The following is a 115,343-nucleotide window of genomic DNA, read 5'->3' on the forward strand; positions in this document are numbered from 1 at the left end:
AACCATGATATATTTGCCGCCATGACTATTTCACACAATCAACCGGTTATGTTTACTGCGAAACGTTATGCACGATTGAAATGGGCTTGCCGCCGCGGCATGCTGGAACTGGACGTACTGTTACTGCCATTTGTTGAAGAAGCGTTTAACGATCTGTCTGAACAGGATAAGGAAACCTTTGAACGGTTGCTGACCTGTGACGACCCGGATCTGTTTGCCTGGATTATGGGCCATCAGACCTGTCAGGATCCTGAACTGGCCAGGATGGTCGATACGATTGTTAGTCGGGTCAAAGTATAGCGTTTTTCTGCAACCGCCCGTGCGCCAGCCCGTTTATCGAATGATGCTGGCCAGTGTGGCAGTCGCGATTATCCTGGTGTTAACGCCTGTTTTTTGGTGGGCAGTTCTAATCGGGTGTATCAGTTTGTGCCTGATAATGGTCTGGCCGCTGAATTTTGAATCTCATCCACAGACCTGGATTGTTGATGAGACCGGCGAAGGGTATACGGTTATTAGCGGTCGTCAGGATAACGCCGGTAACTGGCAAATCAGCCCGCGCTCAAAGCTGCTTCCCGGTGCATTATATCTGGTGCGCTATTTTCAGCAGTCGCAGCGGTTTGAAACCTGCTGGCTTTTTCCCTGGCAGGTTCAGGATAAAGATTACCGCCGACTCGCCAGGATTGTGTTTAGGCAAGGACAACTCTGAATGTTAGGACTTTATTTGCAGGCTGGGTTTAAAAAAGCTGCTGATATTACGCCGTCTTCACTGGAAGGCCTGCAACGCGCCCCGGTGTTATGGCAGACCTTCTTACCCAGCGCTCGTCACTATAAGAAATACTGTAAGTTAGTTGACTGGGAAAACCCCACTCGGATGCACCCGTTTTACTGGCAGGTGCGGGGACTTTCATTGCAACTACGCTTGCTGGCTCACAGTAAAAGCCCGTTCAAGTTACTGGGACTGGTGCATTTGCAGAACCGGGTAGAAGAGTATGCCGAATGCCGCACCGATATTCCCTGTGAGCTGGTGGCCCGGTTTGGTACTGTTTATCAGCATCGCCGAGGATTAGCCGTAGAAGTTACCGTTACCGGCAACCAGCGCGGTCAGCGGGTATACAGCGCAACCGGCACGTACCTGATGCAAACCTCACTTAAGCCCGGCCCGTTACCTGCCTACGAGAGTGATATTGTCGCACCGGGTGAAACCTCACCCGAGACTGCAGAGTTAGCATTCAGTGCTTCAATGGTGCGCCGCTACGCAAAAGTGTCTGGCGATGTTAACCCCATTCATTTAAGTACGCTGACAGCCAGATTATTTGGTTTTAAACGGGCGATAGTGCATGGTATGTACAGCGGTGCAAAGGCGGTTTCTGTGCTGGATAAACAAGCGGAGCTAAATAGCAAAGCAGTGCGGTTAGCGTTTAAACGACCGATGTTTGTGCCAGCCAAAGCCGTGCTGTACAGCGAACAAGGTGAAGGGTCTACCCACTTTTCGCTGGTCTCAGCCAACCGGGAGCAGGCGGAAACCTACTTCACCGGCCAGATCGGTTGATAACGCCACCGACTGCGTTTAGTGCTCGAAACTGGTTAAATCACCCGGTTGCGGTGAGGTATTAGACGGCATGGGCGTTAAAATGGATGGCGTTGCATTCTCTGCCCGTTCAGGATAATCCTGGTTGTAATGCAGCCCGCGACTTTCTTGACGTTGCATGGCACAGCGCACTATCAGCTCAGCCACCGTTACCAGATTACGTAGCTCCAGCAAGTTATTACTGACCCGGAAATTCGAGTAGTAATCACTGATTTCCTGTTCCAGCAATTTAATCCGGCGAATTGCTCGCTCCAGCCGTTTGGTAGTGCGCACGATGCCAACGTAATCCCACATAAACAGGCGTAGCTCATGCCAGTTATGCTGGATAATAACCTCTTCGTCAGAGTCGCTGACCTTACTTTCATCCCATGGCAGGATAGGCTCTTCTGCGGGAGCTTCATCCAGGCGGGAAAGAATATGCTCAGCTGCTGAGCGGGCAAAAACAATACACTCCAGCAGCGAATTAGACGCCATCCGGTTGGCACCGTGTAAGCCTGTGTAAGCGACTTCGCCAACCGCATAGACATTATCCAGATCGGTACGCGCATTTAAATCGGTCATCACGCCGCCGCAACTATAATGCGCCGCCGGAACGACCGGAATAGCTTCGCGGGTGATATCTATGCCCAGCGAGCGGCATTTGCGATAAATATTCGGGAAGTGCTTTACAATGAAGTTGGCAGGTTTATGACTAATGTCCAGATACATACAGTCAGCGCCGAGTCGTTTCATTTCATAGTCGATAGCACGGGCAACAATATCCCGCGGAGCGAGGTCTTTGCGCTCGTCGAATTTTTCCATAAACGGCGTGCCATCGGCGTGAACCAGACGGGCGCCTTCGCCACGCAGTGCTTCGGTAATCAGGAAGTTACGCGCCTGCGGGTGGAATAAGCAGGTAGGGTGGAACTGGTTAAATTCCATATTAGCGACCCGGCAACCCGCCCGCCACGCCATGGCAATACCATCACCGCTGGCAATATCCGGATTCGAGGTGTACTGGTAAACCTTACTGGCACCACCGGTGGCAAGGGTGATAAAGCGGCTGCGGATCACCTCGACCTGTTCCCGTTTGCGGTTCCATACATATACGCCTTTGCAGCGGTTAGGATTGTCCTGACTTTTTATCATATCGATGGCATTGTAACGCTCAAAAATATGAATATTGGAATGCTGGGATACCGCTTCGTTAAGGGTGATTTGCAGCGCTTCGCCGGTGGCATCGGCGGCATGCAGGATGCGGCGGAAGCTATGCCCGCCCTCGCGGGTGAGGTGATAGCGGTTTTCGCCGTTATCGGCCTGCTCCTGATCAAAGGGGACGCCATGTTCGATTAACCATTCCATGGCACTCTTGGCATTTTGCGCAGTAAACCGCACAACGTCTTCATCGCAAAGATAGGCGCCGGCTTCCAGAGTATCCTGTACATGGGACTCAATGGAGTCGCGTTCGTCAAATACTGCCGCAATACCGCCCTGAGCGTAACGGGTGGAGCCTTCGTTACAGTCACTTTTACTGAGCAGGATAATGCGACAATAATTGGCCAGTGATAAGGCCAGGCTCATGCCCGCCGCGCCAGAACCGATAATTAAAACATCACAACTGTGCTCAACGTTAGCGTCAGCAGGTTGCTCCGGTGTTACAGATGAAGAAGCATTTGAATTCATGTAATGTAAGGGTCACAATGCGTGATTTTCGGCAAGTCTAATAAAACTCGGCGCAAACGTAAAAGACTAAACGCCTTTATGGCAACTATTTTACCGATATTTAGGGTGTTTAGCTTGAGAAATGAAAAAAAGATCACATTCTTTGCGAACTTTTTAAAATACGCGAAGTCTACTCAATTGCTTGCATGAGCTATTTGGGAATTAGTCGGTAGGAGAAATGGCTCGAATGAGCGAGCAAATAACTGATCAACAGTTGGTTGAACGTGTTCAGCAAGGCGATAAAAACGCGTTTAATCTGCTGGTAACGCGCTATCAGCATAAAGTGATGCACTTGGTTTCGCGCTATGTGAAAAACACCGGTGATGTGGCAGACGTCACGCAGGATGCGTTTATTAAAGCGTATCGTTCGTTACCTAATTTCAGGGGCGACAGCGCATTTTACACCTGGTTATATCGTATAGCAGTGAACAGCGCCAAAAATTATTTGGTGGCTATCGGGCGTAAGCCGCCCGCCAGTGATGTCGATGCTGAAGAAGCGGACTATTATGATGGCAGTGATGCACTGAAGGAGCATTCATCTCCTGAGCGCAGTGTGCTGTCGGATGAACTTGAGGCGACTTTGTTTCGCGCTATGGAAAAATTGCCTGACGATTTACGAATGGCAATTACCCTGCGTGAAATTGAGGGGCTGAGTTACGAAGAAATTGCAAATGTAATGGCCTGTCCTGTTGGAACGGTGCGTTCCAGGATATTCAGAGCACGGGAAGCTATTGATAAGGTTATTCAACCATTACTGGAAACCTGATATTGAGCTTTAGGGCCAGGATCAGGTACAGTAGATTTTGACAAGGTTGCCTTATAACGATGAAAAGTAATCAGGGCGTAACCAGGAAAAGTACTTTATGACGCAGCAACACGAAAAATTATCGGCTTTTATGGACGGCGAACTCGATGACAGCGGGTTTGTTGACAGCATTAAAAACGATAGTGAATCACTGGCAAAATGGCGTAGCTACCATGTCATCCGTAGCGGTTTACGTAAAGAAGCTTCAGTGATGCCGGAATTTGACATTACTGCCCAGGTTGCAGCCGCGCTTGACCAGGAACCAACAGTGTTGGCGCCGAAGTCCAAATGGAAGTCGCTACCAGTGGTGAACAAGGTAGTACCATTCCTTCGTCAGTCCGGCCAACTGGCTGTTGCAGCATCAGTGGCTGCCGCGGTAATTCTGGGCGTACAACAGGTTAATCAACAACCTGCGGCGGAAGAGCCTTTTACGACTTTCCAGACACCCGTGATCCCAGGCATGCCGCAAACCGGCATGGCACCGGTAAGCCTTGAACAAAGTAATATAGTACCAAATAATCGCGCTGGCGATTCGGATGCACTGTTACAGAAGCGTCGACAAATTAATGCTTTGCTTGCCGACCATGAGCAGCAACTGAAACTGAAGCAGGCAGAAGAGCAATCTCAACGGGCCGCGGAATCTGAACCTAATCAGCCTTAAATTACTATGCAAGCATTCTTCGATGTAAAACAACGCACTGCCCGGGCAGTGCGTTTGTTGTTTCTAACTACCTTAATTTCTGCTGCGCCTGCGGTAATTTATGCGCAGGAAGACTCGCAACGCGAGCCTGAACAGATAACAGAGCCAGATCTGGCTCTCGCCGATGTTCCCCGGCAAAACCTGAGCGGTATGGAGTGGCTGGAACGCTTAGCCCAAATCAATCGCACCTCCAATTTTGAAGTATCGTTTGTACTGACCAGAGCCGGTCAGGAAATGACTCCCTACCTGTGGCGGCATGCGGTATTAGAAGATGGTCTGGAAGCTGAGCAACTCAATCTGCAAAACGGGCCGGGTCAGGAAATGATCCGTCTTGGCAATGTGGTCAGCGTGTTCGAACCAGATGTGCAGCCATACAGCATTTACGCCAGTGCCATCAGCGGGCCACTGCCCAGCGATTTATTGTACAACCCTACGGCGCTGACCGACGCTTACCAGTTTATTACCATTGGCCGTACCCGGGTTTCCGGCCGGGCAGCCCAGCAGTTACGTATCGTTAGTCGCGACAACAAGCGCTATAACTATCAGGTGTGGCTCGACGAAGAAACCGGCATGTTGTTAAAGCTGGATATGGTGGATTTACAGGGCTCATTGCTGGAGCAAATTCAGGTCACCGCGGTGAATGTGAGTGAGCAACCGTCACCGTATTTTTCAAGAATAAATCCACAAGCGTTACCCGGTGCGGTAGCCATGACCCCAAAACCCCGTCAGCATCAGTGGGAAGTGAAATTTTTGCCCGTGGGAATGGAAGAAATCAAGCGCGAAACCCGGCGACTGGCCATGACCGGTCAGGTGGTAGAATACAAATTGTTCAGTGATGGCATGGTAGACGTGTCGGTATATGTGCAACCCGCTCAGGATTCTCTGGATTCTGACGTGGTGCTGCGCCATTCAACCAATACGTTTTTGTCGTTAACCAATGGTCAGGTGCAAATCACTATCATTGGCAAAGTCCCGCCTCAAACCGCCTACGAAATTGCCCACTCCATTGGTGCAGCCGGAGAATAGCGTGATTACCGAGACGGCGACAGTAATTGGTGTTGAAGATGATTTGATTACCGTCAGCGCGTCGGTGAAGACCGGCTGCAGTCAGTGTCAGGTGAGTGACGACTGTGGCACCAGCGCCGTGGCCAAAGCGTTTACACCACGCCAGCAAACGCTGACTATGCGCAGTCCACTGCCGGTTAAGCCGGGCGACCTGGTGGTGATAGGCATCCCCGAACAAAAAGTCCTGCTGGCTTCCTGGCTGGTTTATATCGTGCCACTGGTTACCCTGATTGGTGGCGTGATTAGCCTGAACCAACTAACAAACTGGCACGAGCTGGCAGTATTCGCTGTCGCTACAGTGTTATCAGCCGGCAGTGTAAAATTGGTCGCACGGTATCTGGCCCGGGCCAGAAATGCCCGCTTCGAGCCGGTTATTGTCAGTCGGGTCAACGACAAAGCACAAGCGGTATAGCCGGGGCGGCTTGTTGTTTGCCGTCGGCGGCAACGATTTGTTGCTGTGATATTCGCTTTTAGCGCAATAAGTAGGTAAAATCCGCACCCTTGAAGGTGTCTGGCTGAACACGTCATTGTAATCGTTTATCACCCGCCAGACGTTTAATCGTAACAATTTGCAGGTAATTTCCAAGCATTATGCAGCATAAGCACATTCGCAACTTCTCTATTATTGCGCACATTGATCATGGTAAGTCGACATTATCAGACCGTTTGATCCAACATTGTGGTGGATTAACCGAACGTGAAATGGCAGCACAGGTTCTTGACTCCATGGATCTGGAAAGAGAGCGGGGAATTACCATTAAAGCGCAGAGCGTAACCCTCGATTATAAAGCTCGCGATGGTGAAACTTACCAGCTCAACTTTATCGATACCCCTGGACACGTAGATTTCAGCTACGAGGTTTCCCGCTCGTTGGCGGCCTGTGAAGGGGCGCTGCTGGTGGTTGATGCCGGGCAGGGGGTTGAAGCCCAGACCGTAGCCAACTGCTACACCGCTATCGATATGGACATGGAAGTGGTACCTATTCTGAATAAAATCGACTTACCACAGGCTGAGCCTGAGCGGGTAGCCGAAGAAATTGAAGACATCATTGGTATCGACGCCGTGGATGCCGTGTGTTGCTCGGCAAAAACCGGTATCGGCATTGAGGATGTACTGGAAGTTATCGTTAAGCAGATCCCGCCGCCGGAAGGTGCTATTGATGCACCGCTGAAAGCGCTGATCGTTGACTCCTGGTTTGATAATTACCAGGGGGTTGTGTCACTGGTGCGCATTGTTGAAGGTGAGCTGCACGTTAAAGACAAGATCCAGATCATGTCAAACGGCCAGGTGCATCAGGCAGACAAAATTGGTGTATTTACCCCTAAGCCGCTAGAGCGTAAAGTGCTGCGAGCCGGTGAGGTAGGGTTTATTGTTGCCGGTATTAAAGAAATTCATGGTGCGCCGGTTGGCGATACCATTACTACCGCCAAGGCGCCCGCCGAGAAGATGTTACCAGGCTTTAAAAAGGTTAAGCCGCAGGTTTATGCCGGCCTTTTCCCGGTAAGCTCTGACGACTACGAAGATTTTCGCGATGCGCTGGCTAAGCTGAGCCTTAACGACGCCTCTTTGTTTTATGAACCGGAAAGTTCCGCGGCCCTGGGCTTCGGTTTCCGCGTTGGCTTCCTTGGTATGCTGCACATGGAAATTATTCAGGAACGTCTGGAACGTGAATACGATCTCGACCTCATTACCACAGCGCCAACCGTAAACTATGAAGTGCTGCAAACAGATGGCACCGTGATGCAGGTGGATAACCCTTCCAAGTTACCGGCAGTGAACGATATCGAAGAAATTCGTGAGCCCATCGTAGAAGCCAATATCCTGGTCCCCCAGGAATACCTCGGCAGTGTAATTACACTGTGCGTTGAAAAGCGCGGTAATCAGACCAACATGAGTTATCACGGCAAACAGGTTGCGGTAACCTACGAATTGCCGATGGCAGAGGTAGTGCTGGACTTCTTTGACCGCTTAAAGTCAACCAGCCGCGGATTTGCCTCGCTGGATTATAATTTTAAGAAGTTTGTCTGCTCAGACATGGTTCGTCTGGATATTCTGATCAACGGTGAACGGGTGGATGCCCTGGCAGTGATTACTCACCGTGACAATGCCCAGTACCGGGGCCGTGATCTGGTGGAAAAGCTGCGTGAGCTGATCCCGCGTCAGATGTTTGATATTGCTATCCAGGCCGCCATTGGTAACCATATTATTGCCCGAAGCACAGTGAAACAGTTACGTAAAAACGTTATTGCCAAATGTTATGGCGGTGACGTAAGCCGTAAGAAGAAACTGCTGCAGAAGCAAAAGGAAGGTAAGAAACGGATGAAGCAGGTGGGTAATGTGGAACTTCCACAGGACGCATTCCTTGCAGTACTTAAGGTATCTAAGTAATGGCGAATTATTTTTCTCTCTTGTTGGTAGTGCTGACCCTTGGGTCGGGATTAATCTGGTTAATAGACGCTCTTGCGTTTGCGCCAAAAAGAAAGGCCCGCGGTGTGGCACTCTCCGGAAACGGCGAGTCGGCGTTACCGCCTGAGGAAAAATTGCCGTATATCGTGGATACGGCTCAGCAGATTTTCCCGGTTATCGCCTTTGTGCTGGTGCTGCGGTCATTTCTGTATGAACCGTTTCAGATCCCATCAGGTTCTATGATGCCAACCCTTCTGGTTGGCGATTTCATTCTGGTGGAAAAATATGCCTACGGTCTAAAAGACCCGGTGTTTCGACATAAATTCATTGAAACCGGCACGCCCGAGCGTGGTGATGTTATAGTCTTCAAGTTCCCTGAAGATCCCTCCATAGACTATATTAAACGTGTGGTTGGATTACCAGGCGATACCGTTATTTATCGCAATAAACAAATATTCATTAAGCCAGCCTGTGATAACGGCCAGAACTGTGCAGAGTTTAAGGCGATGCCCCAGGAGTTCGTCAGTAGTGGCGACTTCGTTCAAAACCTCGCGCCGCTTAAGCGTATCAGCGAAACTCTCGGTGACGTGAAACACGAAATTCTTCAACATCCGATTGCAGAAGCGCATCCTTCCAAATTTTATACCCAACCGGGTACCAAAATGAATGAGTGGATCGTGCCGGAGAATCAGTACTTCGTGCTCGGCGATAACCGCGATAACAGCCGCGACAGCCGTTACTGGGGCTTCGTGCCGGATGAAAATCTGGTAGGTAAAGCCGTCGCTATCTGGATAAGCTTCGAATTTGATCGTGCACCTGACAGCTGGTTACCTTCATGGGTACCATCAGGCGTTCGCTTTAGCCGGGTAGGTGGCATTCAATAATGATCGGAATCGATCGCTATGCCAGATTATCACAGCGTCTTGGCTACCAGTTTAGTAATGTTGAGTTACTTCAGCAGGCGCTGACTCACCGCAGTGCAGCTAAGCAACACAATGAACGCCTGGAGTTTCTGGGCGACGCTGTACTGGGTATGGTAGTGGCACAGGCGCTGTTTAAGCGCTTTCCAACCGTGCCTGAGGGCAAACTAACCCGTATGCGTTCAACGCTGGTGAAAGGCGATACGCTGGCCGAGCTTGGCCGTGAGGCCGACGTTGGTGAATTATTAAAGCTGGGGCCGGGTGAACTTAAAAGTGGCGGTCATCGGCGCAGTTCGATTATTGCAGATGCCATGGAGGCCATCCTCGGTGCCATCTATCTTGAAGCCGGCCTGGATACCACAGCAGAAGTCATTTTGCGTTTGTGGCAAAGCCGCATCGATAAGCTCGATCCCAACGAACACCCTAAAGACGCTAAAACCCGTCTGCAGGAGTTTTTGCAGTCCCGTAAGTTACCGTTACCGGTTTATGAAGTGGTGGATATCAGCGGCAAGGATCATGACCAGACCTTTGTGGTACACTGCCAGATAGAATCGCTGGGCAAGCCAATGAAAGGTACCGGGACCAGTCGGCGGAAAGCCGAACAACAAGCCGCACGGAACGCGCTGGAGAAATTAGACAATGACTGACCAGCAGTTGCCAGATATCCCTGAACCTAAAACCCGCTGCGGCCTGGTGGCCATAGTTGGCCGGCCTAATGTAGGCAAATCCACGTTGTTAAACCGGTTACTCGGGCAGAAAGTAAGCATTACCTCCCGTAAGCCACAAACCACGCGTCATCGGATTTTAGGTATCGATACCGAAGCGGATTGTCAGACCGTGTATGTGGACACGCCGGGCTTACATAGCGAAGAAAAGCGCGCTATCAACCGCTTAATGAACCGCGCTGCGACCAGTTCGCTGGGCGAGGTGAGTCTTATCCTGTTTGTGGTGGAAGGTACCCGCTGGACCAGCGATGATGAGTTGGTGCTGAGCCGCGTGCAGCAATCCGGACTGCCGGCTATTCTGGTGGTAAACAAACAAGACAAAGTGGCCGAGCCTGAGGCCTTGATTGCCCATTTACAGGTGTTGGCGCAAAAGCATCAGTTTGATGAAATTATTCCGCTGAGTGCAAAGCAGGGAAAACAGGTTGAGGTGCTGCGTGAGTTAGTTCGTCAGCGCCAGCCGGCCAGCGAGTTTTACTTCCCTGAAGACTATATTACCGACCGTTCAAGCCGCTTTATGGCTGCCGAAATCATTCGCGAAAAACTGATGCGTTACACTGGTGATGAACTGCCCTATTCAACTACGGTTGAGATTGAGCAGTTTAAGCTGGGTGAAAACGGCGTTTACCGGATTAACGGCCTGATCCTGGTTGAGCGCGAAACCCAAAAACGCATGGTGATCGGAAAAGGCGGTAAACACTTAAAAACCATAGGTGAACAGGCGCGACTGGATATGGAGCGGTTATTCGATAATAAGGTTTTCCTGGAACTGTGGGTGAAAGTGAAATCCGGTTGGGCCGACGATGAACGGGCGCTGCGTTCGTTAGGCTATGGTGAAGATTAATTAGGCAGGTGGTGAGTATGAGTATCGCAGATATGCGTCGTCAGTACAGTCAGGGGCATTTAACCGATAATGATTTAACTGACCATCCGGTAGACTTGTTTAAACAGTGGTTGGGTGCGGCTATTGATGCGGGGATCCCGGATCCTACCGCCATGACTGTAGCTACCGTAGATGCAGAAGGCCAGCCGTCTCAACGCATTGTATTACTGAAAGACTACGACCACGAGGGGTTTGTGTTTTATACCAATCTGGGTAGTCGCAAGGCCAAAGATCTGAGTAACAACCCACGTATTTCGTTGCATTTCCCCTGGTTTTTCATGGAGCGTCAGGTGCGCATTTGTGGTACCGCCCAAAAACTCACAACAGCACAAAACGCCAAATACTTTTTATCCCGGCCGAAAGATTCACAACTGGCGGCCTGGGCCTCCCAGCAGAGCCAGCCAATCTCCAGCCGGGAGTTGCTGATGACACAGTTTCATCAGATGAAAGAAAAGTTTGCTAAAAAGGAAATCCCGCTGCCAGATTTTTGGGGTGGCTTCAAGGTGATCCCCCATCAAATCGAATTCTGGCAGGGCGGTGAAGACCGTCTGCATGACCGTTTCGAGTATACTAAACAGGCTGATAACCGCTGGCTAACCCAGCGCTTAATGCCCTAGTTTGACGGTTATCCATGATTGATTCACACTGCCATCTGGATCTTCCTGAGTTTGAACCAGACTGGCAGGAAGTGTTGAGCAGTGCCTTTAAAAATGGTGTTGAGAGAATTTTAATCCCTGGCACAACTGTATCAGGCTGGCAGCGCCAGCAACGGATGGCGGCCGATAATGCCCAACTGGATGTGGCGTTTGGCCTGCATCCTTATTTCTTTCCCGATGATCCAGAGCGTGCGCTTGCCGCTTTAGGCAAACAACTACAAACAACCACGATAAAGCCTATAGCAATTGGTGAAATTGGTATCGATGGTTCCATCGATACGCCGCTAAAGGCCCAGCAGGCTTTATTTGAAGCGCAGCTTGAGGTGGCCAGCGAACAGTCTATGCCGATCATCTTACATCATCGCCGCTCTCACCATTTATTGTTGGAGTCTATAAAACGCAGCGGCTTTACTCAGGGGGGCGTTATCCATGCGTTTTCCGGTAGTGAACAGGTCGCCATGCAATACATTGATGCGGGATTTAAACTGGGGATTGGCGGTACCATTACTTATCCACGGGCACAGAAAACCCGGCAAACCGTGGCCAGTATTTCATTACAGCATTTATTGCTGGAGACGGATTCGCCGGATATGCCCATGTCCGGCAGGCAGGGGGCGCGCAATGAGCCGCAGTTTATTGGTGAGGTAGTTGCTGCTCTGGCTGATTTACATGGCACAGCACCTGAGGTGGTGACAGAGCAGACGACGGCCAATTACTTCGCCTTGTTTGGCTCCCGTACCCAGTGTAAATAACCAAGTACCTGACTATTCTCTTTTACCGGCACGAAGAAGCTGGTCCGAAGAGGCTCTTCCCGCATCAGTTGTGGCAATAACGTGTTAACACCTTGTTGTGCGATACGTTCGCCGGAGGCTGAATATACTGCGGCGCGAAGAATAGAGTCGTCCTTGGCCATACTGGCCAGCACACGGTTAATTTCAGCCTGGTTTAGCGTGGCCACCGCCGGGCGGATAAGCCTTTCGTAGTGACGCCCCAGAGCATCCTCGGCTGGCGACAACTGACCCATCTGGCTGGTTACGGCAACCATTACTGCGATAAACAAACCGGTTATCAGTAAGGTCATCAGAATAAGCTGGTGGGCGGTTGAGAACGTAATACGGCGCAATGCAAAGCCTTTTTTAAGATTAAAAATGTGCAACTTAGTCTAACTATGCATTTCCCAAACGCGGCGTATCCGTTAGGATCGGACTATTAGCCAACTCAAGTAATGAGAACTCGCCCTTTGGAATTAACAACGCTTAGTACAGAACAATTGACCAGCGCAGCCTTTCTTGCAGCTACGTTGGCAGAATATCAGAATCTTCGCTGGGATCAATCGTACACCGGACTCGCTGTTGAGGCGCACAAACAATCTGTTCAGCAACTTATCGTTAGCGGTCAGTCATTAACGCTGGAACAGCTCGCCATGATAGCCCGGCACATGGCACCCGCAGTGAAGCTTGGTAGCTTCAGACTGCACCCTCACAGTGCCCTGATTGGCGGCACTGCAATGAGCTTTGATGTTGAATCGGTCGATGCTTCTGCGCAGACGCTGCATGATCTGCTCGATGGCGCCGCAAAGGCGTGTCATTGTGAGGTGGCATTGCGTGGCAACACACCGCAGTTAACTCAGCCGGGGCTGTTGGTGATGGATATGGATTCCACTGTTATCCAAATTGAGTGTATTGATGAAATCGCCAAGCTTGCGGGCCTTGGTGAACAAGTTGCCGCGGTCACCGAAAAAGCCATGCGTGGTGAGCTCGATTTTGCTGAAAGCCTGCGCTCCCGGGTAGACTGCCTGGATGGTGTGGAAGTGAGTCAGCTTAAACAGATCCGCGACAGCATTCCGTTAATGCCTGGTCTGCAAAACTTACTGCAAGTGCTGCAACAGCATGGCTGGAAAATTGCCATTGCCTCCGGTGGCTTTACCTACTTTGCCGGTTATCTGGAAAATCGTCTGGGCCTTGATGCATCGCGAGCTAATGTGCTCGAAGCCGAGGATGGCAAACTCACCGGCCGGGTAGTGGGAGGTATTGTCGATGCCCAGGTCAAGGCTGAAACGGTCGAGGAACTCGCCCGCCGCTGGGATATCCCGATGACCCAGACGGTTGCTATGGGGGATGGTGCTAACGACCTCAAAATGATGGGGGTGGCGGCATTAGGTGTGGCTTTTGAAGCCAAACCGGTAGTCAATGCCCAGGCCGACGTGGCAATTCGTTACTCCGGTCTGGACGCGCTGTTAACCTATTTACAATAGGGTTAAACGGTCTAGCTCTTCAGTAGCGCCTTGATGCCGCCTGGCTCAATGGCGTGCTGACTGGGTGTTTTATGATTTTCGGCAATGCGATGCTCGTCGAACCCAAACCGCAATAGTACCTGGTCTGTGATGTCCACCGCGTGCACGCAGGCACTGATACTCCACAAGCGTTCTTCGAGCTCTTTGGCCCGGTGTATCGCGTAAACCCCAATGTAATTGATTTCCGACTGTAGCATTTCCAGATCGGGCTTACCTGTTACCGTTACCGTAATTGCCATAGCAATAAACTGACCTGTGGTCAGCGCATTTTCTATAAACTGCTGGCGCGACTCCTCGGAGCTGAAGCGGTGCTCGTAGCGCGCGTCGATGGCATCGGCCGGCTCTTTCTCTGCGGGCCGGAAGGCGACAAACAGCTCTCTGGTCACCGGTGAATGTTCGGTTTTTACCTGTTTTATGGATTGTTGTATGAAAGGCGTATCCAATGCGCGGTCGCGGAAGAATACTTCGAGGTTCATTTTGCGCTGTTCAGCAAAATGACCAAAAAGGGTTTTCAGTCGAGGGTTAGCGGCATTGCCTAAAACTCCTACCTGCGGTAAATAACGCCCGCCGACTTTGGACAGGACAAAAGCCAGGGTAGAAGGGGTTTTGGCATTAATACAGCGCAATGCATGGCCAATGCCCGGGATTTCTTCCTCATCAGGATAGGTTTTCAGTGAGGATTTGTTGCTCTTTATCAGTTCTGCAAAAAAGCGGCGTGCAGGCAATCCATCTTCACCGGCCACCGACCGTAAGTGCAGCACATTTTTGTCTCCACTGATATGAACTACCCGGTAGTGCAAATTACTGACATCAAACTTGCTGGTCAGCTCCTGCAATTTGGGCAGGCTAACCAGCACCCGCATATTCAAATCGCCGTGATACTCGCCGTCGATTTCTATGCGCATGCCGTTAATTGAGATATCTTCACTGATGCCACTAATGGTTTGCCCTCTGGCCAGTACCTGTACTGCGGTACGTAACAGATACCGGGTTTCCATGCGCTGTTCCTGGAACTTATAGCGAAAAGCCTTAATTTCTCCGGGCGGGCGATTGCGGGCATGACCAAATAATTTCAACGCCTTAAGCTGAGCGCGGTCAATTTTAACCTGGCTAAACTGTAACTGCTCGTGGTCGGAGGTAATATCGGTTATCTGTACTGCGTAGGCCAGATTTTGTAACCTTGCCATCAGCCGGGGAGCCGGTTTGGCATTCTGACGCTTTACTTTGGTGCCTACATCATCGGGCAGTGACAGCGGCGCGTAAGCATCTTTAGGGGAGACTTTTACGATACCGACTTTAAATACCCGCCAGCTTACTTTTCTGGCACCAAAGCCAATAAATAACTCACTCAGAGCCGGGTGGCGGGCCAGCTCGTCACTGGAAGCGGAATAAAAATAGATTTTGCCGTTCTGAATATGGTTAAAGCTGTAAACATATAGCGCCGGGGCTTCATGTTTACTCTGGATCAATTGTTTTAATCGGTCTGCGGTGAGCAGATAACCGAGGCGTAACTCGTCTTCTTCGTCGTTCCAATAGCTAAGAATATGGCGGTTTAAATCGTTGGCCATGGCATACCGTGCGCGCGCCCGGCCTTCCTTAACTTCGATAAACACCGGCAGCGTAGGACAACTGGGCGAGAAGTATTGCTCGCAGGACTTATTGATAATGGCGTCTATGGTGTTATCCATATTCACCTTGTAACGCCGCTTATTGCCATGAATAAACTTGTCGATGAACTGGTCAAAATGACCGTTAGGGGCGTCCTGCAGGCGTTTCATCTGCAGAAACTGGTATTCTTTTTTGCGGGAAATACTGACTACCTGATATTTGATAGCCATTTTTTTATCCAGCGAGTATTCGGATTCAAGGCCCCGGAAATACACACCGATTTTTTCACCGGGCTTAAAGAGTTGCTCTTTGGAGAGCTTTATTTTCATACCCTTGGTGGATATGTCGACGCTGGTTGCCCGCAGGCTGTTGTTGGTTTCGGTGAACACTTCCAGCGCCACAGCAAAATTCATTCGCTCTTCGTTACGCTTTGCATAGCTCAGCAGGTTGATATTAGGTACATCAAACTGCGAAACACTGTTGTTGGTTTTTTCCGGTAATTCGACGTCTTGTTCATTACGGGCTTCTGCCTTCTCGCGAATGACCCGAAAATTGTTTTCAGTGGCCAGCACCGCTTCATAAACACCAAAACAGTATAAGCCGAACATCCGCACCTGTTGTTCGAAGACCTCAATGGCCACGTCGCCCAGGTAATGCTTGATGCCGTCATATTCGTAGAGCCGGCACTCGCCGTCCACCTGACCGCGCAAATCGATAGCTCGCATGCAGGGGCGCGCCAGACGTTTTACTTCCATTTTTATCAAAAAACGCTTTTCTTTAGGAACATGGGAAGCAACCTGCTGGAGCACCTGATTAAACTCGGGTTCTTTCACCATAGGTTTTAGCTGTTCTATTATCTGCGCGTACTGCGATAAATCCTGATTCATGCGAGGTTTTGCTGTGTCCCTGACGGCTTTTTAGTATATTAACAACTTATCGGCAAAATAACTGACTACATTAACGTGGAGGTAATTCTGCTGTTCCCTAAGTGATGCGTACTGTAAACAGATGCACATCCTTGTTAACGAAATCATAATACTTATATTTGCAGAAACCAATTGATTTATGGCGAAACGAAAAACAGCTTTTGTATGCTCTGATTGCGGGGCGGAATTTCCGCGCTGGCAGGGGCAGTGCAGCGAGTGTAAAGCATGGAACACTATCTCCGAATTTGTCGTCAGTCCGGCAAAATCCACAGCGAAAGGCAGCTTTGCCGGCTATGCGGGCCAGACGCACAGTCAAATCCAGACACTGAATGAGATTAACGTAGAAGATTTACCCCGTTTCAGCTCCGGGTTGAAAGAGCTCGACCGGGTGCTGGGCGGCGGTATTGTGCCCGGCTCAGCCATTTTAATCGGTGGTTCGCCGGGCGCCGGCAAAAGTACGCTGTTGCTGCAGGTTATGTGTCAACAAGCAGCATCCAAGCCTGCTTTGTATGTAACCGGTGAAGAATCGTTGCAACAGGTCGCCATGCGCGCCAGACGTCTTGGCTTACCCGATGATAAGCTCATGATGCTGGCAGAAACCAATGTTGAAATGATTTGCGACCTGGCATTAAAGCAAAAACCGCAGATCATGGTGATCGATTCCATCCAGGTGATGCATGTCTCTGATGTTCAGTCAGCACCGGGCAGCGTGTCGCAGGTAAGGGAAAGCGCTGCCTATCTGACCCGCTTTGCCAAGCAGTATCACATTGCCATGTTTATTGTTGGCCATGTTACCAAAGACGGCAGTCTGGCCGGGCCGAAGGTCCTTGAGCATTGTATTGACTGCTCGATGATGCTCGAAGGTGAGAGTGACGGCAGGTTCAGAACGCTGCGCAGTCATAAAAACCGTTTTGGTGCGGTGAATGAACTGGGCGTATTTGGTATGACAGACAAAGGGGTGAAAGAAGTCGGTAACCCCTCAGCCATATTCCTTAGTCGCAGCGACAGTCAGGCCCCCGGCTCTGTGGTGATGGTCATATGGGAAGGCACCCGGCCGTTACTGGTTGAGATCCAGGCTCTGGTTGATTACTCGCAGCTCAATAACCCACGCCGCGTGACCGTGGGACTCGAGCAAAACCGGTTAGCCATGTTGTTAGCGGTGATGCATCGTCACGGCAATGTGCAGATGAATGATCAGGATGTGTTTGTTAACGTGGTGGGCGGCGTGAAAGTGAGTGAAACAGCTGCCGACCTGGCCTTACTAGTAGCCATGATATCCAGTTTCCGTAACCGCGCTCTTCCCCGGGAACTGATAGTCTTTGGTGAAGTAGGGCTGGCTGGCGAAATTCGCCCGGTGCCAAATGGCAGTGAGCGTTTGAGTGAGGCGGTTAAACATGGCTTTAAGCGGGCTATTGTGCCAAAGGCTAACGCGCCGAAAAATAAAATAGCGGGCTTAACTGTTATCCCGGTAACCAAGCTGAGTGATGCGCTGGAGGCGCTCGACGCTTAGACGGAAGGCATCGACGCGGTGATCTTGTCGACCAGGGTTTCAAGCTCAGTGGCGTCAAGATCGTCCTGACCGCTATTCAACAGTAACAAACGCCGCAGTAAGCCTAAATCGTCAACCGAAATATGCGTAATGCGGAGTCCCGCTTCGCCTGACTCGCTGTTGTCCGGTGTCTGACCGAGGCGGATTATTTCGCCGCTAAGGGATATCGCCGGACTGTCTTCATTCGCTTTAAAGTTTAGCCCGACCTTGTCTGCAGCAGGCAGATTCACCCCTGCTGGCAGACGCGCTACCCGCAGCCCCTGCAACGATACATCCACCACTTCTACCGGTATAGCGACACCCTGTCCGGTAATAAGCTGCCCTGACAAATGAATGCCAACCCGTTGAAAATGGCGTTTTTCTTGTTGCATGGGAGAACTGATTCCTCTGCTGATATACTGGCTATGCACCTTTATTTTAGTGTAGTGCATAGCCGGAGGTTTGACCGATTTACTTACTGATACGCTTGTATTTCAGTCGGTGTGGTTCAACCACGTCCTGACCAAAGTTGGCTTTTAACCAGTTTTCATAGTCGTTGTAGTTACCTTCATAGAAGTTAATTTTGCCTTCGTCCCGGTAATCAAGTATGTGGGTAGCAACACGGTCGAGGAACCAACGGTCGTGCGAGATAACCATGGCGCAGCCCGGGAACTCAAGCAGAGCGTTTTCCAGTGCGCGAAGGGTTTCTACATCTAAATCGTTGGTGGGCTCATCGAGCAGCAATACGTTGCCGCCCGCTTTTAAGAGCTTGGCCAGATGCACCCGGTTGCGTTCACCACCGGATAAATCCTTGATGAATTTTTGCTGGTCGGTGCCTTTGAAGTTAAAGCGGCTGCAATAGGCGCGGCTGTTCAGCTCAAAATTGCCAATGCGCACGATGTCCTGGCCGTCAGACAACTCCTGCCACACAGTGTTGTTGCCATCCATGTGGTCACGGAACTGCTCAACACTGGCGATTTTTACCGTATCACCAATGGTGATTGAACCCGAGTCGGGTTGTTCTTTATCGGTAAGCATTCTGAACAGGGTTGATTTACCAGCACCGTTAGGGCCGATAATGCCAACGATAGCCCCCTTAGGTACGGTAAACGTCATGTCGTCGATAAGGACGCGATCACCGTATGATTTTTTCAGGTGCTCGACTTCGATAACCTTATCACCCAAACGCTCACCCGGCGGGATGAACAGCTCATTGGTTTCGTTACGTTTCTGGTAATCACCGCTTGAAAGTTCTTCAAACCGTGACATACGTGCCTTGCTTTTAGCCTGACGACCTTTGGGGTTAGTACGTACCCACTCAAGTTCCTGTTTAATAGACTTCTGACGGGCGTTCTCAGTGCGCTCTTCCTGCTCAAGGCGGGCCTCTTTTTGCTCCAGCCAGCTGGAGTAGTTACCTTCCCACGGAATACCGTGACCACGGTCGAGTTCCAAAATCCAGCCTGCTACGTTATCGAGGAAATACCGGTCGTGGGTAATCGCCACTACGGTGCCTTCATAGTCGTGGAGGAAGCGTTCTAACCAGGCCACAGATTCGGCATCCAGGTGGTTAGTCGGTTCGTCGAGTAGCAGCATGTCGGGCTTTTCCAGCAGCAGGCGGCACAGTGCTACACGGCGGCGTTCTCCACCAGACAGCTTGCTGACGTCGGCATCCCATGGCGGCAAACGCAGTGCATCGGCGGCGCGTTCCAGTGCGTTTTCAAGATTGTGACCGTCTTTGGTCTGAATAATGGCTTCCAGCTCGCCTTGTTCTTTCGCGAGGGCATCAAAGTCGGCATCCGGATCGGCGTAAGCGGCATACACTTCGTCGAGGCGTTTTAGTGCATGGGCAACATCTGCCACGGCTTCTTCAATATTGCCGCGCACATCTTTGGTTTCGTCCAGTTGGGGTTCCTGGGGCAGGTAACCAATATTAATGCCGGGCTGGGCACGGGCTTCACCTTCAATCTCGGTGTCAACGCCGGCCATAATGCGCAGCAGTGTGGATTTACCGGCGCCGTTTAAGCCCAGTACGCCAATTTTTGCGCCGGGGAAAAAACTCAGTGAAATGTCTTTTAGAATCTGACGATTGGGTGGCACAATCTTGCCCACCCGGTGCATGGTATATACGTATTGTGACATGCTTGGTCCTGGCTTTTTAGAAAGTCGCTATTGTAATCAAAGACGCAGCCACTTGGTAGGCGTCTGCGGCTTATAGGTTAGTACAAAGTGGTATTTTTTAAATCACGTGTGAGCCAACCGGTGTTTTTTTTTGTAAACTACCTCAATCGGAAACAGGTTTAATGTCCGGCAGGCTTGATTGCCGCTATTCATCCGCTGTCGGGTATGCCTAGAATTAATGAAGGATTTTTCATGCCAGCACAACCTCAATCGCTGTCTTTGGCTCAACTTGCTGAGCAGGTTGGTGGCGATGTCCACGGCGACGGCTCAGTCATGCTTTGTGGCGTCAGCACCCTGAGCAGTGCAACATCTTCCCAAATTTCATTTTTAACCAACGGTAAGTATCGTTCTCAACTGCAGTCGACTGAAGCAGGGGCCGTTATTTTGCATCCCAACGAAGCGGAAAACTGTCCGCTGCCCGGCTTATTGCATAACAACCCTCATGCCGCCTTCGCCCGCATAGCACAAATATTTGATACTACACCGGGTGTGGCGGTAGGCCAGCACAAAACAGCCGTAGTGGCCGACTCAGCCAGGCTGGGCGACAACGTAGCCCTCGGACCTTATTGCGTTATCGAAGATGACGTAGTGTTGGGCGACAATGTGGTGATTGGCGCACACACGGTGATCAGCCGTGGCTCGCATATTGGCAACGGTTCGGTAATTCATCCTAATGTTACGGTGTACCATGGCGCTCGTATCGGTCAGCGGGTACGTATTCACAGTCAGACAGTGATTGGTGCCGACGGCTTTGGCTATGCCAACGATGCAGGGACCTGGTTACCCATACCGCAAACCGGCTCGGTCGTAATTGGTGATGACAGCCAGATTGGCGCCTCAAGTACCATCGACCGCGGTGCCCTGGACGATACCATTATCGGCAAGAACGTGATTATTGATAATCAGGTACAAATCGGCCATAACTGTATTATTGGCGACCACAGCTGTATTTGTGGTGCGACCGGCATCGCCGGCAGTGCGACCATTGGCAAATATGTCATTATTGCCGGTGGTTGCGGCATAGGTGGTCACTTGACTATCTGCGATAAGGTGCAAATCACCGGTTACACCATGGTCATCAGCGACATTAAAGAGCCTGGCGTTTATTCATCCGGTCAACCAGCGATGACCAATCGCGAATGGCGCAAAAATGCGGTGCGTAACCGCCAGTTAGAGCAACTTTTTGACCGTGTAAAACAGCTGGAAAAAAACGGCTGACGTTTGCTATCCAATGGCCTGTCATACTTTCTTTGCATGACGGGCCAGCGCGTCTGAGCAGGCCGCACCCGCTTAGTGTAACCCGCCGTTGACAGCCACTTTGTGCTATTACTGTTCGGATTTGTCATAAATCAGCCACAAAGCAGTATACATAGCACGTAAAATGACTAGAATATGCGTCTCTGATTTTACGCGACCCCAAAACGCAGTAAGGAGCCTTCATGTTACCGCGCCAAATGAACATTGCCGATTTTGATCCGGAATTAGCCGCAGCGATTGATAAAGAGAATCAACGCCAGGAACACCACATCGAGCTAATTGCCTCTGAAAACTATTGCAGCCCTCGAGTAATGGAGGCCCAGGGGTCGCAGTTAACCAATAAATACGCTGAGGGTTATCCTGGTAAGCGTTACTACGGTGGTTGTGAGCACGTAGACATTGTTGAAGACCTAGCCATTGAGCGTGCCAAGCAACTGTTTGGTGCTGAATACGCCAACGTTCAGCCGCACTCTGGTTCGCAGGCAAACTCTGCCGTCTTTATGGCGTTGCTTAACGCTGGTGATACCGTACTGGGTATGAGCCTGTCTGAAGGCGGCCACTTAACCCACGGCGCCAGCGTAAACTTCTCTGGTAAAACCTACAATGCAGTGCAGTACGGTTTAAACGAAGAAACCGGCGAAATTGACTATGAACAGGTTGAAGCGCTGGCTGAAGAGCACAAGCCAAAAATGATCATTGGTGGCTTTTCTGCTTACTCTGGCATTGTTGACTGGCAACGTTTCCGTGCCATTGCCGATAAAGTAGGTGCCTTCCTATTGGTCGATATGGCTCACGTAGCGGGTCTTGTTGCTGCAGGGGTATATCCTAACCCGCTGCCACATGCTCACGTAGTGACTACCACAACGCATAAAACCTTAGCAGGTCCACGCGGTGGTCTGATCCTGTCTGCCTGTGGTGATGAAACCATTTATAAAAAGCTTAACAGCTCAGTCTTCCCGGGTAACCAGGGCGGCCCGCTGTGCCACGTTATTGCTGCGAAAGCCGTTGCTTTCAAAGAAGCTCTTCAGCCAGACTTTAAAGCTTATCAACAGCAAGTCGTTACCAATGCCAAAGCCATGGTAAGCGTGATGCAGGAGCGCGGTTATAAAATCGTTTCTAACGGTACTGATAACCACCTGTTCCTGTTAGATCTGATTGATAAAGATATTACTGGTAAAGATGCCGATGCAGCCCTTGGTCGTGCTAACATTACCGTCAACAAGAACTCGGTACCGAATGACCCACGTTCACCGTTTGTGACCAGTGGTCTGCGTATCGGTACACCAGCGATTACCCGCCGTGGTTTTGGTGAAATCGAAGCCAAACAGGTAGCCAGCTGGATTTGTGACGTGCTGGATAATATGGGCGACGAGAGTGTGGTTGAACGCGTTCAGCAAGAAGTGGTTGAGCTGTGCTCACGCTTCCCGGTATACGCCTAATCCAGGGAATAACGGCTCAGTAGTTACTGGCTGAGCCGGTTACTAAGCAGGAGCGTTTATGCATTGTCCCTTTTGTTCTGCCGAAGAAACCAAGGTTATTGATTCCAGGTTAGTCGCTGAAGGACATCAGGTGCGCCGGCGCCGGGAATGCGCTGAATGCCATGAACGCTTTACCACCTTTGAGAGCGCCGAGCTGGTAATGCCGCGAGTCATCAAACGCGACGGTACCCGGGAGCCTTTCAACGAAGACAAACTGCGTGCAGGTTTACAACGGGCACTGGAAAAGCGCCCGGTAAGCACTGAAAAAATCGAGCAGTGTGTATTGCAACTCAAATCAACATTGCGGGCAACCGGCGAGCGGGAAGTCGAAAGCGAATTGTTAGGCAATCTTATTATGGATGCCTTAAAGGAGCTGGATAAAGTGGCTTACGTGCGTTTTGCCTCGGTGTATCGTTCTTTTGAAGATATTAAAGAGTTTGGTGAAGAGATAGCCAGACTGGGGGATTAAATCCCATGCAACGCCTCAATCCCAGCCCTGCCCCTGATGAATACTGGATGGCAAAAGCCATTCAACTGGCGGCAAAAGGGCGCTATACCACCTCTCCCAATCCTCGTGTTGGCTGCGTTATCGTTAAAGATGAAATCTGCATTGGCCAGGGATATCACATTCAGGCTGGCACGCCGCATGCCGAAGTGCATGCGCTGGTTGCCGCAGGTGACAACGCCCGTGACGCTACTGCCTATGTTACCCTCGAACCCTGTAGTCATACTGGCCGTACGCCGCCGTGCGCTGATGCGCTGATTAAAGCCGGGGTCGCAAGGGTAGTAGTGGGGATGACCGATCCTAATCCGCAGGTAAGTGGCAGTGGCATTGAACGAATCAAAGCCGCCGGTATTGCAGTGACCCAAGATGTTTGCACAGAGCAGGCCAGGGCACTTAATCCGGGATTTATTAAGCGAATGCAACAAAACTTGCCCTGGGTAAGAGTTAAATTAGGTGTCAGCCTGGACGGTAAAATAGCGCTGGCTAACGGTGCGAGCAAGTGGATCACCGGGGCTGCGGCGCGACGAGATGTACAGCGACTGCGGGCGCAGAGCTGCGCGATCATTACCGGCAGTGGTACGGTGATTGCCGATAACCCGAGTATGCTGGTGCGCCCTGAGCAGGCTGACCTCGACAATTATCCGCTTTCCACAGTACGACAACCGTTGCGGGTGGTGATTGATTCGCAGGAAAGACTCACGCCAAACTGGCTGATGTTTAACGATGGCCACCCGGTATTGCTGGTGAACCAGCATTTTCGGGCGGGGTTTAGTCAGGACGTTGAGCAGTGTCAGTTACCGTTATCCGCAGCAGGAAAGATTGATTTACATCTGCTGCTCGCTGAACTGGCTGAGCGCAGCATTAATGAAGTGTTAGTAGAATCCGGTGCCGGCCTGGCCGGGGCCTTTATGGCCAATGGACTGGTGGATGAGTTGATCGTTTACCAGGCGCCTAAACTGCTTGGCGACAAAGGCGTATCGATGCTCACTCTGCCGGATTATGATCAGGTAAGTGAGACGCCGGACTTGAAATTAACCCACATCAGACATATAGCAGAAGACATCCGGTTGACCTACCAATTGGCCGTCGACAAGTCATCATAAAGAACACGAGAAGACATTATGTTCACTGGAATTATTGAAGCGCTCGGAACCATCGATTCCATGGTCGACCAGGGCGAATCCATTCGTCTTAAAGTTGGCGTGGGTAAGCTGGATATGTCCGACGTGGCACTGGGAGACAGCATTGCTACCAATGGCGTTTGTCTTACTGTTGTTGATTACAGTCCGCATCATTACAGTGCGGACGTTTCTGCCGAGACTATCCGCCTGACCGGTTTTGCCCAGTATAAACCGGGCGCCCAGGTAAATCTGGAGAAAGCCATGCAGGTAAGCTCGCGCTTCGGCGGGCATATTGTCTCCGGCCACGTTGATGGTGTGGGCGAAGTGTCCCGTATTATTCAACACAGCGATTACGTAGAAATCTGGATCGACGCGCCGGATGATCTGGCTAAATATATTGCCCACAAGGGCAGCATCACGGTTGATGGCGTTAGTCTCACTGTAAACAAAGTGAACGGCAGCGAGTTTATGCTATGGATCATTCCCCATACGCTGCAGGAAACGGTGCTGGGCACTTATAAAACCGGTACCAGAGTGAATTTGGAAGTGGACGTTATCGCCCGCTATCTGGAGCGACTGATGCTAGGCGACAAAGCCGCCAGCAAAAAAAATGACATCAGTCTGGAATTTCTCGCCGAACACGGCTATCTAAAAAAATAACCCTACAAGACTTAATATTTATGGCACTTAATAGCACCGCTGAAATAATCGAAGACATCAAGCTAGGCAAGATGGTCATCCTGATGGATGACGAAGATCGCGAAAACGAAGGCGATATCATCATGGCTGCTGAGCATGTCACTCCCGAAGCCATTAACTTCATGGTAAAACACGCCCGTGGCCTGGTGTGTTTGCCGATGACGGCAGAGCGCTGTCAGCGTTTAAACCTGCCGTTGATGGTCGACCTGAATAAAGCCCAGTTTTCGACTAACTTTACGGTTTCTATTGAAGCCGCAGAGGGGGTTACCACCGGTATTTCTGCTGCCGACCGGGCCACAACCATTCTGGCTGCTGTAGCGAAGGACGCTCAGGCCAAAGACATTGTGCAACCGGGGCATATATTTCCGCTGATTGCTAAAGAAGGCGGCGTGCTTAACCGTGCAGGGCATACCGAAGCCGGTGTTGATCTGGCCAGACTGGCGGGTTGTGAACCGGCAGCGGTGATTGTTGAGGTCTTAAACGACGATGGCAGTATGGCTCGCCGTCCGCAGCTTGAAGCGTTCGCCGCCGAACATGATATTAAAATCGGTACGATTGCCGATTTAATTGAATACCGTAATCTTAACGAAACCACGATTAAGAAGGTATCCAGTTGTCAGCTACCTACTCAATACGGCGAGTTTGAGCTGCATACCTTTAAGGATGTTATCGACAACCAGCTGCATTTTGCCCTCAAAAAAGGCGATGTTCAGGCTGAGGAGCCAACCCTGGTGCGGGTGCATCTGCATAACACCCTGAGCGACCTGCTGGGCTCTACCCGCGGGATTTCCCGTTCTATGACTTTACCTGATGCCATGGAGCAAATAGCTGAGGAAGGTGGTGTGCTGGTATTACTGGGTAAAGAAGAAGATCTGGAATCGCAGTTACAACGCTTCGCCGCAGAAGATCGTGGCGAGCAACCGGTAGGTAAAAACTGGCAGGGATCATCGCGCACAGTTGGTGTGGGAAGTCAGATCCTGGCCGCCATGGGCGTGCAAAAAATGCGTTTATTAAGTAAACCCATTAAATATCACGCGCTTTCCGGATTTGGCCTGGAAGTTGTTGAGTATATTCACGACTAACGATTGGGTTTTGGCGCTGTTGTGGTATACTTCGCGCCGTTTTTGACACGGGATTCATACGGGATTTGGGCTATGCAGGTTATCGAAGGTAATATTCGCGCAACAGGTAAGAAATTTGCCATTGTTGTTTCACGTTTTAACAGCTTTGTAGTGGAAAGTTTGTTAGAAGGCGCGCTGGACACGCTGGAGCGTCATGGTGAAGTCAGTGATGAAGATGTCACACTGGTTCGCGTACCTGGCGCTTATGAGCTGCCTGTAGCGGCGAAAAAGTTAGCCGAATCTAAAAAGTTCGACGCTATCATTGCCTTAGGCGCAGTGATCCGCGGCGGTACTCCGCACTTTGATTTTGTTGCCGGTGAGTGCAACAAGGGTCTGGCCCAGGTGTCACTGGAATACGGTTTACCCGTGTCGTTTGGTGTGATCACTACAGACTCTATCGAACAAGCCATTGAGCGTTCTGGTACCAAAGCCGGTAACAAAGGCTCTGAAGCTGCCTTGGGCGCGCTTGAAATGGTCAATGTTATGTCTAACCTAGACGATCTGGCATAAGGAAACTAACGTGAAAGTTTCTCCTCGCCGTCGGGCCCGTGAAATTGCGCTGCAAGGCGTTTACTCCTGGCAAATGACCCAAAACCAGATCGACCAGATTGAACTCGCTCTGGCGACCAGCAATGACATGAAAAAAGTGGATATGAACTATTTTCAGTCCTTGCTGCGTGGGGTAGTGCGCAGTGCGTCTCAGTTAGACAGCACCATTAAGCCCTATCTTGGTCGTTTGCCCGAAGAACTGGATCCTATCGAAAAAGCGATTTTACGGTTAGCCACTTATGAACTAACCGAACAAATCGATGTCCCATACAAAGTAATTATCAACGAGGCCATCGAACTGGCCAAATCTTTTGGCGCCGAAGACAGCCACAAGTTTGTGAATGGTGCGCTGGACAAAGCGGTGAAAACCCTGCGTCCTCATGAGCGCGGCTAAGCCAGCTACCGTTGAAATCAGGGCAGGACGCCCTTCTTTTAAATTTCTCAACTTTCCGGATTACTGTGAAAGAGTTTGATCTGATAAAACAGTACTTTGCCCAACGTGGTCACGTTAGAAAAGACGTGATCCTCGGAATTGGCGATGACTGTGCTGTGACCAAAGTACCCGATAACCAACATCTGGCTGTAACCACTGACACGCTGATCAGCGGTGTTCATTTTCTCTCTGATGCACCCGCGCGCTCCGTCGCTTATAAGGCGGTAGCGGTTAATCTGAGTGACCTGGCGTCCTCCGGAGCAGAGCCTGCGTGGATTAGTTTGTCGCTGTCGTTGCCGTCATATGATGAAAATTGGATAAATGAATTCGTTAATGGTCTGTACGAGCTAACCGAGTATTATTCGGTGCAACTGATTGGTGGCGATACGGTTACCGGACCACTGGCATTAACCATTACTGCCCAGGGCTTTGTGCCACCAGACACCGAGTTACGCCGCAGCAATGCCAAGCCCGGTGACTGGATTTATGTTACTGGCAATCTCGGTGATGCGGGAGCTGGTCTGGATATCCTTAAAGGCGAAATCGAAGCTGTTGGCGAGCACCGTGATTACCTGATTAATCGTCATTATTATCCTACTCCGAGAGTGATGGCAGGCACATCCCTGCGTCGTACAGCCAATGCTTGTATCGACGTGTCTGATGGTCTGGTGTCTGATTTAGGGCATATTCTCAAGATGTCTGGCTGCGGCGCCACTGTACATGTTGATCGACTGCCCGTGTCATCGGCTTTGTTTGAGACCGTGGGAGCCCAGCAGGCTTACCGATACGCGCTGGCGGCCGGCGATGATTACGAGCTGGTCTTTACTGTGAACGAAGAGCAGCGTGGTAATCTGGAAACGTCACTGACTAACGCTAATGTGAAAGCAACCTGTATTGGCCAGGTCAATGGTTATGCAGGTCAGCTGGACCTCAGATTGTACGATGAAAAATACGTGCTCGATGAAAGCACTGGCTACGAGCACGAGTTTTAATGGATAAAGCGCTACGCAAGCGGGTCTCAATGAAAAATCCGGTGCACTTTCTGGCACTGGGGTTTGGCAGTGGTTTAATCCCCCTGATGCCCGGTACTTTTGGCTCGCTGGCGGCATTGCCATTGCTCATCCCGTTTATCTGGCTTTCCCCCTTCGCACTGCTGATTGCCGCGGTGCTGGCCAGTGTTGTAGGAATTTATCTGTGCGGTAAAACCGCAGATGACATGCAGGTGCACGACCACGGCTCCATTGTCTGGGACGAGGTGGCCGGTATCTTACTTACCTTCCTATGGGTACCTCTATCGCCACTTACCATGTTGTTAGGCTTTGTGTTGTTCCGCTTCTTCGATATTTTAAAACCCTGGCCAATCAAACCCATTGATAAGTACCTGGCTGGTGGACTGGGCATTATGTTGGATGACGTCGTGGCCGGCATCATGGCTTGTGCCAGCCTGCATGCGATTTTACTGCTCACCGGCCTTTACTGAACCTGGCTAGCAGTATTCTTTGCTGGCACCGGGTGCAATATTTCGATAATTTAGCTCAATATATCATCAATATTGCACAAGGAGGGGCTTTTGGCATGTTGTTACGACGCGTTACGTTACACATAAAACAACAGAACTGGTTTGCTGTACTGGTCGATTTTTTGATTGTTGTGTTGGGTGTATTCATCGGTGTTCAGGTCGCAAACTGGAACGATACTGCCAAACAGCATCAGCTTTATCAGGACGCTTTCAACCGGGTTAAGCTGGAAATTGCAACCAACATAGAAGCGGTAAAAAGAGTTCAGGCGTACTATCGCTCGCGTTTGCCTCAAGTACAACTAGCATTAGAAACATTGCGTACTTGTGGGCAGAATGGCGAATCAATAGAGTCTGTCGAAGACACTTTTCAGTTAGTGCAAAATTACTCTCAGGTTATTCTCACCGCTCGTGATACCGAGCTACTGCTGGGGAATAATAACTTTTTGCCATTTCAAAATTCTGAACTGCGAACGAGGTTGTCGAAACTGGCCGACTACACATATTTTTTTCATCAGGAACTGGCAATGAAAACCAATCAGATTAAGGATGTCAGGTTTCTGAGTCGGTTGCAGGCTGGTCCGGTACTGGGCTCTCCGGATGATAATCTACAAGCCATTAAAAGCGGTTCGGTGGGCAGTGCGGAACTGATCAGAAAACACCGGTTTGGCGTTCCCTTCGAACAGGCCTGTAAAGATAAACTGATCCTCGAAAAATACTACGGTTGGGAAGAAGCGGTCTATTTTCATTTTGTTGTCGGTCAGTTTACGGTGGAACATCTTACCGCTGAACTGGCCTATTTAGAGGGCTTGCCGCGCAGTTAGCGGCGAGCTGGTCTGGTGGTTCGTTTATTCTTCAGGTTCAGGGCAGCCAGGCTGTAGCCGCCATCAGCCCCGTCAATAAAGTGGATATGCTCTGACTGGTAAGCAGTTATCATACAGGTAATTAGAGCGGCGCTTGCCACATGGATACCAAAAGTGATTTGTCCGGCCTGTTCCTGGCTGCTGAGGTACTCTATAATCGCCTCACGCTGTACCGGTGTGCAGCTAATACACATTTTCAGACCGTCCTCGAACTTTATAAAGTCACAGTTTGCAATGAAATCCTGTTTGTAAGCGCCCCAGTCGGTGGCATCGGTTTTTATTTTACGTGACATCAGCCAGCCGCCAATCAGGTTCATAAACACCAGGTGTAGATAATACCTAACCCCAATCCTGTTTAAGAAATTGAACTAAATGCCTGTTCCCAGATCGGATCTTTCGACCAAGAACGATTCAATCAAACAAAAGGAACAGGCATGAAGAAGTTAGTAGAATTATTTTGCGATGTCGATGATTTTTGCAAAGTGTTTATCCCTCAATGGCAAAAGCAGCTGCTGGAAGACGGTACTCGAAAAAGACAACGAGCTTGCCGTATGTCAATGAGTGAAATGATGACCATTATTATCGGTTTCCACATGTCACATCATCGTGATTTTAAGAATTATTACTTGGGGTATGTTCACGCTTTTTATCGTAAAGACTTCCCTGTTCTACTCAGTTACACGCGTTTTTTAGAAGTGATGCCTCGTACTATTGTCCCCATGTGTGCCTATTTTAGTTCGCTTAAGGGCAAGCCTACAGGCATCGAATTCATTGACTCAACGAGTTTAAAAGTCTGCCACAACATTCGCATTCCCAGACATAAAACCTTCGACGGAATTGCACAAAGAGGAAAAGGCACCATGGGCTGGTTTTATGGTTTCAAACTACACTTAATCGTCAATCATCACGGCGAAATAGTCGCAGCAAAAGTGACGACGGGTAATGTTCATGACACAAAACCTGTTGAGGAATTAGCTCAACATTTACCGGGTAAATTGTACGGAGACAAGGGCTATTTAAGCAAAGCACTTGAAGCTAATTTATTTGATAAAGGCGTCGAACTTATCACCACGGTTCGCAAAAATATGAAAGCAAAAGCGATGTCTTTATGGGACAGAGCAATGCTTTCAAAACGCTTCATTATTGAAACCATCAACGACCAATTGAAGAACATTTCATTCATTGAGCACTCAAGACATCGCAGTATGAACGGTTTTACGCTTAATCTGATGGCAGGCCTGGTTGCTTACTGCCTCAAGGAAAACAAGCCATCACTTGATATTACTGATGTTGAGCGTAATTCAATGGTCGTGGCTTAAGCCGATCTCGGGTTACCTAAATCGGCTGACTAGCGATTTGGTTTCTGTGCGAATGTTTATCTCGGTGGCAAGTCGGGCGGGAGACCAGGCAAACGAAAGTTGCTCTGAGGCGATCGGGTGGTAGTGTTCCCGGCCACCGGTAATCTGTTGTAAGTGTTGTAACACCTGTTCATATTGTTGCGGTGAACTGGCTTCAATAATGAGCGAGAGGGTTTCGCCATGGCGGCTTGTGACGTTGCTCCAACGACATTCAAAACCCGAGTAGTCAGCATTGGGTTGAGCATTTTCAATCAGAAAAGCCTGGTTGAGGACGGGATCTTTAAGGATCTTTTCTGCATAGCGGATCCCGCCGCCACTGAAGCAAGCTTGCTGGTAGTGTGGCGAAACCTTCAGTTTACTCACCCCGATAGTCTGGCCTGCCGCATACAGGGTAGTGGCGGGGATTAGCGCTATACGTAGCTCCAGATGGAGGCCGATAGCCCTTTGCTGGCAGGAGGTCAGACATTGCCTGAGTTGCTCCTCATTACCCGGAGGCACACAGATAGTTGCGCCATCACCGCCAAACACAAATGGCAATGCCGTATCGGTAAAACAGTTACGCACGGCAACAATCATCGCAACTGCGATGGCATTGATATCCTTATATTTGCCGCGCAACAAGGCTTCAGTGGAGCCTTTCACGTCGGATATCACTACCAGCCAGTCAGCGGGCAGGGTCGCGTAGTGACCCTGTTTGGCTGAATGGCCAAGGTCATCGTACGCAGGTAATTGCTGATAAAAAGCGGGTGACTGAGTTGTGATAACTACATCCTGAACAATGCTATCTGGCGGTATGCTCAGAGTATAGAAAACGAATCAGGTTTGTCTAATGAAGCGGGCGGGGAAGTAACGCTAAAACTATTCAGCGTCGCCGGCACCGCTGGCTCGGTGCCGGTTAGATTGATCAGGCCAGATAGTCGTTTACCCGGGCAATAATACCGGTGCTATCAAGGCCAAGCTCGGCGTACATCTCCTCCTGGGTGCCCTGCAGAATAAAGCTGTCAGGCAAGCCAAGAGTCAGCACATCGGTTTTTAACCGGGTTTGCATCACGTACTCGCTTACCGCGCTACCTGCACCACCCAAAATGCAGCCGTCTTCCAGTGTCACGAAGCATTCGTGATCGGCTTTCAGGGTGTTGAGAACGTCGGTATCCAAAGGTTTCACAAACCGCATGTCTATCAGGGTGGCGTCCAGCTCCTCGGCTGCTGCTTCGGCAAACGGCAGTAACGTACCAAAGTTTAACAGCGCGATCTTTTTACCGGTTCGCAGTGTCCGGCTTTTACCAAGCGGCAGGGCCGTCATGGATTCTTCCGGAGTAATGCCTTTGCCGGCTCCGCGGGGGTATCTCACCGCCGCCGGGGCGTTGGCTATATGACCGGTATAAAGCATCTGCCGACACTCGTTTTCATCCGACGGGGTCATAACAATCATATTTGGAATACAGCGCAGGAAAGCAATATCGAAAGCACCCTGGTGAGTTGGGCCGTCCGCGCCAACAATACCCGCACGGTCTATAGCAAATAATACCGGCAGATTCTGTAAGGCGACGTCGTGGATCAGCTGGTCGTAAGCGCGCTGTAAAAACGTTGAATAGATTGCAACAACTGGGTTCAGACCATCTTTGGCCATACCTGCGCCTAAAGTTACTGCATGTTGTTCGGCAATGGCTACGTCGAAATACTGTTCGGGGAATTGCTGGGAAAAGGCAACCATGCCTGAGCCTTCACGCATCGCCGGTGTAATAGCCATTAGCTTGGGATCCTGTTTAGCCATATCGCATAACCAGTTGCCAAAGATAGCCGAAAAAGTGGGCTTGGATGCCTTGGCTTTGGGCAGGGTCTGGTCGGCCGGGTTAAACTTCGGTACGGCATGGAATTTAATAGGGTCTTTTTCAGCTTCGGGGTAACCTTTACCTTTGCGGGTAACCACATGCAGCAGTTGCGGGCCCTTAAACTTACGCATATTACGTAAGGTGTCGACTACACCGTTGATGTCATGGCCATCAATGGGGCCAATGTAATTAAAGCCCAGCTCTTCAAAAATGGTGCCCGGTACTACCATCCCTTTAATATGTTCTTCGGCGCGGCTGGCAAATTCTTTGATGGGGGGCACATTACTCAGTAGTTTTTTGCCCCCGTCGCGAATGCTGTTAAACAGGTTGCCAGTTAACAGACGGGCCAGGTGGCTGTTTAATGCGCCGACGTTCTCTGAAATCGACATTTCGTTATCGTTTAGTACCACCACTAAATCTTTGCTGATATCGCCGGCGTGGTTCATAGCCTCAAAGGCCATCCCGGCAGTCATGGCGCCGTCACCGATAACGGCGACCACCTTGCGGCCCTGTTGCTCTTTGTCGGCGGCGATGGCCATGCCCAGAGCGGCACTGATTGAGGTGGATGAATGACCCACCGCGAAGGTGTCGAACTCGCTTTCAGGTGGCCATGGGAAAGGGTGTAATCCGTCTTTTTTACGGATGGTCGACATTTGTTCGGCGCGGCCGGTAAGAATTTTATGCGGGTAGGCTTGATGACCCACATCCCAGATCAGCCTGTCGAAGGGCGTGTTATAGATGTAATGCAGCGCCACGGTAAGTTCAACGGTGCCAAGACCGGAGGCAAAATGACCACTGCTCTGACTGACACAGGTAAGCAGGTACTGGCGAAGTTCGTCGGCCAGGGTCCGCAGTTTGTCCTGGGGAAGCTTGCGTAATGCTTCGGGAGAACGGGCCAGAGCAAGAGTAGGATAGTGCGCTAAATCTAGAGTCATTATTTATTATTCTGATACGTTATGCGGGATGTCGCGGCCGTTAATGACTGCGACTCACCATTAAATCGGTAAATGCAACTAAGTAATCGGTATTGTAGGGCAAACCGTCCAAGGCTTGAAGCGCCTCTTGATGTAATTTTGCCAACTCCTGACGCGCACCGTCTAATCCCAGCAAAGAAGGAAAAGTATTTTTGCCCAGGGCTTCATCTGAGCCTTTCGGTTTGCCGAGTGTTTCGGTACTGGCCGTGACGTCCAGAATGTCATCCTGGACCTGAAATGCCAGGCCGATACGGTTAGCGAAACGGCACAGCAACTGTTGATGGTTACTATCAAGCTGTTCGGTTACCAGACATACCATTTCCACACAGGCCGTGAGTAACGCGCCGGTTTTTAGCTGATGCAGATGCTGTAGTTCGGCCAGTGTAATTTGTTTTCCCGTGGCGGCTAAATCAATGGCCTGGCCGCCACACATGCCGGAATAACCGGCAGCGCGAGCCAGTACTGCAACCAGTTGGGCTCGGCGCTGGTCGGCAACGGCGCTCATAGGATGTTCGGCAACAATACTGAAAGCCTGGGTTTGCAGAGCGTCACCAGCGAGGATAGCTGTGGCTTCGTCAAACGCAATATGGCAGGTTGGGTTGCCCCGGCGCAGCTCGTCATCATCCATTGCCGGTAAATCGTCGTGAACCAGGGAGTAGGCATGAATACACTCAATGGCCATACTGATAGCCCGCTGGTCGTTATCCGGAATGTCGAGCATATTACCTACCAGGTGAACCAGTAACGGACGCATCCGTTTACCACCGTTGGTTAAGGCGTACAGCATGGATTCTTTCAGGCGCGGTGCGGCATCGGGCAGATCGTTGATGAGGTCTTGCAGGCTGGCATCAAGGCGTTGCTTGATGTGCTGATGCAATGAAGCAAGTTGCATGTTAGTCCTCGTTATCTGCCGCGAAGTCCTGTAATGCGGCTTCGCCGTTTTGTTCGGTGAGTATTCTGACTTTTTGCTCAGCTTCTACCAGGGCCTTCTGGCTCAGGCGGGATAACTCGATACCGCGTTCAAATTTTTTCAGTGCCTCATGGAGTGGCAAATCGCCTTGTTCCATTTCATTGACGATAGTTTCCAGTTCGCTGATGGTTTGTTCAAATGACGGACTGGCTGCAGTGGCTTTATCGCTCACGGATCCCTCTTCTGGTCTCATTTTGCGTAGTGATGGCACATTAACCGAGGCCCGCGCGAGGGTCAAATAGTTTAGCCGCTGGATGCGAGGTTTTGCGCTGTCAGGCAGTGGCGGGAACTGGTTTTATGATAACCGGTTATAAAATCTATAACGATATCAGTGTAGAAAAAAAAATAACTGCCGATAGAATGACTACAGTGTATTGAGTGCTAGGATGTCAGGTGACGGTAAGTAGTCTTAGTCGGCTCAATGCTATAACAACTTCGCTGGTGTGAATGACTTTGTCAGACTCAGCACTGCATTGTGAAAAATTCGCAGCTATATTTAACACCATGTGTTCAGTTTCGCCCTGAATAAGTGATGAAGTGAGGGAAACAAGTGGATTTAGCAACCCTGGTTGGAATGTTAGGCGGCATTGGCTTTATTGTAATGGCCATGATCCTCGGTGGGGATCTCAGCATGTTTGTCGACGTTCCTTCGGTACTGATCGTATTTTGCGGGAGTCTTTTCGTTGTTATGTCGCAGTTCACGCTTGGCCAGTTTTTTGGCGCAGGTAAAGTCGCCGGTAAGGCGTTCATGTTTAAAATCGACACGCCGGAAGATCTCATCGAGAAAGTGGTAGAAATGGCAGATGCAGCCCGGAAAGGGGGCTTTCTGGCCCTCGAAGAAGCTGAAATTGTTAACCCTTTTATGCAAAAAGGGGTGGATATGCTGGTGGATGGTCACGACATCGACGTGGTGCGGGAAACCCTGGCAAAAGACATTTCCATGACCACCGAACGCCACGAGTTTGGTGTGTCCATCTTTAAAGGCCTCGGTGACGTAGCGCCGGCAATGGGGATGATTGGTACGCTTATCGGTCTGGTGGCTATGCTGTCAAACATGGATGACCCCAAAGCTATCGGCCCTGCTATGGCGGTGGCCTTGTTAACCACTTTGTACGGAGCCTTTCTGGCTAATGTTATCTGTCTGCCAATCGCCGCTAAGCTTAGCAACCGCCTGAATGAAGAGAAACTCAACCAGTCATTGATTCTTGACGGGATTGTCGGTATCGCCGATGGTCAGAATCCGCGGGTCATTGAAGGGATCCTGAAAAATTATCTCGCCGCCAGTAAACGTGGTGCGGTGGAAGAAGAGTAAAAAGTATGGCGCAGGAAGAAGAGTGCCCCAAATGCCCCCCCGAAGGCCTCCCCGCGTGGATGGGGACTTTTGCGGACCTGATGTCGCTGCTGATGTGCTTCTTTGTACTGCTGCTGGCATTTTCCGAAATGGACGTGCTTAAATTTAAGCAGATAGCCGGCTCCATGAAGTTTGCTTTTGGTGTGCAAAACAAAATTGAAGTGAAAGACATACCAAAAGGCACCAGTGTAATTGCCATGGAGTTTCGCCCGGGCCGTCCGGACCCGACACCGATTGACACCATTCAGCAGCAAACCATTGATATGACGCAGCAAATGCTGGAATTTCAGGCCGGCGACGAAGACTCAGCCGGGGGCCGCCAGAAGCAGCGTGGTACTCAGCGCGGCGGGCAATCTCAACAAACCTCAACCGATCAGTCGGCCTCTACCCAGCAGGCAGCTAATCAGGAGCAGGTGGCTGAGATGATGAAAAAAGTTGCCCAGCAACTACAAAAACAAATTCTTGATGGCTCGATTGAAATGGAATCCCTGGGCCAGCAGATCACCATTCGCATTCGTGAGAATGGCTCGTTTTCTGCCGGTTCGGCATTTTTACAACCGCAATTTCGCCCGGTTATTCGCCAGATTGGTGAGATCCTGGCGGATATGCCGGGTCAGATAGAGGTGTCAGGACATAGCGATAAGCAACAGATTTCCAATGAGTTGTACAGCTCTAACTGGGACTTATCTGCGCAACGTGCGGTTGCCGTTGCCGAAGCACTGCGCTCGGCACCGGGGTTTGATGAAACGCGAATGTCGGTGGTGGGCAAGGCGTCTAACGACCCCCTGATTGAGGATCCGCAAACACCGGAAGAACTGGCCAGCAACCGCCGGGTTGAGATTAACATTAATCAGGGTGAGCCGATTCGCTCGAAACCTATTTCGGTGCTTGAGCAAGGCCAGTAACCAGGCCATCAATACACGCTTATCCGCTTAGCGGGTAAGCTCATCTACGTAACGCGGTTTGCTCAGCACCAATTGTACGGTGCTGATGGAACGCTCCAGAAAGCCTCCCTCGCAATATTTAAGGTAGTATTCCCACATTCTGGCAAAGCGCTCATCATAGCCGTGCACAGCCAGCTTCTCTTTTGCTGCCACAAAGGCGTTAAACCAATCTCTGAGAGTTCGCGCATAGTCGAGACCAATGTCCTGCATGTCGCGAATAGAAAGATCGCTGGCTTGCTTAATGTGCTGATTTAATACCAGCTGAGAGGGTAAGAAACCACCGGGGAAGATGTGCTTCTGAATAAAATCGACGCCTTTATGATAACTGTCGTAGCGACGATCATCGATAGTAATCGACTGCAATAGCATTAAACCGTCAGGGGTTAGCAGGCTGGCACACTTGTTGAAAAACTGGTTAAGGTACGGCTTGCCTACAGCTTCAATCATCTCGATAGAAACCAGTTTGGTGTATGTGCCCTCCAACAACCTGTAGTCTTTTTTGAGCAGGGTGATCTGGTCTTCGAGGCCCTCCCGTTTCACCCACTCATTAGCGTAGGCAAATTGTTCTTCGGAAATGGTCGTGGTGGTTACCTTACAGCCAAAATGCTTAGCAGCATGGACCGCCAGGCCTCCCCAGCCAGTCCCAATTTCAATCAGGTGATCATCGGCTGTGAGACGTAATTTTTTGCAGATGGTATGTAGTTTGTGAAACTGGGCGTCAGCAAGCGACGCATTAACGTCCGGATAAATAGCCGACGAATACATCATGCTTTCATCAAGAAAGTGGGTGTAAAGGGTATTGCCTAAATCGTAGTGGGCAGCAATGTTTTTCTTGGCCTGATCGTGAGTATTGCGGCGCAAGTGGTGCTGCAGCTTGTCAAACGGGAAGCTAAGCCACTTAAACCGTGATTCCCAGCGGTCGAGCGTAGGCAGATTACGGGCAAAAATACGGATAACATTAGTTAGCTCCGGGCTGGTCCATAATCCTTCTGTGTAAGTTTCACCAGAGGCCACACTACCGCCAAGCAGCAGCTTTTTGTACACGGTTGGGCAATGCATATCAACTTCGGCGTGCAGATCGCACGTCGGATTACCACACTGAGCAACCAGTTTGCCATTTTCCTTAATCACCAGATGCCCCTCAGGCAGAGATTGCATCAGACTAATAAAAATTTGGCGACTGTATCGCTCAACATAAGAAAACGTAAGGGGCGCAGCGAGCGCAGTTTCACTATTGGCCATGAGTTATTCCTGACTATTTATCGGATGTGAATATACCGGCGTGCGTTTTATCCATAATTTAACCGCCTGCCAGTAAATTCCGATGACAGTTCTTAGTGTCATATTCGGTATTGATTTAATTACGTTTCTAACTGTATTTGAGTTTAATGGTTTTTGTTTTAAATGCATTATTGCGGTGAAGTGCTTGTTTTCCTTATAACAACTTAGTCCCACGGAGAAGGCTTCAGAGGGTTGCTGAATATGCCACTTGTACATCATATCCACCGGGTTAAAGGGCGATACGTGAAACGCTTTGGGGGTATTTTCCTGTTTGTTTAAATCAACCAGGTAATGATGTCTTTCGTTCCAGGGCGTATTGCTGACTTCAGCCAGCATATGGGTGAACTGCCCGGTGACTTTATGGCGTAAAAAATAAAAATTAACCGGGCTGAAATACAGTCCGTAGTGCCTGGCCTGACCGAGCAGGAAAATATCGCCGGTTAGCGATGTCTCGGATTCATTGAGCTCATTTATTCTGTCAATCACCGCCTGTTTGAGAGGCCGCGATGAGTCGCCGAGGTAGTCGCTGCGGCGAAATTCGAAAGCGGCTCTGCCGGTGTTGGAAAAGCCCTTTACGGTATGCGCCAGTTGATTGACCTCATCAAGGTTTAGCCACATCATTGCAATGCCATACGCAAAGGCATGCTGAGTGGGCTTAAACCGCTCGTGATTCACCACACCTGTGCAGATCGCGCTATCCATTACAACCTGGCTCCAAATCGTTCACAAACGTCCAGTGCCGAGCGCACGCCGTCTTCGTGGAAACCGTTGTACCAGTAGGCGCCACAGAAGTGTACACCATCTACCCCGCAAATGGTCTCCCTTTGCTGTTGAGCGCTTACCATTGTCGGACTGAACTGCGGATGGGCATAGCGATAAGTGCCCAGTACTTTATCGGCTTGTATCCCCTTAGTATTGAGACTCACACAAAAGGTTTCTTCGTCATCCAACCGTTGTAGAATATTCATATCATAGGTGACTGCTGCAGGGCGTTGTTGCTCCTGCGGGTCGCCGGTTAAACGGTAATTCCAGCTCGCCCACGCCGCCTTTCGTTGCGGCAGTTGTCTGGTGTCGTAGTGCAGCACGACATCGTTTTCGGCATAGCCGATGGCACCAAGTATGCGTTGCTGCTCGTCGGTGGGTGCAGCAAGCATGGCTAATGCCTGGTCGCTATGGCAGGCAAAAATCACTTCATCATACTGGTCTGTCTGGTCGTCCATCGACGTAACAGCAACGCCACCGGTGTTATGTTCCACTCGTTTTACCGGGGTACTCAGTCGAATGCGGTCAGTAAAGGGCTTTACCAGTGGCGCTATGTATTCCCTTGAACCGCCTTTAATGGTGTACCATTGTGGCCGGTCATTAATGTTGAGCAACCCGTGGTTATTGAAAAACTGCAAAAAGAAGGTCAGCGGAAACGCCTTGGTTTGTTCCAGACTGGCAGACCAGATGGCTGCGCACATCGGATAAATATAATGTTCGCTAAATTCTTCGCTAAACCCGTGTTCCTTAATAAATGAGGACAGCGTTTGCGAACTGGTATCCTGATCTTGCTCAATGGTCTCTTTGCACAGATTATTAAAGCGTACGATATCTTTTACGATTTTCCAGAACCGGGGCCGGAACAGATTGCGCCGTTGGGCGAACAAGGTATTCAGATTGTGCCCGTTGTATTCAATGTTAGTGCCTTCATGACGCACCGAAAAACTCATTTCGGTAGGCTGGTATTCCACGCCTAGTCTGGTGAGTAATTTAATAAAATTGGGGTAGGTCCAGTCGTTAAATACAATAAACCCGGTATCGATAGCCCGGGACTGCCCGTTTACCTTGACGTCTTTGGTGGCGGTGTGGCCACCAATATAATCATTGGCTTCATACAGAGTAATGTTGTGCTGTTGGTACAGCAGGTGAGCGCAGGTTAACCCTGAAATACCTGAGCCAATGATGGCAATATTTTTTTTCATGTGGAAATCCGCCAGATCCCTTATTGTAATTGTGATGAAAGCCACACCTGGAGCCGGCCAGGTAAGCGGAACAACGTTCTTAGTATAAACCCGAACACAGTTGGGAAGTATACATTACTCTGCTGTTTGATAATGCCGTTCAACAAGGATTCGGCCGCCTCCTTTGCGGTGATTTTCATTGGCATTTCAAAGTCGTTCTTATCGGTTAACGGGGTTTCGACAAAACCAGGCGATACCGACTGAACGATTACCCCTTTCGATTTAAGGTCGATTTTCATACTTTGGGTAAAATAATGAACCGCCGCCTTGCTGGCGCCGTATGCCTGGCTACGGGTAAAAGGAAACAATCTTGCCATGGAATCGATAATGACCAATTGATTGCCCGCCTGACAGTTTGGCAATAGCGCACTTACGCAATTAATGATGCCAAAAAAATTTACTTCCATTACCCGCCTGAACATGTCCGGCTCAAATACCGGTAAATCCACATATTCGCAGGTACCAGCGTTGAGCACGGCAATGTCAAAGCGTACTTCGGCCAACGCTGACTGGGTGGCTTGCTCGTCGGTAACATCAAATTGCAACGGCTGAATATTCTGGTGTCTTGCAAGCTTGTCGAGCTTTTCCTGATTGCGGCCACAGGCAAGCACCTGATAGCCACACGAAGCTGCATGGTTTGCTAAAGCCTCGCCAATGCCGGAGGTTGCGCCGGTAATTAGAATCGTTTTCATGAGTCGAGCTTCTTTTTGATAAAACCGATGACAGACCTAAGAACGGGCACATGTTCGTAAACCATTTCACCCAGGTCATAATAGTCTCGGTGGTAGTGAATTTTGTCATCACGGACTTTTAGCATCGAAACGCCATCCACTGAAATGGTGTTTGGTTTGTTTTTTAGCTGCAGTAACATGGTCCATTCAACGACATGGGTGTACCCGCCTGGCCCACATTTTTCCGTGTACAGGAGAGAGTGGATGTCGAACTGACATGAGTCGACCGATTCCAGCAGGTTTGCGAAATAACCCTTAACCGCCCCTATACCTCGGTGAGTTGTTACCGGATCGACAAACTCAATATCCTGGTGGTAAACCAGGCTTAGGACGTTGATACTGATCTTTGCGAGATCGGCATATAGCTGTCTGAAGCGTTCCTCAAAAGTCACTGCAAAAAAATCCGTAATAACTGGGGTTTATGCTTGATAATACCGACAGAGAGAAGGCTTAGATCATCACTTTTACATTTATTTTCGTCGCAGTAATAATCTAATTGCACTATTAAGATCCAAAACAGAAACCGCGGCGTATGTGACACTGACTACAATAACCACTTTGACAAAGATATTAATTATGCAAGATGTCGTTTTGCCCTTGTTTCCGTTATCTGCTCACTTGTTGCCGGGTGGCCACATGGCGCTGCGGATTTTTGAGCCCCGCTATGTTCGGATGGTCAAGGAAGCCTGTGCCGGTGACGGATGTTTTGTATTATGTATGCTCAATTCCCGTGGCGACCTGAGTAAGAATGAGCATATTTTTCCTATCGGTACCCTGTGTAAAATCATCGACTTCGATTTGCTTGAGGATGGCCTGTTGGGCATAAAGGTTGAAGGTCAGTATTGCGTAAGGGTTAATTCCATTGCTACCGAAGAGGATGGCTTGCGTACCGGTTCTATAGAGCGAATTACTGACTGGACGGCGGAAATTGACGATGGCGTGATAGAGCCTCTGCGCGATAAGTTACAAATCATCTACGATAAATATCCCGAAATTGCCCGATTGTATCCGGAGCTTAAGTTCTCGGAACCTTTATGGGTAATCTATCGCTGGCTAGAACTCCTGCCGGTAGACGCAGCCAACAAGCAGGCGTTTTTAAGCGAACAAAACTGCGATAAAGTGCTAAACTATATAAATGATTTGGTGCGTTAAAAATTTTTGATCCAGATCATCCTTTGTTGCGTATGCATTAGCACATATGGAACAAATCGGACCGAAAACTATGCTTGTTGGAATACCATTGGAACACGAAAACAGCGCTGTAGAACCGAAAGAGTGTGCAGTTGAAATGTCTGACTACCTCGTGAAGGTAGCCCAAGACAGATGCAAGGTGTCTTTCTCCAGAGTCTTCGGTTTTTTTGCGCCCAGACTTCGGTCCTACGCGCTTAAGCAGCTTGGCAACGAAGCGTTGGCTATGGAGCTTGTGCAGGACACCATGTCAAATGTGTGGCAAAAAGCGCACCTCTTTAATGCCGAAAAAGGCTCACCCTCCACCTGGATATTTACCATTGCCAGAAATATCCGCTTTGATATGCTTCGTAAAGTACAAAACCGTAAAGAAGACATTTGTGCCGATGATTTATGGCCGGTACTTTGTGAGCAAACGCCTGATGCAAACGAGAAAGCGCTTGATGATCAGGTAACGTTAGAGCAAATCGGTCACTTATTTGAAGATTTGCCAGAGAAACAAAAAGTTGTATTAGAGGCGATTTATATAGATGGGAAGTCACAGCAGGAAATTGCTGACGAATTGGATATCCCTCTTGGTACGGTTAAGTCAAGAACACGGCTAGCGTTGCAACGTCTCAAAGGTATGATAAGCGATTATGATTAAGTTCCACCCAACCCCTGATCTCATTGAGCAGTTTGTGACGGGAACCCTGGCACCAGCAGAGTCTTTAATGGTGTCTGCCCACTGCGATATGTGTAAATACTGCCAGGAACTGGTCGAAGAAAAAACGGCTGAGTTTGCTATGGACCATTTAGAACTTGAGAATGTAGTGGAAAGCTACGACCCTCAGTTTGATTTAATGCTGGCCAATATTACGCAACAGCCTGTAGCTGAGGCGCCCGACGTTTCGCTCAGGAAGCCAGCGGGGACGGATGTTCAGAGCACATCCATAGAGTTGGATGGCAAAACGTTCGAATTGCCGAAAACTCTGCATCGGCTGATCCAGAAAAAAGGCAATTGGTCATCGCTGGTCGGTAAGCTCTGGCAAGCGCCGGTGGATATGGGATACGATGGTGTGGCTAATTTTATATTCATGGAAAAAGGCGGCTCCGTTCCTGAGCACACTCACCGCGGTTCAGAGATGACTCTGGTCATTAACGGTGAGTTTAGCGACGGAATGAATGAGTATGATTCAGGCGATTTTATTTACCTGAATGGCCAGCACACTCATGCTCCTGCATCACAAGCGGTAGAAGGGTGTCTGGTGTTTAGTATTGTGGATCAACCGCTTCACTTTACGTCGGGTATTGCCCGATTGCTCAACCCGTTCAGTCATCTGTTTTTTAGATAATCAGGCAGGCCGAAAGGCCTGTTTTTGTTTACGCTCTACAAACTTATCTTTGTTCTACTTTTTTGCATCAACCCCGTCAGACAACATTTCCCGGCTGTAATAATCCTCAGTGGTGCTTGTTGTGGTTCATTGGTATTCTGTTTGTCATGATAAGTAAATGATGTGGCATCTGAATGCTCGTACAGCTGTTAGTTCAGGTTGGTATTTATTGCCTGTTCCCGTTGCTCCTGACATTTGAAAAAAATCCGCAGACCCGGCGGGTATCACTTTATATTTATGTCAGTCTGGTGCTTATCATGGGGGGATTCCTTGGCGCGGTTTATTCCGTGCTGCTACCCGGTGATATTAGTCTATCCGGTGGCACTATTGCCTATGGTGGCTTTATGATGGCTTGCATCATGATGGCATTTATAGAGAACGACCCCTTTATTTTGCAAAACATTATGCGCCTGGTGGTGATGGTTACCATTTTTAAAGTGTTGCTATTTACCAGCGTAGCCGAAACTCTCAACGCGCCAGAAGTAATCAATCCGCTTAACGTCCCCGCAGGGTTATTTGAAGTATCGTTACCATTAATTGTGCTTGGCGCATTGCTCATCATTGCGGAACTGTATTTTCTGGTTTTTGTTTTCGACCGCTTAAAAAGAATGTTGTCAAACCACCACCTGTTTAGCCTGGCTTTTAGTCTGGGCTTTGTTGGTGTCATTTTAATGGATGGTGTGCTGTTTCCGGTGTTGGCATTGGGAGTGTCCAGTGAGGTGTTCGGTCTGATCATTGGTAATTTAAGCGGTAAGGCCATTATTGCAGCTACCTTCGGCAGCTATCTGTTTTTGTTTATGTTAACCAACAAAAACCGTATGCAAAAAGCGCTTAATGATCCTTTGCTTGACTGGCGAATATTGTTAGCCAGCTCAACCAGTATCGTGCGCAAACTTGAGCAAAACGAGCAGCAACTTTTACAGGCCCGGACTGTCGTTGAGCACAGTCGTGAGGGAATGGTGGTGCTCGACAGCGATTTTCAGATTGTGTCAACAAACCCGGCACTGGAACATCTTTTGGGTGTCACGCACGCGGGCGGACTAATCCATAAGCCGTTGTTTGATTTGTTTTCACCGCCGGTCAGCCTCTCCCAGGTTCAGACACAACTTGCGGAGCGTAAATCCTGGTCGGCTGAGGTTTCCTGGACTATTGGTAACAAAGCGCATTTTGGTTTACTGACCCTGGTAACAGTGCTGGACCGCCATCAACAAGCGAGTAATTACACAGCTTCGCTAACGGATATCTCCGAACTTGTTGATGTTCGCGAGGAATTGCGGCATATGGCTCACCATGACGTACTGACCGGGTTACCTAACCGGCGGGCGCTGCAGCGGCTGCTGGCAGAGTCCACCAAACAAGAGGCTTCAGACTTTCGTCAGGCTGCACTGTTACTGATTGATCTGGATAACTTCAAGCAGGTGAATGACAGTCTGGGTCATTTTAAGGGTGATAAGTTGCTAATGGAGGTTGGGCGCAGACTGTCTCTGGTACTGCCAGCCGGCGCCAGGCTGTTTCGAATCGGCGGGGACGAATTCTCGGTTTACTGTGAAGATATCAGAACCGTTGGTGAAGCCCTTAAATTAGCCAATGCAATGCGATTACAGGTTAGCTTTCCGAGTGATATTGACGCCTATGTACCGGTGTATGTGGATTGCTGTATCGGCATTAGTCTGTTTCCGGCCTTTGCCTGCACCCTTACCGAGCTCTACCAACAGGCGGATACTGCCCTGTACTGGGCTAAAGGGATAGGTAAAGGCACGGTGAAGGCTTATCAGGAATCCATGACTGAAAAGCGACGCTCGTCACTGACGCTCGAGAGTATGCTCAGAGAAGCAATTGATAACCGAAAGCTCGACGTGCATTTACAACCCAAGGTTAATTTGTTTAATGGCGCAGTTGAAGGGGCAGAAGTGCTGGCGCGCTGGACAACTGCGAATGATGAGCGTATCGCGCCGGATGTTTTTATTCCGCTGGCCGAACAGGCTGGGTTTATGAGCCGTTTAACCCACTGCATTCTGGTAAAAGCCTGTGAAGCCTTTACCCATATAGGTCCATTTGTATCAGGATCGTTCCGACTGGCGGTGAACATCTCTGCGGGGGAATTGGCCGATGAAAATTTGCTCAAGTCCTTGCGCAGAGTACTTACTGAGTTTGACTTAAGTGCCGAGCGCTTTGAAATTGAATTAACCGAAACAGCTCTGATTGACGTGGATATAAACACCCTGGTGAGCTTAAAGGAAGCGGGGTTTACCCTAGCGCTGGACGATTTTGGTACCGGTTATTCTTCGTTATCCTACTTAAACCGCTTACCAATCGATACCTTAAAAATAGACCGCAGCTTTATCGCGAATGTTCCCGCGGATGGCTCGAGCAGTAACCTTACCCGCAGTATCATTTCAATCGCCCGGGACATGAATTGCCAGGTGGTCGCCGAAGGTGTAGAAAACTCTGAGCAGCACGCCTTTCTGGAGAATGAAAACTGTGAATTAGCCCAGGGGTACCTTTACAGTAAACCTCTACCGCTGGTGGAGTTTGTCGAGTTTATTAACAGCTGATACGTCGGTGAAGTTGACGTAATTTTGTTTACTGCACAAAAAAGCAGCTTTACGCTGCTTTTTGATTGCTATTGCTAGCTTGTAATTAACTGATAAATTCGCTGTCCGGGAAGTTCAGTTTCAGCGTTTTCATGGCGTTATCACGTAACTCAGTGAGTTCTAACTGGTCATAGCAGGACACCATAATTTCCAGTGCCTGCTGCACCTGATCTGAATCAGGGTAATACTCCAGTACATATCGGCCACGGTTAGCAGCTGCAATGAAAGCTTCACGACGCATATAGAAGCGCGCGATAGAGATTTCGTAGCTGGCCAGACGGTTTTTAATAAACACCATACGCTGGCGGGCATCGGCAGCATATTTACTGTCTGGGTATTGCTGAATTAAACGTCTGAAGTCTTCAAAAGCCTGTTTGGATTTGCTCGGATCGCGGTCGGTGGTGTCGATGCCAACCAATTCCTGAAACAAGTTATTGTCGGCTTCCATATTAGTCAGCCCGCGCATATAAAACGCATAATCCACATCAGCATGGTTAGGGTTTAAGCGAATAAAACGGTCGATAGTGGCCAGAGTCTGGTCAATTTTGCCGGATTTATAATAGCTGTAAACCAGATCCAGCTGCACCTGGTGAGATAGCGGACCGAATGGAAAGCGGGAGTCCAGCGCACTCAGTGAGTCGGCAGCTGCGGCAAAGTTGCCATTCGCCATGCTCTGACGCGCTTTGTCGTAAAGTGCCTGCGCACCCAGGTTTGCATTCATCACCTGATCTTCTTTGCTTGAGGATGAACACCCTGTCACGGCTAACAAAACGCTAATTAGCAGGGGGGCAATGCAACGGTTTATTTTCATAGTACTACTGGTTCCTGGTACACAATTAATTTTACTGCAAGGGTAAAACAGTTCTCTATCTGGCATTTTAACGTACTCTTAAACGCAAACACCACATAAACTCCAAAAGAAAACAGCCTCAGCTGCCAAACCTGTTATAATCTGCCTTTTGTGTTCTCTCTATAGGCGGTTATGGTACAACAAAGTTCACAGATTTCATTAGCAGCGCAAACCGAATTCCAACACTTTGGATTGAGGTTAGATCAGGTAATTGCAGATTTGTTCCCTGATTATTCCCGTTCAAAGCTAAAAGAATGGATTTTGGCAGGTAATGTAACGGTAAATGGCGAAGTGTGCAAAGTCCCGCGTCAAAAAATGACCGGTGATGAGTCAATCGGGATTGAAGCTGAGATTACCCAGCAGGTTGCCAATGCGCCGCAAAAAATAGAGCTGGACATCGTTTACGAGGATGACAGCATCCTGGTAATCAACAAACCGGCCGATCTGGTGGTACATCCTGGTGCCGGTAATCAGGACGGCACACTGCTTAATGCACTGCTGGCTCATGTACCGGGCATTGATAAAGTACCCAGAGCCGGGATTGTTCATCGTCTCGATAAAGACACTACCGGCCTGATGGTAGTTGCCAAAACCTTACCTGCGCAAACTCACCTGGTGGAACAATTACAGTCAAGAGTGATGAGCCGTGAGTATGAAGCCCTGGCCTTTGGCACCATGATTGCCGGGGGCATTGTGGATGCGCCGATTGGTCGTCATGCCACCAAGCGCACGCATATGGCAGTCCGCGAGTTCGGTAAACCCGCGGTGACACACTATCGGGTTATCGAAAAATTCCGCGCTCATACTCATCTGCGTTTAAAACTGGAAACTGGCCGGACTCATCAGATCCGCGTTCATATGGCTTATATCAAACATCCCTTGGTTGGCGACCCGGTGTACGGTGGCCGCTGGCGTCTGCCCAAAGGAGCCAGCGAAGAGTTTGCCGATACGCTGAGAAACTTCAAACGTCAGGCGCTGCACGCCGCTCAGTTATCTTTGTACCATCCCCAAACGGATGAGTGGATGACCTGGCAGGCACCGTTACCAGAGGATATGGTCAGCCTGATTGAAAGTACCCGCGAAGATACTAAGCAATTTGGACTGGATGAGCTCTGATCTTCCGCTGATTTGGCCAACCTGGCAGGCGCCGGCGAATGTGGTGGCCTACACCACCACACGCCATGGCGGCTGTAGTGATGGCAATTACGCGAGTCTTAACGTTGGTAACCATGTGGGCGACAGTGCTGAGCAAGTCAGTCGCAACCGCGGTTTGCTCCCCCATCATGAAAAACTGCACTGGTTAAATCAGGTGCACGGCCATCGGGTAGTGCAATTACCTACCACACAAACAGAAGCTGATGCAGCGGTAAGTCGTTCCGCCGGGCATTTTTGTGCTGTGATGACAGCCGATTGTGTGCCGGTACTTCTTTGTAATCAGGATGGCTCAGAAGTGGCCGCCATTCATGCTGGTTGGAAAGGGTTGCACCTGAAAGTGATTGAGCACACGATTGCCGCGATGCAATCGCCGGCCAATACGTTGCTCGCCTGGATAGGGCCGGCTATTTCACAGGCTTGCTACGAAGTGACTGAGCAGGTGGCCCGTCATTTCAGTCAGTATCCGGGAGCTATCATTCGCTCTTGTGATGCCGGTAAATATCTGCTCGATCTGCCAATGATAGCGCACAGTCAGTTAGCTTCGCTTGGCGTACAACACATCACGCCGTCAGCGCTTTGTACCTATGCCGATGAGCGATTCTTTTCGCACCGTCAGGCAACCCATCAACAACAGCAGCAAACCGGCAGAATGGTCAGTGTGATAGGTCTGCGTGGCGTATAGCGGTAATTGCTGTACACCTTTTTGCCTATCTCCTACTATTAAGCTTGTAACAGCTTATAAACAATAAAAAAGTTAAGGAGACGACAGTTGAAAAAAATAATCTCGTGTTTGGTTGGCGTAACTGCATCATTGCTATGCGCCAGTGCCGTAGATGCGGCTTCACCAGAACGCTTTAAAGGCCATATGATGTTGCTTGCCGACGATCTGCTGGCCGGTCGCGATACTGGTAGTATAGGGCATGACTTTGCGTCACTGTATATTGCCAGTGAGCTGCAAAAGATGGGTGTTGCACCCGCCGGTGAAGATGGCAGTTACTATCAGGTAGTGCCTTTTAAACAGGCGACTCTGGATATGTCATCACCCAAAATGGTGGTCTCAGACGGCGATGAGTCCGTTGAATTTGAGTTTATGCAAAATATGCTCATGAGCGCCGACATCAACAGCGAAACATCCAGTGTGTCCGGCGAGCTGGTGTTTGCCGGGTTTGGTATTGATGCGCCGTACCTTAATTACAACGATTACGAAAATATTGATTTAGAGGGCAAAATAGCGGTGATTTTGTCTGACAGACCGCATGACTTCCCCAGTGAGGAAGGCTCCCATTTTCGTCGTTTGATTGCTGACAGCCTGGTAAAAAGCGGTGCTATCGGGACCATAGTGGTAAGCACGCCAACCTCTGAAAAAGTGTCACCCTTCGAGAAGCGCAAATTATATGTCAAAACACCGTCTACCCGCTGGCTAACCAAAGAGGGAGAAGTAAACAACGGTTACCCAGAGCTGAAAGGCGGTGCAACGTTAAGCCTGGAAGCAGGTAAAATCCTGTTTGAGATGGCCGGCATCGACCTGGAAGCCATTTTTGAGAAAATCGAAAATAATGAGTCGCTGACGCCGCGGCCAATGGGGCTGACAGCCACGCTGGAAAAGAAATCGGTACACAGTGAAACAACCAGCCCCAATGTTATTGGCGTGATTGAGGGCTCTGATCCCAAGCTTAAAAATGAGTTTATCATTCTTAGCGCACACTCAGATCACATTGGTGTGAGCAAAAACTCAGTGTTAAAAGATAAAATTAACAATGGCGCCATGGATAATGCCAGTGGCGTATCCACACTGCTGGAAATCGCTCATGAATTCCATCATGCCAAAGAAAAGCCTAAACGTTCGGTGATCTTTGCTTTTGTGACCGGTGAAGAAAAGGGCCTGTTAGGCTCTGAATATTACGCCACTTATCCTACGGTGCCCATTGATAACATTGTAGCCAATGTGAATCTGGATATGCCTATCCTGACTTACCGAACCAACGAGATCATTGCCTTTGGCGCCACCCATAGCTCACTGGAGGATACAGTTAGCAGTACCTTACTGAAAAATGAAATGAAGCTGATTGAAGATCCGATGCCTGAGCAGGCCATATTTGTTCGCAGCGACCAGTACAGTTTTGTTAAACAGGGTGTTCCGGCCGTCTTCTTAGTGCCGAGTCTGGCGACTGAAGTAAAAGATGCCCTGGCCGTGTCACCGCAAACTTTCCTGGCTAAGCATTACCACATGCCTTCGGACGATTTAAATTTACCGATTGATTATGAGTGGGCCGCGCAATTTGTTGAAATTAACTACGCCATTGCCCGGGATTTGGCCAACGCGCCTGAACGTCCTGCCTGGAACAGCGATAGTTTCTTTTCTACCTTAGGTAAAGACTAACTATTTGTTTCTGCTGGCCGTCTGCATTTGCAGGCGGCTTTTTATTCTGCCTTTAAACCCGCCCAAATTCAGCCATACTTAACATCAGCCGGATACCTGACCTGACGCAAATTATGTATTTATTTGCGCATAATTTTTATACAGGTTACTTGAATCCGGATTTGTTCATACCCATAAAGAGAGCAAGGTTATTAGCACGGTTAAAAGAGGTTTCCATGCGTTTAGATAGATTTACCAGCAAGTTCCAGATTGCGATCTCAGATGCGCAGTCTCTTGCTTTGGGCAGAGATCATCAGTTTATCGAGCCCGTGCATTTAATGACAGCATTGTTAAATCAGCAGGGCGGCACCGTTCGTTCCATGCTGGATCAGGCTGGCGTAAATGTAAATGCGCTACGCTCCGCACTTTCCCAGGCCATCGAGAGACTGCCTCGGGTAGAAGGAATTGGCGGTGAAGTACAGTTAGGCAAAGACAGCGTTGTTTTACTCAACCTGTGTGACAAGATCGCCCAGCAGCGCAAAGATGACTACATCACATCTGAAATATTCGTGTTGGCAGGTATTCAGGATAAAGGCCGTTTAGGCGATATTTTCCGCGAATTGGGTGTTACCAAAGAAGCCATTGAAAAAGCTATTGATGATATGCGCGGCGGACAGAAAGTCACCGACCCTAACGCAGAAGACGTTCGTCAGGCATTAGAAAAGTACACCACCGATCTCACTGAGCGTGCCGAACAGGGTAAGTTGGATCCGGTGATCGGTCGTGACGATGAAATTCGCCGTACAGTTCAGGTTCTGCAGCGCCGCACTAAAAATAACCCGGTATTAATCGGTGAACCTGGCGTGGGTAAAACCGCCATTGTTGAAGGACTAGCCCAACGGATTATCAATGGCGAAGTGCCCGAAGGCTTAAAAGACAAGCGGGTACTTTCCCTTGATATGGGCGCGTTGGTGGCAGGGGCTAAATATCGTGGTGAGTTTGAAGAGCGCCTTAAAGCAGTGCTCAATGAGCTTGCCAAAGAAGAAGGCCGCGTCATTCTGTTTATTGATGAATTACATACCATGGTGGGGGCCGGCAAGTCAGACGGTGCCATGGACGCCGGCAATATGCTCAAACCGGCACTAGCCCGTGGTGAACTTCACTGCGTAGGCGCGACCACGCTGGATGAATATCGCCAGTATATCGAGAAAGATGCTGCGCTGGAGCGCCGTTTCCAGAAAGTACTCGTAAATGAACCAAGCGTAGAAGACACTATCGCAATACTGCGGGGTTTAAAAGAACGTTACGAACTGCACCACTCGGTAGATATTACTGACCCAGCCATCGTGGCGGCGGCAACCTTGTCCCATCGTTACATCAGCGACCGGCAGTTACCCGATAAGGCTATCGATTTGATTGATGAGGCAGCGTCGAGTATTCGTTTACAGATTGATTCCAAACCAGAAGAAATGGATCGACTGGAGCGCCGTATCATCCAGCTCAAGCTGGAAGAGCAGGCGCTGGCGAAAGAAACCGATGATGCCAGTCATAAGCGACTCGAGATGATTGAACTGGAGCGCGAACAGGCAGAAATTAAATTCGCCGATCTGGAGAAGATCTGGAAAGAAGAAAAAGAAGCCATGCAGGGCACCCAGTCAATCAAGTCTGAGCTTGAACAAGCCAAGCTGGATTTAGAGATTGCCCGCCGTGCATCCGACTTAAACCGGATGTCTGAGCTGCAGTACGGCCGTATTCCCGAGCTTGAGATGAAGCTGGAAAAAGCCGCTGAAAACGAGAATAAAGAAACCCTGTTGATGAAAAACCGGGTGACGGATGCCGAAATTGCTGATGTGCTTTCACGCTGGACCGGTATTCCGGTATCTAAGATGCTCGAGGGTGAACGAGACAAGCTACTGCGCATGGAGGATGTGCTGCATAAGCGGGTAGTCGGTCAGCATGAAGCGGTAAATGCCGTATCTAATGCTATTCGCCGGTCACGTGCCGGGCTTGCCGATCCCAATCGGCCAATTGGCTCGTTCCTGTTCTTAGGGCCAACCGGGGTGGGTAAAACAGAGCTGTGTAAATCACTGGCCGGTTTTATGTTTGATACCGAAGAAGCCATGGTCCGCATAGATATGTCGGAGTTTATGGAAAAACACAGCGTGGCTCGCTTGGTAGGTGCGCCTCCAGGCTACGTAGGATACGAAGAGGGCGGTTATCTAACCGAAGCGGTTCGCCGTAAGCCTTATTCTGTGATCCTGCTTGATGAGGTAGAGAAAGCCCATCCGGATGTGTTTAATATTCTGCTGCAGGTGCTGGATGACGGTCGCTTAACAGACGGTCAGGGTCGTACCGTAGATTTCAAGAATACCGTAGTGATCATGACGTCTAACCTGGGCTCCGATATTATCCAGGATAAGCATCAGGAAAATCAGTACGAAGAAATGAAATCCATGGTGATGAACGTGGTTGGTCAGCATTTCCGGCCGGAATTCATTAACCGGGTAGACGATATAGTGGTGTTCCATCCGCTGGGTAAAGAGCAAATTAAATCGATTGCAAAAATCCAGCTGGCTTCACTACGAGCTCGGCTGGCAGACAAAGGTTATAAACTTGAGCTGTCTGCAGGAGCAATGGATAAACTGGCTGATGCTGGGTTTGATCCGGTTTTCGGAGCTCGTCCGCTCAAGCGTGCTATTCAGACTCAGGTCGAAAATCCGTTAGCGCAACAACTGTTGTCTGGCGCGATATTGCCAGAATCAACTATTCGAATAGATGTGGATGGTGAGCATTTAATTATTATTTAATGCTGTTATTAAAAACAACAAAGCCGGCAAACTGCCGGCTTTGCTTTTTTAAGACAGCGCGTTTACTGAATACTGTCCAGTAATGCTTGGGCCTTGTTGCGATTGTAGAAAGGGCGTTGTACAGAAACGGCTTTTTGTAACTCTTCAATAGCTTCTTTGTTACGATTTAGTTTTACCAGAGCGAAACCGATATGGTAGCGAATTTCAGGATTGTTCGAGTCTCTTGCGAAAGCTTTCCGTAAATGTCCCAAGCCATCTTCTAATTGTCCTTTTTGAACCAGAACCCAACCGAGAGTATCCAGTATTTCAGGGTGAGTACTATTTAGTTCAAAGGCTTGCGTGATGTACTTGTGTGCAACCTCAATATCTTCATCCAAAGCCATAATCGCCAGGGTATTGAGAACCATTGGTTTGTTAATACTTTCTTCTTGTTTCAACAGCGATTCATATAATGCCTTAGCCCGGTCAAAATCATGCTGTATATAATAAAACTGCGCGAGAATGTTTTTAGCAAGAATATTTTTTGGGTAATTATTTACTATTGTTTCGGCCTGGGTAACAAACACTTCTTTGTCGCCACCACGGATCGCAAATTCGTAAAGCATGACTAATGCCTGATGAAAATAAGGATCTAAGTTAAGTGCTTTTATCAGATCATTGGTGGCTTGAAGGCGATTATCGCTGGCATTGGAATGTAACGCTTGAGTCAGCCAATAGTTAGGATTGTTCTCGTTCTCCGCCAGTACGCTACTCAAAAGGCTTTTCGCCGTAGCAAGCTCACCTGTTTCAATTAGTAATCGTGCTTTAACAAGCTTCAATCGGGTATTTTGTGGCGCAAGGGCTAACGCCGTCTCGAGAGATTTAATCGCTGCAGGGAAATCACCAATGGCCTGTTGCAGTTCGCTTTGTCTTGCCAAATATGCAACCGAGTTTTTGGTAAAATGTTCTGCCACGGATAACGTCTTTTGAGCTTCCAGTGTATTGTTTTTTTGAATAAAGAGTGCGGCTTTAAACAACAAATATTCCGGGTTATCGAAATCGTTTACCAGTAATCTGTCAATATGATAAATCGCTTGGTCGTAGTCTTTAATAGCCTGATAGAGCTTAGCCAGCTCAAAGCGTGCATAGGTAAAGTCATTGTTAAGCACCAGGATATCGCTATACAGCGATAATGCTTCTTCAACCTGATTTTCTTCAACCAGGTTATGTGCTTTTAGCAGTAACGATTGAGGGTGTTTCGGCGAAACCGCTAACAATTCATCCACAATAAGGTTTGACTGAGTATAGTCGCCTAAGCGGCTGAGTATGGCTGCTTTGTTAAATTTAGCTGCAAACAGGTTTGGTTTCTTCTCAAGAGTTGTGTCGAGGATTGACAAGGCTTCATCATAGCGTTTTAAGCGAATTAAAATACCCGCCTTTAAATTTAAAAAGTCTGCATCATTTGGGGACATTTTAATAATTGCATTGGCGGCTTTGAGTGCGTCAGTTTCGTATCCCGCCTGAAGTTTCATCATACTATAAGTAAAAAGAAAGGTGATGTTGTCCTGATTTTTATCGTAGTTTCGATCAAGAATACCTAGCGCTTCATCTGTTTTTCCACGATAAGCCATAAGGCGAATTCGGAATAAACTTACTCTTGGATCTTCGGGATAGTGCTCTGATAACGCATCGCTTAATTTCTGTGCTTTAAACGCACGATTCTGTTTTAAATACAAGTCACCGAGTAATAAGGCAGAATCGACATTTTCCAACAGCTTGTCTTCGTGTTTTTCCAATAAGGTCAGAGCGGGGCGGTTTTGCTGGGTCATTAAATAGGTTTTGGCTAGCAATACGATGGCCTGGGTGTCATTAGGATTTTGTTGCAGATATTGCGTGAAATCTCTGGTTGCCTGCTCTGTATTGCCATGGAAGAAGGCGGTTAATCCGCTGATATAATAAAGGACAGGCTGATCGGCGATGAGTTCAGGAGACAAGCTATTCATTATTTCATTGAGTCTTTCCAGACGATCATTATTAACCAGCTTTTCCTGATCTTTACTTTCCAGCCAACTACTTAATAATATGGCCAGTGGATCGTTGGGGGTTTTCTCAACAATTTCATCTACAAATGCCTGCGCACTTTCAAAGTCATTACTCTCCAGGTAAATATCCGCCATCTTGCGCAATGTAAGCGGATCTTCGGGAGCTAGTTGTAAAGCGGTTTGAAGATTATCTATAGCTTCGTTGTATCTACCTTGCGCGCGGGCTAATTCCCCTTTTAAACGCCAGGTAACGGCATTCTTGTTATCTAAGCTACTTGCTAGCTCCAGATATTCCTTAGCTGTAGCGTATTGCTCCTCAAGTATGGTAACAGAAGCCAGGCCATTGTAGGCTGGCACGTACTTATTATCGAGCCTGAGGCTTTGGTTGTAGGCATCAATAGCGCAGCCTGTTTGCTTTAAGCGGATACAGGCGGTTGCACGAATTTGTAACCACTTAATTTTTTCACCAGCAGTCAACTTATCTATATTGCTGAAATCGAGAATTCTTTGATATTTATTTTGAAAAAGCAGGGCGTTACCCAATGCTTCAGCAACCAGATTAATATCTGCACCTTGATCAAGTGCTTCATAAAATTCCGCTTCAGCAGCCTGCAGATAACCATTTACCAGCATCAATTCACCCATCAGTATTTTGGCGGCCAAATTGTCAGGGTCCTGTTGAAGACTATTTTTTAAATGGATAAAAGCTTCGTCGAAACGCGCCTGAGAATAGGCGGTGAGTGCTTTTTCGTAGTCGTCTTCAGAACTTGCATAAGTAAAGGCAGTGCCCAACAAGCTCAGTGAGATCAGTAGTGCTGAAGTCAATCGCATAGTAATTGTATTTATATTCAATTGGATATTTTTTGATTGTGTACAAAAAAGGTGGCAAATGCCACCCTTCTACAAGAACGATTTTGAAATTATTTAGCTTGCTTTCTACGCCATGCTGCAAAACCACCAGCAAGAAGAAGTAAGGCAAAAGAACTAGGCGCATTTACCGGGTCTGGCGAGTCATTCGGATCAGCTTCGATTTTGTTAAAACCAATCGATGACAATTTAAAGCCATCATTGTTCTTGCTGAATCCATCAACAAAACCAAAAGCGGTGTTATATGCACCAACTAACCAATATTTCGACGTTTCAGTAAAGGTAAAATCGGAGTAATAGGTACCGTTATCAGAGCCAATCTGGAAGCTGTTTTTTAAAGAGCTACCAACTGTCGCGGCAATATCGCCCCAGGTGGCGCTACCGCTGGTTAACTGGCTAAGGCCTGTGTCTGACAATCCGGCAACAGTTACCTGGTTTTTACTAGCGTAGCCATCGACATAACTGAATGTAGCCCCTGCCAGAGAGACTTCTTCTGAGAATGATAACAACACCATGTCATAATCTGTGCCGCCATATTCGTTGGAATAGTTATCGATAGTATGGCTTTCACCGGCGTCGCCACTATACATACCATAACCAATCTGAGACCCTGACCACCAAGGACCGGCAAAATTTGCTGACTGGACGGTATCGTCTTCTTCGCTATTCAAACCAGAACCATCAACATCCTTCCAAGACCCACCGTAACACGAGCTTCGATATTGGTAACCATCACAATACGATTGCGATCCAGTATAATTACCTACATCTGACCAAGCCGACACATTAACGGTAATGCCGTTCAGGTTAATTCCTGTACTGTAATCGTGACCGAGATCGTCATACATATTATAGATTTTAGCATTGCCCCAGGAATCACATCCTGTGGTCATGTTACAGCTGTTGTTACCTGTCGCCGATACTAAACCCGACGCTAATAAACCAACTGTGCTTAAAACAAGAGCTGTCTTACTACAGTTAAACCGCATACTTCACTTCCTCATTAACTACACATTCTTGCGAACTGTGCTAAAGCAAAAATTGAACCTACTTTAAATAAACATTAAAAAACAATGGTTTAATTCATTCTTTGTCAAGGTGATTTACGTTGTATGTAAAATATTTTGACATGATGTGAGGGCGAGAAAGTGCTTCAACATGGCAAATTCAAACTCTCTTATTCATCTAGTCTACAAAACTAAACTGATCATTTATGTATATGATCCTATAAGTAGTTATTTGTCGTAAGTTACGTTTACTTAAAGAAGAAACATAAATAGTTTGAAACTTAAAAACAGTAAGCATGTCAGTTTAGATTATGAAATAATGTCCGCGGTTTGTAGCTATAGAGAAAATCATGTCAGAAAGTAAACATAAAGGTATCTATTTGTTGCCGAATCTTCTAACCACTGCCGGTTTGTTCTCAGGCTTCTTTGCTGTGGTGTCTTCTATGAACGGGCGCTTTGAGGCTGCTGCGGTGGCAGTATTCGTGGCCATGATATTTGACGGTCTGGATGGAAGGGTTGCTCGCATCACTAATACACAGAGTGATTTTGGCGCGGAATATGATTCGATGGCCGATATGGTGTCATTTGGCATGGCACCTGCGCTGGTGGCTTACAACTGGGGTCTGAGCGATCTCGGCAAACTGGGTTGGTTTGCTGCTTTTATATATGTAGCAGGTGCTGCTTTAAGGCTTGCTCGCTTTAATACTCAGGTTGGCATTGCCGACAAGCGATTCTTTCAGGGTTTGGCCAGTCCGGCTGCAGCAGCTGTTGTGTGCGGATTTGTGTGGTTAGGCGTGGAGTACGATATTAACGGCGATGATATCGGACTCATTGTGGCGTTGGTTACCGGCTTGGCTGGCTTGTTAATGGTCAGTAACTTCAAATATAACAGCTTTAAAGAAGTAAACTGGAACGGTAAAGTACCGTTTGTTGCGCTACTGGTAATTTTGCTTATCTTTATTATTGTTGCCACCGAGCCTGCATTAGTCTTATTTATAGTATTTGCTTTGTACGCATTGGCGGGTCCCATCAATACATTCAGAACGGTTGATAAGGTAACCCTAAGTGATGTGGTTGGCGATCAGGTAGAAGACGCAGATTTTGTTTCTAAGGTGAGTGCAGAAGAAACAGAAGAAGCGTCAGCTAAAGATCAGAGCACAGACGATATAAAGGAACCAAAAGACGAAAAAACGTCGAATTAGTACAGATAATATACGGATTGATTAAAGCGCGACCAAATTGTCGCGTTTTTTAATTTTATTGCGAAATAAAGGTTGACGTTAAAAACCATATGCGTAGAATGCGCGGCTCTTCAACGGGGAACGTCCAAACAGGCAAACCCGGCATAGCGCGAAAGCCTTATGTGAAGCGGTATACAGCGACAATGCTTAGAAAATAAATTTTCAAAAAAAGTGTTGACGCAGAAAACCAAAAGCGTATCATACGCATCCCGCTTCGGCAGGTTCTGAAAGAACGCTGAAGCAAGCAAGGGAAAGTTTTTAATACTGAGTGTGACGAAAGTCCTCCTTGCGCAGAAAGAAAAATCCTTTCTGCACTTAGTTCTTTAACAATTTATAACAAGACAATCTGTGTGGGCACTCATTAAGAGTGTCAACAACGACAATTCAAAATTTCGATATTTAATTGAAGAGTTTGATCATGGCTCAGATTGAACGCTGGCGGCAGGCCTAACACATGCAAGTCGAACGGTAACAGGATTAGCTTGCTAATCGCTGACGAGTGGCGGACGGGTGAGTAATGCTTGGGAACTTGCCTTCAGGAGGGGGATAACAGTTGGAAACGACTGCTAATACCGCATAACGTCTACGGACCAAAGCGGGCTTCGGCTCGCACCTGAAGAGAGGCCCAAGTGAGATTAGCTAGTTGGTAAGGTAAAGGCTTACCAAGGCGACGATCTCTAGCTGTTCTGAGAGGAAGATCAGCCACACTGGGACTGAGACACGGCCCAGACTCCTACGGGAGGCAGCAGTGGGGAATATTGCACAATGGGGGAAACCCTGATGCAGCCATGCCGCGTGTGTGAAGAAGGCCTTCGGGTTGTAAAGCACTTTCAGTTGTGAGGAAAGGTTGGTAGTTAATACCTGCCAGCTGTGACGTTAACAATAGAAGAAGCACCGGCTAACTCCGTGCCAGCAGCCGCGGTAATACGGAGGGTGCGAGCGTTAATCGGAATTACTGGGCGTAAAGCGCACGCAGGCGGTTTGTTAAGCTAGATGTGAAAGCCCCGGGCTCAACCTGGGATGGTCATTTAGAACTGGCAGACTAGAGTCTTGGAGAGGGGAGTGGAATTCCAGGTGTAGCGGTGAAATGCGTAGATATCTGGAGGAACATCAGTGGCGAAGGCGGCTCCCTGGCCAAAGACTGACGCTCATGTGCGAAAGTGTGGGTAGCGAACAGGATTAGATACCCTGGTAGTCCACACCGTAAACGCTGTCTACTAGCTGTGTGTGAATTTAATTCGTGCGTAGCGAAGCTAACGCGCTAAGTAGACCGCCTGGGGAGTACGGCCGCAAGGTTAAAACTCAAATGAATTGACGGGGGCCCGCACAAGCGGTGGAGCATGTGGTTTAATTCGATGCAACGCGAAGAACCTTACCTACACTTGACATGCAGAGAACTTTCCAGAGATGGATTGGTGCCTTCGGGAACTCTGACACAGGTGCTGCATGGCTGTCGTCAGCTCGTGTCGTGAGATGTTGGGTTAAGTCCCGCAACGAGCGCAACCCTTGTCCTTAGTTGCCAGCATTTAGTTGGGCACTCTAAGGAGACTGCCGGTGACAAACCGGAGGAAGGTGGGGACGACGTCAAGTCATCATGGCCCTTACGTGTAGGGCTACACACGTGCTACAATGGCAAGTACAGAGGGAAGCGAGACAGTGATGTGGAGCGGACCCCTTAAAGCTTGTCGTAGTCCGGATTGGAGTCTGCAACTCGACTCCATGAAGTCGGAATCGCTAGTAATCGCAGGTCAGCATACTGCGGTGAATACGTTCCCGGGCCTTGTACACACCGCCCGTCACACCATGGGAGTGGGATGCAAAAGAAGTAGTTAGTCTAACCTTCGGGAGGACGATTACCACTTTGTGTTTCATGACTGGGGTGAAGTCGTAACAAGGTAACCCTAGGGGAACCTGGGGTTGGATCACCTCCTTACGTAAAGTCGTTGGACGACTTGATGCAGTGCCTACACAGATTGTTTTGTTATGAAATGAAGAACGACCAAGATTTACTCGTAAGGGAAATCACTGGGGCTATAGCTCAGCTGGGAGAGCGCCTGATTTGCATTCAGGAGGTCAGCAGTTCGATCCTGCTTAGCTCCACCACTCTTTAGGCTTTTAGTTTACTGGTTGCAGCCCTGTTAAGGCTGAGGACGGTGAGGTCGGCAACTGCCGATAATAAAAGTTTATAGTACAGGCTTGTAGCTCAGCTGGTTAGAGCGCACCCCTGATAAGGGTGAGGTCGGCAGTTCAAGTCTGCCCAAGCCTACCAATACTTTGCGGTGAATGGTCAAAACTGGATATAAATCCTAATGAATAACCACTTTTAGAGTGACTATTGATTAGGGTTTTTTACTCTAAAGTGTTCTTTAACAATTTGGAAAGCTGATATTAGTAATCAATCAAAATTGAGTAACTGAGAATATCGAAAGATGTTCTTTCAAAAGCTACTCTACTTGACATACGGCGCTGTGAAAACAGCAAAGTAAATGATTAGACAGTCATGCATGCAACAGTGCTTTAATGCACACCTGACTCCGGATAAAAAGGCGGAGGTTAAGCGCAACGTTATCCATCCTTTTAGGATGTCGCATCCTTTGGATAGTGTTGTACGGTGGTTCACCTTATTCCTTACTCATGTGAATAAGCAGTGGCTACGACGAACAGGGTAACCTGGGAAGCTATTTAGGGTTGTATGGTTAAGTGACTAAGCGTATACGGTGGATGCCTTGGCAAATAGAGGCGATGAAGGACGTGTAAGTCTGCGAAAAGCTGTGGTGAGCTGACAAAACGCATTTGAGCCACAGATGTCCGAATGGGGAAACCCACACATTTATGTGTATCTGCACCTGAATTCATAGGGTGTAGAGGCGAACGAGGGGAACTGAAACATCTAAGTACCCTTAGGAAAAGAAATCAACCGAGATTCCCTGAGTAGCGGCGAGCGAAAGGGGAGCAGCCGATAAGCAAAGTAGTAGTGGAACCTTCTGGAAAGTTGGGCGAAACAGGGTGATAGCCCCGTACATGAAGCTGCTTTGTTTGCATATTAAGTAGGTCGGGACACGTGTTATCTTGACTGAAGATGGGGGGACCATCCTCCAAGGCTAAATACTCCTATTTGACCGATAGTGAACCAGTACCGTGAGGGAAAGGCGAAAAGAACCCCTGTGAGGGGAGTGAAATAGAACCTGAAACCGTATACGTACAAGCAGTGGGAGCCTTTAGGGGTGACTGCGTACCTTTTGTATAATGGGTCAGCGACTTATATTTAGTAGCAAGGTTAACCATGTAGGGGAGCCGTAGCGAAAGCGAGTGTTAACTGCGCGTCTAGTTGCTAGGTATAGACCCGAAACCCGGTGATCTAGCCATGGGCAGGTTGAAGGTTGAGTAACATCAACTGGAGGACCGAACCCACTAACGTTGAAAAGTTAGGGGATGACTTGTGGCTGGGGGTGAAAGGCCAATCAAACCGGGAGATAGCTGGTTCTCCCCGAAATCTATTTAGGTAGAGCCTCGGACGAATTCCTTTGGGGGTAGAGCACTGTTAAGGCTAGGGGGTCATCCCGACTTACCAACCCTTTGCAAACTCCGAATACCAAAGAGAACTATCCGGGAGACACACGGCGGGTGCTAACGTCCGTCGTGAAGAGGGAAACAACCCAGACCGCCAGCTAAGGTCCCAAAATATTGCTAAGTGGGAAACGATGTGGGAAGGCCCAGACAGCTAGGAGGTTGGCTTAGAAGCAGCCACCCTTTAAAGAAAGCGTAATAGCTCACTAGTCGAGTCGGCCTGCGCGGAAGATGTAACGGGGCTAAGCAATATACCGAAGCTGCGGCAGAGGACATCACTTAACACTACTTCGATGTAAGCTAACAGCAACGTCGCGAAGCGACCTGCTGTTAAAGCGTTTCATCACAGTGGAGTGGGGTTAAGGATGTCCTCTGGGTAGGGGAGCGTTCTGTAAGCCGCTGAAGGTGAACTGTGAAGTTTGCTGGAGGTATCAGAAGTGCGAATGCTGACATGAGTAACGATAATGCGGGTGAAAAACCCGCACGCCGGAAGACCAAGGTTTCCTGTCCCATGCTAATCAGGGCAGGGTAAGTCGGCCCCTAAGGCGAGGCAGAAATGCGTAGTCGATGGGAAACGGGTTAATATTCCCGTACTTATATAATCAGTGATGGAGGGACGGAGAAGGCTAAACAAGCTTGGCGTTGGTTGTCCAAGTGAAAGTGAGTAGGCTGAGAACTTAGGTAAATCCGGGTTCTTAAGGCTGAGACACGAGACGAGCCACCAAGGTGGTGAAGTTGTTGATGCCCTGCTTCCAGGAAAAGCTTCTAAACTTATGATTATGTGAACCGTACCCCAAACCGACACAGGTGGTCAGGTAGAGAATACTAAGGCGCTTGAGAGAACTCGGGTGAAGGAACTCGGCAAAATTGTACCGTAACTTCGGGAGAAGGTACGCCCCTGATTGTGATAGGACTTGCTCCTTAAGCAGTCGGGGGTCGCAGTGACCAGGTGGCTGGGACTGTTTATTAAAAACACAGCACTCTGCAAACTCGAAAGAGGACGTATAGGGTGTGACACCTGCCCGGTGCCGGAAGGTTAATTGATGGGGTTAGCGTAAGCGAAGCTCTTGATCGAAGCCCCGGTAAACGGCGGCCGTAACTATAACGGTCCTAAGGTAGCGAAATTCCTTGTCGGGTAAGTTCCGACCTGCACGAATGGTGTAACCATGGCCACGCTGTCTCCACCCGAGACTCAGTGAAATTGAAATCGCAGTGAAGATGCTGTGTACCCGCACCTAGACGGAAAGACCCCGTGAACCTTTACTACAGCTTGGCACTGAACATTGAACCTACTTGTGTAGGATAGGTGGGAGGCTTCGAAGCAGAGACGCTAGTTTCTGTGGAGCCGTCCTTGAAATACCACCCTGGTATGTTTGATGTTCTAACGTAGGTCCCTTATCGGGATTGCGGACAGTGTCTGGTGGGTAGTTTGACTGGGGCGGTCTCCTCCCAAATAGTAACGGAGGAGCACGAAGGTTAGCTAATCACGGTCGGACATCGTGAGGTTAGTGCAATGGCATAAGCTAGCTTAACTGCGAGACAGACACGTCGAGCAGGTACGAAAGTAGGTCATAGTGATCCGGTGGTTCTGTATGGAAGGGCCATCGCTCAACGGATAAAAGGTACTCCGGGGATAACAGGCTGATACCGCCCAAGAGTTCATATCGACGGCGGTGTTTGGCACCTCGATGTCGGCTCATCACATCCTGGGGCTGAAGTCGGTCCCAAGGGTATGGCTGTTCGCCATTTAAAGTGGTACGCGAGCTGGGTTTAGAACGTCGTGAGACAGTTCGGTCCCTATCTGGTGTGGGCGTTGGATGATTGAGGGGAGCTGCTCCTAGTACGAGAGGACCGGAGTGGACGAACCGCTGGTGTTCGGGTTGTTTTGCCAAAGGCATTGCCCGGTAGCCAAGTTCGGAATCGATAACCGCTGAAAGCATCTAAGCGGGAAGCGAGCCCCAAGATGAGTCATCCCTGAACTTAAGTTCTGGAAGGGTTGTTGTAGACTACGACGTTGATAGGCAGGGTGTGGAAGCGTTGCAAGGCGTTAAGCTAACCTGTACTAATTGCCCGAGAGGCTTAACCATACAACGCCTAAATGGCTTTACATTTAGAAGTTGATGGAATGGCTGACTAATTAAGTCAGAGAGAGTAGTAGTTACTCGATAGATTGAATACATATCAGTATTTCCAGAATTGTTAAAACAATTAAAAGTTTAAATAAGGCTGATGAACAGGCACCTGAGATTACTGTTTGTCCTCCTTGCGCAAAAGTCGAGAAAAGCACTCGATTTTGCACGACTTTGCCTGGCGGCAATAGCGACGTGGTCCCACCTGAATCCATTCCGAACTCAGAAGTGAAACACGTTAGCGTCGATGGTAGTGTGGGGTCTCCCCATGTGAGAGTAGAACACCGCCAGGCTCCTAATTGAAACGAAAAAGGTCGAGCATGAAGGTCGGCCTTTTTTCGTTTAAGTAAAACTGAAAGTTCTACTTCGCGGTCGTCCGTTCCCGAAGGGGGCCCCCAGTCTTCGCCAGAGGCGAAGCCGCTCCGAACGGAGCAAGCAAAAGGGTTTGCTTGCTTGAAACCGTTCTCCGCCCCCATGTAAGAGTAGAACACCGCCCGCGCCGGCTACGGGGCTCCCATTCTAAGAAAAAAGGCTATCCATTTGGGTAGCCTTTTTTTGTATGCGGCGTTCAGTGAAACATCATCATTGCTAATACCAATTGCATTAATTAATTGACTAAATTTGTCCACTCTCTCCAACAGAGACTTTTGACTCGCTCAACATCCGCAATGAATGTATTCCAGGCACGAGAGACCTGTTCTACTATTTCTTCGTAACCTCGAAATACCCGGTTTGATAAGCAACGCTGCCGTAGCCATTGCCATACCTGTTCCATCGGGTTCAGCTCCGGAGAATAGGCTGGGAGTTTTACGAGACTGACGTTGGTAAATGGGCTGGCCGTGTCGAATGTATGCCAGCCAGCGCCATCCATCACAACAACGGCATGACGCCCAGGCTCTGTCGCTTCGCTGATCAATTTCAGATGCTGCTTCATCACCTCTTTATTGACAAGAGGGCTGATAAGCGCCTGGGTATTGCCATTGCTCGGACACACCGCACCAAAGATATAGCCATAATCGAATTGCTGTTGCTTTACCACTCTTGGTCTGCTGCCCTTCGCAGCCCATATTCTGGACGTCTGATTTTGCTGACCGAATCGTGCTTCGTCTTGGAACCAGACGTCAACGCGATCCAGAGGGAGATGACCTGGAGTGTGAAGGATCGTTTCCAACTGGAAGTTTTTTAAAAGTATCTTGGGTTTGCTGTGATTGTTTAGGGTGTTTAGAGCGGCTGGTTATCCAACTGAAACCGAGCGTATCCATGATGCGGTATACGTTTCGCAACTGATAGTCGATTTGGAAGGTGTCGCTAATGTATTGTCGTACATCCTGTGCAATCAAACGACCTCCCTCCTTTTTAACCGCGTTTTCTTCAATAAAATGTGCGACCTGTTCTCGCTGAGAGACGGAGAGCTGGCAGGGTCTACCCGGACTAGGTTTGGAGTGCAGGCCTTCAAGTCCGTGAGCCAGATAGTTGGATACCCATGTATTAACACTGCCTCTGGCAACCCCAAGGTAAGCGGCTATCTGAGTACGTGTTTCTCCTTTCTTGAAATGATACAAAGCTAAATAGCGGGTCCGTAATTGGCCGTTGGATGTCTGCTTTGCTAATTGTTTAAAGTCGTCGGCGGTATGCATATGAAAATCACTCGAATATGAATACTGCCATTAGATCAAACTTTTAAGGCAATTGGTATAACAACATTATCTGGATAGCCCTTTTGCTTAGAAAGGCACTGACGTGCCACGCCTATGAAGACCCAACCATCGAGAGTCATATCCATAGACGCTCTTCGAACAGTGTCCTTTAGTGATACTTCCCTGTAGGGGGCATCCAGCTCGGCATCCATGCCTCGCGTTCATCACTTGTCGAATGCCACCGGCATTCGTCATACTTCTACGAAGCACCGTTCTTCACCCCCATGTGAGAGCTTTATTAATTAAATATAAAAAGAACCGTCATCCCGGTTTCGCTCAGCGAAGACCGGGACCCCCATCGTACAACCGTAGAGTTCAAAAGAGCTCTTTACACAGAGCAAATAAAAAAAAGAACCGTCATCCCGGTTTCGCTCGGCGAAGACCGGGACCCCCATCGTCCAACCGTAGAGTTCAAAAGAGCTCTTTACACAGAGCAAATAAAATAAAGACCTGTCATCCCGGTTTCGCTCAGCAAAGAGCGCGCCCCCACTTACAATCGCAGAACTCCTACTAGCACCATATATGCACCAAGCTCAGTATCAAAACTTCTGTAATTTCTTATACATTACGACTGTTTACTTCATACTTTTGTCTATAATTGACAGTAACTTTCAAAAACATAAGCTATAGTTGTTACAGGGTTGTTATAACAATATATTAAGAAGTTAATCGCTGTGAAAATTACAATTAGTCAGTTGGTTATAATCTGTATCGTTAGTGTAGGGCTCGGCCTTTATCAGTTTTCTTTAGGCGCGGTGGCGTTTTTAGTTGGCTTATTGTCATGTGGCTTTACCTATTTCGCTTCGAGCCAGGCTAAAGAGGATGTCACTGATGCTCCGTCAGTGACCAATGAATTTTCTCAAAAAGGTGAGATGATAAGTCAGTCTGCGAGTCGAATTGCTATCGGCGGCGCCAGTGTTTCGCACTTCTTAGATAAGTTAACCTCAATGTTCAATCAGCAGGTAGACAGTATTAAGGAGATTGCTCAACGTATAGAAAATATCGAGTCCGGAAACCAGCAGCTAGTAGAACACGCTGTGATGGCGGAAGATAAGATACAAACATCCGACGAAATGACCCAGCGTAGTCGCCAGTTACTTAATAATCTTCTCGATCAACAGGCCACGCTAATTAGTCAGATTAATGATTCAAAGGCCATGTTACAGACGCTACGCAGTAGTGCAGAATCCATCGGAAGTATTACCACTACCATCAATCAGCTTGCCGACCAAACCAATATGCTAGCGCTTAATGCCGCCATCGAAGCTGCGCGTGCCGGAGAACAGGGCCGGGGCTTTGCGGTAGTGGCCGACGAAGTACGTGACTTAGCCAAGAAAACCACTGACGCGACGCAGGGAATTGATGAAGTGCTCAGTGAAATCAATCAGTGTAGCCAGAATTCTGTAATGGCCATTGAAAAGGTAGCTAACGCCGGTTATGAAATGAGCCAGATGATCACTGAGTCATCTGATTTAATTAAAGCCGCCAGCGAAGCCTCAAGCGCTGCGGCTAACTCTATGACTGTAATGAAAGATACCGTGGATGAACATGGTGAGGCGAATCGTGGTATCAGTGCCAATGCAATGCAGTTACATGAAAATACCCGTCACCTGGAAGCTGAGCTAGGGGAAGTGTCAGAGAAGGTACTGGCATTAAGTCACCAGACCGAGGATATTTTCCGTCAATTGCAGGTATTTGATTTACACAACCGTAATGCCAAAGTGCAGCGCATTGCCCAGGAAACCGCGCAGCTGATAGGCAAGATGTTTGAACAGGCGATCGAGCAGGGGCGACTGTCACAGCAAGCGCTGTTCGACTTTAACTATCAACCGGTGCCCAATACTAATCCGCAGAAGTTCACTACCGGTTTCGACAAATTCACCGATGCAGAGCTTCCTGTGTTGCAAGAGCCAATTCTGGAGCAAAACGACTTTATTATTTACGCCGGCGCGGTGGATGTAAATGGCTATTTCCCCACGCACAATAAAAAGTTCAGTCATAAAATGACCGGTAATTATGAAACAGACCTTGCTAAGAGTCGAACCAAACGTATTTTTAATGATTACACCGGCTCTCGCTGTGGCAGCAATACCGAGAGTTTCCTGTTACAAACTTATAAACGGGATACCGGCGAGGTTATGCATGATCTGTCAGCCCCTATTTTTGTTAATAATCGTCACTGGGGGGGATTCAGGATTGGTTATAAAGCAGACTGATAAGTATATTGTGCGAGTAACAAAGACCACTTACGATGTATAAGTGGTTTTTTTTTAGATAAACGAAATAAAATATTATAGCCTCCGGTCTATAGTGAAAGAGATAACAATTATTCGACCCGATAGGAACAAGACAATGAAACAAGTAAACAAAAACGGTATTGCAAGCGCACTGGGTGCAGTAGTTTTAACCTCCATGTCGTCTATGGCGATGGCCGATACGGTTAATCCGTTTGGTGCTCAACAGTTAGAGTCTGGCTACATGCAGTTTGCGCCGGAAGGTAAGTGTGGCGAAGGTAAATGCGGCGAAAGCAAGAAAGCCAGCAAAGAAGGTAAGTGTGGCGAGGGCAAGTGCGGCGAGAGCATGAAAGCCCACAAAGAAGGTAAGTGTGGTGAAGGTAAATGTGGTGCCGAGAAGAAAGCCATGAAAGAAGGTAAGTGTGGTGAAGGCAAATGCGGTGCCGAGAAGAAAGCCATGAAAGAAGGTAAGTGTGGTGAAGGCAAATGCGGTGGCGACAAAAAAGCCAAGAAAGAAGGTAAATGTGGTGAAGGCAAGTGCGGTGGTGCAGCTTAAGCCAGTCGTCACAGGAGTAGTTCATGGCTGTTAAGTTACAGGGGGCTGGTCTGGGCCTACGCAGGGAAATGTTGGATGATGTGCTGCCTGTTCTTCCCGGAGATGTTGATTTCTGGGAAGTATCACCTGAAAACTGGATCCCGCTGGGGGGCAAATATCGCGAAGATTTTAATCGTTGTGTAAAGCAGGCCGTGTTCACTACCCATGGATTATCCTTGTCTATTGGTGGTCCTGATCCATTGGATCACCGATTTTTGCATGAGCTTAAGCACTTTCTCGATCGCTATAACATCGAATTGTACAGTGAGCATTTAAGTTATTGTTCAGCCGATGGGCACTTGTACGATCTGATGCCGATTCCGTTTACTGAAGAGGCGGTAAGCTATATTGCCCAGCGAGTGAAAGTGGTCCAGGACATTCTTGAGCGCCCTCTGGTGCTGGAAAACGTGTCTTATTATATTGCGCCTAACCAGCAACTCACAGAACTCGAGTTTATTAATACAGTGTTGTCTGAAGCGAACTGTAAAATGTTGCTCGACGTCAATAACGTGTATGTAAATTCGATTAATCACCGGTACGATCCCTACGCGTTTATTGATGGCCTGCCGTCGGAACGCATAGTTTATGGGCATATTGCCGGCCATTATGAAGAAGCCGAAGATCTCCGGGTCGATACTCACGGCAGCGATGTCATTGAACCGGTCTGGGATTTACTGGCTCATAGTTACCGAAAGCACCATGTGTTTCCTACTTTATTGGAACGTGACTTTAACATCCCGGCATTAGAAGTACTGCTTGATGAGGTACAACGCATCAAACAAATCCAACAAGCGGTTAGCGCTGAGCAGCAGGGCGTAGCCTGATGACATTACAGGTGCAGTTACAATCATTTGCGAATAGCATTCGGGCGCCACAACACTCAACAGACGAGTCGGCAGATACGCAACGCAGAATGGATATTTATCGCTCGTTGTTTTTTAACAATGTATCGGGATTTATCCAAAACGGCTTTCCGGTGTTACACAACCTGTATACTGAAGATCAGTGGCAGGCGCTGATACGACGCTTTTTCATTGAGCACCAGTGTTCGTCTCCCTACTTTATTCATATTAGTAAAGAGTTTGTCGAATACCTCAGTAATGAATATCAGCCGGTTAAAAATGATCCGCCCTTTATGGCGGAGCTCGCGCATTATGAATGGCTTGAGCTGGCGTTGTCAGTCAGGGAAGCTGAGCAACCTGTTAATTATTGGCGGCAGGATGGCATACCTTCACGGCTCACCGCCTCGCCATTAACTGAGCTGGCTGCCTATCACTACCCGGTGCATCAGATTAGCCCCGACTTCAGGCCCGAATCTGGCGATTCGATGCATTACTATCTGCTCTATCGTGACGAGCAACATCAGGTGCAGTTTCAGCATATAACGGCACTGTCTGCGCTGGCATTACAATTACTCAGCAGTGAGATTCATAGTTTTGACTCGTTGGTGGCAGCCATTCACCAGCAAGCTCCGCAGTTTTCCGTTGAGACACTACATCAGGGGCTGACACCGCTCCTGACTCAGTGGTTATCCTGCGGTGCCGTAATACCCGCTGAATCAAACGGTATATAGATAAAATGAATGACCGGTTTTTCATCGGGCGTCATATTTGCACTGTCAATTCAGACCGCTTTCGATTACCATTTACCCCCCTTTTTTAGCTTAATTAAATTTGAGAATTTTCATGGCTGGTAACGAAGATTTTAAAGAAGTGTTTAACTGGTGGTATTTTCTGGCAATTGTGGTTGCGTTAGTCGCGTTTCCATTGCTTCCTACGCTAGCAGGTATCTTTACATACCTGATCAAATAAATTCATGCTAAAAAAATAATTATAAAGGACAGGCATGAGTGCAGATTATATAAAATCAGTTGTAAAAACAGTGCCGGACTATCCAAAGCCCGGCATTGAATTCCGTGATGTGACCAGCGTATTAGAAGATTACGAGGCGTTTAGCCAGTGTATCTCTATGCTGCTCGACAAATACCGACCTTATGGATTTAATAAAGTGGCAGGCACTGAAGCCCGCGGCTTTTTATTTGGCGCTCCTTTGGCGCTTGAGCTGGGAGTCGGTTTTATCCCGGTACGCAAACCTAACAAACTGCCCCGTGACGTACTCAGCGAAAGCTACGAGCTCGAATACGGCAAAGACACCCTGGAAATTCACCGGGATGCCATTAACCCCGGCGATAAGGTGCTTTTGATCGACGATCTGTTAGCCACCGGCGGTACTATTTCTGCTACGGCTAAGCTTATTCGTAACCTCGGTGGTGTGGTAGAGCACGCTGGTTTCGTTATCGGCTTGCCGGCACTACACGGCTACGAGAAGCTTGAAGCGCTGGGGCTGGAACCTTATTGTATTTGTGAATTTGATGGCGATTAAGGACAACTAACGGTGGCATATCAGGTACTGGCAAGAAAATGGCGGCCGGGCAGATTTGCTGAACTGGTTGGCCAGGAGCACGTTGTTGCGGCGATCACCAATGCGTTGGATAACGATCGCTTGCATCATGCTTACCTGTTTACAGGAACGCGTGGGGTAGGTAAAACCACTATTGCGCGTATTTTCTCGAAAAGCCTTAACTGTGAACAGGGTCAAAGTGCTAACCCTTGCGGACAGTGCAGTACCTGTGTCGAAATAGAGCAGGGCAATTATGTTGATTTGCTTGAAATCGATGCTGCTTCTCGCACCAAGGTCGAAGATACCCGCGAGCTGCTGGACAACGTCCAGTATAAGCCAACCCGCGGGCGCTATAAGGTTTACCTGATAGACGAAGTGCATATGCTGTCCAAGCACAGCTTTAATGCCTTGCTGAAAACTTTGGAAGAGCCACCGCCTCACGTTAAATTTTTGCTGGCCACCACGGATCCGCAAAAATTACCCATTACGATTTTGTCCCGTTGCTTGCAGTTTAATCTCAAGGCCTTGTCACGGGATCAGATTGGTCAGCAACTGCAGCATATATTGCAGCAAGAACAGATTGCCTTTGAAGAGTCTGCGCTGGGACTATTGGCTAAAGCCGCTCAGGGCAGTATGCGTGACGCCCTGAGTCTGACCGACCAGGCGATAGCGCAGGGCAATAATCAGGTCTCCGGCAGCATCGTCACTGATATGCTCGGCCTGATGGATCGCCAGCAATTGCTGAAAATCCTGTTTGCGATTGGTAAAAAAGATGCCGCTGAAGTACTTCATCAGGCTGCAGAAATTGACGTACTCGCCCCTGATTACAGTATTGTGTTGGCAGAACTGGCGAGCCTGCTGCATCAGATAGCACTTACCCAGTGGGTACCAGAAGCGTGTAAGCTGGAAACCAACACCGCCAAAGCGATTTATCAACTGGCCCGGCATTTTGCTCCGGAGCAAGTTCAGTTGCTGTATCAGATTGCTTTGCAGGGCCGTAAAGATTTACCCTTTGCCAACGATGCGCGCAGTGCGTTTGAAATGACGTTACTGCGCATGATGACCTTTGCCCCGGTAGAACCGGTTGGCGAGCGGGAAACCGTTATTCAGCAAGCGCCGGCACGAACGGTACCCGATGCAGGTAATCAGGCAGCCACTGTGCCCTCAGCGCAAGCAGAACAACACTCTGACACAGTAGCTGAGACGGCAGAACAAAACGCTGAACCGGGCGCTCAGGCCGAAGCATCCGATGAATCACAACAGCTTGCCTCTGAGGCAGAGCAGTTGATGGATGAAGCTGCAGATTTTCGTCAGCAAAGTGACGCTTTAACGCAGCCGTCATCACAACCACCGCATTATGATGAGCCGCCGCAGGATTACGACGCGTATCAGCAGTACGATAATAATCCACCGGATGAGCACTTGCCGCCGCCAGCAGACTACCCGCATGCTTATGCAGAACCTCAGCCTGAAGCGGCCGATCGGGACGAACAGGCTCCGGTGGCGAATACCGCTGCCATGTTGGCGTTGCGTCAACGACTCAAACAGCAGGCAGCGGAGGACAAAGCTGACGCAGCAAAAAAGCCAGCAACGACGACTAGCAGGGAGTTTAAGCCCTCGCTGGCAGCTAAGTTCGCACCGAGCGATGAATCACAAGCTCAGAATGAGGCAACTGAAACGGTTCAGCCAACACCTGATAATGCCAATGTAACGCCTCGGGATGAGCCTTACCGCCATCAGGAAGAAGAGGCAGACTCGCCGCCGCCCTGGGTGTTGGAAAACAGTCAGGGCATGGCTGATGAGCCAGGCCAAAATGCCGAGCCGGTAAATGAAGCTCCGGTAAGCAATCCCAACGCTGATGCCGGGCTTGAGCAAACCGATAGCGATTACAACCCGTCGCAACCTGCAGCAGAAGTGCCCGCCACCTTCGTTCCTAATCAGGCTGCCGACGTATCATTCGATACGTACAGTAATTTACCTGCTTATCTTGAAAACGGCGATAAGCTGCTCGCTGCCAGTCAAATCGATAAGTGGAGCGCGCTTATTGAGGCCATGCCTATTGCGGGACTACTCAAGCAGGTTGCTTTGCACTCATTGTTTGAGCGCAACGAAAATAAAGTATTGCTCAGGCTCGACCCGGCGCAGGAGCACCTGGTTAACGAAACTACCGCTTCACAGTTGTCGACTGCCATGTCAGAAGTGCTACAATCGGCGGTAACTGTGCAGTTAGAGTTTGCAGAGGTCACCGATACACCTTTTCAGATTCAACAGCAAATTAATACAATGCGACAACGTCATGCTCGACAAGTTATTCAGTCTGATGATGTTATCCGCTCTGTGGTGGGGGCGTTCAATGCTGAGGTACTGGAAGACAGTATTCAGCCTCGCTGAGTAGCGATGTCGCAACTTATCAATTTTTTCTATTAGAGAGATACTATTATGTTCAAAGGCGGAATGGGCAACATCATGAAGCAGGCGCAGCAAATGCAGGAGCGCATGCAGAAAACCCAGGAAGAACTGGCCAATCTTGAAGTGGTGGGTGAATCAGGTGCGGGCATGGTAAAAGTCACCATGACCTGTAACCACAACGTACGCCGTGTAGAGATTGATGAGTCGTTAATGGAAGACGATAAAGACATGGTGGAAGATCTGGTTGCTGCGGCATTTAACGATGCCGCGCGCCGCGTTGCCGAAACGTCAAAAGAGAAAATGTCTGACGTCACCGGTGGCATGCCACTGCCTCCAGGCTTCAAAATGCCGTTTTAGGCTAAATCCCTTGTATTTACTGGCCTCTGGCTTTTTAAAAAGTTAGGGGGACAAATAGGGGACAAAGAAATATCTTCAAAGCTCGGCATCTGTCCGAGCTTTTTTATAGGTAACTGCCGACCTTACCTTCCTCAATATAGATAAAAAGCGCTACTACAGTCTCCGAAAGCGATGTATCTTAATCCTAACTTTATGGGAGATCCTGATGAAATTGGCTGGGATAAATTTAGCTTGGCAGGGAGAGCATATATATCGTAGGTCTCTACTCGAAAAATGCTAAAAGCACCGTATATGGAGATAAAGAGCTAGGTTACACCTTCGTCCCCCAGGGGAACCTCTTTTAAACTTGCTCTACTGTCTTTCGCCCCTCAATATTACAAAGCTGATTCTATATTTTCTTAAGTTTCAATGTTTAGAGTAATAAAATTGAATTGCTTTGTACGTAAAGCAGTTTCTAGCTTCCAGATAATTCGATAGGCTGCAATGAGCGTGAAGCAGTCCCTAGCTCTCAGGTAATATGATGGGCTGCTGTGAGCATGAGGCATTTGATATAACCATGCATCTCATCGACTGGGTCATCAGAACTAAATTTTGCTTGAGCAGGGCTAGAGAATAGAAAAATAATTATTAAAATAAGTGCGCTGAACTTGTGAAACATCTGACTTGAATTCCTTTTCTAATTATTTGTTCAAAAAAGATAATATTGGAACTTTGGGTTAAGAAGTGTTTTTTATTCAATGTCATGGTTTATTGCACCAACAACATTCCTTTATAGTCAAAGTATGGCCACAACATGGAGTAATTAAGCGAATGAGTTATTTTGTACGTTCTTTTTTTGTCTTCGTTTTTCTTGTCTCTACGACCAACGTGTTTTTCTCGTCTCCCGCTTACGGTGAAAGAGATATTGATTACATTAAAAAATACGACGAAATTAAAAACATTGAACTTTACCTAGTAGGCCCGACAAGTAACAACCTTACTGAATATATAGAATTTGCCAAAATCGCGATATCTAAGCCTTTCAAATTCAGTGACCGAAGCATTTCGCCAGCTTATTACGGATTGAGAGGATTGAAGGAGTACGCTCCTAAAGACCTTGAGTTAGCTGCTTATGAAGAGCGTTACTATTCACGTTTAGAAATGCTAAGACAAGAAATGTTAAAAAGGCTATGTTCGGATTAACTGTTGTTGAATCGAAAAGAGCCTGTTTTCGTTAAGGTTTTCTGGATTATCCATAAACCTGAACCAACCCAGGTAGTGTTCCAAGTATTTTGTGGCTACTCCGTGAAACCGTTTTATCCACGCTTTCAGACGGCTGTGATAGGCGTTAACATTCTGAATATGAAAGACTTTATCTATCACCTTAACACCTCCCGCCACGTCTAAGCGCTTGTGTATTAAATCATTTTTCTCAGAAAGAGCTATGTAGGGCTTATATCCATCACTACATAACACACTGTCTTTCTCTAATTTTCCTGCTAGCTCCTGATGCAGAGTTGCCGATGTAACACTTGGCACAACGGCCTCATACGTATTCTTGGCTCTGTCTCTGACCGTTAAAACGGGCACCCAGTCATCTTTTGAACGCCCTCGTTTTTTCGCTTTCATCCCTCTTTTGCGGGGCTGACGAGTCATCCGTTTTGAGCCTTTCTCTGAGTAGGGAAAAAGTGTTTCGTCAGCCTCGATAATACCTTCTAGTTTGCTCGCCTTCAGTGCTGATGGTAGCGCTAGGAATCGATGCCGCCACCTGAACGATGTTTCAAGGTGGAGACCACATTCTTCGGCACATTTACGCAATGGCTTACTGTCCAGCATACAGCGAATATATTCTAACCAAAGCTCTTTGTACCTCAGTCGAGCTAGCGGTGTCGCCGTTGTCGCTACAAAGGTTTTGCCGCAGTTCTTGCAGCGATAACGCTGCATCTTGTTTACCTTGCCGTGCCGATTGATCAGTGAGCTATGGCAGTGCGGACATTCAGGGTTTTCAACCATCCGCTCCTCAAGCTCTGTTATCAACTGTGAGACGCTATCAGTGCCTTTCAGCAGCTTCTCAACATAACGGGTTTGACTATCTGTTAAGTGTTCTAACTCGGCTATAAGCTTTGTAAATTGTGCTGGGATCATGATCAACCCTCAATAACTGTATCCATATACAGTATAGCAACAATTTAGCAGAACATAGCCGTTAAAAAAGTCTGAGCGTAAGGATGAAGAAGGGGTAAGTGCAACATATAATCTCTATCTCATTCATTCTTTATTCAGTCTTAAAGATTCCGAATACTATAATTTAGAGAAAGCTTTTGAGTATCTGGAGACCTCTTGTACTTATAGCTACATACTGGCCTGTAAAGTAGCTGGTGATAAGTATTTATACGGTCACGAGCCTGTTGAACATGATTTTAAAAAAGCACGAGGGTATTACTGGAAAGGCTTAGCTGCTGAACAACACTTTTTAGCGTGGGAACAAGAATACTTAACTAAATTTGAAAGCGATTTGCAGGATATTCGTGAAAATCTGGCACTCATATCGCTTGCAATAGACAATAATATTGAATCTTTGGTTCGAGCTATTGGTTTTGTCGCTAGACATCACGATGAACGCTTTAACAATAACGCTGATTTAATCAGGGTGTTATCAAAACGTCTTGCGATTGCTGAAGATGGCAATAAGACTGAAGACCTTTACAGGTTAACTAAGGACATCAGGAGTGGAAACTACAGCGGTATTCAATTAAAAGAAAGGGTTATTAGAACTTTACTCAATCAGGCATTGGACTCAGATTACTAAAATATTCCGCTAACAAGAGACTGTAAGATATTCTGTGTAAGTGGCTGTTTATCATAGTGATACGCGGTCACTGTACATAATCATAAACTAACTCATAGCCGCTTTACAAAGTGAGTCAAGCCAAGCTATCAGAGGAACGATGGTATGCATGGCAAATGATACCTGGTTATTTCGGCGAAAGGTCAACGAAAGCCTTCAAAAACTAAAAAATGATAGCAAGCTATTGGCACAGAATGTTACGTAAACGGCTGCTACCCTTAATAAATAGCTTGCTAGCGTATGTAAAAAACTACAAATTGGTTTAGTTGAAGTGGTTAGAGAATAACGTCCATAAAAAAGCACTCGTAATAGAGTGCTTTTTCGTGGTAAGCGATCAATATAGACCCGGATCACCCCATTTTATCTAAATCGCTCGTCAATTTTTTGTCCGCGAATTTCTCTTTCCAGACTCTTGGCGTCAGGTCGAGTACATCTTTGGCCGGGTGCAGTGCTACACGCTGCAATACATCCACCAGATAATGGTAGGGATTGACGCCTTGCAGGCGGCAGGTCACCATCAGGCTTTGTAATATGCCCAGTTGTTCAGCTCCGAGTTCAGACCAACAGAACAAATAGTTTTTTCTGCCCATGGGAATAACCCGCAGTGCCCGTTCGAGATGATTGGTGTCCATGGGTAACGCGGGGTTACTCAGGAACACCTTGAGTTGGCTTTCTCGCTCATGCGCATAGTGAAGCGCCTTGGCGAAGGGGGATTTGGGTAGTAAATCAGTGCGCTGTCGTTGTTGGTAGACCCACCGGAAGAAGTCAGTCACGAGTGGTTCGCTGTGTTGTTGCCGGTAAGAATGGATATCGGCCAGGTCTGATTGTTTATCCCGGATGTGTTTTTCATGCCGGTAGAGCGCAGCGATAATATCCAGTGCCTGCTGTGCGGCTTGCGGCTCACTGTCGAGGGCTTTTTCAAAGCCTCTGCGCATGTGTACCCAGCAGGCAGCGTGCACAATCTGTTGTTCTTGTTGGTTTATCTGCTCAACAGTTTTGGTATAAGCAGCATAGCCGTCGGTCAGCAAGGTACCGGTAAAGTCCTGTAACTGTGCTTTGGCATGCAACATGCCTCGGCTGTGACTCCAGGTAAAGGCCACTTCATCACTGTCACCGTACATCGGCCAAAAGTAAGTTTGTTTCATGTGTCCGGGTTTTCGACCCGCGCCTTTGGTGCGCCCGGCTTTAATGGGCACTTCATCCATGGCCAGTATGTTACTTTGCAGGATGTGTTGCCACTGGGCTTTGGCGATGGGCCGAAGCAGCTCAATGCCTTGTTGTATCCAGTTGATTAAGGTAGCCCGGCTAAGGGTGATACCGCTATCGAGCATCCGTTGATGTTGGCGGTGAAGCGGTAAGTGATATACCGCTTTATCCACCATCAGCCCGGCGAGTAATGAAACATCGCAGTAACAGCCTTCCAGTACATTGGTTGGCGCTGGGGTATCCTTAAGGGTTTGCGTGGTTTTATGACGCACGACCTGACGACGATACACCAGTACCACATAACTGCCGGGCTGTTGTGCTAAGCGACGGGTTTCTTTGATATCAACAACTTCATACTGGTCGGCCTCCGCCCCCTGTAATTCTGGCGCAGGCAGGTCAATCACCTGTTGCGGCACCGTCTCATCAAAACGCAGGCCTTCATCATTCACATCCGAGTCGCGGCGTTGCTTTTGTGAGGAACGGGTATGGGCCTTCACCGGTTTGGTGTCTGCCGGTAAGGCGTGTGTCTCACCCTCATCAAACAAACTGCTCTGCGCCGGATTATCCACTAACACCTTTTCAGACTTACGCCCGAACAACTGGCGTTTAAGCCAGTCAAGTTGATGCTTGAGTTGCGCAATCTCCTCAGCTTGATGAGCAAAGGCAGCCTCAATTTCAGACGGTGAAAGGTGACTAATAGAATGTGTTTTCATGGCGTAAATTATAACAAAATCAGTCAATTAAATCGCCTGTTTTGTTTGTCTTTTTGCCAGTAAATGCCATCAATCAAACACTGTAACTGAGCACTGTTTAATGGTGTTTTTGCTGTACCGTCAGTGACTTTGGCGAAGGTGCCTTTTTCTAACCGTTTACTCCACAAACAATAGCCGCCCTGGTAGTAATACAACACCTTTAGCTGCGTGCGGCGTTTATTGATAAACACAAACCAGTCACCACAATGCGCCTGCATCCCCAGTTTGCCCTGTACCAGTGCCGCCAGCCCATCAAACTGTTTGCGCATATCCGTATTACCGGTATACAGCCAAATACGCCCATTGGATAAGGGTAACATCAGGCAGCCCGGTTCATCCGCAGCACCACACCACCGGGTAATGCCAGTTCAATCTCCCAGACAGAGCCTGCGCTCTGGTTCGCACTTGCTGGCATATCAAAGGCAAGCCAGTTATCTTGCTGCGCAAGCGATTGGCTATCATCGCTCAGTTTTTTACGCCACAGATAGAAGTTTGATACTGTTAACGCATGCTGTGCACAAAATTCACTGACCGACAGTTCGCTTGCTGCTTGCTTATCAACCAATACCTGCCATTGCTCGCGTGTACGTCTTTTTGTTGCCATCGATTAAGTCTCCGTGAGTAAAATCTACGGGGACTATTTTACGGGGTAGTTCAATGAGGAAAAGACGGTCTAAATTGATCGCTTACTTTTCGTGATATTGGCGACTGAAACTAACCTCGGTATGGAATAGCTAGTAACTCTGCCCCAAGCTTTTTGCCAAATTATCCATAAACTCTGGTTTTTCCTCTTCAATCCATTTCCCATATATTTTATGGATCATGCTGGTATCCCCATGCCCCATCTGCTTCGCAAGCCAGAGGGCGCTGGTTCCTGCCATTAGCAGCTGGCTCGCGTAGGTATGTCGGAGTTGATAAGCTGGACGATGGCGAAGCCCTGCTTTTTTTAGCCACGCTTCCCACTGTCCGTTAACAGTGGTGAGTTCTGGGCGTTTGTATGGCAAGTTCCCTCGGCTCAGAAATACTCTTCGTCGCATTACTAGCTCTGACTTATTGTTTTTGTATAAGATTCTTTCTTGTCGTGCTGGAAGTTGAGCTGACAGTTCTTTTATCTCTTCCAGAACTTTAATCGCTTCAGGTAGCAGCTTAACGATCCGACGTCCATTTTTTGTCTTAGGCGGTTTGAGAGTGCCATTCCTTGTTAGGTTATACCTGACGATTAGTTTCCTATTTTTTAAATCTACGTCTTCCCAGGCGAGTGCTTTCAGTTCTCCATGACGTAAGCCTGTCCAAGCCAGAAACCTAATCATTAGTTTTGTTTGGGGAAGATGTACAGTGGCAATCAGTTCGTCCAATTCAGCTTTGCTGAACGGGCAAACATAGAGATCTTCATCTTCCAACTCGTCTATGTCGCTTCTAGTAACAGATCTCAATCTTCTACTTCTACTCTCGTCTTCAGAGAGTCGTTCGACGTCTTTCATTGGATTGTGTTTTATGAACTCTTCTCTTACTGCAAAAGCCAAGACTCGGCCTACAACATGACTATAGTCGTTTACAGTAGCAACAGAACAGCCTCTAAACTTGGTTTCTTTAAATTTCCCTTCTTTGTTCCCAGTAACGGTTTTGCTTCGTAACTCTTCAAGTGTTTTCCTGTCCAGTTCAACGAGAAACTTTTTGCCAAATCCATAGAATTTCAACCAGTTTAAAGCCGTTGTCAGCTTATTTTGCATAGAGACAGAAATCGTAGACTTTTTCTTTTCTCGATAAGCTAAAAAGCATTGTTCAATGGTCATTTTTGACGGCAACCTGTCAGAGCGTAATGGAAAATGTTTATCCCAGAATGCTTCGTTATCAATCTCATAAAGACGGTTAGCAATATCATTCTTAATATTTGCCAGAGTCGATACAGCTAGCGCAATATTCGTTTTAGTAGGCGCGTATCCAAGCGATTTTCTGATTGGGCTTACTTTATCAGGTACTTTGAACTGCACACGGATGTTTCCTTTGTGCACGCTCAAGCCCTTATGCTCGCTGATTAGTTCCATGATGCTCGTTGACAAACTACCCATCACATATACTTCCTAAAATTTGCTACGTTTACAGATATCGCGTGACCTTTATCAGCCTGCTTCCACACCTTACCCTCAGGCATTGGCTTATCCTTATTCTTCACTCGCTGACGAACTGCGCTTACGCTTTTACCTAGTTCAGCTGCTGCTTCTTCCAAAGTTAGCCACTGGTTTTGAGGCTTTTTCAGCTTCGCAAGCTCTGTTTCTAGGAAAGTGATTTTATTCAGAATCCATTCGATTTTTTCAGGGTTGTCCATTACCTCGGCGATATTTATGCTAATTGGGTTGGTCAAGACTTTCTTCTCTTTGTTTATAAAACTGGCATCAGGTTACAAAAAAAAATTTTTTTTCAGAAAAATTACGTGCTTTTGTGTATGCCTTTTAGGTATATATAAATAGCATAATGGTATAAATGGCTTTAAAGTTTTCTGAGAGTCTTATACCGAATTTCTTCACTCAACCTCTGCTTTCAATATTCATCAAAACCATTGTCCCAGGTGTTGTCAAAGCTGCCTGATATAGTGTCGCTCGAAGTTTCGCATTCAAATATGGTTTCTGAATGTGCATGAATCAAATCGCAACTAAAAGAGTCAGTCATGTGATTCTCGATGTCTTGGAAGCTAGGTAAAGAGGTCTGTTCTTCTGTAAAATCAGTACCGAGTGGATTACCCGCTACATCAACAACCGAGCCTTTTATCATAGGTAGCCCAGATGCTGGATTTACCGTCACAGGATTTTGTATATGAGTGTCTTCTGTGTCTGGAGATGAATTAACTTCAACATCGCAATGATCGAAAAGTGTTTTTGAGAGCAGCGTCATGTTTTCCTCGATTAAATCGTTTTTCCACCACTAGAAATTTACGGAAAAATCTGCTAACTTCAATTTCATTGACTGCGATAGCTCAGCAGCAATGTGATTGCGAAGTCGATCCGCCTCACCCTCCAAATATCCAATTTTTGATGTCTAATTCTGTGTCAGTCATTATGTCTTCATAAAATCTCCCAGAAGAGGGACTAGTTAGTTCTGAGGTTTACTATCAGGACTTAAAAATGAGCAACAAGACAGATACACAAGATCTGAATATCAAGTTTATTCATCAATTCAAGCGTTCAACACGAACAGAGTGGCCGGATAAATTCCGCCTGTGTTGGTTCTTTGACCCAAATACCCTTGATTATATATACGAGCATAAAGACGAAACTTTCGTTACTAATGGATTTGTTCTATCAGATGCTTTAGTAAAGCAACTACCAGAGGGGTTTCAAAAGAAGTATTTTGAACCTCATGAGCGATGTTTGTTGTTTTTACTCTTTGAGATTCAAATCGTCAATTTCATCAACTCTGACGTTGTTGACTCTGACGAATTTGAGAATACGTTTGGAGTCTCAAAAAATCGGTACTTTTCTACTGAAGCTATTGATGAGTGGACTGGACAGATCGAACTACTTTAGGGCTGCTTTGCAGCCCTTTTTCTTATGCAAGGGCGATGACAACTTCTGAGCTTGCGGTAAAAAATATGCTTCATATTTAATTGAATCCTCCTTTGGGTTCCTCTATTAAATCTGACTGTCGCATAAGGCCAAAAGTCTGCCGTTTGAATATTCGTAATTAAATGGCAGAAGAGTACGTTAAGCGGAAGTAGAAGTAATTAAGTGTTTAGAGAAGCTTGGTCGATGCATACTTGTTTTCTGCGCCTCCTCTGATGTGAATTACAACGTAGTCGCTAAATGCTATTCAAACAGCTTATCACTGAAATCAAAAAAACTGTCGTTTAACTACGGTTAAATTAAAGGTTTTCATTAGATACGCCAAAAAAGAAGGCCTACAATAAGGCACAAAAACAGAAGTGCTGACAAATAATATCCAATAATTTTATTGTCTCGTTCTTCTCTTTTTGGTTCATCGTTTACTTCAGCACTAATATCATCTTTCCCAGATGAGGGGAGCCTGTCGAGATTAGGCGCTGGTGTTAAAGCAACGGGCTTCGTGGCTTTAGAATGGGTAAACTCTCCCTTAATACTGAGGGATCCCCACGAATTTAGCATGTATTCTTGCTCATGCAAGCTTCAGCGGTGAGTTCATCAAGCCAGCGGATCGTCTTTTTCCACTGATGCAGGGTAAATCGCATTGAGGTGTTAAAAGCTCTCAAGCCAAGAAAGTGAAAGGATAGTACGGATTTTGTTTCGGTATTTGCCTGAAAGCGTCGATGCTTGTTACTGACAACTAATAGCATGCCCAACAGTACAGCCACTAACGAAGCCAGTGTGGTAAGCAAGACCAGAACAGTAATGCGTGTCTTGGTTGTGCTGCGATTATTTTCATACCCCAGACCAAAGCGCGTGCTTTTCATATCCCGAAAGCCTTCTTCTATTTGCATGCGCTGGCGATAAATATCGATGACTTGTTTAGATAAGTGACGATGGTAGGGCAATGACGTCGCCAGTAGCCACGGATCTCTTGCGCCATCAGCATATTTCAATGAATTGGTATCCCGTTGGCGCGAGCCATTGGCATTAAACGCTCGTCGACCTTTCGCTTTCTCTTTAACCAACACCAAGGTACAGGCAAAAGGTCGTGACTTGACGATAAGCGCGTTATCAAATCGCTTGGGCCGTGTTGTAGCCTTTAGATAAAGCTCAGCGATAGATTGCCATTCATTACCGCCATCCAGCGAATATGAATGTGGCTTTCGCACACGTCCGACAATATGCCATCTCAATGCCTGCACTTCACGAAACCACGGCGATTTGTAGCCCGCATCAGTGACAATAATGGGCTGGCAGGTATCCGGTAAGAGCGTGTGCAATATCTCTAAAAAGTCTCTATGTGTAGTCGCTTTTGCACTGGCTTTTCTATCATGCACTTCCTGATAAAGGGTAATAGGCCGCCCTTTAACGACAATTGCGGCGCGAAGTAAAAAGTGCTTTTTGCACTTATCCAAATCTGACCAGTCAACGGCAATGACAGGATGTTTACAGGTACAAAATAACCGGCAAATCATTGCATAGATAAACGGTACTTCACGCTGGAGGTGACCATTAGATAACAGCCGGTCAGCCCGCTTAATACGGTGTTTCTCATAGGCATTGGAACGGATACCGCGCCCCATACTGGTCACAGTGGCCGAACCGCTCTCAATCAAGCTTCGCACACAGGCGACAACGGCCTGTTTGCGGGTTTTATGCATTTTATGGCTGACAAAAGAGACAAGATTGTTCAATATAGAGCGTGCATTCATGGTGTTTTCTGTGTTGGTTTTTTTTGGCGAAAGATCTGATCACCAAATGCCATGAATGTTCCCTAACTCTTTGACTTTATTTTACTATTCGTGGGGATAGCTCAGCCCTTAATATCATCAGTTTGCAAAATTCCTGTATGTTTCGTTTTAATGATTATAGTTTTTAATATTTCTTTAGCGTCCTGCGGTGATTTGTCTGACAGCTGACGCGTAAGATACATCAGTGCATATTCTTCGATCGAAACTCCATGCGCATCTAGATATTTCTCTATTCGCTGTCTATGTACCTCTTTAGGCATACTGAATCTCAATTTTCATACTAGCATTCATTTTAAACACATTTATACGACAAAAAAAATCAAAGTTATTATTTCTTCAGCGAGCGCTCAAGTAGTCAGACTGTTGCCTCACTTTTTAATTTTATTCCAGAATCAGAGAGAGCTGTATGAGTTGTAGTACATTGTGTTACGGGCCGAACCAGAATGATATTGCCTGCCAGAAATTTTCCAATGGTCTTCTGAATACGTAGAGCAGGCATTTAACCTTTCCCATGAAAACACAAAAATGGTTTTTTAGTGGAAACGGGTGTTACTATGAAGTCTCAATAATATGCTATTAAAGGTCAAAGGAAGCCATGAGCAATATCTTAGAAATTGATCTCGATAATAAAATGGAAATTACTATAAGCAATGAAAATCCTGTATCGCTTAAGGATCTTTCGTTATCTTTGTTATCGTTTAACCACCAATTTCACAAGTTTGTTGAAGGCGAAACAGATAAAGAAACTGATATTGGCTCAGAACTCCTGATTAAGGAGGTTCGAAAGGGGTCAATAGTAATAGAGTTAGTATCGCAGGCAGCGCCAATAGTGCCTTTACTTTGGGAAAGTGGGACGCTATCTCAGTGGTCAACTGTTGTTCAGGATGTATGTAACTGGCTTCTAGGGAAATTAGACTCCCCTCCTAAAACGGTGACCAAACAAGATCTTCAAGAGTGGAATAAATTTGTTGAGCCTGTGGCGAAAGATCACGGGTCGCAAATGAATATTAATGTTTCTGACGGTGGAACCGTCATCAACAACTTTACTATTAACTCTACAGAAGCTAATGCCATTCAAAATGAAATTTCTAAAAAGATAGAACAGCTTGATTTACCTGAAGATCACATACATCGGCGAAAGGTTATGTATTGGTATCAGGCGAAGTTCGATCCAAGCTCTGAAACGGGAAATCGAGCAATTATCGACGATCTTTCTAGCAAGAGCATGAAAGTCATTTTTGAAAATAACGCGGTAAAAGAAGCAATGTTGCATCCGCCAGAACACTTTAAAAAACAGTGGCACGAACTGGCTTATGTTGTAGATGTAGAAGTTGAAACTGTAAGAAATATTCCAAAAATGTATAAGGTTTTACAGTATTACCCAGAATATACATTTGATCCAGATACGGAATAAACCTTCAACATACGGCTCCACGCAGACGCCCAAATCTAAGCGCTTTTTGTTGATTTCACTACGCTACACTTTACCGCAAAAACCTCTCCGGCTTGGGCGCTGGTGAGCCGAGCGTTAGCTTTCTACGGAAATAAATATGACAGATGAAATATCAGACCACGTTAAGTTTAATTTAAATAGTTTAGTTAATGATGGTTACCATTTTAATGACGTGAGATTTAAGTACGTTAACCAGTGGACTTATTTATTGATGCAGCTCACTGAAGCCAAAAAATCTCTCGAATTGCTTAAAAACAATGAAAATGAGGATCTTGATAGCGTTTATTTGAAGCAAGCATTATGTAAGCGATCAATATAGACCCGGATCACCCCATTTTATCTAAATCGCTCGTCAATTTTTTGTCCGCGAATTTCTCTTTCCAGACTCTTGGCGTCAGGTCGAGTACATCTTTGGCCGGGTGCAGTGCTACACGCTGCAATACATCCACCAGATAATGGTAGGGATTGACGCCTTGCAGGCGGCAGGTCACCATCAGGCTTTGTAATATGCCCAGTTGTTCAGCTCCGAGTTCAGACCAACAGAACAAATAGTTTTTTCTGCCCATGGGAATAACCCGCAGTGCCCGTTCGAGATGATTGGTGTCCATGGGTAACGCGGGGTTACTCAGGAACACCTTGAGTTGGCTTTCTCGCTCATGCGCATAGTGAAGCGCCTTGGCGAAGGGGGATTTGGGTAGTAAATCAGTGCGCTGTCGTTGTTGGTAGACCCACCGGAAGAAGTCAGTCACGAGTGGTTCGCTGTGTTGTTGCCGGTAAGAATGGATATCGGCCAGGTCTGATTGTTTATCCCGGATGTGTTTTTCATGCCGGTAGAGCGCAGCGATAATATCCAGTGCCTGCTGTGCGGCTTGCGGCTCACTGTCGAGGGCTTTTTCAAAGCCTCTGCGCATGTGTACCCAGCAGGCAGCGTGCACAATCTGTTGTTCTTGTTGGTTTATCTGCTCAACAGTTTTGGTATAAGCAGCATAGCCGTCGGTCAGCAAGGTACCGGTAAAGTCCTGTAACTGTGCTTTGGCATGCAACATGCCTCGGCTGTGACTCCAGGTAAAGGCCACTTCATCACTGTCACCGTACATCGGCCAAAAGTAAGTTTGTTTCATGTGTCCGGGTTTTCGACCCGCGCCTTTGGTGCGCCCGGCTTTAATGGGCACTTCATCCATGGCCAGTATGTTACTTTGCAGGATGTGTTGCCACTGGGCTTTGGCAATGGGCCGAAGCAGCTCAATGCCTTGTTGTATCCAGTTGATTAAGGTAGCCCGGCTAAGGGTAATGCCGCTATCGAGCATCCGTTGATGTTGGCGGTGAAGTGGTAAGTGATACACCGCTTTATCCACCATCAGCCCGGCGAGTAATGAAACATCGCAGTAACAGCCTTCCAGTACATTGGTTGGCGCTGGGGTATCCTTAAGGGTTTGCGTGGTTTTATGACGCACGACCTGACGACGATACACCAGTACCACATAACTGCCGGGCTGTTGTGCTAAGCGACGGGTTTCTTTGATATCAACAACTTCATACTGGTCGGCCTCCGCCCCCTGTAATTCTGGCGCAGGCAGGTCAATCACCTGTTGCGGCACCGTCTCATCAAAACGCAGGCCTTCATCATTCACATCCGAGTCGCGGCGTTGCTTTTGTGAGGAACGGGTATGGGCCTTCACCGGTTTGGTGTCTGCCGGTAAGGCGTGTGTCTCACCCTCATCAAACAAACTGCTCTGCGCCGGATTATCCACTAACACCTTTTCAGACTTACGCCCGAACAACTGGCGTTTAAGCCAGTCAAGTTGATGCTTGAGTTGCGCAATCTCCTCAGCTTGATGAGCAAAGGCAGCCTCAATTTCAGACGGTGAAAGGTGACTAATAGAATGTGTTTTCATGGCGTAAATTATAACAAAATCAGTCAATTAAATCGCCTGTTTTGTTTGTCTTTTTGCCAGTAAATGCCATCAATCAAACACTGTAACTGAGCACTGTTTAATGGTGTTTTTGCTGTACCGTCAGTGACTTTGGCGAAGGTGCCTTTTTCTAACCGTTTACTCCACAAACAATAGCCGCCCTGGTAGTAATACAACACCTTTAGCTGCGTGCGGCGTTTATTGATAAACACAAACCAGTCACCACAATGCGCCTGCATCCCCAGTTTGCCCTGTACCAGTGCCGCCAGCCCATCAAACTGTTTGCGCATATCCGTATTACCGGTATACAGCCAAATACGCCCATTGGATAAGGGTAACATCAGGCAGCCCGGTTCATCCGCAGCACCACACCACCGGGTAATGCCAGTTCAATCTCCCAGGCAGAGCCTGCGCTCTGGTTCGCACTTGCTGGCATATCAAAGGCAAGCCAGTTATCTTGCTGCGCAAGCGATTGGCTATCATCGCTCAGTTTTTTACGCCACAGATAGAAGTTTGATACTGTTAACGCATGCTGTGCACAAAATTCACTGACCGACAGTTCGCTTGCTGCTTGCTTATCAACCAATACCTGCCATTGCTCGCGTGTACGTCTTTTTGTTGCCATCGATTAAGTCTCCGTGAGTAAAATCTACGGGGACTATTTTACGGGGTAGTTCAATGAGGAAAAGACGGTCTAAATTGATCGCTTACAGCATTATTTCGTAGTTATGTAATTTCTTACGCTAAAAGCTTCTCTTCTAGCGGAAAAGGTAGAATCACTTTAAATAAAAAGGAAATATTTAAAGAGCAAAAGGAAAAACTAGCAACTCATGAAAAAGTTATGGACATTAGAAATAAATTTGTGGCACATAATGATTTATCAGACCGACATGTAGCTGGTGTCGCAGTTAAAGAAGAAGAGGATGTGATATTTTTTAAACACACATACTCTTTTACGTTAGGGATAACTGATACTGAATATGATGCCTTCAAGGATCTTATTGAGTTTGTAGAAAAATCTGTGATCATGAAGCTCAATAAAGCTTTAGACAGAATTCAAGAAAGCGAAGGGAAACTCGTAACTTTTGGTACAGAAACATCCAAATATGATGGTAAGGTAACTACTTATACTACGAGTTAACAAGTTGCTTAAACGGACACAAACGGCTGGCTGTGCTCGTCCCTCGCAATTACAGCCAGCCTATTTTAAGCCGTTTAGCAAAGAGTGACCGTCTGCGGTTTGCCTGAAGTGGACTTGCGAGTTAGAAATATCCAATGTCCACTTAGCGCCTTGAGTTGAATCGTGTGGCCTTTACGCGTAGAACTAAAAAAGCACCCTCACGGGTGCTCAATATTATTCGCCTTCCAATTTTCGCATAGCAAAAAACGCAATTAACGCTAGAGCTAAACCGACCCCAAGACACCCGAAAGCGATTAGGTACAGTCTATTCGAAAGGGATTGGTATACAATGAACTCTGGATAATCCAGCAGCAAAAATGCAACGTTCCAGAGTGTATTGACTGTCGCAATAGCAATTATTGCATTGCTCAGCGACATCCACTTCCCGCTTAGTTTCAGGCACGCGTTGAAAAGGCTTTCATAGTATATTCTCATTTGTTTTACTCCTAGTTAGTCCTTTAACTAACTAGGGGCTTTGTAGGCGAATTATTCGTCTACCTACCAACCCTCGTAACGTGCTGCTATAGACTTCTTAGTAGCTAGGATTTCTGCTAGACATTCATCTAGTCTCTCTGCTGCATCATTCTCAAAGTCCCAGCGCATATCATGTGGCACGTGTGGTTCTAATGCGGCTGTTGCTGACAGTTTGATGTCCCACAAATTTTCGGCTAGCTCTTCAGCTTGTTTTACAATTTTGCTTCTTTCTTCCCAGTCAATGTCGTAGTTTGAAATGATTTCTTGGCGAATGATTTCTGAATTATAAGTCTTGTCTATACAGCGTATTGCAATGTGAAGCGCTTGCTCTAGACGTTCAAGACGGAAATAGGTAGTTCCAAGGTTTGGAGCTTTCGTTTTATTGATGTCCGTAATCGACATGATTACCTCGTTTGTGATGACTTTTGAAAAATTCTGACAGAAAGGGATACACAAAGCGCTGTAAACTAAAAATTCTCCTAGGTCGGTGACTATATATCGTAAGCGATCAATTTAGACCGTCTTTTCCCGGCGGAGCTACCCCGTAAAATGGTCCCCGTAGATTTTACTCACGGAGACTTAATCGATGGCAACAAAAAGACGAACACGCGAGCAATGGCAGGAATTGATTGATAAGCAAGCAGCAGGCGAACTGACAGTCAGTGAATTTTGTGCACAGCATGCGTTAACAGTATCAAACTTCTATCTGTGGCGTAAAAAACTGAGCGATGATAGCCAATCGCTTGCGCAGCAAGATAACTGGCTTGCCTTTGATATGCCAGCAAGTGCGAACCAGAGCGCAGGCTCTGCCTGGGAGATTGAACTGGCATTACCCGGTGGTGTGGTGCTGCGGATGAACCGGGCTGCCTGATGTTACCCTTATCCAATGGGCGTATTTGGCTGTATACCGGTAATACCGATATGCGCAAACAGTTTGATGGGCTGGCGGCACTGGTACAGGGCAAACTGGGGATGCAAGCGCATTGTGGTGACTGGTTTGTGTTTATCAATAAACGCCGTACCCAGCTCAAGGTGTTGTATTACTACCAGGGCGGTTATTGTTTGTGGAGTAAACGGTTAGAAAAAGGCACCTTCGCCAAAGTCACTGACGGTACAGCAAAAACACCATTAAACAGTGCTCAGTTACAGTGTTTGATTGATGGCATTTACTGGCAAAAAGACAAACAAAACAGGCGATTTAATTGACTGATTTTGTTATAATTTAGCCCATGAAAACGCCCTCAGATAACACCTTGAAAGATGCACAAATTGCGGCTTTATCAGATGAAGTTGCGCAACTCAAGCATCAACTCGACTGGCTTAAACGCCAGTTGTTCGGGCGTAAGTCTGAAAAGGTGTTGGTGGATAATCCGGCCCAGAGCAGCCTGTTTGACGAGGGAGAGTCGCACGCCTTACCGGCAGACACCAAACCGGTGAAGGCCCATACCCGCTCATCCCAAAAACAACGCCGCGACTCGGATGTGAATGATGAAGGCCTGCGTTTTGATGAGACGGTGCCTCAGCTGATTATTGATGTGCCTGCGCCTGAGTTACAAGGAACGAATGCCGACCAGTATGATGTCGTGGATATCAAAGAAACCCGTCGCTTAGCACAACAGCCCGGCAGTTATGTGGTACTGGTGTATCGTCGTCAGGTCGTGCGTCATAAAACCACGCAAACCCTTAAGGATACCCCAGCCCCCATCAATGTACTGGAAGGCTGTTACTGCGATGTCTCACTACTTGCCGGCCTAATGGTGGATAAAGCGGTGTATCACTTACCACTTCACCGCCAACATCAACGGATGCTCGATAGCGGCATTACCCTTAGTCGGGCTACCCTAATCAATTGGATACAACAAGGCATTGAGCTGCTTCGGCCCATCGCCAAGGCCCAGTGGCAGCACATTCTGCAAAGCAAAATCCTGATGATGGATGAAGTGCCCATCAAAGCCGGGCGTACCAAAGGGGCTGGCCGAAAACCGGGGCAAATGAAACAAACCTACTTCTGGCCGATGTACGGTGACAGTGATGAGGTGGCGTTTACCTGGAGTCACAGCCGGGGCATGTTGCATGCCAAAGCACAGCTACAGGACTTTACCGGTACCTTGCTGACCGACGGCTATGCCGCTTACACCAAAACGGTTGAACAATTAAATCAACACGAACTGCAGATTGTGCACGCTGCCTGTTGGGTACACATGCGCAGAGGCTTTGAAAAAGCCCTCGACAGTGAGCCGCAAACAGCGCAACAGGCACTGGATATCATCGCCACGCTCTACCGGCATGAAAAACACATCCGGGATAAGCAATCAGACCTGGCTGATATCCATACCTACCGGCAACAACACAGCGAACCCTTAGTCACTGAGTTCTTCCGGTGGGTCTACCAACAACGCCAGCGCACCGATTTACTGCCCAAATCCCCCTTCGCCAAGGCGCTTCACTATGCGCATGAGCGGGAGAGCCAACTCAAGGTGTTCCTGAGTAACCCGGCGTTACCCCTGGATACCAATCATCTTGAGCGGGCACTGCGGGTTATTCCCATGGGCAGAAAAAACTATTTGTTCTGCTGGTCCGAACTCGGGGCTGAACAACTGGGCATATTACAAAGCCTGATGGTGACTTGCCGCCTGCAAGGCGTCAATCCCTACCATTACCTCGTGGATGTCTTGCAGCGTGTAGCACTGCATCCGGCCAAAGACGTACTCGACCTGACGCCAAGAGTCTGGAAAGAGAGATTCGCGGACAAAAAATTAACGAGCGACTTAGATAAAATGGGGTGATCCGGGTCTATATTGATCGCTTACTATATATCTAAGTATGCAGAACCACAGTCTTACTTTCTTTAGCCATATTCTTAAGTCATATGGGAATGATATTGAAAGTGCGGTAAACCTCGGCTGCGCTTTTGCCACGGTTCGCAGCCAGCCTAGAGGTGCTGGCTGTAGATGATGAGCAATAATCATCGCGATTTGCGTTTGTTGTCGAAGCAATAGAGGACAAAAGATGGGAGCCATCAGGCTCCCTATAGGTCAAACTGAGTTTTTGTTATTCAATCAACCCCATTAACTTTCCTGCTTCTATGAATCCGTCACGGCGGATTTGAATAACTCTGTCTCCTGTTGTGTGAGCTAACTTTTCGAGTTGTTCTAACTGTTGTAGATATGAATCTTTCCGAACTAACTCTAACTTGTCGTCGCCTAACTGACGTTTACTATTGAACATGAGTTCGTAAATAACATTACATTCTTGAGCTTTAAACTTAATGCGGCTCGCCAGTAAAGTTTGTTGCTCACGAGAGAACTGTGAGCGATTAGCTGAAAACAACTTCGAATGGGCCTTTTCGATCTGAGTCAAAAAACGCTGTCTGTGGCTGTACATGTAAACGAACTCATATAAGCCATTAGTGTCTTCAAGCTCTTGTAGATATTTAGTGAGGATACCCTCTCGGAGCTTGCCGTTCCCCTTATTCTTTGCATTAGATGTCTCCATTTCAATTGCGACAGTACACCCTGTGTCGGCATCTACAACTAAACCATCGACCAATCGCTGGTCATTGCCTCGATTTTCAAGCAGTATCGCGAGGTCTTTTTCTGATGCGAATCCAGTGATCTTTTGACGCTTCGCTAAATCCAAAATTACTATTTGAACTGAGAGATCATGTATTAAATTTCGCTCATTGATTCTGCTCGCATCAGAACGAAGGTGCAGCTCTCTATTCAAAAGAAACTCAGCTTCTCTGATGCCTTGTGAGGTGAGTAAAATAAATCCCTTATCAGTGTTTGCAAAAGAACTGTGCAAAGTAATCAGCTGCTTTTTCTTCATGCGATTTACGAGTTTGTTCACTGCCTCTCGACTAAGTCCCAAGTGACGCTGTAATACGCTCTTACTGGAAACTCGAAAAACCCCGAGAATTGCCAGAACGGCATTCTCTCTTTGCATACCCAAAGTACCTGGATCTGAAGCTCCCGCTATAATGATATGCGTCAGTGATTTTTCAATTGCTCTTTCAACGTAGTTCATATTTTCTCCTGTATTTTTACGTCGAAAGTAAATAGATTCACACGAGGATAAATAGGCAGGGTGGGGCACAATGCTTTGCACTATGCCCAAGCTTCGCAACGCTAAGCAGTGTGCTTAGCAATAGTGATTTTCTGACGAAAAACACAAACAACTTCGTTGTAGCAACACTTCTGCAAGCCTGAGCGGACGCGACTCGTCGCTGCTCAGGCACTCATTGCTACGCGAATTCGACAGAAGCGTTGCTCGGAGTCAGCTACCGCTGATTTAGCCACATTCCACCATGCTCTACTCAGGGAAAGCTGCGCTTTGAATACCCCATCGCAGAGTTCACACCGTTGGTGTTTCAGTTGCTTGCAATTACTCCGTAATTACAAGCAATTTTGCATAAGCAAAATGAAATCTGGCTAAATCTGCGATGCTGCCTCCGGCTCCGATAATTGTTCTGTTTCACAAAACTATTATCTGCGCAGTCGTTATTGAGCTTTGCTCAAGCTTTTTTACATAATCGTACCGATTACGTTGTTTGCATCTTCGATGAGAGCGAAAAGCAAGTTGCGGGTGGTAATGGACAAATAATTAGACGAAAAAAGAGCACCCAGCGGGTGCTCCAAGAACGTTCTATTTTTTTCGCAGCCTTGCACTTTGTAAGTGACAAGCAAGAGATAATAAATAGATAAGCAAAATTAGCAAATAGCCTTTCATTCCGGTAAACGGATAACTCTCTGCCACTTCGAATTGAGTTATTAGCTGGACAACAAAAATCACAAATAGAATGTCTCCAATCGTGATTAGTTGTGAGCTAAGTACGTCAAACAATGCAATAAAAAATTGCCGATTACATTTCATGTATTTCTCCTTTTATGTCTTCAGCCTTAAAAAGGGTCAAACAGGGAGAACTTTTTCGTTAACGGCTATCTTCGTGAGCTTATCTGTATGTAAAAGTCGATGAATAGCGCGTCAGCGGTTTCTCGGATTGATTTAGTGTTTTACTTGATTTTTTGTTTAAGTGTAAAAATTACACATAAATTACGCTTTTAACGTAACTCATTGTTTGCGATTGTATGGTGACGAAAACGAGGAGAAAGCTGTGAAAGAAACTGAAACAAAACTAAATAAGCAGATATCAAAACACTATATTGAACACGCGTGCTCGATATCCAGCAGTGGTCAAGTCGCCAAAGATTTGAACTTAGAGCCTTCACGAGTTAGTGAAATTAAGTCTGGTAGACGTCGGCTGTCGGAAAAAGAGTCGGAGGTGATACAAGAATTATATGGCTTACCTTCGACCTCGGGCGGTCACTGGGTAGAGGCAGAGTTAGTAGGCCTTAGCAATGTGAATAAAGCATTTATTGATAACGGTTTACTCAATCAATTAGCGAGTGTTGTTGCGCTGGTAAATTCTGAGGGCTTTATAACTAGCGTATTAAATGTCATAAACGTTGATGAAAGGCTAGTTAAAGGCTATGTGCATATTCCGATGGTAGAAAGGGGAGAAAATACTTCTGGAACTGAACAAAAAAATAATCGACTGGTGAAAGAGCATAAAATTAAGCTATTTAATCGACTCCTTTCACACTCCTATTTTCAACATTGGTGCGATACTGCCCTTCGTTTGCTGAGTGACGAAAAGGTAATCAAAAATAGAGAGTTCTATGAAAACCTTTATTACCAAAAAGATGTGACTATGCCTATTGCAATTGGTAGCGAAGTCAGATGGGATTTTCCAAATTCGGATTTCATTACTCTACGCGGTATCTGTAAACAAATTGAGCCTGGCTTCACTTTGAACTTGGACTATTACAACCCAACTCAGCACACCTTCGAACTAATTGCGTTATTTAAATTGAGTAGAATTTGCCAGTCTAACTCATTTGCGCATATTTTTGAGGCTAACGATGGATTTAAATTTGGTAGAAAGCTAACGCTGAATCGCAAAAAACTACCTAATCAAGAGTATGTGGTTATCGGGAAATGCGTATGGGAAGGCAACGATCTGTTCCGTTTAGAGAAGCCTTTTAATGAAAAAAGTCTGCTTAAATTTGATGCTCAGTCAATCAAAAAAAGTGTCACCAATGAATCCCTGCTACCTGCGACCTCTAATTTTGTCTCTTTAAGGCTGTTCTACACGGAGCAATACAAATACTTAGTAGAAATAAGTTTTTATCTGGAGGATTACAGTTACCCTCACCGAACGATGCTGATTGAGATTGAAGAAAAGAATAAAGTCTTTGAAAACCTCGTTGATATATTTAAGCACTTTGGTGTAGAGCATCAAATTACTATGAAGAACATTAAGTATGCCGTCGCGAGTAAAGGGGGCTATATACCCTCAGCTATTTATTTAAAATAGACTATATCGTCGCACAACTGATTACAGTACGTATGAGTGACAATAAGGCGGTGTTCTGATACTTTTGTCTAATAAGAGACGAATGCACGCAAGCATCGCACAAAAGGACTATCTCGTCACGCTGAAGGGAATCAACTCAGTTCTCAATTAGAGAATTGTCTTTGGCCCTTCACGTGAACTGTATACGGAGTACGTATGAGTTCAGTGAATAAAAAAGCGCTATCAGAAACCGATATCATATCTAAGTTCATCATGCCTGCGGTTAAACAAGCAGGTTGGGATGATATGACCCAGATCCGTCAGGAAGTGAAACTGCGTGACGGTAAAGTTGTCGTTCGTGGAATGGTTGCTGCACGTAAAAAAGTAAAATCCGCCGATATCGTGCTTTATCACAAACCCTCAATGCCCCTGGCTGTTATTGAAGCCAAAGCTAATAAGCATGAAATCGGCAAAGGAATGCAGCAAGGGTTGGATTACGCCAAGTTACTCGATGTCCCTTTCATCTTCGCCAGTAATGGTGACGGTTTTATCTTTCACGACAAAACGAATCCTCAGCAACTTGAAACTGAAATTAGTCTAGAAGACTTCCCAACGCCTTCACAATTGTGGGCAAAATACTGTGCGTATAAAGGTTATAAAGAATCACAGTTACCCATTATCACGCAAGACTACTATGACGATGGTTCTGGTAAATCGCCGCGTTACTACCAGTTACAAGCAATTAATAAAACCGTAGAAGCAGTATCCTCAGGAAAAGACAGGATCTTGCTGGTAATGGCGACAGGCACAGGTAAAACCTATACGGCCTTTCAAATTATCTGGCGCTTGTGGAAAGCTAAAGCGAAGAAGCGTGTTTTATTCTTGGCGGATAGGACTGCATTAGTCGAGCAGACCCAAACGGGCGATTTTCAGCCTTTTGGGCAAGCCATGTCTCGAATATCAGGGAGAAGAGTCGATCCTGCTTATGAAGTTCACTAAGCGCTATATCAGGCTTTAACTGGCCCTGATGAAAGCCAGAAGGCCTATAAGCAGGTTGATCCCGACTTCTTCGACCTTATCGTGATTGATGAGTGCCATAGAGGCAGTGCATCTGAAGAAAGTGCCTGGCGCGAAATTCTTGAATACTTTAGCGCTGCTACTCAGATCGGCTTAACTGCTACGCCGAAAGAAACCGATGAAGTGTCTAACATCGACTACTTTGGTGAGCCAGTTTATATGTACTCATTAAAGGAAGGCATTGAAGACGGCTTTCTTGCCCCTTACAAGGTAGTGCGTGTGGATTTGGATATCGACTTGCAAGGTTGGCGACCAACCAAAGGGCAGGTTGATAAGCATGGTAATGAAGTAGAAGACCGAATTTACAACCAGAAAGACTTTGACCGTACTTTGGTCATCGATGAGCGCACTCAACTTGTAGCAGAGACAATTACTAATTACCTGAAACGTACCGATCCCTTAGCAAAAACAATTGTGTTCTGTAACGACATCGACCATGCCGAACGAATGCGCAGGGCGCTAATTAACTGTAACCCAGAACAGTATGCCAAAAATGATAAGTACGTCATGAAGATCACAGGTGATGATGCCATTGGTAAAGGCCAGCTGGATAACTTCATTAACCCCAAACGCACTTATCCTGTTATCGCAACTACATCAGAACTTATGACAACGGGTGTTGATGCCAAAACCTGCAAGCTGGTTGTGCTCGATCAGAACATTCAGAGTATGACCAAGTTCAAACAGATCATCGGCAGAGGCACCCGTATTGATGACAAATTTGGCAAGCTCTGGTTCACTATCCTCGATTTCAAAAAGGCCACAGAGCTTTTTGCAGATGAGCGTTTTGACGGTATTCCTGAAAAAGTTATCAACACTAAGCCCAGTGATATCAATGATGAAGATTCTGATTTTAACGATATTCTAGACGGGCACGACACAGAGGGTGAACCCGAAGGCACTACAGATAGCCCCGATAGTCTTAGCAGCGATGATGACTTTGATTTCTCTGAAGGTGGAGATGCACCACAAACAGGTTGGGACGAAGATGAAGAAACCACCGTCACCAAATATCACATTAATGGTGTAGCGGTTAAGAAAGTAGGGGAGCGTGTTCAGTATTATGATGAAGATGGCAAACTCGTTACCGAGTCATTTAAAGACTATACCAAGAAGACTCTCACGAAATCTTTTGCATCCCTTGATGATTTCATCAAGCGCTGGAACAGCGCAGAGCGCAAACAAGTCATCATAGATGAATTAGCATCAGAAGGTGTTATTTGGGAAGTATTGGAAGCAGAAATTGGGAAAGAATTAGACCCATTTGATATGATATGTCACGTTGTTTTCGACCAGCCTCCGCTAACGCGCAAAGAACGCGCAAACAATGTTAAAAAGCGCAACTACTTCACCAAGTACAGCGAAATGGCGCAGGCCGTTTTGAATGAACTGTTGAATAAATACAGTGATGAGGGCGTAGAGGCTCTGGAAAGCAAAGACGCCCTTAAAACAGGTAAAGTTGTAGAGTTTGGCCGTCCCATCGAAATTGCCAAAAAAGGTTTTGGTGGCAAAAAAGAATATGAAGCAGCCATAGCTGAACTGGAAAAAGCCATCTACAGCACCACACCAAATAAATCAGCCTGAGCACCGCTCAGGCTGCAAAATAAAGAATCAGAGAAATAAGAAAGTATGTCAATAAGTACCGTTATTAAATCCATTCAAGACATCATGAGAAAAGACGCTGGCGTTGATGGTGATGCTCAGCGTTTAGGCCAGATGTCATGGTTACTCTTCTTAAAAATATTCGATGCCCAGGAAGAAGAGCTGGAATTTGAAATGGATGACTACCGTGAGCCAATTCCACCTAAGTATCTGTGGCGCAATTGGGCAGCCGATGATGAAGGGATCACGGGCGATGAGTTAATGGAGTTCGTGAATGACGACCTATTCCCAGCACTTAAAAACTTAACAGCGCCAATCGATAAGAACCCCCGTGGCTTTATCGTACGCGAAGCGTTCTCCGATGCCTTCAACTACATGAAGAACGGCACGCTGCTACGCCAGGTAATTAACAAGCTCAATGAGATCGATTTTACCGACTCAAAAGAACGTCATTTATTCGGTGATATCTACGAGCAAATTTTACGTGATCTGCAAAGTGCAGGTAATGCAGGGGAATTCTATACCCCCCGTGCAGTAACCCGTTTTATTGTAGATCGAATAGACCCGAAATTAGGCGATAAGGTATTTGATCCGGCATGTGGCACAGGCGGATTTCTTGCGTGTTCAGTTGACCACGTTAAATCAAAATATGTAAAAACTGTAGCCGACCATAAAACGCTGCAAAACCAAATTCACGGCGTAGAGAAAAAACAGCTTCCACACCTATTAGCCACCACAAATATGATGCTGCACGGTATTGAAGTACCTGTGCAAATCCGACACGACAACACGCTTAACCGCCCTCTTTCAAACTGGGATAGCGAGTTTGATGTTATCGTTACAAACCCGCCATTTGGTGGAACCGAAGAGGACGGAATCGAAAAGAACTTCCCCTCAGATATGCAGACACGTGAAACTGCCGATCTGTTCTTACAGCTCATCATCGAAGTATTGAAAGACGGCGGACGTGCCGCAGTGGTATTGCCAGACGGCACACTGTTCGGTGAAGGTGTTAAAACCAAAATCAAAAAGCTACTCACAGAAGAGTGTAATCTGCACACCATAGTTCGACTACCTAACGGCGTATTTAACCCGTACACAGGCATTAAAACCAACCTGCTGTTTTTCACCAAAGGTAAACCAACCAAAGAGATTTGGTTCTACGAACATCCTTACCCAGAAGGCGTAAAAAACTACTCCAAAACCAAGCCAATGAAGTTCGAAGAATTCCAAACCGAACAAGAATGGTGGGGTACAGAAACAGATGACTTTGCCAGCCGCGTAGAGAACGAACAAGCCTGGAAAGTTTCTATCGAAGAAGTCATCGAACGCAACTTTAACCTCGATATTAAAAATCCACACGTAGGCGAAGTAGAAAGCCACGATCCTGACGAGCTGCTTCAGCAATACGAAGAACAGCAGCAAGAAATTCAGGCATTGCGCGATCAGCTAAAAGGCATACTGGCTGAAGCTCTGTCATCAGATTCTGAGGGCGAAGCCTAATGTCAGTAGAAAGCATCATTACTGAAAACCTGGATGTCTGGACATCAGCCATTAAAACCAAATCAGCTTCAGGGCGGGGGAGTTCTAATAAACGCGAGCTTTACGGTATAAAGAAACTGCGAGAGTTGATATTAGATTTAGCCGTAAGGGGGAAACTAGTTCATCAAGATCCAAGCGATGAACCTGCTGTCTTGCTGTTAGAAAGAATCAAGGCTCAAAAAGTAGGTCTAATTAAAGATGAATTGATCAAGAAGCCGAAGGCATTGCCTACGTTTTCTGAAAGTGATGTACCCTTTGAACTTCCAGAAAGCTGGAGTTGGACATATTTGCAGGACGTAACTTCTTACATTCAACGGGGTAAAGGCCCGAAGTATGCTGAAGAAGGCAACGTTAAAGTTATTTCCCAAAAGTGTATTCAGAATTCAGGCTTCTCAGATGCTCAAGCTAGATTCATTGCTGATGAAAGCTTGGGAAGCTATGGTGAAGAAAGGTATTTAAAAGAGTCTGATTTACTATGGAATTCAACTGGAACGGGGACTGTTGGGAGGATAAATGTGCTTCCAAATATTCAAAACCAAATTCTTGTAGCTGATTCACATGTTACGGTAATAAGACCATTGTGTATTCAGAGTTGGTATTTGTGGTGCTTTATATCCTCTCCAACAGTGCAAATGAGAATAGCGCCAGATCATGAAAACTCACTTGTTTCAGGTTCTACTAAACAAGTGGAATTGAATACGAGTGCAGTACAATCGCTCCTTGTTCCAGTAGCACCCTTACAAGAACAAGCGAGAATAGTAAAAAGAGTCAATGATCTAATGACTCTCTGCGACCAACTAGAGTCACAAACCGAAGCCAGTATCGAAGCGCATCAAACACTCGTCAAATCACTACTAGAAACACTCACCAACGCAAAAGATGCAGACGAGCTAAACGAAAGCTGGCAGCGCATCAGCGAACACTTTGACGTGCTTTTTACCACAGAAGACAGTATCGACCAGCTAAAACAAACCATCCTGCAACTCGCAGTAATGGGCAAACTGGTAAAACAAGACCCTAACGACGAACCCGCATCAAAACTGCTAGAGCGCATCGCTGTAGAAAAACAACAGCAGATAAAAGACAAGAAAATTAAAAAGACACAAAAGTTACCATTGCTTACTGATAGCGAAATGGAGTTTCAATTGCCAACGGGTTGGCAGTGGTGCAAGTTTGGAGAATTAGCTGAATTTATAAATGGTGATAGGGGGAAAAATTACCCGAATAAAGCTGAATATGTATCAGAGGGTATTCCATGGATAAATACAGGTCATATTACAAAAAATGGCCTTCTTTCCGAGAGTGAAATGAACTTTATTACCCAGGAGAAATTCGATTCCCTGAGGAGCGGTAAAGTTAAAAAGGGGGATCTGGTTTATTGTTTGCGCGGCGCAACTTTTGGGAAAACAGCATTCGTTGAACCTTTTAATCATGGGGCTATTGCCTCGTCTTTGATGATTATAAGGTTGCACAAACTTGAGCTTAGTCAATTTGTATATTGGTACTTGATAAGCCCTTTTGGTAGAAGCCAGATATTCAGGTTTGACAATGGCTCGGCGCAACCCAACTTATCAGCAAATAGTGTAAAACTGTACGCATTCCCGCTTCCACCGTTAGCGGAGCAATACAGGTTAGTTGAGAAAATTAAAAAGTTATTTTCAGTTTGTGAAAGATTAAAACAGAGTCTTTCGTCTGCTCAGACGATGCAGATCAAATTCTCAGATTCAATATCAAACAACTTGGGTAATAGCTAAAACGAACTTGATAGAATTGATAAGTGAAGTCGTATGAAGCAACAAAAAAATGCAAACCACTTATGAGTGGGCTTTGAGATTAATGGATTTATATTAAAGCGAATTTATTGTGAAATTGAAAAAACTATACATATCGGGTTTTAAAAGCGTTTCCAACGGGCAGCCACAAACCATCCTTTTTGATAATAGTGTCACGGCATTTATTGGACATAATGGCACTGGAAAAAGCACAGCCCTCGAAGCGTTAAATAAACTATTTGCCGTAGACCATTCTCTTCGAGGTATAGTGCCTTCAGATTTTCACCTATCTGATGAAAGTGAAAAATCTACCTCAAAAAACTTAGTCGTCGAAGCCTGGTTTTCCTTTGAAAAAATTAACGGGAATATTTCTATTCCCGCACTTGTTAATGGTTTAACCAGCGCAAGTGATGATGGTAGCGTTATTTTTAGAGTGAGACTTGAGGCTAATCTTACTTTTGATTACAGCCCGTTGGGCGATGTAGAAGAAAAATTATGGGTTATTGACGGTGATATGCCTGAACCTGACGATAATAATAAACATCGGTTATCAGCGGTTCAAAGAAATGGTATTCAAGTTCATTACGTACCTGCTAATCGGGATCCGCTGGTTCAATTAAAGTATTCATCAAAAGCAGTTTTAGGGCGTCTACTTAGAGCCATAAAATGGCAAGAAGGTGAACAAGTAAAATTTGAAACCCAAGCCCAAGAGTTGAATAAACTCACAAATGAAAACCCAGCTTTAGTACAAATTGCCCAGGCAATTAATGATAACTGGAAAAGAGTTTATAAAGGGCGGCATCTTAATGAGGCAGCTCTTAATTTTCCCGTTGGCGATATTGATGAAATACTTAAACTTATACAACTTCAGTTCATGCCAGATGCTAGCGGTAATAAGGTAGAGACTAGCCGCCTAAGTGATGGACAAAAATCATTAGTATATTTTGCGCTAACAAAAGCACTATTCGAGATAGATCAAGCTACCAGAAAAGCCTTAATTGAGGGGGACAAAGTTAATTTCGACCCTGATAAGATGAAACTTCCTATCTTTAGCTTGATTGCTTTAGAGGAACCAGAAAATCACCTATCACCTCATTACTTGGGCAGAATTATCAAGTTGGTAAAAGAGTATGGTGCTAGTGAATTATGCCAAGCTGTTGTTTCTACTCACTCTCCTTCATTGGTAGGAAGAGTCGAGCCAGTCCAAATCAGGCATTTCCGCTTAGACTACGATTCTAAGAGTACCCATGTTCAATCATTAACCCTACCCGAAGATAGTGATGAACAAGCAAAATATGTAAGTGAAGCCGTCAAGGCATATCCAGAAATCTATTTTACGAAGCTGGTTGTCTTAGGTGAAGGTGATAGTGAGCAAGTAATTCTACCAAGATTATTAGAAATCTATGATACTGATGTTGATTCGCATTCGATTTCAGTAGTGCCTTTAGGTGGAAGACATGTAAATCATTTTTGGCGGCTATTAAATGCACTGAAAATTCCTTTTGTTACGCTACTAGATTTTGATATTGACAGGAATGGGGGAGGTTTTGGGAGGCTTTCGTACTCTATAGAGCAATTATCAAAATTTAATCCGAATGTACGGTATTTGCATAGTGGCATATTAAAGGATATCCCTAGTTGGGATTCTGCTAACAATCCAGCTGACTTTGTGATTGAGTATAGCATCGAAGGCAGTTCTGAAACCGAAAAGATCAATTTAGTCTCAAAGCTTGAAGAAAATAATGTATTTTTCTCAAGCCCCTTGGATATCGATTATTCAATGATTTGCGCTTTTCCTGATATTTTTTGTGAAAAAGACGAAGAGTATGGTGAGCGTGGGCCAAACCAAGGGAAGGACGATGAAGAGGATTCCGATTTAGCCAAAAGACAAGCTTCTTTAACGAAAGCTGTACTTAAAAAAGGAAACGCAGGCAAGCGCTTTGCTTTTGGTGATGACTGGGAAAGAAATTTCCTTTGGTATCGTTATCGGTTTTTATCAAGCAAGAGTAAACCTGCATCACATGTTCGAATGATGCTAAAAATAGAAGAAAAGTATGATGCCGAGGAGATAAAAGCAAAGCTTCCTCCAGAGTTAATCAGATTGTTGGAAAGGATAGTAAAGCTCGCTGAGCAGGTTATCGAATAATGGTGGACTGGAATCCTTCCCCTGGCATTGTCCCAACCAAAGAGTTTATGGAAATCATAAATTTTGATGGCTCTCTATCTATATTGGCTGGTGCGGGTGCTGGTAAAACAGAATTACTAGCACAAAAAGCTAACTATCTATTTGTAACAAACAGATGTGCTTGGCCCAAGCGAATATTATCTCTAACCTTCAAAACAGAAGCACAAGAAAACATAAAAAAAAGGATCAATAGCCGATGTGGACTTAAATCCGAACGTTTTGATTCATTCACATTTCACGGCTTCTGTAAAAGTATCGTAGACAGATTCAAGCATAATCTGGATAAGCCGGAAAGACCAGCAGACAACTATGATATTGTTTTGGATTCAAAAGAAGCAAACGGTTTTGATAAGATATTCATGGGTAAATTGCCCTCATTGGCACTGAAAATAGTAAGGCAGAGAGAAGATATAAAAAACATATTTTCAATGGCTTATAGTTATGTTTTTGTTGATGAATTTCAGGATACAACTGACGAACAATATGCCCTGTTGAAACTTCTGTTCTGTAGAACTTCAACAAATGTAATTGTAGTAGGTGATATTAACCAAAGCATTATGTTATGGGCCGGAGCGCGCTGCTCTGTTTTTACAGATTTTCTTAGTGATTTCACAGCCACAAAAAAACTACTTTTAAAAAATCACAGAGCGTCAGAGGAAGTACAGGACGTGTTAACTGTAGTTCTAGAGTTCGTTGAAGGCAAAGTTGAACCTTTAACTGTTTTGCAAAATCAGTCAGAAAATTGTTCTGTACACCTTTTTGAGGACGAACTTCAAGAAGCAAGATTCCTTGTTGACGAAATACAAAGCTCACTTCAAAGCGGCGTAAAAGAAAGCGATATTTGTGTGTTGACCAAACAAAAATCTTCGGATTATACAAAAATAATCAGGGATGAACTTACAAAGGCAGGAATAAATAACTTAGAAATGAGTGAATTGCAGGATGCTTTAAAAGAGCCTCTTGGTCGACTTTTTACTTTATTCTTAAACGCAATAGTGTACCCAAAACCTCAAGTTATAACTGAGTTGTATGATATTCACAGAAATTTAATCCAGATTGAGTTAGGGGACGAAAGAGAGGCAGAATCAACAATTCTAATCGCTAATTTCATTTGTCTCAAACAAAATGCAATTCAGTCAACAACCACTATTGATGATCTCATTACATATACCCACGAATTTATTCATTTTCTTGGCCTTAAGAACATCAAAGGTCGTTGGAAGCAATACAAATCCCAGGCTTTTTACTCCAAGATCTGGCAAATTTTAGAACTGCACCTTAGGGATATGTATGCACAAGCAGGTAGTATTAATGGCGCGATTAAACTATTTTCTGCTGAAAATTCAGTTCACATTATGAACATACATAAATGCAAAGGGCTAGAATTCCAACATGTGTATTTCATAGGACTTGAAGACCAAGCTTTTTGGAATTTCCAAAAAGAACCATTTGAAAACAATTGCGCCATATATGTAGCCTTATCAAGAGCTAAGGAGAAGATATATGTAACCTATACTAACGTTAGAGAGCATAGAGTTACTATGACGTGGTCAACCAAAATTGACCAACCCAGTTAAGCTACTTTTTTCAATTTCTTCATGTCCTGCATACACCGGAGCAAACCGGACATCGATTCCGGCTTTATCCGGACACCCTTTCCGTTTTAATCCGGACACCGATTCCGGGATAAACCAGCCAGTTTTCGTCTAACTCCGGAATCATTGTCCGGAATGCCGGAATACCTCTCTTTTCTCTTTTAAATCAATTAGTCACTATCCTCGTTATCAATTGAATTATAGCGAGGACGTGAACATGACAAAAAAGAGGACATCTATGGCAAATATCAAAGAGATTTTGCGCCTTAAATTCGAATGTGGTTTGTCTGTCAGAAAGATCGCCGCCTGTACCAAAGCTGGACGCTCAACCATCTCTGATATCCTGACGCGCTTTGAACAAAGCGCTTTGCGTTGGCCACTTACCGACAACTGCTCCGATACCGAGTTAACGCAGGCCCTGTATCGGGATAAAACGGCAGCTCAAAATAAGATCATGCCTGATTTCGCTCAGTGCTTTATCGAGCTTAAGCGTAAGGGCATGACAAAGCAGCTTCTGTGGGAAGAATATGTCGCCGAGCATCAACACAGAGCCTACCGTTACAGTCAGTTCTGTGAGCATTACCTTCGATGGCATAAGATGCAAAAGCGAAGTATGCGTCAGATCCACACTGCCGGCGATAAGTTGTTTATCGACTACTGTGGCCCGACAATCCCGGTCGTGAACCCTGATACCGGAGAGGTTCGGTATGCGCAGATCTTTGTGGCAACGTTGGGAGCATCCAATTACACCTACGTTGAAGCCTGCCCCAGTCAAAAGCTGGAGCACTGGCTGGAAGCGCACGCAAACGCCTTTGAGCACTTCACAGGCGTGCCAGCGCTTCTGATCCCGGATAACCTTAAAGCCGCGGTCACCAAAACGGATCGTTACGAGCCGAAACTCAACGACAGTTATCGTAAACTCGCGAATCATTACGGTACAGCGGTGATGCCCGCACGGCCTTATAAACCGAAGGATAAAGCCAAAGCAGAAAACGCGGTACTGATTGTTGAACGCTGGATCATGATGCGTCTTCGCCACCGCATATTCCACACTTTCCATGCATTAAATCTGGCGATCCGGGAGCTGATGGATGAGCTGAATCAAAGAGAGATGAAACAACTGGGTGCCAGCCGCAAAGCTTTATTCGACAGCCTGGATAAACCCGCGCTGAAACCTCTCCCGGTCCAGCGCTACCTCTATACAGAAAGCAAACGCGCCAAGGTAGGACCGGACTATCACATCGAATACCGACAGCACTATTACTCAGTCCCTCATCAACTGGTAGGCCAGCATGTTGAACTGGAGGCGAACGCGCGGTTAATCCAGATCTACCACCAGGGAAACCTGGTGTCTCAACATCCGACCAGCAAGAAAGCGCACGGCCTCAGTACACACACGGAGCATATGCCCAGCAACCATCAGTACCAGAAGTGGTCACCGGAGCGCCTGCTGAGCTGGGGTGGCAATGTTGGGGCTGCGACCCGACAGGTTGTCAGTGCTCAGCTCAGCGCCAAAGATCATCCCGCGCAAGCGTACCGCAGTTGCCTTGGCCTGCTTAATCTCACCAAAAAATACGGCGATGTGCGCCTGGAACAAGCCTGCAAAGATGCGCTGATGGTAGATAAGCCCTATCTGCGCTTTATCAGAAACCTGCTTAAAAACCACCGGGAAGGCCAGTTATCTTGTGAGTCTCATACCACCCCGGATATCCAGCACAGCAATGTGCGTGGCCCAAATAGTTACCACTAGGAGAACGACATGAATCAGCTTAATGAGCAACTAAGAACCCTGCGTCTTGGCCATGCCGCCAAGGGCCTTGAGCAACAGCGAGAGCAACTCTCCACCTATGCTGAGTTGACGTTCGAGGAGCGGCTTAGCCTGCTTCTTGAGTGCGAGGTACTGGGGCGAAGCCAGGCCAGGATCGAACGCCTGAAACGACAAGCCAAGTTACGTATTGATGCCTCACCCAATCAGCTTATCTACAAAGAAGATCGGGGGCTAAAACGTATCCAGATAAGTGAACTATTAACCGGGAGCTACCTGCTAAAGCACCAGAATATCCTACTCACCGGACCAACAGGTGCCGGAAAAACTTACGTAGCCTGCGCCTTGGCAACCCAGGCCTGTGAGCAGACGTACAGCGTTCGTTACTATCGTCTTAGCCGTTTACTGGATGATCTGAGTTCAGGGCGGCTGGATGGCAGTTATCAAAAACAGCTACTCGCCTTATCAAAGAAACAGCTGCTGGTAATCGATGACTGGGGAATGGAAAAGATGAACCAGGAGCAAGCCGGTCATCTACTGGAGTTACTGGAGGATCGTTATCAAACAGCCAGTACAATCATGGTAAGCCAGCTCCCGGTTAAAGAATGGTACAACATGATAGGCAATGCAACGGTGGCAGATGCTCTGCTGGACAGGCTGATCCACAACAGCCATCGGATTGAGTTGGGAGGAGAATCAATGAGAAAGCTGGCACAATCCGGACAGATAGGATAAAAATAGGATTAGAGAAAAGCGAGGAAAACAGGCGTCCGGATTAAACCGGTGCTGGTGTCCGGATAAGCCGGAATATGCAATGTCCGCCTCATATTGATTTGGACTCCTGTAATCCAGATACGAATGCAACCGCTCAGGATTATAAAATGTCGTGATGTAACGCAGTATATCTTGCTGTGCTTCATAACGAGTTTGGTATTGTTTCCAGTGTACTAGCTCTTGCTTCAAGCTACCGAAGAAGCTCTCAACCACACTATTATCCCAACAATCACCTTTACGACTCATACTGCCAACAAATTGGTGTCCTTTAAGCAAGCGTCGATAGTCTGCACTAGCGTATTGGCTACCGCGATCTGAATGGGCAACCAATCCCGCTTTTGGATTACGCTGCCATATCGCCATCGTTAACGCGTCACACACCAATTTGGTTTTCATTCTTGACCCCATGCTCCAGCCAACGACTTTTCTCGAGTACAGGTCAATAACAACGGCCAAATATAACCAGCCTTCTTGTGTCCAGATATAGGTAATATCCTGCACATAAGCTAGATTGGGTGAATCAACATCAAACTGTCTGTCCAGCACATTTTCAAATACAGGCAATGTGTGATTACTGTTTGTGGTGACCTTGTATTTCTTCTTGTAACGGACCTGCACACCTGCTTCTTTCATCAGTCGGCGTGTAAGACGTCTACCGATAGGGTAGCCCAAACAATTCAGTGCTTTTTGCATTCGTCGACTGCCATAGCTATGCTCACTGGCTTTGGCAATCTTGCGCATCCATTCCACTATTTCTTTTCGTTTATCATCATCCGTTGTAGGTTGATGCTGGGTATTCATATATCGATAAAACCCATTGCGCTTAACGCCTAATAACCGGCACAACCGGTCAACAGGATAGGTATTCTTTCGCTCGGCGATAAACGCGTATTTCACTTCATTTCTTTGGCGAAGAATACCGATGCTTCCTTTAGGATGCGTTTATCCATTTCAAGCTGTTTTACCTGAGCTTTAAGCTTTCTGATTTCTGCCTGCTCTGGCGTCAGTTTGCCGTTCCCTCTGAACGCATGGCCGTCATCATCTTGTTGAAACTCTTTGACCCAGCGACCAATAATTTGCTGACTCACATCCAACATTCTGGCGACTTCAGAGCGCGTGTGACCTTGATCTAGCACCAGGCTCACTGCATCCAGTTTAAATTCTTTCGTATACCGTTTTCTTCCGGCCATTTACTTTCTCCAGCTAAAGTTCAATTATATCCTTAACTGGACTGGTCAACTCAATTAAACCACCTCACTAAATGGCATGACAATAGGCGTTCTACACATAAAAGTGTAAAGCCTGTTTTTGATTTGTTGGTAAGTAATTGTAGGTTTAAACCTGTGAACCACACTACGTGACGTAAGCTGTAAACACGTAAAAAGTATTGAACGTGTTTACGGTAAATAAGGTCTCTTGTATACTCCGCTAAGATGGTATTTAGACTTGATAGTTGAGTTGCTAGTTAGGTAAACCCTAAGAATTATTAGGGGCCAAATAGGGGCCAAAAGTAAAGTAATAAAGAGTAATATAGAGTGATGAAAGTGATGTCTAAATCGCTACAGCCCCCCTAAAAACAACATCTCAGCACAAATCAGCAACGAAGCCCCATTTGGCTTCAAAATGCCGTTTTAATTTTTGAGTACACGAAAAAGCCGACGTCTGAGTCGGCTTTTTTATTTGTCGAATAACTTCGCTCATTCATTCTCAATTCGAATCTTATAAGCATCCGGACATAAGCTCTGCTATGTAAGTCAATCTAACATCGCCAGACGCCTGGTAGCGAGTTTAACCAAAGCGTAAGCGATCAATTTAGACCGTCTTTTCCCGGCGGAGCTACCCCGTAAAATGGTCCCCGTAGATTTTACTCACGGAGACTTAATCGATGGCAACAAAAAGACGTACACGCGAGCAATGGCAGGTATTGGTTGATAAGCAAGCAGCAAGCGAACTGTCGGTCAGTGAATTTTGTGCACAGCATGCGTTAACAGTATCAAACTTCTATCTGTGGCGTAAAAAACTGAGCGATGATAGCCAATCGCTTGCGCAGCAAGATAACTGGCTTGCCTTTGATATGCCAGCAAGTGCGAACCAGAGCGCAGGCTCTGTCTGGGAGATTGAACTGGCATTACCCGGTGGTGTGGTGCTGCGGATGAACCGGGCTGCCTGATGTTACCCTTATCCAATGGGCGTATTTGGCTGTATACCGGTAATACCGATATGCGCAAACAGTTTGATGGGCTGGCGGCACTGGTACAGGGCAAACTGGGGATGCAAGCGCATTGTGGTGACTGGTTTGTGTTTATCAATAAGCGCCGCACCCAGCTCAAGGTGTTGTATTACTACCAGGGCGGTTATTGTTTGTGGAGTAAACGGTTAGAAAAAGGCACCTTCGCCAAAGTCACTGACGGTACAGCAAAAACACCATTAAACAGTGCTCAGTTACAGTGTTTGATTGATGGCATTTACTGGCAAAAAGACAAACAAAACAGGCGATTTAATTGACTGATTTTGTTATAATTTACGCCATGAAAACACATTCTATTAGTCACCTTTCACCGTCTGAAATTGAGGCTGCCTTTGCTCATCAAGCTGAGGAGATTGCGCAACTCAAGCATCAACTGGACTGGCTTAAACGCCAGTTGTTCGGGCGTAAGTCTGAAAAAGTGTTAGTGGATAATCCGGCGCAGAGCAGTTTGTTTGATGAGGGTGAGACACACGCCTTACCGGCAGACACCAAACCGGTGAAGGCCCATACCCGTTCCTCACAAAAGCAACGTCGCGACTCGGATGTGAATGATGAAGGCCTGCGTTTTGATGAGACGGTGCCTCAGCTGATTATTGATGTGCCTGCGCCTGAGTTACAGGGGGCGAATGCCGACCAGTATGATGTCGTTGATATCAAAGAAACCCGTCGCTTAGCACAACAGCCCGGCAGTTATGTGGTACTGGTGTATCGTCGTCAGGTCGTGCGTCATAAAACCACGCAAACCCTTAAGGATACCCCAGCCCCCATCAATGTACTGGAAGGCTGTTACTGCGATGTCTCACTACTCGCTGGGCTGATGGTGGATAAAGCGGTATATCACTTACCGCTTCACCGCCAACATCAACGGATGCTCGATAGCGGTATCACCCTTAGCCGGGCTACCTTAATCAACTGGATACAACAAGGCATTGAGCTGCTTCGGCCCATCGCCAAGGCCCAGTGGCAGCACATTCTGCAAAGCAACATACTGACCATGGATGAAGTGCCCATTAAAGCCGGGCGTACCAAAGGGGCTGGCCGAAAACCGGGGCAAATGAAACAAACCTACTTCTGGCCGATGTACGGTGACAGTGATGAGGTGGCGTTTACCTGGAGTCACAGCCGGGGCATGTTGCATGCCAAAGCACAGCTACAGGACTTTACCGGTACCTTGCTGACCGACGGCTATGCCGCTTACACCAAAACGGTTGAACAATTAAATCAACACGAACTGCAGATTGTGCACGCTGCCTGTTGGGTACACATGCGCAGAGGCTTTGAAAAAGCCCTCGACAGTGAGCCGCAAACAGCGCAACAGGCACTGGATATCATCGCCACGCTCTACCGGCATGAAAAACACATCCGGGATAAGCAATCAGACCTGGCTGATATCCATACCTACCGGCAACAACACAGCGAACCCTTAGTCACTGAGTTCTTCCGGTGGGTCTACCAACAACGCCAGCGCACCGATTTACTGCCCAAATCCCCCTTCGCCAAGGCGCTTCACTATGCGCATGAGCGGGAGAGCCAACTCAAGGTGTTCCTGAGTAACCCGGCGTTACCCCTGGATACCAATCATCTGGAACGGGCACTGCGGGTTATTCCCATGGGCAGAAAAAACTATTTGTTCTGCTGGTCCGAACTCGGGGCTGAACAACTGGGCATATTACAAAGCCTGATGGTGACTTGCCGCCTGCAAGGCGTCAATCCCTACCATTACCTCGTGGATGTATTGCAGCGTGTAGCACTGCATCCGGCCAAAGACGTACTCGACCTGACGCCAAGAGTCTGGAAAGAGAGATTCGCGGACAAAAAATTAACGAGCGACTTAGATAAAATGGGGTGATCCGGGTCTATATTGATCGCTTACACCAAAGCCTCGTCATTTGCATAAGTTATCGCCTGATTCAGACGCTGTACGGCTAACTGGCTATTTTCTTGTTGCGCAATATCCAGTAATAAGCCGGCGATTTCGACATTCTGTCTGGTGGGCAGTTTATAGGTTGCGAGTAATCGGTTAAGGGCTTGCTCACCCGGTTTTACAGCCAATCCGTGTTCCTGACTAAACACCGCTACCTGATAACAAGCATTGATCCATTTCACTTCCCGGTACCAGCTTTGCACCGGAGGATACTCACAGGCCTGCGCAAACGTTTGTTGTGCCTGGGCCAGATTATCTATTGTCCAGTAATACTGCGCCACACGTTCGAGCACGACAAAGTCGTCGTGAAATTCTTCCACAGCTTCCTTAGCTGCGGCCAAGCCACTTTGTTGATCATCCGTATTTTGTGCGTAGTTCAGTTTGGCGATATAGCCCCACTTTTTATCCAGAGCGATGGCTTTGTCGGTTAAGGTTTTTTGTAAGGACGCATCGGCACCATAACTACTTCCGTGCGCAGAGGCCCCGGCTCGTAGGGCTACATATTCAGCATTGTCAGGGCCTACTTCTCCGGCGCGTAACTTAGCCTGCACACCTTTCTTATAAAACCCGAATTTAGAGAAAATTCCCGCCTGATGGCCAAGGTCGCGCCAGGCATCGGCGGCAAATGCGAAGGTATCGGGATTATCCGCAAAACGAGACTCAAAATTAAGCAACAGCCTCTCCGCTACATCGTTATCCTTCAGTTCAATTTGCAGCATGATAGCCAGTTTGCTTAACTGATGATTGTCATCTTTTATTCTTTCCTGTTCGGCTAACAACTTTGAAGCACGTCTGGTATCCCCTTGTACCAAATAGTGAAATGCAGCATTAACTTGTTCATTTAATCCCTCATTCTCCTCAGCGTTGTTGGCATAACTGGCTATACAAATTACTAGTCCACTTATTAATAATACAGTTCTTTTCACTTTTCTGATGCTACCCACATGAGCTCCAAATTTTGTCTGGTCCCGGATAACGCAGAACATAATGCGCGGTTAGAAAATTGTCAGGTAATGCATGATGAAGCCAGTGTATTTGATGATGAACGGATAAATAACGGAGAGTTAAACTGCTTAAGAGCTAAACCCGTTTCACTGCGAGAGACAGCCTTAAACTTTGACAAAGCAACAGCCTGGTTAACGTGTAAGTTTTATCGCTCTGAATACACCGATGCAAAAGGTTTACGCTTAAAATGGGGTCTTGTATAGTGTCGTTCGAAATCGAATAGATGAAGTAGCCGTAGAGCGTATTATTTAGTGCCGCTTCATTAATTATCAATGCCTTATCAGGCTTCCAATTGTGTTGTAACACTATTATGAAATACAGTCCTTTACTGGCAGAGTTAATCGATAGCCTGACCTGCTTACCGGGTGTGGGAAATAAAACGGCCCAACGCATGGCGTTTCAGTTGCTTGAGCGTAACCGTGAAGGCGGCAGAACGCTCAGCGCGGCTCTGCACAACGCCATGGAGCATATCGGTCATTGCAAACAGTGCCGTAATTTTTCTGAGAATGAGTTGTGTGAAATCTGTCAGCATCCCCAACGTAGCGACAGTCAGCAACTTTGCGTAGTGGAGAGTCCGCAGGACGTGATGGCTATCGAACAAACCATGGCGTATAAAGGTACCTACTTTGTATTAATGGGCCACCTGTCGCCCATCGATGGTATCGGTCCTGCCGAAATTGGTCTGGATATTCTCGAAAAACAAATTACCGAGGGGCAATACGCCGAAGTCATTCTGGCTACTAACCCTACAGTGGAAGGTGAGGCTACAGCCCATTATATTGGTCAGCTGTGTCAAAAGCACAATGTTTCGGCCAGCCGAATTGCTCATGGTGTGCCGATTGGCGGCGAGCTTGAATACATAGACGGCAATACACTCACCCATGCATTTTCAGGTCGACGGTCACTCTGAGTACCGTCGAAACCCATTCCGCTAAGCCATTTTATGGCCAGCACTTTGCTACCCAACCAACAATTTTTTGTATTTTACCGTTGAATTTTTTGTCCTGAGACCTCACTTGTCTTGTTGAAAAATAAATAAACTGACTAGGAGACTCTGGTTTATGGCTGAAGTGGCCCATCAAGAAACTCATGGCTTTCAAACAGAAGTAAAACAACTTCTGCATTTGATGATCCATTCTCTTTATTCAAACAAGGAAATCTTTTTACGCGAGTTAGTATCTAACGCAGCAGATGCCGCTGACAAACTTCGTTTTAAGGCGCTGGAAAATGATAGCCTGTACGAAAATGATGGTGATCTGTGCGTTAAACTGAGCGTTGATAAAGAAGCGGGTACCATCACCATTAGCGATAACGGTATTGGTATGAGCCGCGACGACGTCATTGCCAACCTCGGTACTATTGCAAAGTCGGGCACCGCAGACTTTTTCAGCAAACTGTCTGGTGATAAAGCCAAGGATTCCCAGCTGATTGGTCAGTTTGGTGTTGGTTTTTACTCTGCCTTTATCGTTGCCGATAAAGTCGTCGTTCGCACCCGCGCTGCAGGCGAGTCTGCTGATCAGGGCGTAGAGTGGATTTCTGAGGGTGAAGGTGAATTCACTGTAGGTGATATCGAAAAAGCCGAACGCGGCACAGAGATTACGCTTTATCTGCGCGACGACGAAAAAGAATTCGCCGATGATTGGCGTTTGCGTTCGATCATCAGCAAATACTCCGATCATATCAGTATTCCTGTGCGCATGTGGAAAGCGCCGGTAGAAGAGCAGGAAGGACCAGACGGAGAGAAGATCCCGGCCCAGCCAGGCGAATGGGAAACCGTTAATAAAGCCACTGCATTGTGGACTCGCGACAAGTCAGAAATTAGCGATGAAGAATACATTGAATTCTATCGCCATGTTTCTCACGACTTTGCCGAGCCGATGAGCTGGGCACATAACAAGGTGGAAGGTAAAACCGAATACACCAGCTTGTTATATATCCCAAGCAAAGCCCCGTTTGACTTATGGAACCGTGAGCAAACCCACGGTCTTAAGCTGTACGTTCAACGCGTGTTCATTATGGATGACGCTGAACAGTTTATGCCTACCTATTTGCGCTTCGTAAAAGGCTTGCTCGACTCCAACGATCTGCCGCTAAACGTATCCCGTGAAATTTTGCAGGACAACAAGATCACCCAGTCACTGCGCACTGGTTGCACCAAGCGTGTACTGCAAATGCTGGAGCGTATGGCGAAAAATGACGCCGAAAAATACCAGTCGTTCTGGAACGAGTTTGGTAACGTGCTGAAAGAAGGTCCGGCGGAAGACTTCTCCAACAAAGAGAAAGTAGCTGGTCTGTTACGTTTTGCCTCAACTCACAACGACAGCAGTGACCAAACAGTATCTCTGGCTGACTATATTTCTCGTATGAAAGAAGGTCAGGATAAGATTTACTATGTGACTGCCGACAGTTACCAGGCGGCCAAAAACAGTCCTCACCTGGAAATCTTTAAGAAGAAAGGCATTGAAGTACTGTTGATGGGCGAGCGTATCGACGAGTGGTTAATGCAACATCTGACCGAGTTTGATGGTAAGC

Annotated in this window: 100 protein-coding genes, 2 tRNA genes, 3 rRNA genes and 2 pseudogenes (1 of these 107 running past the window's edge); 73 read left to right on the plus strand and 34 right to left on the minus strand. The window is 47.1% G+C overall.

Features of this window, described 5'->3' with window-relative positions; genetic code table 11:
- The first annotated feature begins 48 nt into the window (after positions 1-48).
- The 3 genes from AC566Q_RS06545 to AC566Q_RS06555 are packed head-to-tail and all read left to right on the plus strand — an operon-like array spanning position 49 to position 1,549.
- Positions 49-300, plus strand: coding sequence for an FAD assembly factor SdhE (locus AC566Q_RS06545; RefSeq protein WP_105935669.1), 252 nt, complete (start codon positions 49-51; stop codon positions 298-300).
- 19 nt (positions 301-319) lie between these two features.
- Positions 320-706 (plus strand): protein YgfX, encoded by a 387-nt coding sequence (locus AC566Q_RS06550; protein WP_499615029.1) that lies wholly within the window; start codon positions 320-322, stop codon positions 704-706.
- Positions 707-1,549: a MaoC family dehydratase gene (locus tag AC566Q_RS06555; RefSeq protein WP_499615031.1), complete on the plus strand. Its 843-nt coding sequence runs from the start codon at positions 707-709 to the stop codon at positions 1,547-1,549. It begins immediately after the preceding gene.
- An 18-nt stretch (positions 1,550-1,567) separates the two neighbouring features.
- On the opposite strand, the gene nadB is transcribed toward AC566Q_RS06555, so the two are convergent.
- Positions 1,568-3,250, minus strand: a complete 1,683-nt coding sequence (nadB, locus tag AC566Q_RS06560; protein WP_499615033.1) for an L-aspartate oxidase — start codon at positions 3,248-3,250, stop codon at positions 1,568-1,570.
- A gap of 226 nt (positions 3,251-3,476) precedes the next feature.
- Between nadB and rpoE the strand changes: the two genes are divergently transcribed.
- The 10 genes from rpoE (at position 3,477) to AC566Q_RS06610 (ending at position 12,198) form a co-directional block, all read left to right on the plus strand.
- Positions 3,477-4,055, plus strand: a complete 579-nt coding sequence (gene rpoE, locus AC566Q_RS06565; RefSeq protein WP_499615036.1) for an RNA polymerase sigma factor RpoE — start codon at positions 3,477-3,479, stop codon at positions 4,053-4,055.
- Positions 4,056-4,152: 97 nt separating this feature from the next.
- Positions 4,153-4,755, plus strand: coding sequence for a sigma-E factor negative regulatory protein (locus AC566Q_RS06570; protein WP_105935621.1), 603 nt, complete (start codon positions 4,153-4,155; stop codon positions 4,753-4,755).
- Positions 4,756-4,761: 6 nt separating this feature from the next.
- Positions 4,762-5,820: a MucB/RseB C-terminal domain-containing protein gene (locus AC566Q_RS06575; RefSeq protein WP_499615040.1), complete on the plus strand. Its 1,059-nt coding sequence runs from the start codon at positions 4,762-4,764 to the stop codon at positions 5,818-5,820.
- Between the two features lies 1 nt (position 5,821).
- Positions 5,822-6,271, plus strand: coding sequence for a SoxR reducing system RseC family protein (locus AC566Q_RS06580; RefSeq protein ID WP_170308522.1), 450 nt, complete (start codon positions 5,822-5,824; stop codon positions 6,269-6,271).
- A 179-nt stretch (positions 6,272-6,450) separates the two neighbouring features.
- The gene (gene lepA, locus AC566Q_RS06585) at positions 6,451-8,247 is read left to right on the plus strand and encodes a translation elongation factor 4 (protein ID WP_499615043.1); all 1,797 of its coding nucleotides are present in this window, start codon (positions 6,451-6,453) and stop codon (positions 8,245-8,247) included.
- Positions 8,247-9,149 carry a signal peptidase I gene (gene lepB, locus AC566Q_RS06590; protein WP_499615045.1) on the plus strand — a complete coding sequence of 301 codons (903 nt, stop codon included), beginning with the start codon at positions 8,247-8,249 and terminating at the stop codon, positions 9,147-9,149. The genes lepA and lepB overlap by 1 nt, the downstream gene beginning before the upstream one ends.
- Positions 9,149-9,832: a ribonuclease III gene (gene rnc / locus AC566Q_RS06595; protein WP_105935626.1), complete on the plus strand. Its 684-nt coding sequence runs from the start codon at positions 9,149-9,151 to the stop codon at positions 9,830-9,832. Before lepB ends, rnc begins: the two co-directional genes overlap by 1 nt.
- On the plus strand, positions 9,825-10,751 hold the full coding sequence (gene era / locus AC566Q_RS06600) for a GTPase Era (RefSeq protein ID WP_499615050.1): 927 nt from the start codon (positions 9,825-9,827) through the stop codon (positions 10,749-10,751). The genes rnc and era overlap by 8 nt, the downstream gene beginning before the upstream one ends.
- Positions 10,752-10,768: 17 nt before the next feature.
- Positions 10,769-11,407, plus strand: a complete 639-nt coding sequence (gene pdxH / locus AC566Q_RS06605; protein WP_499615053.1) for a pyridoxamine 5'-phosphate oxidase — start codon at positions 10,769-10,771, stop codon at positions 11,405-11,407.
- Between the two features lie 14 nt (positions 11,408-11,421).
- A complete protein-coding gene (locus tag AC566Q_RS06610) occupies positions 11,422-12,198 on the plus strand; it encodes a TatD family hydrolase (RefSeq protein WP_499615056.1) in 777 nt (258 codons plus the stop codon).
- Here AC566Q_RS06610 and AC566Q_RS06615 read toward each other — a convergent pair.
- Positions 12,159-12,569: a hypothetical protein gene (locus tag AC566Q_RS06615; RefSeq protein WP_499615059.1), complete on the minus strand. Its 411-nt coding sequence runs from the start codon at positions 12,567-12,569 to the stop codon at positions 12,159-12,161. The genes AC566Q_RS06610 and AC566Q_RS06615 overlap by 40 nt on opposite strands.
- Before the next feature lie 117 nt (positions 12,570-12,686).
- On the opposite strand from AC566Q_RS06615, the gene serB reads away from it, so the two are divergent.
- Complete coding sequence (gene serB / locus AC566Q_RS06620) at positions 12,687-13,700, plus strand: phosphoserine phosphatase SerB (protein ID WP_499615064.1); 1,014 nt, start codon at positions 12,687-12,689, stop codon at positions 13,698-13,700.
- Between the two features lie 11 nt (positions 13,701-13,711).
- Here serB and AC566Q_RS06625 read toward each other — a convergent pair whose 3' ends face one another.
- Positions 13,712-16,234, minus strand: coding sequence for a PilZ domain-containing protein (locus tag AC566Q_RS06625; RefSeq protein ID WP_499615067.1), 2,523 nt, complete (start codon positions 16,232-16,234; stop codon positions 13,712-13,714).
- Between the two features lie 178 nt (positions 16,235-16,412).
- On the opposite strand from AC566Q_RS06625, the gene radA reads away from it, so the two are divergent.
- Entirely contained in the window at positions 16,413-17,783 is a 1,371-nt protein-coding gene (gene radA / locus AC566Q_RS06630) for a DNA repair protein RadA (RefSeq protein ID WP_499615070.1), read from the plus strand.
- On the opposite strand, the gene AC566Q_RS06635 is transcribed toward radA, so the two are convergent.
- Positions 17,780-18,193, minus strand: coding sequence for a PilZ domain-containing protein (locus AC566Q_RS06635; protein WP_499615073.1), 414 nt, complete (start codon positions 18,191-18,193; stop codon positions 17,780-17,782). The two genes, radA and AC566Q_RS06635, sit on opposite strands and share 4 nt — an antisense overlap.
- Positions 18,194-18,272: 79 nt before the next feature.
- A complete protein-coding gene (gene ettA / locus AC566Q_RS06640; RefSeq protein WP_499615077.1) occupies positions 18,273-19,940 on the minus strand; it encodes an energy-dependent translational throttle protein EttA in 1,668 nt (555 codons plus the stop codon).
- 231 nt (positions 19,941-20,171) lie between these two features.
- On the opposite strand from ettA, the gene lpxD reads away from it, so the two are divergent.
- The 11 genes from lpxD to AC566Q_RS06695 all read left to right on the plus strand — a co-directional run bounded on the left by lpxD (position 20,172) and on the right by AC566Q_RS06695 (position 29,482).
- Entirely contained in the window at positions 20,172-21,197 is a 1,026-nt protein-coding gene (gene lpxD / locus AC566Q_RS06645; RefSeq protein ID WP_499615079.1) for a UDP-3-O-(3-hydroxymyristoyl)glucosamine N-acyltransferase, read from the plus strand.
- A 221-nt stretch (positions 21,198-21,418) separates the two neighbouring features.
- The gene (gene glyA, locus AC566Q_RS06650; protein ID WP_105935637.1) at positions 21,419-22,675 is read left to right on the plus strand and encodes a serine hydroxymethyltransferase; all 1,257 of its coding nucleotides are present in this window, start codon (positions 21,419-21,421) and stop codon (positions 22,673-22,675) included.
- Between the two features lie 58 nt (positions 22,676-22,733).
- The gene (gene nrdR, locus AC566Q_RS06655) at positions 22,734-23,183 is read left to right on the plus strand and encodes a transcriptional regulator NrdR (RefSeq protein ID WP_105935638.1); all 450 of its coding nucleotides are present in this window, start codon (positions 22,734-22,736) and stop codon (positions 23,181-23,183) included.
- 5 nt (positions 23,184-23,188) lie between these two features.
- On the plus strand, positions 23,189-24,322 hold the full coding sequence (gene ribD, locus AC566Q_RS06660) for a bifunctional diaminohydroxyphosphoribosylaminopyrimidine deaminase/5-amino-6-(5-phosphoribosylamino)uracil reductase RibD (RefSeq protein WP_499615083.1): 1,134 nt from the start codon (positions 23,189-23,191) through the stop codon (positions 24,320-24,322).
- Between the two features lie 18 nt (positions 24,323-24,340).
- Entirely contained in the window at positions 24,341-25,000 is a 660-nt protein-coding gene (locus tag AC566Q_RS06665) for a riboflavin synthase (protein WP_499615086.1), read from the plus strand.
- Between the two features lie 20 nt (positions 25,001-25,020).
- On the plus strand, positions 25,021-26,121 hold the full coding sequence (ribBA, locus tag AC566Q_RS06670; RefSeq protein WP_499615088.1) for a bifunctional 3,4-dihydroxy-2-butanone-4-phosphate synthase/GTP cyclohydrolase II: 1,101 nt from the start codon (positions 25,021-25,023) through the stop codon (positions 26,119-26,121).
- A 72-nt stretch (positions 26,122-26,193) separates the two neighbouring features.
- Positions 26,194-26,670 carry a 6,7-dimethyl-8-ribityllumazine synthase gene (gene ribH / locus AC566Q_RS06675; protein ID WP_273020753.1) on the plus strand — a complete coding sequence of 159 codons (477 nt, stop codon included), beginning with the start codon at positions 26,194-26,196 and terminating at the stop codon, positions 26,668-26,670.
- A gap of 10 nt (positions 26,671-26,680) precedes the next feature.
- The gene (gene nusB, locus AC566Q_RS06680; protein WP_105935643.1) at positions 26,681-27,103 is read left to right on the plus strand and encodes a transcription antitermination factor NusB; all 423 of its coding nucleotides are present in this window, start codon (positions 26,681-26,683) and stop codon (positions 27,101-27,103) included.
- 65 nt (positions 27,104-27,168) lie between these two features.
- Entirely contained in the window at positions 27,169-28,134 is a 966-nt protein-coding gene (gene thiL, locus AC566Q_RS06685) for a thiamine-phosphate kinase (protein WP_499615091.1), read from the plus strand.
- Positions 28,134-28,622 carry a phosphatidylglycerophosphatase A family protein gene (locus AC566Q_RS06690; RefSeq protein WP_499615093.1) on the plus strand — a complete coding sequence of 163 codons (489 nt, stop codon included), beginning with the start codon at positions 28,134-28,136 and terminating at the stop codon, positions 28,620-28,622. The genes thiL and AC566Q_RS06690 overlap by 1 nt, the downstream gene beginning before the upstream one ends.
- A gap of 95 nt (positions 28,623-28,717) precedes the next feature.
- Positions 28,718-29,482, plus strand: coding sequence for a hypothetical protein (locus tag AC566Q_RS06695; RefSeq protein ID WP_499615096.1), 765 nt, complete (start codon positions 28,718-28,720; stop codon positions 29,480-29,482).
- Here AC566Q_RS06695 and AC566Q_RS06700 read toward each other — a convergent pair.
- A complete protein-coding gene (locus AC566Q_RS06700; RefSeq protein ID WP_499617385.1) occupies positions 29,479-29,871 on the minus strand; it encodes a DUF3095 family protein in 393 nt (130 codons plus the stop codon). The two genes, AC566Q_RS06695 and AC566Q_RS06700, sit on opposite strands and share 4 nt — an antisense overlap.
- 84 nt (positions 29,872-29,955) lie before the next feature.
- Here AC566Q_RS06700 and AC566Q_RS06705 point away from each other — a divergent pair, with 84 nt between their 5' ends.
- On the plus strand, positions 29,956-30,840 hold the full coding sequence (locus AC566Q_RS06705) for an IS982 family transposase (RefSeq protein WP_105932938.1): 885 nt from the start codon (positions 29,956-29,958) through the stop codon (positions 30,838-30,840).
- A 12-nt stretch (positions 30,841-30,852) separates the two neighbouring features.
- Here AC566Q_RS06705 and AC566Q_RS06710 read toward each other — a convergent pair whose 3' ends face one another.
- From AC566Q_RS06710 to xseB, 4 genes are all read right to left on the minus strand, one after another.
- Positions 30,853-31,680 carry a DUF3095 family protein gene (locus tag AC566Q_RS06710; protein ID WP_499617388.1) on the minus strand — a complete coding sequence of 276 codons (828 nt, stop codon included), beginning with the start codon at positions 31,678-31,680 and terminating at the stop codon, positions 30,853-30,855.
- 103 nt (positions 31,681-31,783) lie between these two features.
- Entirely contained in the window at positions 31,784-33,646 is a 1,863-nt protein-coding gene (dxs, locus tag AC566Q_RS06715; RefSeq protein ID WP_499615099.1) for a 1-deoxy-D-xylulose-5-phosphate synthase, read from the minus strand.
- Positions 33,647-33,686: 40 nt separating this feature from the next.
- Positions 33,687-34,577, minus strand: coding sequence for a (2E,6E)-farnesyl diphosphate synthase (gene ispA, locus AC566Q_RS06720; protein WP_499615102.1), 891 nt, complete (start codon positions 34,575-34,577; stop codon positions 33,687-33,689).
- A gap of 1 nt (position 34,578) precedes the next feature.
- Positions 34,579-34,827 carry an exodeoxyribonuclease VII small subunit gene (xseB, locus tag AC566Q_RS06725; RefSeq protein ID WP_164464622.1) on the minus strand — a complete coding sequence of 83 codons (249 nt, stop codon included), beginning with the start codon at positions 34,825-34,827 and terminating at the stop codon, positions 34,579-34,581.
- A gap of 378 nt (positions 34,828-35,205) precedes the next feature.
- Here xseB and pomA point away from each other — a divergent pair, with 378 nt between their 5' ends.
- Entirely contained in the window at positions 35,206-35,967 is a 762-nt protein-coding gene (gene pomA / locus AC566Q_RS06730; protein ID WP_499615105.1) for a flagellar motor protein PomA, read from the plus strand.
- A gap of 5 nt (positions 35,968-35,972) precedes the next feature.
- Positions 35,973-36,911, plus strand: a complete 939-nt coding sequence (locus AC566Q_RS06735) for a flagellar motor protein MotB (RefSeq protein ID WP_499615108.1) — start codon at positions 35,973-35,975, stop codon at positions 36,909-36,911.
- A gap of 27 nt (positions 36,912-36,938) precedes the next feature.
- Here the strand turns inward: AC566Q_RS06735 and AC566Q_RS06740 are convergent, their stop codons facing one another.
- The 5 genes from AC566Q_RS06740 to AC566Q_RS06760 are packed head-to-tail and all read right to left on the minus strand — an operon-like array spanning position 36,939 to position 41,357.
- Positions 36,939-38,192 (minus strand): class I SAM-dependent methyltransferase, encoded by a 1,254-nt coding sequence (locus AC566Q_RS06740; protein WP_499615111.1) that lies wholly within the window; start codon positions 38,190-38,192, stop codon positions 36,939-36,941.
- Between the two features lie 3 nt (positions 38,193-38,195).
- Positions 38,196-38,933, minus strand: a complete 738-nt coding sequence (locus AC566Q_RS06745; RefSeq protein WP_499615113.1) for a DUF1365 domain-containing protein — start codon at positions 38,931-38,933, stop codon at positions 38,196-38,198.
- Positions 38,933-40,195: an NAD(P)/FAD-dependent oxidoreductase gene (locus tag AC566Q_RS06750; protein WP_499615115.1), complete on the minus strand. Its 1,263-nt coding sequence runs from the start codon at positions 40,193-40,195 to the stop codon at positions 38,933-38,935. Before AC566Q_RS06750 ends, AC566Q_RS06745 begins: the two co-directional genes overlap by 1 nt.
- Before the next feature lie 20 nt (positions 40,196-40,215).
- Entirely contained in the window at positions 40,216-40,926 is a 711-nt protein-coding gene (locus AC566Q_RS06755) for an SDR family NAD(P)-dependent oxidoreductase (protein ID WP_499615118.1), read from the minus strand.
- A complete protein-coding gene (locus AC566Q_RS06760) occupies positions 40,923-41,357 on the minus strand; it encodes a nuclear transport factor 2 family protein (RefSeq protein WP_499615120.1) in 435 nt (144 codons plus the stop codon). Before AC566Q_RS06760 ends, AC566Q_RS06755 begins: the two co-directional genes overlap by 4 nt.
- Before the next feature lie 184 nt (positions 41,358-41,541).
- Between AC566Q_RS06760 and AC566Q_RS06765 the strand changes: the two genes are divergently transcribed.
- The 4 genes from AC566Q_RS06765 (at position 41,542) to AC566Q_RS06780 (ending at position 46,081) form a co-directional block, all read left to right on the plus strand.
- A complete protein-coding gene (locus tag AC566Q_RS06765; protein ID WP_499615123.1) occupies positions 41,542-42,117 on the plus strand; it encodes an LON peptidase substrate-binding domain-containing protein in 576 nt (191 codons plus the stop codon).
- 70 nt (positions 42,118-42,187) lie between these two features.
- Positions 42,188-42,799 carry a sigma-70 family RNA polymerase sigma factor gene (locus AC566Q_RS06770; protein ID WP_499617391.1) on the plus strand — a complete coding sequence of 204 codons (612 nt, stop codon included), beginning with the start codon at positions 42,188-42,190 and terminating at the stop codon, positions 42,797-42,799.
- The gene (locus tag AC566Q_RS06775; RefSeq protein WP_499615126.1) at positions 42,792-43,487 is read left to right on the plus strand and encodes a ChrR family anti-sigma-E factor; all 696 of its coding nucleotides are present in this window, start codon (positions 42,792-42,794) and stop codon (positions 43,485-43,487) included. Before AC566Q_RS06770 ends, AC566Q_RS06775 begins: the two co-directional genes overlap by 8 nt.
- A 173-nt stretch (positions 43,488-43,660) precedes the next feature.
- A complete protein-coding gene (locus AC566Q_RS06780) occupies positions 43,661-46,081 on the plus strand; it encodes a putative bifunctional diguanylate cyclase/phosphodiesterase (RefSeq protein ID WP_499615129.1) in 2,421 nt (806 codons plus the stop codon).
- An 85-nt stretch (positions 46,082-46,166) separates the two neighbouring features.
- Here AC566Q_RS06780 and AC566Q_RS06785 read toward each other — a convergent pair whose 3' ends face one another.
- The gene (locus AC566Q_RS06785) at positions 46,167-46,931 is read right to left on the minus strand and encodes an outer membrane protein assembly factor BamD (protein ID WP_105935659.1); all 765 of its coding nucleotides are present in this window, start codon (positions 46,929-46,931) and stop codon (positions 46,167-46,169) included.
- Between the two features lie 171 nt (positions 46,932-47,102).
- On the opposite strand from AC566Q_RS06785, the gene rluD reads away from it, so the two are divergent.
- The 4 genes from rluD to clpB all read left to right on the plus strand — a co-directional run bounded on the left by rluD (position 47,103) and on the right by clpB (position 53,291).
- Positions 47,103-48,086 carry a 23S rRNA pseudouridine(1911/1915/1917) synthase RluD gene (gene rluD / locus AC566Q_RS06790; RefSeq protein ID WP_499615132.1) on the plus strand — a complete coding sequence of 328 codons (984 nt, stop codon included), beginning with the start codon at positions 47,103-47,105 and terminating at the stop codon, positions 48,084-48,086.
- A complete protein-coding gene (gene pgeF, locus AC566Q_RS06795; protein ID WP_499615135.1) occupies positions 48,076-48,807 on the plus strand; it encodes a peptidoglycan editing factor PgeF in 732 nt (243 codons plus the stop codon). The genes rluD and pgeF overlap by 11 nt, the downstream gene beginning before the upstream one ends.
- An 87-nt stretch (positions 48,808-48,894) precedes the next feature.
- Positions 48,895-50,505 carry a M28 family metallopeptidase gene (locus AC566Q_RS06800; protein ID WP_499615137.1) on the plus strand — a complete coding sequence of 537 codons (1,611 nt, stop codon included), beginning with the start codon at positions 48,895-48,897 and terminating at the stop codon, positions 50,503-50,505.
- A gap of 215 nt (positions 50,506-50,720) precedes the next feature.
- Positions 50,721-53,291 carry an ATP-dependent chaperone ClpB gene (clpB, locus tag AC566Q_RS06805; protein ID WP_499615140.1) on the plus strand — a complete coding sequence of 857 codons (2,571 nt, stop codon included), beginning with the start codon at positions 50,721-50,723 and terminating at the stop codon, positions 53,289-53,291.
- 62 nt (positions 53,292-53,353) lie between these two features.
- On the opposite strand, the gene prsT is transcribed toward clpB, so the two are convergent.
- Both prsT and xdp1 read right to left on the minus strand, forming a co-directional pair.
- Positions 53,354-56,143, minus strand: a complete 2,790-nt coding sequence (gene prsT, locus AC566Q_RS06810; RefSeq protein WP_499615146.1) for an XrtA/PEP-CTERM system TPR-repeat protein PrsT — start codon at positions 56,141-56,143, stop codon at positions 53,354-53,356.
- Positions 56,144-56,232: 89 nt separating this feature from the next.
- Positions 56,233-57,168 carry an exosortase-dependent surface protein XDP1 gene (xdp1, locus tag AC566Q_RS06815; protein WP_499615152.1) on the minus strand — a complete coding sequence of 312 codons (936 nt, stop codon included), beginning with the start codon at positions 57,166-57,168 and terminating at the stop codon, positions 56,233-56,235.
- Positions 57,169-57,536: 368 nt separating this feature from the next.
- On the opposite strand from xdp1, the gene pssA reads away from it, so the two are divergent.
- From pssA to rrf, 6 genes are all read left to right on the plus strand, one after another.
- Positions 57,537-58,388, plus strand: coding sequence for a CDP-diacylglycerol--serine O-phosphatidyltransferase (gene pssA / locus AC566Q_RS06820; RefSeq protein WP_499615155.1), 852 nt, complete (start codon positions 57,537-57,539; stop codon positions 58,386-58,388).
- Positions 58,389-58,827: 439 nt separating this feature from the next.
- A 16S ribosomal RNA gene (locus AC566Q_RS06825) occupies positions 58,828-60,360 on the plus strand.
- Between the two features lie 94 nt (positions 60,361-60,454).
- Positions 60,455-60,530, plus strand: a tRNA-Ala gene (locus AC566Q_RS06830).
- A gap of 89 nt (positions 60,531-60,619) precedes the next feature.
- Positions 60,620-60,696 (plus strand) — tRNA-Ile (locus tag AC566Q_RS06835).
- Between the two features lie 425 nt (positions 60,697-61,121).
- Positions 61,122-64,081 (plus strand): 23S ribosomal RNA (locus tag AC566Q_RS06840).
- Between the two features lie 219 nt (positions 64,082-64,300).
- Positions 64,301-64,416: ribosomal RNA gene (gene rrf, locus AC566Q_RS06845) — 5S ribosomal RNA — on the plus strand.
- The 16S, 23S and 5S rRNA genes sit together here with 2 tRNA genes alongside, the layout of an rRNA operon.
- A 314-nt stretch (positions 64,417-64,730) precedes the next feature.
- On the opposite strand, the gene AC566Q_RS06850 is transcribed toward rrf, so the two are convergent.
- Positions 64,731-65,760, minus strand: a protein-coding gene (locus AC566Q_RS06850; protein ID WP_499615159.1) for an IS630 family transposase whose coding sequence is annotated in 2 segments (ribosomal slippage) — positions 64,731-65,307 and positions 65,306-65,760 — 1,032 coding nt in all. Because the reading frame shifts where the segments join, the coding sequence is not laid out codon by codon here.
- Between the two features lie 734 nt (positions 65,761-66,494).
- On the opposite strand from AC566Q_RS06850, the gene AC566Q_RS06855 reads away from it, so the two are divergent.
- From AC566Q_RS06855 to AC566Q_RS06895, 9 genes are all read left to right on the plus strand, one after another.
- Complete coding sequence (locus tag AC566Q_RS06855; protein WP_499615163.1) at positions 66,495-68,036, plus strand: methyl-accepting chemotaxis protein; 1,542 nt, start codon at positions 66,495-66,497, stop codon at positions 68,034-68,036.
- 136 nt (positions 68,037-68,172) lie between these two features.
- The gene (locus tag AC566Q_RS06860) at positions 68,173-68,610 is read left to right on the plus strand and encodes an HvfA family oxazolone/thioamide-modified RiPP metallophore (protein ID WP_499615167.1); all 438 of its coding nucleotides are present in this window, start codon (positions 68,173-68,175) and stop codon (positions 68,608-68,610) included.
- 23 nt (positions 68,611-68,633) lie between these two features.
- Positions 68,634-69,473 carry an HvfB family MNIO-type RiPP peptide maturase gene (locus AC566Q_RS06865; protein WP_499615171.1) on the plus strand — a complete coding sequence of 280 codons (840 nt, stop codon included), beginning with the start codon at positions 68,634-68,636 and terminating at the stop codon, positions 69,471-69,473.
- On the plus strand, positions 69,473-70,222 hold the full coding sequence (locus AC566Q_RS06870) for an HvfC family RiPP maturation protein (protein ID WP_499615175.1): 750 nt from the start codon (positions 69,473-69,475) through the stop codon (positions 70,220-70,222). The genes AC566Q_RS06865 and AC566Q_RS06870 overlap by 1 nt, the downstream gene beginning before the upstream one ends.
- Positions 70,223-70,334: 112 nt before the next feature.
- Positions 70,335-70,460 carry a hypothetical protein gene (locus AC566Q_RS06875; protein WP_276309509.1) on the plus strand — a complete coding sequence of 42 codons (126 nt, stop codon included), beginning with the start codon at positions 70,335-70,337 and terminating at the stop codon, positions 70,458-70,460.
- Between the two features lie 34 nt (positions 70,461-70,494).
- Positions 70,495-71,031 carry an adenine phosphoribosyltransferase gene (gene apt / locus AC566Q_RS06880; RefSeq protein ID WP_105933610.1) on the plus strand — a complete coding sequence of 179 codons (537 nt, stop codon included), beginning with the start codon at positions 70,495-70,497 and terminating at the stop codon, positions 71,029-71,031.
- A gap of 12 nt (positions 71,032-71,043) precedes the next feature.
- Positions 71,044-73,440: a DNA polymerase III subunit gamma/tau gene (gene dnaX / locus AC566Q_RS06885; protein ID WP_499615178.1), complete on the plus strand. Its 2,397-nt coding sequence runs from the start codon at positions 71,044-71,046 to the stop codon at positions 73,438-73,440.
- A 48-nt stretch (positions 73,441-73,488) separates the two neighbouring features.
- A complete protein-coding gene (locus AC566Q_RS06890) occupies positions 73,489-73,815 on the plus strand; it encodes a YbaB/EbfC family nucleoid-associated protein (protein WP_499615181.1) in 327 nt (108 codons plus the stop codon).
- A gap of 810 nt (positions 73,816-74,625) precedes the next feature.
- The gene (locus AC566Q_RS06895) at positions 74,626-74,997 is read left to right on the plus strand and encodes a hypothetical protein (protein WP_499615184.1); all 372 of its coding nucleotides are present in this window, start codon (positions 74,626-74,628) and stop codon (positions 74,995-74,997) included.
- On the opposite strand, the gene AC566Q_RS06900 is transcribed toward AC566Q_RS06895, so the two are convergent.
- The gene (locus tag AC566Q_RS06900; protein WP_499608922.1) at positions 74,983-75,939 is read right to left on the minus strand and encodes an IS1595-like element ISAma5 family transposase; all 957 of its coding nucleotides are present in this window, start codon (positions 75,937-75,939) and stop codon (positions 74,983-74,985) included. The genes AC566Q_RS06895 and AC566Q_RS06900 overlap by 15 nt on opposite strands.
- Before the next feature lie 370 nt (positions 75,940-76,309).
- On the opposite strand from AC566Q_RS06900, the gene AC566Q_RS06905 reads away from it, so the two are divergent.
- A complete protein-coding gene (locus tag AC566Q_RS06905; RefSeq protein WP_499615186.1) occupies positions 76,310-76,603 on the plus strand; it encodes a hypothetical protein in 294 nt (97 codons plus the stop codon).
- Between the two features lie 389 nt (positions 76,604-76,992).
- Here AC566Q_RS06905 and tnpC (AC566Q_RS06910) read toward each other — a convergent pair whose 3' ends face one another.
- The 6 genes from tnpC (AC566Q_RS06910) to AC566Q_RS06935 all read right to left on the minus strand — a co-directional run bounded on the left by tnpC (AC566Q_RS06910) (position 76,993) and on the right by AC566Q_RS06935 (position 81,489).
- A complete protein-coding gene (gene tnpC, locus AC566Q_RS06910) occupies positions 76,993-78,561 on the minus strand; it encodes an IS66 family transposase (protein WP_499617393.1) in 1,569 nt (522 codons plus the stop codon).
- A 23-nt stretch (positions 78,562-78,584) separates the two neighbouring features.
- Positions 78,585-78,920, minus strand: a complete 336-nt coding sequence (gene tnpB, locus AC566Q_RS06915; RefSeq protein WP_126874057.1) for an IS66 family insertion sequence element accessory protein TnpB — start codon at positions 78,918-78,920, stop codon at positions 78,585-78,587.
- Positions 78,920-79,204: an IS66 family insertion sequence element accessory protein TnpA gene (gene tnpA / locus AC566Q_RS06920; protein ID WP_499614310.1), complete on the minus strand. Its 285-nt coding sequence runs from the start codon at positions 79,202-79,204 to the stop codon at positions 78,920-78,922. The genes tnpB (AC566Q_RS06915) and tnpA (AC566Q_RS06920) overlap by 1 nt, the downstream gene beginning before the upstream one ends.
- 130 nt (positions 79,205-79,334) lie before the next feature.
- Positions 79,335-80,645, minus strand: a complete 1,311-nt coding sequence (locus AC566Q_RS06925; protein ID WP_499615188.1) for a tyrosine-type recombinase/integrase — start codon at positions 80,643-80,645, stop codon at positions 79,335-79,337.
- Positions 80,646-80,668: 23 nt separating this feature from the next.
- Positions 80,669-80,962, minus strand: coding sequence for a hypothetical protein (locus AC566Q_RS06930; RefSeq protein ID WP_499615191.1), 294 nt, complete (start codon positions 80,960-80,962; stop codon positions 80,669-80,671).
- A 176-nt stretch (positions 80,963-81,138) separates the two neighbouring features.
- Positions 81,139-81,489, minus strand: a complete 351-nt coding sequence (locus AC566Q_RS06935) for a hypothetical protein (RefSeq protein ID WP_499615193.1) — start codon at positions 81,487-81,489, stop codon at positions 81,139-81,141.
- Positions 81,490-81,719: 230 nt separating this feature from the next.
- Between AC566Q_RS06935 and AC566Q_RS06940 the strand changes: the two genes are divergently transcribed.
- Positions 81,720-82,121, plus strand: a complete 402-nt coding sequence (locus tag AC566Q_RS06940) for a hypothetical protein (protein ID WP_499615196.1) — start codon at positions 81,720-81,722, stop codon at positions 82,119-82,121.
- Positions 82,122-82,708: 587 nt separating this feature from the next.
- Here AC566Q_RS06940 and AC566Q_RS06945 read toward each other — a convergent pair.
- Positions 82,709-83,908, minus strand: coding sequence for an IS4 family transposase (locus tag AC566Q_RS06945; protein ID WP_499607317.1), 1,200 nt, complete (start codon positions 83,906-83,908; stop codon positions 82,709-82,711).
- Positions 83,909-84,542: 634 nt separating this feature from the next.
- Between AC566Q_RS06945 and AC566Q_RS06950 the strand changes: the two genes are divergently transcribed.
- Both AC566Q_RS06950 and AC566Q_RS06955 read left to right on the plus strand, forming a co-directional pair.
- The gene (locus tag AC566Q_RS06950) at positions 84,543-85,361 is read left to right on the plus strand and encodes a hypothetical protein (protein ID WP_499615199.1); all 819 of its coding nucleotides are present in this window, start codon (positions 84,543-84,545) and stop codon (positions 85,359-85,361) included.
- A 136-nt stretch (positions 85,362-85,497) separates the two neighbouring features.
- Positions 85,498-85,719: a hypothetical protein gene (locus tag AC566Q_RS06955; RefSeq protein ID WP_499615202.1), complete on the plus strand. Its 222-nt coding sequence runs from the start codon at positions 85,498-85,500 to the stop codon at positions 85,717-85,719.
- 7 nt (positions 85,720-85,726) lie between these two features.
- On the opposite strand, the gene tnpC (AC566Q_RS06960) is transcribed toward AC566Q_RS06955, so the two are convergent.
- The 3 genes from tnpC (AC566Q_RS06960) to tnpA (AC566Q_RS06970) are packed head-to-tail and all read right to left on the minus strand — an operon-like array spanning position 85,727 to position 87,938.
- Positions 85,727-87,295: an IS66 family transposase gene (gene tnpC, locus AC566Q_RS06960; protein WP_499617393.1), complete on the minus strand. Its 1,569-nt coding sequence runs from the start codon at positions 87,293-87,295 to the stop codon at positions 85,727-85,729.
- A gap of 23 nt (positions 87,296-87,318) precedes the next feature.
- Complete coding sequence (tnpB, locus tag AC566Q_RS06965; protein WP_126874057.1) at positions 87,319-87,654, minus strand: IS66 family insertion sequence element accessory protein TnpB; 336 nt, start codon at positions 87,652-87,654, stop codon at positions 87,319-87,321.
- Positions 87,654-87,938: an IS66 family insertion sequence element accessory protein TnpA gene (gene tnpA / locus AC566Q_RS06970; protein ID WP_126874056.1), complete on the minus strand. Its 285-nt coding sequence runs from the start codon at positions 87,936-87,938 to the stop codon at positions 87,654-87,656. The genes tnpB (AC566Q_RS06965) and tnpA (AC566Q_RS06970) overlap by 1 nt, the downstream gene beginning before the upstream one ends.
- Positions 87,939-88,154: 216 nt before the next feature.
- Between tnpA (AC566Q_RS06970) and AC566Q_RS06975 the strand changes: the two genes are divergently transcribed.
- Positions 88,155-88,454 carry a hypothetical protein gene (locus AC566Q_RS06975; protein WP_499615205.1) on the plus strand — a complete coding sequence of 100 codons (300 nt, stop codon included), beginning with the start codon at positions 88,155-88,157 and terminating at the stop codon, positions 88,452-88,454.
- Between the two features lie 537 nt (positions 88,455-88,991).
- Here the strand turns inward: AC566Q_RS06975 and AC566Q_RS06980 are convergent.
- Positions 88,992-89,369 carry a hypothetical protein gene (locus tag AC566Q_RS06980; RefSeq protein ID WP_499615207.1) on the minus strand — a complete coding sequence of 126 codons (378 nt, stop codon included), beginning with the start codon at positions 89,367-89,369 and terminating at the stop codon, positions 88,992-88,994.
- Positions 89,370-89,553: 184 nt separating this feature from the next.
- On the opposite strand from AC566Q_RS06980, the gene tnpA (AC566Q_RS06985) reads away from it, so the two are divergent.
- Genes tnpA (AC566Q_RS06985) through tnpC (AC566Q_RS06995) form a run of 3 tightly spaced genes read left to right on the plus strand, consistent with a single transcriptional unit; the run spans position 89,554 to position 91,753 of the window.
- Complete coding sequence (gene tnpA, locus AC566Q_RS06985; protein WP_024016272.1) at positions 89,554-89,838, plus strand: IS66 family insertion sequence element accessory protein TnpA; 285 nt, start codon at positions 89,554-89,556, stop codon at positions 89,836-89,838.
- The gene (gene tnpB, locus AC566Q_RS06990; RefSeq protein WP_126874057.1) at positions 89,838-90,173 is read left to right on the plus strand and encodes an IS66 family insertion sequence element accessory protein TnpB; all 336 of its coding nucleotides are present in this window, start codon (positions 89,838-89,840) and stop codon (positions 90,171-90,173) included. The genes tnpA (AC566Q_RS06985) and tnpB (AC566Q_RS06990) overlap by 1 nt, the downstream gene beginning before the upstream one ends.
- A 23-nt stretch (positions 90,174-90,196) precedes the next feature.
- Positions 90,197-91,753 carry an IS66 family transposase gene (gene tnpC / locus AC566Q_RS06995; RefSeq protein ID WP_499615209.1) on the plus strand — a complete coding sequence of 519 codons (1,557 nt, stop codon included), beginning with the start codon at positions 90,197-90,199 and terminating at the stop codon, positions 91,751-91,753.
- Positions 91,754-92,018: 265 nt separating this feature from the next.
- Here the strand turns inward: tnpC (AC566Q_RS06995) and AC566Q_RS07000 are convergent, their stop codons facing one another.
- Positions 92,019-92,993, minus strand: a complete 975-nt coding sequence (locus AC566Q_RS07000) for a helix-turn-helix domain-containing protein (protein WP_499615212.1) — start codon at positions 92,991-92,993, stop codon at positions 92,019-92,021.
- Positions 92,994-94,080: 1,087 nt separating this feature from the next.
- Between AC566Q_RS07000 and AC566Q_RS07005 the strand changes: the two genes are divergently transcribed.
- The 8 genes and pseudogenes from AC566Q_RS07005 to istB all read left to right on the plus strand — a co-directional run bounded on the left by AC566Q_RS07005 (position 94,081) and on the right by istB (position 107,595).
- Positions 94,081-95,343, plus strand: coding sequence for a hypothetical protein (locus AC566Q_RS07005; RefSeq protein ID WP_499615214.1), 1,263 nt, complete (start codon positions 94,081-94,083; stop codon positions 95,341-95,343).
- A 195-nt stretch (positions 95,344-95,538) separates the two neighbouring features.
- Positions 95,539-97,983 (plus strand): annotated as a pseudogene (gene hsdR, locus AC566Q_RS07010) (EcoAI/FtnUII family type I restriction enzme subunit R).
- 45 nt (positions 97,984-98,028) lie between these two features.
- Positions 98,029-99,504: a type I restriction-modification system subunit M gene (locus AC566Q_RS07015; protein WP_499615217.1), complete on the plus strand. Its 1,476-nt coding sequence runs from the start codon at positions 98,029-98,031 to the stop codon at positions 99,502-99,504.
- Complete coding sequence (locus tag AC566Q_RS07020; protein WP_499615219.1) at positions 99,504-101,297, plus strand: restriction endonuclease subunit S; 1,794 nt, start codon at positions 99,504-99,506, stop codon at positions 101,295-101,297. Before AC566Q_RS07015 ends, AC566Q_RS07020 begins: the two co-directional genes overlap by 1 nt.
- Before the next feature lie 109 nt (positions 101,298-101,406).
- Positions 101,407-103,461, plus strand: a complete 2,055-nt coding sequence (locus tag AC566Q_RS07025; RefSeq protein ID WP_499615222.1) for an ATP-dependent nuclease — start codon at positions 101,407-101,409, stop codon at positions 103,459-103,461.
- Positions 103,461-105,077, plus strand: coding sequence for a UvrD-helicase domain-containing protein (locus tag AC566Q_RS07030; RefSeq protein WP_499615224.1), 1,617 nt, complete (start codon positions 103,461-103,463; stop codon positions 105,075-105,077). The genes AC566Q_RS07025 and AC566Q_RS07030 overlap by 1 nt, the downstream gene beginning before the upstream one ends.
- A gap of 235 nt (positions 105,078-105,312) precedes the next feature.
- Positions 105,313-106,845 (plus strand): IS21 family transposase, encoded by a 1,533-nt coding sequence (istA, locus tag AC566Q_RS07035; protein WP_499608196.1) that lies wholly within the window; start codon positions 105,313-105,315, stop codon positions 106,843-106,845.
- 9 nt (positions 106,846-106,854) lie between these two features.
- Positions 106,855-107,595, plus strand: a complete 741-nt coding sequence (gene istB, locus AC566Q_RS07040) for an IS21-like element helper ATPase IstB (RefSeq protein WP_123324632.1) — start codon at positions 106,855-106,857, stop codon at positions 107,593-107,595.
- A 78-nt stretch (positions 107,596-107,673) separates the two neighbouring features.
- On the opposite strand, the pseudogene AC566Q_RS07045 reads toward istB, so the two are convergent.
- Positions 107,674-108,824: pseudogene (locus AC566Q_RS07045) on the minus strand (IS3 family transposase); the annotation flags it as partial.
- A gap of 695 nt (positions 108,825-109,519) precedes the next feature.
- Here AC566Q_RS07045 and tnpA (AC566Q_RS07050) point away from each other — a divergent pair.
- The 3 genes from tnpA (AC566Q_RS07050) to tnpC (AC566Q_RS07060) are packed head-to-tail and all read left to right on the plus strand — an operon-like array spanning position 109,520 to position 111,731.
- Positions 109,520-109,804, plus strand: coding sequence for an IS66 family insertion sequence element accessory protein TnpA (gene tnpA, locus AC566Q_RS07050; RefSeq protein WP_499614310.1), 285 nt, complete (start codon positions 109,520-109,522; stop codon positions 109,802-109,804).
- Entirely contained in the window at positions 109,804-110,139 is a 336-nt protein-coding gene (gene tnpB, locus AC566Q_RS07055; protein WP_126874057.1) for an IS66 family insertion sequence element accessory protein TnpB, read from the plus strand. The genes tnpA (AC566Q_RS07050) and tnpB (AC566Q_RS07055) overlap by 1 nt, the downstream gene beginning before the upstream one ends.
- Positions 110,140-110,162: 23 nt before the next feature.
- The gene (gene tnpC / locus AC566Q_RS07060) at positions 110,163-111,731 is read left to right on the plus strand and encodes an IS66 family transposase (protein ID WP_499617396.1); all 1,569 of its coding nucleotides are present in this window, start codon (positions 110,163-110,165) and stop codon (positions 111,729-111,731) included.
- 20 nt (positions 111,732-111,751) lie between these two features.
- Here the strand turns inward: tnpC (AC566Q_RS07060) and AC566Q_RS07065 are convergent, their stop codons facing one another.
- Positions 111,752-112,732, minus strand: coding sequence for a hypothetical protein (locus AC566Q_RS07065; protein ID WP_499615226.1), 981 nt, complete (start codon positions 112,730-112,732; stop codon positions 111,752-111,754).
- Positions 112,733-113,121: 389 nt separating this feature from the next.
- Here AC566Q_RS07065 and recR point away from each other — a divergent pair, with 389 nt between their 5' ends.
- Both recR and htpG read left to right on the plus strand, forming a co-directional pair.
- A complete protein-coding gene (gene recR, locus AC566Q_RS07070) occupies positions 113,122-113,721 on the plus strand; it encodes a recombination mediator RecR (protein WP_123324249.1) in 600 nt (199 codons plus the stop codon).
- A gap of 151 nt (positions 113,722-113,872) precedes the next feature.
- A protein-coding gene (gene htpG / locus AC566Q_RS07075) for a molecular chaperone HtpG (protein ID WP_499615229.1) crosses the window boundary here: on the plus strand, positions 113,873-115,343 show its 5' portion. 452 nt of this gene lie beyond the right edge of the window; only the first 1,471 of its 1,923 coding nucleotides appear in the window; the start codon lies at positions 113,873-113,875; its stop codon lies beyond the right edge, outside the window.

This window comes from Alteromonas sp. H02, assembly GCF_059682525.1.

Bases quoted from the DNA above. Each gene is read 5' to 3' on its own strand.
- tnpA (WP_499614310.1), top strand. From the start codon at position 109,520: ATGGCAACAAAAAGACGTACACGCGAGCAATGGCAGGTATTGGTTGAT.
- AC566Q_RS06755 (WP_499615118.1), bottom strand. From the start codon at position 40,926: ATGAAAACGATTCTAATTACCGGCGCAACCTCCGGCATTGGCGAGGCT.
- rpoE (WP_499615036.1), top strand. From the start codon at position 3,477: ATGAGCGAGCAAATAACTGATCAACAGTTGGTTGAACGTGTTCAGCAA.
- lepA (WP_499615043.1), top strand. From the start codon at position 6,451: ATGCAGCATAAGCACATTCGCAACTTCTCTATTATTGCGCACATTGAT.
- ribH (WP_273020753.1), top strand. From the start codon at position 26,194: ATGCAGGTTATCGAAGGTAATATTCGCGCAACAGGTAAGAAATTTGCC.
- tnpA (WP_024016272.1), top strand. From the start codon at position 89,554: ATGGCAACAAAAAGACGAACACGCGAGCAATGGCAGGAATTGATTGAT.
- AC566Q_RS06950 (WP_499615199.1), top strand. From the start codon at position 84,543: ATGAGCAATATCTTAGAAATTGATCTCGATAATAAAATGGAAATTACT.
- ribBA (WP_499615088.1), top strand. From the start codon at position 25,021: ATGGCACTTAATAGCACCGCTGAAATAATCGAAGACATCAAGCTAGGC.
- AC566Q_RS06865 (WP_499615171.1), top strand. From the start codon at position 68,634: ATGGCTGTTAAGTTACAGGGGGCTGGTCTGGGCCTACGCAGGGAAATG.
- lepB (WP_499615045.1), top strand. From the start codon at position 8,247: ATGGCGAATTATTTTTCTCTCTTGTTGGTAGTGCTGACCCTTGGGTCG.
- tnpC (WP_499617393.1), bottom strand. From the start codon at position 78,561: ATGAAAACACATTCTATTAGTCACCTTTCACCGTCTGAAATTGAGGCT.
- AC566Q_RS06575 (WP_499615040.1), top strand. From the start codon at position 4,762: ATGCAAGCATTCTTCGATGTAAAACAACGCACTGCCCGGGCAGTGCGT.
- AC566Q_RS06955 (WP_499615202.1), top strand. From the start codon at position 85,498: ATGACAGATGAAATATCAGACCACGTTAAGTTTAATTTAAATAGTTTA.
- AC566Q_RS06860 (WP_499615167.1), top strand. From the start codon at position 68,173: ATGAAACAAGTAAACAAAAACGGTATTGCAAGCGCACTGGGTGCAGTA.
- pgeF (WP_499615135.1), top strand. From the start codon at position 48,076: ATGAGCTCTGATCTTCCGCTGATTTGGCCAACCTGGCAGGCGCCGGCG.
- AC566Q_RS06695 (WP_499615096.1), top strand. From the start codon at position 28,718: ATGTTGTTACGACGCGTTACGTTACACATAAAACAACAGAACTGGTTT.
- AC566Q_RS06925 (WP_499615188.1), bottom strand. From the start codon at position 80,645: ATGGAACTAATCAGCGAGCATAAGGGCTTGAGCGTGCACAAAGGAAAC.
- AC566Q_RS06735 (WP_499615108.1), top strand. From the start codon at position 35,973: ATGGCGCAGGAAGAAGAGTGCCCCAAATGCCCCCCCGAAGGCCTCCCC.
- AC566Q_RS06635 (WP_499615073.1), bottom strand. From the start codon at position 18,193: ATGCAACAAGAAAAACGCCATTTTCAACGGGTTGGCATTCATTTGTCA.
- AC566Q_RS06665 (WP_499615086.1), top strand. From the start codon at position 24,341: ATGTTCACTGGAATTATTGAAGCGCTCGGAACCATCGATTCCATGGTC.
- tnpB (WP_126874057.1), top strand. From the start codon at position 109,804: ATGTTACCCTTATCCAATGGGCGTATTTGGCTGTATACCGGTAATACC.
- AC566Q_RS06610 (WP_499615056.1), top strand. From the start codon at position 11,422: ATGATTGATTCACACTGCCATCTGGATCTTCCTGAGTTTGAACCAGAC.
- nadB (WP_499615033.1), bottom strand. From the start codon at position 3,250: ATGAATTCAAATGCTTCTTCATCTGTAACACCGGAGCAACCTGCTGAC.
- AC566Q_RS06625 (WP_499615067.1), bottom strand. From the start codon at position 16,234: ATGAATCAGGATTTATCGCAGTACGCGCAGATAATAGAACAGCTAAAA.
- AC566Q_RS06935 (WP_499615193.1), bottom strand. From the start codon at position 81,489: ATGACGCTGCTCTCAAAAACACTTTTCGATCATTGCGATGTTGAAGTT.
- clpB (WP_499615140.1), top strand. From the start codon at position 50,721: ATGCGTTTAGATAGATTTACCAGCAAGTTCCAGATTGCGATCTCAGAT.
- dxs (WP_499615099.1), bottom strand. From the start codon at position 33,646: ATGACTCTAGATTTAGCGCACTATCCTACTCTTGCTCTGGCCCGTTCT.
- tnpC (WP_499617393.1), bottom strand. From the start codon at position 87,295: ATGAAAACACATTCTATTAGTCACCTTTCACCGTCTGAAATTGAGGCT.
- nrdR (WP_105935638.1), top strand. From the start codon at position 22,734: ATGCATTGTCCCTTTTGTTCTGCCGAAGAAACCAAGGTTATTGATTCC.
- istA (WP_499608196.1), top strand. From the start codon at position 105,313: ATGACAAAAAAGAGGACATCTATGGCAAATATCAAAGAGATTTTGCGC.
- recR (WP_123324249.1), top strand. From the start codon at position 113,122: ATGAAATACAGTCCTTTACTGGCAGAGTTAATCGATAGCCTGACCTGC.
- AC566Q_RS06870 (WP_499615175.1), top strand. From the start codon at position 69,473: ATGACATTACAGGTGCAGTTACAATCATTTGCGAATAGCATTCGGGCG.
- AC566Q_RS06890 (WP_499615181.1), top strand. From the start codon at position 73,489: ATGTTCAAAGGCGGAATGGGCAACATCATGAAGCAGGCGCAGCAAATG.
- AC566Q_RS06745 (WP_499615113.1), bottom strand. From the start codon at position 38,933: ATGGATAGCGCGATCTGCACAGGTGTGGTGAATCACGAGCGGTTTAAG.
- apt (WP_105933610.1), top strand. From the start codon at position 70,495: ATGAGTGCAGATTATATAAAATCAGTTGTAAAAACAGTGCCGGACTAT.
- AC566Q_RS06765 (WP_499615123.1), top strand. From the start codon at position 41,542: ATGCAAGATGTCGTTTTGCCCTTGTTTCCGTTATCTGCTCACTTGTTG.
- AC566Q_RS06945 (WP_499607317.1), bottom strand. From the start codon at position 83,908: ATGAATGCACGCTCTATATTGAACAATCTTGTCTCTTTTGTCAGCCAT.
- AC566Q_RS06895 (WP_499615184.1), top strand. From the start codon at position 74,626: ATGAGTTATTTTGTACGTTCTTTTTTTGTCTTCGTTTTTCTTGTCTCT.
- tnpC (WP_499615209.1), top strand. From the start codon at position 90,197: ATGAAAACGCCCTCAGATAACACCTTGAAAGATGCACAAATTGCGGCT.
- AC566Q_RS06975 (WP_499615205.1), top strand. From the start codon at position 88,155: ATGGACATTAGAAATAAATTTGTGGCACATAATGATTTATCAGACCGA.
- radA (WP_499615070.1), top strand. From the start codon at position 16,413: ATGGCGAAACGAAAAACAGCTTTTGTATGCTCTGATTGCGGGGCGGAA.
- rnc (WP_105935626.1), top strand. From the start codon at position 9,149: ATGATCGGAATCGATCGCTATGCCAGATTATCACAGCGTCTTGGCTAC.
- AC566Q_RS06545 (WP_105935669.1), top strand. From the start codon at position 49: ATGTTTACTGCGAAACGTTATGCACGATTGAAATGGGCTTGCCGCCGC.
- tnpB (WP_126874057.1), bottom strand. From the start codon at position 87,654: ATGTTACCCTTATCCAATGGGCGTATTTGGCTGTATACCGGTAATACG.
- AC566Q_RS07000 (WP_499615212.1), bottom strand. From the start codon at position 92,993: ATGAACTACGTTGAAAGAGCAATTGAAAAATCACTGACGCATATCATT.
- tnpC (WP_499617396.1), top strand. From the start codon at position 110,163: ATGAAAACACATTCTATTAGTCACCTTTCACCGTCTGAAATTGAGGCT.
- pssA (WP_499615155.1), top strand. From the start codon at position 57,537: ATGTCAGAAAGTAAACATAAAGGTATCTATTTGTTGCCGAATCTTCTA.
- tnpB (WP_126874057.1), top strand. From the start codon at position 89,838: ATGTTACCCTTATCCAATGGGCGTATTTGGCTGTATACCGGTAATACC.
- AC566Q_RS06780 (WP_499615129.1), top strand. From the start codon at position 43,661: ATGCTCGTACAGCTGTTAGTTCAGGTTGGTATTTATTGCCTGTTCCCG.
- AC566Q_RS07030 (WP_499615224.1), top strand. From the start codon at position 103,461: ATGGTGGACTGGAATCCTTCCCCTGGCATTGTCCCAACCAAAGAGTTT.
- istB (WP_123324632.1), top strand. From the start codon at position 106,855: ATGAATCAGCTTAATGAGCAACTAAGAACCCTGCGTCTTGGCCATGCC.
- era (WP_499615050.1), top strand. From the start codon at position 9,825: ATGACTGACCAGCAGTTGCCAGATATCCCTGAACCTAAAACCCGCTGC.
- AC566Q_RS06740 (WP_499615111.1), bottom strand. From the start codon at position 38,192: ATGGCCAATAGTGAAACTGCGCTCGCTGCGCCCCTTACGTTTTCTTAT.
- AC566Q_RS06875 (WP_276309509.1), top strand. From the start codon at position 70,335: ATGGCTGGTAACGAAGATTTTAAAGAAGTGTTTAACTGGTGGTATTTT.
- AC566Q_RS06940 (WP_499615196.1), top strand. From the start codon at position 81,720: ATGAGCAACAAGACAGATACACAAGATCTGAATATCAAGTTTATTCAT.
- ettA (WP_499615077.1), bottom strand. From the start codon at position 19,940: ATGTCACAATACGTATATACCATGCACCGGGTGGGCAAGATTGTGCCA.
- tnpB (WP_126874057.1), bottom strand. From the start codon at position 78,920: ATGTTACCCTTATCCAATGGGCGTATTTGGCTGTATACCGGTAATACG.
- AC566Q_RS06690 (WP_499615093.1), top strand. From the start codon at position 28,134: ATGGATAAAGCGCTACGCAAGCGGGTCTCAATGAAAAATCCGGTGCAC.
- AC566Q_RS06900 (WP_499608922.1), bottom strand. From the start codon at position 75,939: ATGATCCCAGCACAATTTACAAAGCTTATAGCCGAGTTAGAACACTTA.
- AC566Q_RS06770 (WP_499617391.1), top strand. From the start codon at position 42,188: ATGCTTGTTGGAATACCATTGGAACACGAAAACAGCGCTGTAGAACCG.
- lpxD (WP_499615079.1), top strand. From the start codon at position 20,172: ATGCCAGCACAACCTCAATCGCTGTCTTTGGCTCAACTTGCTGAGCAG.
- ribD (WP_499615083.1), top strand. From the start codon at position 23,189: ATGCAACGCCTCAATCCCAGCCCTGCCCCTGATGAATACTGGATGGCA.
- tnpA (WP_499614310.1), bottom strand. From the start codon at position 79,204: ATGGCAACAAAAAGACGTACACGCGAGCAATGGCAGGTATTGGTTGAT.
- AC566Q_RS07015 (WP_499615217.1), top strand. From the start codon at position 98,029: ATGTCAATAAGTACCGTTATTAAATCCATTCAAGACATCATGAGAAAA.
- AC566Q_RS06980 (WP_499615207.1), bottom strand. From the start codon at position 89,369: ATGTCGATTACGGACATCAATAAAACGAAAGCTCCAAACCTTGGAACT.
- AC566Q_RS06705 (WP_105932938.1), top strand. From the start codon at position 29,956: ATGAAGAAGTTAGTAGAATTATTTTGCGATGTCGATGATTTTTGCAAA.
- ispA (WP_499615102.1), bottom strand. From the start codon at position 34,577: ATGCAACTTGCTTCATTGCATCAGCACATCAAGCAACGCCTTGATGCC.
- pdxH (WP_499615053.1), top strand. From the start codon at position 10,769: ATGAGTATCGCAGATATGCGTCGTCAGTACAGTCAGGGGCATTTAACC.
- AC566Q_RS07020 (WP_499615219.1), top strand. From the start codon at position 99,504: ATGTCAGTAGAAAGCATCATTACTGAAAACCTGGATGTCTGGACATCA.
- AC566Q_RS06555 (WP_499615031.1), top strand. From the start codon at position 707: ATGTTAGGACTTTATTTGCAGGCTGGGTTTAAAAAAGCTGCTGATATT.
- AC566Q_RS06570 (WP_105935621.1), top strand. From the start codon at position 4,153: ATGACGCAGCAACACGAAAAATTATCGGCTTTTATGGACGGCGAACTC.
- prsT (WP_499615146.1), bottom strand. From the start codon at position 56,143: ATGCGATTGACTTCAGCACTACTGATCTCACTGAGCTTGTTGGGCACT.
- tnpA (WP_126874056.1), bottom strand. From the start codon at position 87,938: ATGGCAACAAAAAGACGTACACGCGAGCAATGGCAGGTATTGGTTGAT.
- xdp1 (WP_499615152.1), bottom strand. From the start codon at position 57,168: ATGCGGTTTAACTGTAGTAAGACAGCTCTTGTTTTAAGCACAGTTGGT.
- glyA (WP_105935637.1), top strand. From the start codon at position 21,419: ATGTTACCGCGCCAAATGAACATTGCCGATTTTGATCCGGAATTAGCC.
- AC566Q_RS06750 (WP_499615115.1), bottom strand. From the start codon at position 40,195: ATGAAAAAAAATATTGCCATCATTGGCTCAGGTATTTCAGGGTTAACC.
- AC566Q_RS06785 (WP_105935659.1), bottom strand. From the start codon at position 46,931: ATGAAAATAAACCGTTGCATTGCCCCCCTGCTAATTAGCGTTTTGTTA.
- AC566Q_RS06775 (WP_499615126.1), top strand. From the start codon at position 42,792: ATGATTAAGTTCCACCCAACCCCTGATCTCATTGAGCAGTTTGTGACG.
- rluD (WP_499615132.1), top strand. From the start codon at position 47,103: ATGGTACAACAAAGTTCACAGATTTCATTAGCAGCGCAAACCGAATTC.